The sequence below is a fragment of the Proteus mirabilis HI4320 genome, assembly GCF_000069965.1.
Classification (GTDB): Bacteria; Pseudomonadota; Gammaproteobacteria; order Enterobacterales; family Enterobacteriaceae; genus Proteus; species Proteus mirabilis.
Map to the genome: position 1 here is coordinate 3,229,598 of NC_010554.1, position 115,343 is coordinate 3,344,940.

A 115,343-nucleotide genomic window follows, 5' to 3' on the forward strand; every position below is an offset into this window, starting at 1 on the left:
AGCAGTTAACATCTCTTGTATCACCGGTTTTCGGGTCAAAAAAGAGGTGCCAAAATCCAGTTGAAATCCCGCTACAAGCCATAAAAAGTAGCGTGTGAAAAAAGGCTTATCTAAACCAAGCTCACGGCGCATACCTTCAATCGCTTCGGGCGTCGGTACAATTTCGTTAACACGCAAAGCCACTTCTGCCGGATCAGACGGTGCTAAATTCAGCAAAACAAAGGCAATAAACGAAATAATCAATACTAGCGGCAATATCGCCAATAGGCGCCAACATAGATAACGTAACATCTGCTTTAACCAATATGGCACCGGATCAGTGCCATATTGAAGTAACCTCTTAAATTAATCGGTTATTCGGCTTTAAAACGCATCTTTTCAAAAGGTATTTCATATTGAGATGGATTAAAACCAACGTTTTCCAATTCACTACGGTAAATCGCTTTAGTACGCGAATAGGTTAATGGTATATAGACGGCTTGCTCCGCTAATGAGGTAAATAAGCGTTGATATAATGTCTGACGGCGATGTTCATCTGGCGTAATCAACAACTCGCCAATCATCGCATCTAATTGTGCTTTATTGGCTAACCCTTTCTGTCCCTGGTAATCAGCATGAGCTGGAATTCTAAAGGATGAGACAAAAGAGGCGGGATCGTAAGGTGTTCCCCACGAAAGAGAATACTGTAAATCGAAATCACCACTTTTCTGTCTATCTAAAAAGGCCTGTTTCTCTTCCCCTAATACCGTCAGTGCCACGCCAATTTTCTTAAAATCATCTTGCAATAGTTCGGCTATCTCTTTTTCAACCGCATTATTCACATTATAAGAGAGCAATAACTGCAACGGTTTTCCCTGTTTTTCACGCACTGTTTTACCCGCAGGTAATAGCCAGCCTTCCTCTTCTAATAACGAGGCAGCTTTTTCCGGTTGATAAATATAAGTTGGTGAATCAAAATCGCAATAAGGTACACTTCTTGCCATTAATGTATCAGCGACTTTTTCACTTCCCGCTAAAATACCTTGAGCAATCCCTTCTTTATCAACGGCATACTCTAATGCTTGGCGTACTTTTTGGCTTGAAGTAATAGGGCGACTACTGTTGAGCACAATAGCACGAGAAGCAATAGGTGCACTCATTTGTGTTTTAAATTTATCAGATGCCATTAATGCGTCAAAAGAGTCCATATCTAACATGTCGCCATCTGCACCAAAAATTAGCTGAATATCTCCTTTTTGTAAGGATAATAGCATTGTCTGTCTATCGGGGATCACTCGCCACATCACCCCAGTTAATGCTGGTTTTTGCCCCCAATAATGAGGGTTAACCTTAAATTCAGCATATTGATCTTTCTTATGTTCCGTGAGCACCCAAGGCCCCGTACCAATATAATGACTCACCCCTGTTTTAGTTTTACCGTTAATAAATGATTTAGGTGAAATAAAACGAAATGGGCGAGTTAAGCCAAGTTCAGTTAAGGTTGGATAATAGGGATTTTTTAAATTTAGCTTAACAGTATACTGATCGATAACCTCGACACTGTCGATTTGACGTACCAATTCTAGCCATGCATGACGCTGATAATTATCTAATACAGCCTCAATATTAAGTTTTACCGCTTGCGCATTAAAAGGTTCGCCATCACTAAATGTAACGTCTTGGCGCAAGAAAAAGGTATAACTTTTACCATCAGGAGAAATTTCCCAGCGTTGTGCTAAATAAGGTGCAACCCCCTTATCGGTATTTAAAACCAAAGGTTCAAATACCATGTTTTGTGCGGCCATTTCACCGGAATAAAGATGGGGGTTAATATCACGGATATCTTTTGTACTGGCATAATCCAATATATTATTACTTTGATTGGCAAAAGCAGGAAATACGCACGCCAATGTTAATAATAGTGTAGGAATAACTGTAAATAGAGGTTTCACATTATTTTCCTTTTATCATTCTCATCGATTATTTTTCTGAGCATGGATCATAAACATAGGGGTTGAGCCGTAATTAATTTTTTCTTCTTCATCCCAAACGTGATCACCAATACGAATATCCACGCTATAACGAATAAAACCGATATCTAGTAGTGTATTAATATCCCACTGTGGACGCTTAACTTGGCTTAATGGTAATTGGCGAGCAATTCTTTCCATCTCTTTTGTATCAGTATTAACATAGTGATCAGCAACTTGCTTTTGCGCCGCTCGCTCTCTATCAGCAAGAAAACCTTGCCAATATTCATCATCAAACAGATGTAAATACCAATTGGCATCAAAATTAATTAAGCTTCCCCCAGGTTTTAATACGCGAAACCACTCTTGATAAGCCTCACAGGGTGATTTTAAATTCCATGTCACATTACGGCTGACGACCAAATCAAATTGTTCATCGCCAAAGGGAAGATCTTGCACATCACCACAAACAAAGTTAATAGAAACATTATGTTGGCTGGCGTTATTTTTAGCCTCAAGCAACATCCCTGGCGTGGCGTCAATTGCAGTGACTTGGTGGCCCGACAACGCTAATAAAATAGCAAAGAATCCCGGCCCCGTACCGATATCAAGAACCTTTAATGTCTCCCCTTCTTTGACATGGCTTAACAATAACTGACGCCATTTTTGCTGTTTTTCACTTAATAACTCTTGCTGGTTGGCAGCACTATAGCTTTCAGCGCGGATATTCCAGTAACGGGTCACATCATGAAGTAATTGGTTATTATCGATTTTATTTGTCATCAAAAACCTGCTGTTGTATCAACATAAGAGAGGTAAAAATTCCCTAAACGAGAAAAAGAAGGGGATTGTGTGTCTTCGTCAGCCACCTTACCTTTTAGTTTCGAGATCCTCCATGTGCTATATCAATGATTTTTAGCTCTCCAAAGGCAAGCTGGCTTTCGTTGACTCACATCGATTTTTACCGAAACGCGTTATCGTAAGGTGTAAAATGGATACCAAGCAAACAGAATTTAGGCTAATACTGACGATAGAGAAGATCTAGAAACAATTTGCGCAGATAGCTTAATAACCGCTATTACGTCGCCCAAATAGTGTTCTTATTAAGGATAAAAAATAGCGGCCTTGATTTCTTCTTGCACACAAAAGCGCTATAGTGATTAGATAGTCATGTTGATTGATAATTTTCTTTTCGCTATCAATAAAGGCACTCTCATATGGATCTCATTTCACGATTAACAACCAATACCACTCGTGCTGATTTTGCCTTAGCTCATCAACAGCAATTAATACAGTTACTGATACAACACTTTCCTGCCAAATATCACACCTTATTTGCAACCCCGCAAAAAACTGCAGAAGATACTATTGAATGGTATGGTGAAATATCCGGTCAGCCAGTGGCATTAAATGCATTGTCAGAGCAACAACGCCAAGAGATAAGAGATGCTCTCGATGATGATTTAAAAAATCTTAAAGAGCAAACGGCATTACTTGCTTCACAGCAACGCATTACCGATGAAGAGCGCCATCTGCTTGATACCGCCTCAACCCTACCCGATGCAGAGAGCATCTATATCATTAATGGAAAACCCATTATTACTTGGTGGCCTCGTACCACACCTTTAGCGCCGACTGTTGCACAAGTCACTGCTGGCTCTAGTGCAGCAGCTGCCGGAGCGGCGCTTGCAAAAATATCACCAAAAACTCGCCACCGTTGGTTACGTTGGTTACTGGTATTATTATTGGTTTTAATTGCCTTAGTCTCATGGTTAAGAGGATGTTTTGATATCAATACAACGCCTTCTATCAATAATACTTCAGCGACCGCTGTCGCAACTCACTCTACCTCAACGATGACAGCTACAACTAATACGACTAATAAGCAAGATAACCTAACAACAAATAAATAACTAAGGTATTAAATAAAATAAAAAATAGCGTTTTATATTGATATAAACGCTATTTATTTATAAAAACAAACACGCCAATAAATTATTATTTTTATATAAAAAAAACCTATTTTATCTCATTTATCTTTTTTTATTCCAATTTAAACAATTGTCATTACTATAATTCACCATTCTAAATAGTAAGCAAATGGGATATTAAAAATGAAAAAACAACTATTATCAGCATTATTTATCAGTGGAATATTTTCTATTTCTACCGTTCAAGCACATGAAAATACCTCATTAGATAAAACAACAATTTCTGCAGGTTATGCACAAATAAAAATTGCCGGCCAATCAGGCATTATGCGCGGTGGTAATCTCTCTATACGTCAAGAATTCAATCAACAGCTAGGTATTATGGCAATTGCTACCTATGCGCAAAATGAATATGATTTAAATAAGCCTTTAAAACAATTAATAAAAGATGTTGATGCCCGCTATTATTCAGTGATGGCGGGGCCAACCTTGCGCCTCAATGACTATATTAGTGTATATGGTGTGGCAGGTATGGCTCAAATCGAATTTAAAGGTTTAGATACTAGACAAGTACCTGAAAGTATAATCAAGAAAAATGCTTTTAGCTGGGGAGCCGGTGTTACCATTAACCCTATCGATATGCTTTCTGTTTCCGTTGGCTATGAAAACAGCCGTTATAAAATGAATAAATTAAGTGATAATAAATTAATTATTGATGGCTTTATTGCAAATATTGGTTATAGCTTCTAATTATTGATTTAATTAAATTATAAAAAAAGCCTCTGTCATTATCAATAACAGAGGCAAATTATTTCACAGACACACTCTGGGATATTTTTAAAATACGAGATAATATTATTAAATTAAATCTTGATAAGTACCTAATTGATATCCACGCTCAGCAATCGCTTGTTTTAACGATGATTGCGTCAACACCTCTAATTCCGTTAAACGTTGGAAACAGTAACCACTCACACGTAAAGGATTATCAATAAAAGCAGGATGTGTCATCACTTCAAGTGATTGTTCACCACGTGCTTTAGCGTCATCCAGTGTCTTTAAAAACAAGGCTTGGCTGATTTCATCACCATAGAATTGACTATCAAAACCATCACTACTAATAACCCCTTGAGTATTAAGATTTTCTTTTTGTGCCAACAGTCTATCAACACGTATCGGTAATGCTTTTTGTTGTGCAAACTCTGCCACGATGGGGAAAATTTGTTTAAACATATGCACGTGATGATGGCTGTCTATATGGTCGGGGGGACAACCAAACAACTCAACAAAGCGCTGATATTGTGCATTAAGCTCCACTCGTATCTCATCTAAAGGTAACTGCTCTTGCTCTGCCATTTGCCATAGCCATTTACCTAACACCCCATTACGCGTTAAAGAAGGGATAGGAGACAGCGGCTGTCCCATAGTCAATGTAAAATGGAGCCCGACACCGAGATGAGGTAGCTCCTTGCATAATTGTGCCGCATGCTCAATACCTTCAGCATTCACCAACGCCGTCGTTGATGTCACTATGCCATGACGATGACATTCAACAATGCCATAATTTTGCCCTCTACTCAGCCCAAAATCATCGGCATTGACAATTAACAAGTGTGCCATTCTGTCTCCTTTTTATGATTTATTGAGTCTAAATCACTTAGTTTGATGCTGCTAATTGTGCAATCGCATGAGCAAAATTAGGTAAATGCGCTTTGTGTGCTAATAACATCTCACGAGTCAGTACTTCAGCATCTTTATCGGAAAGTACCAGCGGCGTTAAATTCATCGCAAGTAATGCATCATTAAACTCACCACTAATAGCCGCTTGACTGGCTGCGATCTCAAACCCTTTGATAGTATGAATAAGCCCCAGCACTTTTTCATCAAAATGGGTTAAACGTGGATGTGGTTTGGCTCCGTCTTTACCTAAAATAGCCGTCACTTCAATTGCCCAGTCTGCAGGGATATTATCAATATGACCGTAATGAGGAATATTGACGTAATGTTCCGCCTGTTTATCGTTATAAATCGCATTAATCACTTCACAAGCAGCATCAGAATAATAAGCCCCTCCACGTAATTCCAACTCTTTAGGTTTAATATTTAAATGTGGATCTTTATACAATTCAAACAGTTGTTTTTCGACTTGCTGAACAACCTTAGCCCTAGCACCACCTTTATAGTATTCCCCCATTTCAATGGCTAACATCTCTTTTTGTTTAAAGTAGTAGAGTAAATAAGAGCATGGCAACAGATTAAGAGAACGAATTAGCCCCTCACTAAAAGGTAAATCAAAAATATTTTTCACCGATCCTGCGGTTAACGTCCCCGAAGCAACTCCTTCTAATAATTCAGGGAAACGGGATTGACCGTTAACAATCACATCTTTAATAAACACCATATGATTTAAGCCAAACAGATCAATAGAAAGCGTATCTTGCTCCGTTAGCTTAAGCACATCAGTAATAAACATTTTCATACCGATAGGAATATTACAAACACCAATAAATCTCTTAAAATTGGTATGGCGATAAACCGCTTCCGTCACCATACCTGCAGGGTTAGTAAAGTTTATGATCCACGCATTAGGGCAAATTTCTTCAACATCTTTAATAATGTCAAAAATAACCGGAATAGTACGTAATCCTTTAAATAGCCCACCGGCACCATTGGTCTCTTGGCCTAAATAACCATGGCTTAACGGAATGGCTTCATCCAATTCTCTTGCTTTTAATTGACCAACTCGCAACTGTGTAGTGACGAAATCAGCCTCTTTTAATGCCTCACGACGATCAAGTGTTTTATAAATGGTTAAAGGGATACCCGCTTTTTTTATCATACGCTGGCAAAGCGCAAAAATAATATCCAGTTTTTCTTTGCCTTCTTCAACATCAACCAACCATAATTCCGTGATCGGCAATTCATGATAACGTTTAATAAATCCTTCTAATAATTCAGGTGTATAACTACTTCCTCCACCAATGGTGACCACTTTTAACTTATGACTCATAAAATACTCCCATACAGCACAATCATGCTGTTATTTGTCTATTAATGGCAAAATTAAGGCGTAAAAATCCCTAAAGAAAATAACGTTATTTTCTTCTTTCTCTCTCTATTTAATAAAAATCAATTGATATTATTGATTACTTTTTACGCTTAATTATAAATTAGTTAGTCTCTTTAATACTGTATAAATTCTTTCTATAACTATTTGGTGTGAGCGATGTTATCTTCTTAAAAGTCTTAATAAATAAGCTCGGGCTACTATAACCTGCATCAAAAGCAATATCGGTGACGGAGTAATTCGTAATTTCTAATTGTTTTTTAGCAAAATTAATTCGAATATCATGAATAATTTGCATCGGCGTTTTATCATAATAACGGCGAGTTGCTCGAGTTAAATACTCTTGCGATTTTCCAGATAATTGCACCATATTTGCCAATGCATTTTCCCCAAATCGGCTTTTATCATGCATTCCATCAATGGCGTCTTTTAGCCATAAGGGAATATCATCTTCAATACCATCATCTCTATAATGTCGTAATCTATTCACCACATTAAAGGTGACAATTTCAATAAATTCATTAAATTCTGTATGTCTGAAATTTAATGAGCTAATCACGGATTCAATATAAGAAAGAAACTCATTTTTTAATGCATAAACTTGAGAAGCAACAAAATAAGCGGGCAATAAAGGAAGATAATGTTTATCAAAAAAAGCTTTGCTTATTCCCACATTTAAAATACGAGTTACACCAAAGTCATAAAAACTTTGATGATGCGAGCCAATAGGAATAAAGACAAAATCACCACGCTCTAATAACACCTTTTTACCGTTAATTTCTTGATAATAGCGCCCTGTTAAAACAATAGTAAATTCATAATAATCATGCTGATGCAACCCACTGACGCTTTCTGTTTTGTTATAAATAAACACATGAAAATTCTTACCATTAAATAATTGGTTTTCATATACCATGCGTATTTCAGCTTGCGCTTTTAATGAGTGCATCATCATTCGCCTTACTTTATTTTTTCATGTAACTCGATAAGCTCTGTGACAAGCTCTCTGGCTAACATAGATGTCATTAAATGATCTTGAGCATGCACCAGTACCAAGCTCACTTTCGTTTTACCCAATCCTTGATCATCACCAATTAAGCGGGTCTGTATTTTATGAGCTTCATTTAATGCTGCTCGAGATTGTTCCATCATTTTCTTGGCTTGTGCAAAATCACCTTGCTTCGCTTTTTTTAACGCTGCATAAGCGATACTTCGTGCTTGCCCTGAATTAATAATTAACCCCATGATAATTTCTTCAAATTCATCATCTGTCGCTGAGCTATCAACGCAATTCTCAATATCTAACATCATTCCCCCTCTTTGGTGCTTAGCTGTGCAAAATAAGCGCTGCACAGCCATTGTCTATTCGTTAAAATTTCAATGCATTAGCAATATCTTCTTCACTTTCTTCTTTATCAATTTCGGTTTGTGCTTTATTCGAAATAATCACAAAAGGCAGATAAATCAGTGTTGCAACAGCTAAGTTAAAGAGTGCTAATAACAGTGCGGCAATACTGCCATTGGTATTAAAAAATGCCCCTAACCCTGTTGGCATCGTCCAAGGTGCAATATTTGTGACCGGCGGAATAATCCCAAGGTAATAAGCGGTTACGGTAATAGCAGCAAGGATTGGCTGAATAAGAATAAAAGGAATAAACATCACTGGATTCATAATCACAGGTAAACCAAAAATAATAGGTTCATTAATTTGGAATAGACCCGCAGGTAATGCTAACTTCGCCACTTGACGGTGATCTGCTCGACGCGATGCAATAAAGATAGCTAATATCAGACCTAACGTCGCCCCTGTTCCTCCTAAGAAGATAAACGAATCTAGCATCGGTTTTGCCCAAAGATGGAACGTTTTGCCTGCAGCAAGTGCCGCCTCAACTGAACCATACTCGGTATAAATAGAGACGTTTTCTAATGCCCAAGGTGTCATAATACCGCTATCAAGTGCCGCCAGCGCCAGTGAACCATGAATACCAAAGAACCACAGCAAAGAGGTAAAAATAACGTAAGCCCACCCAACAACTGATCCTAACGAAGCCAATGGCGTTGAAATAGAATCTAAAATGATTTGATGGAAATGTGTACCGTAATGCGCTAATCCCCAAGAGATAATTCCCATAATTGATAAAATAATAAAACCAGGAATTAAGGCAGAAAAAGAGCGCGAAACGGAGGCAGGTACACTATCGGGCAAACGGATAACCCAATTACGACGCACTATAAAGGTAAACATTTCGGCAACCACAAGGCCAATAATAATCCCTGAGATAATATTGGCACCTCCTAACCAGTTCGCCCCCACAGCATAAGCGCCACCAGCGTCATAAGGTGTTACCGTCATAAAGGCGGCGATAGAAAGTAATCCCGCCGCAATAGGGTCGACTTTTCTCTCTTCCGCCAACGCCATACCAATAAAGAACGGCGCCATCAATGACATTATTCCCAACGTACCGTTATAGACATTACCACCTATGGCTTTGAAACCATTAAGTGTTTCAATTGTTGAGGCATCTAAACGAATACCAAGAGAGTAAAAAAAGGAGCCCTCACCAAAACTGAGAAAAACATTATTGATAAGTACAAACATTGCCCCGGCAAGTGTTAATGGCATTAAACGGATAAAACCATTTTTTATCGCATTAACATGAGGTTGCTTTCCAATTTTAACCGCAAAAGGAAGGAGTACCTTTTCAAGTGAACCAATGACTTTACTCATAGAAAAATACCCTTAAAATGCCGCTAATTGCTCGGCTAGCTGAAAAATTCACTCTTTGACTGGAATAAATAAAAATAACAATAAAAAAATTAATTAGTTGTTGCTGATGCTTTCTTAATGGCGGCTACTGCTGCTTTTAATACACCTAATCCATCCACTTTCCCATATAACAATGAATCAATGACTTCGACAGGTTTATTGGGTAATAATTTTTGAATATCAGCGAGCATCCAACCAATTTGTGGCCCCAATAAAACGACATCCGCTTCTTGGCCTTTTTGCTCTGCTAATGTTTCTGGAAAAGCTTCAATAATAACGGGTACATCATATTTTTCTGCTTGTGCACGCATTTTTGTCACTAACAGAGATGTTGACATGCCAGCAGAACAAAATAGATAAATATATTTCTTTTGCATAAAACCCTCTCAAATTGGCCACACTCTGCCCTAGAGATAATGCTACTTTCTCATGTGCATTGATTAAGATGTCAGTACAGAATTAAAGTAAAATTTAGCAATTAAGATTGTTTCTGATTGAATAAAGTATACGCAATGATACTCACTAACGATATTTTTTACTGACACATAATTGTCTCTGATTGACCTAGTGTATTGACCCTCTTCACAAATTAAGCAAAAAATCTTTAGCATTGTTTCGCGTTACAAAATTTGTCCATTCTTCTCTTCACATGATCTGATGCAAAGATTCAGCACAATAATATAAGTTAATCCTTTATTATTGTGAGAATGTGAATTAGTATCATTACTCTTTAGTTTTTTGGTATAATCATTGTTTCCTTTGTGAAGCTCATTATTAGGTCACAGCTAGTAAACTGTGCTATTTCATATCGCAACAATATGGGAAAGAGAATGTTTAAAAAATCATTAAGCCCACTGTTCTTATTGCTGTCTTCTCTGGTTATCGCAGGTTGTGATAACGCACAAGATACCTCAACAACGCAATCCACAGAGAAACAAACTCTCACTATCGAACATGCTCAAGGCACCACTGAGATCCCTGCTCACCCACAAAAAGTGGTTGTGATGAACATGGAAACACTTGATATTATTGATGCTCTTGGCGTACCTGTTGTTGGCCTACCACAAACAAACGTCCACTTACCTAAATTTCTAGAGAAATACACCAACGAAAATGAGTACATCAACGAAGGTGGCCTGTTTGAACCAAACTACGAAAAACTCAGTACTACTGCCCCTGATCTGATTTTAACGGGTAGTCGTGCTCGCGATGCATATGCCAAATTAAGTGAAATCGCACCATCCATTTCTATGGATATCGACAGCACACGCTTTATTGACAGCCTCACTGAGCGTACAACGACTTTAGGTCAAATTTTTGGTAAAGAAGAACAAGCTAAAAAATTATTAGCTGACTTCAATAGCAAAATTGATACGGTAAAAGCAAAAACCCCAGATGCGGGTAAAGCAATGGTCGTATTAGTCAGTGGCGGTAAAATTTCCGCTTATGGCCCAGGCTCTCGCTTTGGTTTTATCTACGATGTATTGGGCTTTGAACCTGCATATACTTTCGATAGCCCAGGCTCTCACGGTAATATTGTTAACTCAGAACTACTGCTAAAACTTAATCCAGACTGGATGTTTGTCATTGACCGTGATGCAGCAATTGGTCGTGAAGATTCACAACCTGCAAAACAAGTGCTTGATAATGCCCTAGTTAGAAAGGTTAATGCATGGAATAAAGACCAAATTATCTATCTTGATGCCAGCTCGATTTATATCTCAGGTGGGATACAAACTTACTCTCGCTTAATGGATACAATTAATCAGGCGTTGGATCAAAAAAAATAAAGTAACTGAATGAAAACGTTCCATTTATCATTGGGGATAGGACTTATCGCTATCCTCTCAATGATCAGTCTATTTATCGGCGCAGGAGATATCACTCCTGCTTCGCTTTTTACTGATCCCGATATGCGCGATATCTTCTTTATTAGTCGCGTACCAAGAACCCTGTCATTATTACTTGCTGGGGGCGCAATTAGTGTTGCTGGTTTAATCATGCAACTGCTCACGCAAAACCGCTTTGTTGAGCCTTCTCTTGCAGGTACAACACAATCAGCCAGTCTCGGTTTATTAGTCGTGATGTTGCTTTTCCCCGCGGCAGGCATTTTCACCAAAATGATGGTAGCCACTGTTTTTGCACTTTTAGGCACTGTGTTATTTATGTTGTTGCTACAGAGAATTGCCTTAAAGACCGCATTAATCGTGCCACTTGTCGGTATTATGCTAAGTGCAGTGATAGGTGCTCTAACCATCTTTCTTGCCGTCTATTTTGATTTACTACAATCACTAGATGCGTGGACTAGCGGAGACTTCTCCAGTGTCTTACAAGGTCGTTATGAGCTGCTATGGCTTGTCGGTGCCCTTGCATTAATGGCGTGTTGGGTCGCGGATAGCTTTACCGTGGCAGGTATGGGACGTGAATTTTCCATCAACGTTGGACTTAACTATCGTAAAGTGATGATTATCGGTTTATCTATTATCGCTTTAATTAGTGGTGTGGTGGTGTCTGTTGTTGGTGCTCTACCTTTCCTTGGTTTGATCGTGCCAAATTTAGTTAGCCTAGTGATGGGAGATAATATTCGCAAAACCATCCCGTGGGTATGCTTAAGCGGTGGAGCCATTGTTTTACTCTGTGATGTGATTGGTCGCCTGATCCGTTATCCATTTGAGATCCCCGCAAGTGTCATTTTAGGGGCGGTAGGTGCTGTGATCTTCCTTTTCTTACTACTGAAGCAGCAACGTTATGCAAAAAGTTAATTCATCCATGATTAGCAAATATACTGGCGCTGTTCAACCTAAGAAAGTGCGCCTCTCACCTATGGCGCGTATTTGGCTCTTACTTGGCGTCTCATTATTAGCCATTGCGCTGTTTATGACGATCAACCTAAACGGTAATATCTCTTATATTCTGACACACCGCGCTTATATTATTCTGACGATGATCATCGTCGCCTTTGCGGCAGGCGTTTCTACTATACTGTTTCAGACTATCGCCAATAACCGCATTCTTACTCCTTCATTAATGGGCTTAGAAGCTCTGTTTGTATTGCTACAAACGCTCTTTATCTTTTTTGAAGGGGATATGCCCGCCTCTTGGATGGCCAATCTGACGAAGTTCTTTTTAGAGTCGGCCTTATTAGTGTTATTTTCGGTGGTTCTATATCGTTGGCTATTTAGTTCAGTACGCTTTAATATCAATTTAGTCCTTATGATTGGTATTATTTTAGGCACCCTATTTCGTAGCAGTGCAACGCTATTACAACGCCTCATGGACCCAAATGAGTTTTCTGTCTTACAAAGCCGTATGTTTGCGACATTTACTCGAGCCACTCCTGATCTTATCTTATGTGCATTAGCCATTATTGTCGTCGTCGGCGTATTACTTTGGCGTATGCGTTATAGTTTTGATGTGATGGCCTTAGGTCAGGCGAATGCGATTAATCTTGGTATTAATTATCGTAAGCAAACGACTTATATTCTATTACTTATCTCTGTTCTGGTTGCGGTATCAACAGCATTAGTAGGGCCGTTGACATTTTTAGGCTTAATTGTTGCTAATCTGGCTTATCATATTAGTGGTAGCAGTCAGCACCGCTTTTTAATGCCTGTGGCATTCTTATTAGGCACTATCGCACTGATTGGCGGACAATTGATTTTAGAGTATGGCTTAAAAATGACAGGTACTCTCTCTGTTGTGATTGAGTTTATTGGTGGTATGTTCTTTATTTATTTGGTATTAAGAAGACTTTAATATGATTGAAATCAGTAAGATATCAAAACGTTATCAAGACACAACAGTGCTCGATAATATTACAACAACCATTCAACGTGGCGGTATTACTTCAATCATCGGACCCAATGGTGCGGGTAAATCCACCTTACTTTCTGTAATAGGCCGTCTACTGATGCCAGAAAGCGGTATGGTCAGTGTGAATGGCATGGATGTTGCGGCCACAGAGAGTGATGTATTAGCCAAAAACCTTTCCATACTACGCCAAGAAAATCAGTTTGTGAGTCGCTTAACTGTTGAAGAGTTAGTCGGTTTTGGTCGCTACCCTTATAGTAAAGGACGCTTAACGCTAGAAGATAAGAAAGTGATTGATGAATCACTCGATTTTCTTAATTTGACTGAATTTCGTCACCGTTATCTTGATGAATTATCCGGTGGGCAACGCCAGCGTACTTATGTTGCAATGGTATTATGTCAAGATACTGAATACGTGATGCTTGATGAACCGCTTAACAATCTTGATATGAAACACGCGGTCATTATGATGAAATTACTGCGTAAAGCCGCCGATGAGCTAGGAAAAACCATTATCATCGTCATTCATGATATCAATTTCGCCTCTGTGTATTCCGACTACATTTTAGCCATGCGCAACGGGCAACTTTACTATCATGGCTCACCTAAAGAGATCATGAAATCCGATATTATCGAAGATATTTTCGATACTCCCGTCGACGTTAAAGAGTTGGATGATAAGCTTATCGCGATGTATTACTAATATTGCTATTTCACCGAAAGCCAAACAGCATATTGTTACTTTTAAACAATATGCTGTTTAATTACTTCGTAGTCACTGTAACCAGTTCAGAATCAATATCGCTAAAAATCTCTTCCCACTCATTATCATCAATATCCATTAAACCAAAATACCGTAGCAAGAAAGCCCCCTCGGTGGCTAAAAAAGCCAGTCTCGCCCGTTTCCCCTCTACTGTTGTGGTATCGACACCCGCTAATCTTTGCTGATACCACGCTTTAGTACTTTGCAAATATTCTGGCGTTTGCAGTAACGCAGCCATTAAGCTGGCTCCTTTGGCAAAAGAGAGCTTATCGTGATCATGAGTTGCATGAATATGTGCTCTAACGCGATTATTGGCTGAGTTATCATTGGCAACCACCTGATTAAATCGCGCTTCATATCCTCCTTCCCAATGTTCAAACATGGCATCAATCATCGCTTCTTTACTATTAAAGCAATATTGGACACCACCTTTAGAAATCCCCATTTTTTTGGCCACCGTATCGATAGTCAGAGCGGCAGCCCCTTGCTCCATCACGATGTCAAAAATAGCCTCAAGTAACTTTTCTCTATCAATCGTTCTTTGGCGTCCCATTTAAAAAAACCTCTTTTCAATACGACCGTATGGATTTAAAATTATTATTCCTAGCTAAATATAACACCTAAGATAACCACTGAGACTTTATATGATAAAAGATTATAAGCGTTGGATAGTCTTACTTTTAGTATCAAGTATGCTGTTTCTAATTGTTGTTGATGTTACCGTACTTTATACCGCACTACCGCGTTTAACTCATGATCTCAATGCGAGCGCCTCAGAAAAACTATGGATCATGAATGCCTATCCGCTGATTGTCGCAGGGCTGTTGCCAGCAGCAGGTATGCTTACTGATAGAATAGGTCATAAGACGTTATTTATTAGCGGATTACCCCTTTTTGCCATCGCCTCATTATGTGCGGCTTATTCCCCTAGTGCCACCAGCTTAATTATTTCTCGTGGTTTCTTGGCCGTCGGTGCTGCTATGAGCATGCCTGCAACGTTGTCTATTGTGAGACAAGTATTTACTCATCCACAAGAGCGTGCCGTCGCCATCGGTATTTGGTCTGCTGTTGCTTCTGGTGGCGCGGCATTAGGGCCTTTAATTGGTGGGTTGCTATTAAACCATTTCTGGTGGGGCTCAGTCTTTTTGATCAATGTCCCTATTGTACTACTTGTGCTTCCTTTCTCGATTTGGCTAATTCCTCACTTTTCGGGACAACGGCAGCATAAAATTGATTATTTAAGCTCAATACTTATTTTGATTGGCTTAGTCAGCGCTATTTATACCTTAAAAGAGATAGGTAAGGCTTATACACAATGGAATGAAGTGATCATCGCCACCCTTATTGCCATTATTTTTCTCACACTATTTGCGCGGCGCCAACGTCGTCAAACGCATCCAATGATTGATTTTAGCCTATTTAAAAAGCGCTATTTCAGTGTCGGTGTGGCAATGTCGACTCTTTCTATGGTGATCATCGTGGGTATTGAATTTCTGCTAAGCCAACGCTTACAGTTAGTCGCCGGCTTTACACCATTGAATGCAGCTTTAGTGATTTTACCTATCCCTATCGGCTCAGTATTAGCCTCTCCTTTGGCTGGGTTTTGGCTAGCGCGTTTAGGTGCAGTGCGCTTAATTATTATCGGATTCGCCCTAACATTAATGGGTAACTTATGGTTAATTGCCATTTCAAACTCACCGATAATGCTAATGGGTAGCCTCTTTTTGATTGGCTTTGGTTTAGGCATTATTTTTACCACCGCATCGACCTCTATTATGCTAAGTGTCGACGATAAACAAGCAGGTATGGCCGCTTCTATTGAAGATATCGCCTATGAGTTGGGTAGCGTGATTGGCGTGACATTTATGGGGAGTTTAATGAGCACTCTCTATACCTTAAAACTAACTTTACCGGATACGCTTAACGTCAATAGTGTCGTTTATGATAGTTTAGATGAAGCACTTATTGTCGCTGAAAAGCTTCCCGAAGCAGCGGCGACCCTCTTAATCGCACAGGCTAATAGTGCGTTTGAATATGCCTTTTCTATCGTTCTGATCGCCACAGCCATTGTGACTACAATAAGCTTAATTGCACTCCCTTATTGCTTGCGTAATGCGGTAAGAGAAAACAAGCCCAGCCACTAATTCAAGCTCATAGAAAACGCGCCGTTATGGCGCGTTTCTCACAAAATCAGAAGGTGATTGTCCCATCTGCTTTTTAAACATAGTAGAAAAAGAGCTAGCGCTGTTATAGCCCAAATCAAAAGCCACAGCGGTAATGCTATGCCCTGATAAAATTTGCGTGAGTGAGTTTAAAAGACAGACTTGCTGACGCCATTGTGAAAATGCCATTCCCGTCTGTTGGCGGAAAAAACGGCTAAACGAGCGTTCACTTTTATGTAATTTCTCGGCCCACTGCTGAGGTAGAGCGTCAATTTTGGGCTGACGAATAAAATCGCGACATAATTTAGCTAATTTACTGTCCTGTGGAATAGGAACAAAGAAAGGCAAAGGTTCTGCTTTCGCTAACTCATATAAGATAAGTTGCATTAAAATACCATCGCGCCCTTTTTTATCATATTGCGCAGGCACATCAACGGCTTCAAGAAGTAATTGACGTAAAAGCGGTGACACTCTTAACACTTCACACTGTTGACTCTGACGAGGAGCTGCCGCTGGCTCAATATATAAACTTCTGGTACTCACATCTAACATGCGTGTTTCATGCCCCGTCTGAGGAGGGATCCACACACCACAAGAGGGAGGGATAACCCATTCCCCATCATTTGTGCTCACTTCAATCAATCCGGTAGCGGGATATAAAAATTGCGCTCGTCGATGTCGATGCGTTTCTAATAGCGTATTAGGCAGATAATCTGTACCCAGCGCAATCACATCTCTCTCAAGGAGATCAACACTTTCTAACGGCACATTTCTCACATTAAACCTACTTTTTTATCTTTCTTGCTGATGAGCAAATCTGGTCACTATCACATTGCAAGATGGCGAATTAACCCCTTTCGCTATTTAGCCACCCTATCCCGTTAACAGCTATAAAACTTACTATTAACACTGTCAATAAATAGGCCGAAATTCTAATGTCATTGTCTGATCTTGGCATGTTGGAAAGCGATTAATCCTCTACTATCCCTCTTGCAGAGGTTGTTTCAGGCGCTCTGCAACGCGGTATGCATTCAATAATAATGCAGCGGAAACCAGATATCCCCATATCAATAGTCTAGAAAACGCATACACATCTTTATATCAAGTATCGGGTAAATTGGCTTCCGCTTATTATATCTAAGGTAGCATTTATATGAGCAATCAGTCCGATCATCATAGTATTAAGCCAATTTCCGGTGATATAAGTCGTCGCCATTTTATTCAAGCGAGTTCGGCATTAGTCACACTGCCCTTTTTTTCCTCCAACACGATGGCGGCAACACAAGATCATGCAATAGCTGAAAAAACGATTGACGCCAAAGAGAGTGAGCGTGTTGTCTCTACCTGTAGTAGTTTTGACTGTGGCGGAAAATGTGATATTCGCGCGCACGTTAAAGATGGCAAAGTGACACGTATTAGCACTCGACCTGACGCCGATTTAGATGAAGAGATGCCTATCATGCGAGCCTGTGTACGGGGCCGTGGTTATCGTAAATTTGTCTATCATCCTGATCGATTAAAATATCCCATGAAGCGAGTAGGTAAGCGTGGTGAAGGTCGATTTGAGCGCATCACTTGGGAAGAAGCTACGACGCTTATTGCACAAAATATGCAACGTATTACCAAGCAATATGGCCCTGCCTCACGTTTTGTCAGTTTAAGCACCGGGGTGACTGGTGGCATTTTTTCTGGTGCTAATATGCTACGCCGTCTGTTTAACCTAACTGGCGGCTTTCTGGAGAATTATCACTCCGTGAGTAATGGTAACACCCTTGCCGTTACCCCTTATACTTACGGTACAGCCGCTAGCGGAAGTACATTAGATACATTAGCAAATACCCCTTTAGTTATTCTATGGGGACATAATCCTAATGAAACTATTTTTGGGCATTCCAATCATTACTTCCAAAAAATGAAAAAAAACGGCACTAAATTTATTGTCGTTGATCCACGTTATTCCGATACTGCCTCTTCTTTAGCTGACCAGTGGATCCCGCTGTTACCGACCACTGATAACGCGATGATGGATGCCATGATGTATGTCATTGTCAGTGAAAACCTGCATGATCAGGCCTTTATCGACAAATACACCCTTGGTTTTGATGAGCATCAGATGCCAGAAGGCGTTGGTGAAAATGAGTCTTTAGTTGCCTATTTAATGGGGAAGAAAGACGGGATCAAGAAAACCCCTGAATGGGCGGAGCCTATCACTAAAGTACCCGCAGATACTATTCGTCAATTAGCCCGTGAATATGCTTCTACAAAACCGGCAGCATTAATCCAAGGTTGGGGGCCACAACGTCATATTTGTGGTGAACGGACGGCACGCGGTGCGACACTGTTAGCGACTATTACCGGCAACGTTGGTGTACGCGGTGGCTGGGCGGCTGGCTATGGCATGGCATTAAACTCTGAGTTACGTAAAACCATTGCCGGCCCAAGTTTATTGACCAATCCCGTTAAAGCAAAAATCAATATCACCAATTGGGTGCAAGCGTGTGAAGATAAAAATTTGGTCACACCACAAAATGGCTTACTCAATGCCGAGAAACTTGATACTGAAATCAAGATGATTTTCTCAATGGCGGGTAATTATATGGTGAATCAAAATACCGATATTCTTCATGCCGCTAAAGTGCTTGAAGATGAATCAAAAGTTGAATTTATCGTCTGTAGCGACCTCTATTTAACACCTAGCGCCAAATATGCGGATATCTTACTGCCTGAAACCAGCTTTTTAGAGCGCTGGAATATTGGAGGCACATGGAGTTATGGCGATTATATTATTCTGTCCGAAAAAGTGATAGAGCCAGAGTTTGAACGTCGTACCGACTACGATTGGTTATGTGAAGTGGCTGATAAACTGGGGGTCGGTGAACAATTTAGCGAAGGTAAAGCCACTGATCGCGACTGGATTGAATATTTAGTCAATGATGCCAGTATTAAACGTCCTGAAGATGGTATTCCTACCTTTGATGAATTATTGGTTAAACGTCGTCATCTGCTAAAACATCGCCCTCATACCCAAAATGTTGCGTTTGAGAAAAATATTCAAGATATAGAAAATAATCCATTTCCAACCCCATCAGGAAAGATTGAGATCTTCTCTAAACGCTTATATGAGATGAATAATAGCGAGATCCCCGCACTTTCTCATTATGTGCCTGCCATTGAAGGGCCCGAAGATACGTTAACAGATAAATTTCCACTACAACTCATCACGTGGAAAGGACGTAACCGCGCAAACTCAACACAATTTGCTAATCCTTGGCTGCAAGAAGTACAACGTCAAGAATTATGGATCAACCCATTAGATGCCGAAGATAGAAATATCAAACAAGGCGATAAAGTCAAAGTCTATAACGACCGTGGGATCACCTTAGTTCCCGTCAAACTCACACAACGCATTATGCCTGGTGTCGTTGCTTTACAAGCAGGTGCTTGGTGGCAACCAGATAAACAAGGTATCGATCAAGGGGGATGTGCCAACGTCTTAACCTCATCCCGTAGCACCGCAATGGCACACGGTAATGCTCACCAAACTTTATTGGTCGAGGTAGTAAAAGCATGAGTAAATTTATCGTTTATCCCGCAGTAAGCAGTAAACAGCTAGGGTTTTATATCGACAGTGCTCGCTGTTCGGGCTGCAAGGCGTGTCAGGTTGCTTGTAAAGATAAAAATAACCTCGATGTTGGCCGCAAATTTCGCCGTGTATATGAAATCACTGGTGGTGGTTATAGCCGTAATACTAACGGTGCATTAATTAATAATGTCTTTGCTTACACTTTATCTATCTCTTGCAATCATTGCGATGATCCCATTTGTGTTAAAAACTGCCCAACTACCGCGATGCATAAACGCGAAGGTGATGGCATTGTGATGGTAGATACTGACAAATGTGTTGGTTGTGGCGCCTGTGCGTGGTCTTGTCCTTATGGCGCACCGCAAATGGATCCTGAAACCAAGCAGATGTCAAAATGCGATTTTTGTATCGACTTACAACAAAAAGGTGAACAGCCTGTTTGCGTTGCGACCTGCCCACTTGGGGCCATTCAATTTGGTCCAATTGATGAACTACGTGAACGCTATGGTGAAGTTAATTATGTCACTGGTTTGCCTTCTCCTGAAATAACTCATCCAAACCTAGTGATCAACCCTCACCAAGGGGCAAATAATGACACTATAAATAATAAAGGAGAAATAAAATGAATGAATGGTCATTATTGATTTTCACCTTTATGATGAATGCCACTATTGGCTTAACACTCATAACAGGCCTTTTTGCACGCCGTCTTGCACATTATCTCAGTGCTGAAAGCTATTATCGCTTTATGTTACTAACCTTATTGGTGATTTGTGGATTAGCCGGTTTAGGCTCTATTGCCTCCATTACTCACTTAGGCGTGCCGTTAAATGCTCCGAATGCCATTAGAAATGTCTTTTCAGCTTGGTTAAGTCGCGAAGTTGCTGTCACTGCCATTTTTGTAGGATGTTTAGGGATCACCTTTTTATGGCTATGGCGTACCAGTAAATTTTCGATGCTGCTATTTGGTGCAAGCCTTCTGATTGGTCTGTTTGACATTTATTGCATGGCATCCATTTATCGCCATACTTCCATTTTAACATGGATGGATAACAACACTTATGTGATGTTTTTTGGCGCGATGCTCACATTAGGGGCAACAATATTCTTTTTGCTGCTAAAGATATTGCAGCGTATAGGCAATAAATTAGGGATAGAAATACCATCAGCCCCTTTCCCTATCCGTTGGAAATGGCAATTGTGGGGGATCATGGCATTTAGTTTAATTGGCCGATTACTCTATCAACCTTTTTATGAACACTATTTAACTCGTACGCTCTATAGCCAAACATCGGTAACCTTTCCGTTATCACCTATTGAAGTCTATTACTCCATTGGCCCATTACGTATGACCAGTTGGATCTTAGCAACTTTGGCTGTATTGGTGTGTGGCTATAGTTTAGTAAAATATTTGATGGGCCAAACTCAGCAAAAATCAACGGAGTCCATTTTTGTCTATGGCGGTATCATGGCAATTATTGCAGAATTTGCTTTGCGTTATGTGTTTTATTCAATTCACTAAATCACGATCAGCCAGTTATTGAAGATGACAATTATCAGGGGAATTATTAGCCCCTGATTTTTTATCAAAGATCATCGTTCACCCTGAGTATCAATCAACAGACGTTGATTAATATAATCAATCGTTTCTTCTATTGTCATAATATGATTAATCACATTAGTAATACCCTGACCAATAATAATCTCAGCTTGCCTTAAGTTAAATAATTTACCATTCGGCACTGATGATTCTCGTATTCCTTGATTAATTTCCTGATAAGCTAGTGTCATCCATGGATAACGGTGGCTAATTTCTTGGTTATGACTAAAATTTTCATGGTTACTATTTCCACCCAATAAAATTAAGTGATCCATCACAACAGGAGAATAAAGCCAACGATAAAACAGTTCAGCGTAAGATGATTTTCTACTGTAACGCGACACCCCAAGTACCCCACCCCCTAATTGTGGTACACCACCCGGAACGGGAGCAAAACCAATTTTAGGTAAAATATCGCTATGTGCGACATCATTAAATAAATTCATATAAGAGATAAGCATTGCCAGATGACCTTGCTCAAATTGTCTGACCGAGCCACTCCACCATTTATGGTTGATATTTTCGGTGATCGACAACTGATGCAAATAATCTGCTAATACCTCAGCGGCCAAGGGCATCGCTAAGCGCGGAATATTATCACTACCGATTAAACGCCCACCTTTAGCGTAATAACGTAATAAGTATTCAGTTGCGATTAATCCCGCACTTCCTAATGTGGTTGAAGCTCCCATCGGACAATGAGCTTGCCCGGCTTGATGCAACTCAGTAAAAAACTGAGTCACATTATCGTACTCTTCAAAGGTTGTCGGCACAGTTAATTCATTACCTGTTTTTTCGTAATACATTCTTTTTAAAATAGTATCTTCAAACAGATCTTTACGATAAAACAGTAATTGAGCGCTAGCATCGAACGGCATTGCATAAGCGACATCATTAACCAAACCAAATTTTTGTTGCGTAGGTAAGGAAAAGTGACTCAATAAATCAGTTAATCCATCACCAATTTTATCTAATGGTCGCAATATTCGCTCAGCAAACCATGGAAAACACGCCATATCAATACGCAACAGATCATAATAAGGGTGTAAATGAAGTTGGCTTAAAATTTGATAGACTTCATCATAAGGATGAATAGCTAAATTCACCTTGATACCAGTTTGACGATAAAAATGAGGAAGTAGTTTTTTTAATGCCGTTGTTGAAGGGCTTGGCAACGTTAGTAAATTAAGACTAATTTGTGATTTATCATCACTCATTACTGCTGGTGTTGCCGTATACAGATATGAACTTCGATTTGCGACAGATACATTATTATTTTTGTACTCATGCGGCTCTGCGATTAATAGTGCCTCAGCGACTTCCAAACCAAGCTGAGCATAGTTCATTGGAAAACAATATAACCCTTTTATTACCGGCGGAATATTATCACTTAGAGCAAAGATAATAGGACAATCTGAAGAACTGCCAAAATAGCTTGCTTGTGTTAAATAGCGAGCTTTCTCAATATCTTGTGTGACAAAGATATCGGGGACTGGCTCCATAGAAAAGAAGTCAAAAGCAATTTTATAACTCTCTTCATCAGAAGCGCTAAGTATGACACATTTTTTATCGGGTGCAGTTTGAGAAAGCCGTATTTGCAATTGATTAGCAAAAACCTGACTATTTAATTCATCTTGATTATCGCCAAAAATCCCCACCACCTTGCCAGCTGTTTGTGCCACTTGCTGGCAAATTGACTCCGCCGCTTGTGCAAAATCTAACGTAAAAAAACGTTGTGCATTGAGGGGTTTGTGATAAATAAAGATAATTTGTGAAGGTGGAAGTTTTAACGTGTCAAAATAGTATTTAGCATCTTTAAGACAACTTACGGTGACTACTTGCTTATAGCCACCTGCAGCAATTTTTTGTAGCAGATCACGCTCAGTGGTCTCAAGAAGATCTGTTAAAAAAAGATCGTAGCTGATCTCTGGAAAATTAACGATCGACTGTCTAAAAGCATTAAAGAAGATCGCATATTTTTCAGAAACCAGTTGGGGTAATAAGATCGCAATTTTATGGCTTCTATTGGTTCTTAGTAGTTGGGCTTGTGTATTTAATTGATAGCCCATCTGTTTAGCAGCTTGATAGACTGCTTCAATTTTTTCAACACTTACATTTCCACGTTTATTCAATACGTTAGATACCGTACCATGCGAAACACCCGCTAGTTTTGCAATGTCCTTGATCGTCGCCATTTCTCTTCTTTCACCTCTATTTCCACCTTCACTAGCATACCTGAATTATTTATCACGACTACTGATAATTGATTTGAACGTTCCACTTACAATTAGCTGATAAATCAATCTATTAAAAATTAAAGATAATAAATAATTATCAATACCAATTAAAATAAATATATATACTAATCAACATATTAGTAAATAATATTTGAATAAGATCACTGATCTGATCTTCATTTATTGGCAAATAACACATGTCATTTTATTATTGGAACGTTCAAATTTGTTTGTAACCTACAAATAGCCAACACCAGAAAATTAATAAAATACTAATAAACAATAAGATAAGGGGATTTATTATGAAGCTTCATTTTTTAGGGACGGCTGCCTCAGAAGGCATACCGAATCCCTTCTGCCGTTGTGAACACTGTCTGAAAGCAAGAAAATTAGCCGGTAAAGATATTAGAACGCACTCTTCTGCTATTGTGGATGACATTATGTTGATCGATGTCTCCCCCACTTTTAGTTACCAACTGATGCGTGATGGTATGGACGCAACACATTTTGAAAGTTTGCTATTTACTCATACTCATCCTGATCATTTTAATGTTGGTGAACTATTTAGCAGAATGGAAGGCTATGGTTTTGAAATTAACCATCCTTTACATATTTTCGGTAACGATCGCGCTATCAATGGCTGTATTGAAGTATTACCAGGTTATACGAAAGAGCGATTTGCATTTCATTGCTTAATCCCTTTCGTTACGGTCGAAAGAAATGGTTATAAAATTACGCCGCTACTTGCTAATCATGCAAAATGGGAACTTTGTTATGTGTATCATATTGAGAAAGATGGCAAAGCTATTTTCTATGGCCATGATTCGGGTTGGTTCCCAGCATTAACTTGGCAATGGTTAGAAAACAAACCGCTTGATATTGTTGTTTTTGAGTGCACTTATGGCTTAAATGGAAAAGATCGTACAGATAATCATATGAGCTTAGAAACGGTTTTTGCCGCCAAAGAAAAACTGCAACAACAAGGCTGTTTACATCAAGCTACACAGATTGTCGTTTCGCATATCTCACATAGCGGTAAATTACTGCATCATGAATTAGAAACGGTCTGTGCTCCTCATCATATCCGTGTTGCCTACGACGGATTAACGTTAGAAACCAATTAAGAGGGGTACGACAATGGATATGAAAATAACTTCTCGCCTACTTATTATGATGTTTGTGCAATATTTCATGCAAGGAGCATGGAATATGACCATGGGACTCGTATTAAGTAGTTATGGTATGGCAAGCATTATCGGCAATGCTTATGCCTTATTAGGTGTCGCGACAATTATCTCCCCCTTATTTATTGGTATGGTCGCAGATCGTTTCTTTGCTTCACAAAAAGTCATGGGGATACTTCATTTAATTAATGCCGTCGTTATTCTCTGTGTTCCCCAATTTATTGAAGCTCAAAACAGTGGCATGACATTATTTTTAATTTTTATTATTGGCTTATTGTTTTATCCAACCACTGCGCTATCTAATAGCATTAGTTTCTCCCATATTAATGGGGTTAAATATTTCCCAATTATTCGCGTATTTGGTACGTTTGGTTTTATGGCAATTGGTTTTATATTGGGTGAAATGGGCTTCTCTGGTAGCACAATGACTTGGTATATCGCTTCTGCAGTTGGTGTATTACTCGGTTTCTATTGTTTTACATTACCTAATACGCCACCTAAAGCGAAAGGCCAGCCTTTCTCACTACGCGATATTTTATGTTTAGATGCATTGTCTTTATTTAAAGATCGCTACTTTGCTATTTTGATGTTTAGCATCTTTATTTTAATGATCCCCAAAACAGCTTATTCTGCTTATATTCCTGTCTTTATTAAAGCATTAGGCTTTGATAATGCAGCTTCTATTATGCAAATAGGGATCGCTTGCGAAGTTCTGTTTATGTTTGTTTTGTCATTCTTCTTAATGAAATTTGGCTTCAAAATTACACTACTGCTAGGAGCCGTGAGCTGGATCATACGCTCTATGTTTTTCTCTTATGCTGCAGTAAATACAGAGCTTTACTTTATCGTCATCGGATTAATGCTACAGGGATTATGTTGGGATTTCTTCTTTACTGCAGGAGATATCTATGTCGATCGCAAAGCAAAACCTGAAATTCGTGCACAAGCACAAGGTCTGCGCTTTATTGTCTCTAATGGTTTCGGCTTACTATTTGCTTCCACTATTTGTGGTCAAATCTTTAACACAACCGTAACTGAAACAGGTGATGCAGCATTACCACAATGGTCAACATTCTGGGTCTATCCTGCCATTGTAGCGGCGGTGGTAACCCTATTCTTTATTTTCTTCTTTAAAGATGATGTTTCTAAAAAAAGAAATAGTGAAAATAAAGAAACATCACGAGGAATTACAGCACCTTAATTTTAAAATAAAAAATAAGCCAACGTCAGGAGCAAACCATGGATGCATTAATACAGTTTGTTGACACTATTGGCCCATTATCACTATCAAGTATTGCTAAATTACTGGCCGCCTTTATCTTAGGCGGTCTTATTGGCTTAGAGCGTGAATCAAAGGGAAAACCAGTTGGTTTTAAAACTTGTGTCATTATTGCTGTTGCCAGTTGTTTATTAACCATTGTCTCTATTCAATCAGCCGAATATTACGCCAATATTTCTGACAATATTCGCAGTGATCCCATGCGGTTAGCTGCACAAATTATCAGTGGGGTCGGCTTTCTGGGCGCTGGTGTTATTTTACATCGACGAGATGATGCCATTTCAGGATTAACGACTGCGGCCATTGTTTGGGCATCTGCGGGAGTGGGTATCGCCTGTGGCTCCGGCTTTTATTGGCATGCTATCGTTGTGACTTTCCTCTTTTTTATGGCTATTAAACTGAGCCCACAAGTAGTGCTGTTTCAAATGAATAATCAACGCTTAGGTAAAATTAAAGTGCGAATGCTATTTACTCATGAAAGTGGTGTTCCTCTTTTAATTGACTATTTAAAAAGCAACAAAAACGTTATTGAAAACCTGACTATTCGTGATATTAAAAAGGAGCGCGTTGAAGTTAACTTAAAACTACTTGTGCGACAAAAAATAACCTTACCAGAGTTTTATTGCTCATTAAAACAATTACAGCATGTACATTCTGTTTCGCTAGATCATTAAATTAATTCTATTATTGATAGAGAAACAACCATAGTGCCCCTATATTCTTAAATAGGTGGCACTATTATAATCTAAGTAAAAACAGCTTGGTTATTGGTTCTCTTTAAATGGATTACCCATCTTATTAAGATACATCATGCCAAAAATCGTTGATGCATAATCAGTAATATGTCCTACATCACGATAAACCGGCACTCCTTCAATATCTGTTAAGCAGGTATCTTTATCGCATTGTACATCTTTAGGATCGATAATAATTAAGCTTGGATAGTCCTGTTTTAATTTAGCAAATAATTGGTTCATCCATGTATTCCCCTCACCTTTATAGTTTTTGGGATTACAGTTGTTATCAGCAAAATCTTTTCTTAACTTGGCATTTTCATAAAAACAGGTCATAAAACCACGAGGCATTGAATAAACGGTTTTTATAAAAACAGGTTTGGCTCCAGTAGCAACAATGATATCAAGCGCTTCACGCATCGATTTTTCCACACGTTGACGAGATGCCTCAACCGTTCTTTTATCACCTATTTTATTAATAACATGATTTGAGGCGTAATTATTCCAAACCTGTCCAAAAATCACATAATCAAACCGATTATGTTTAATAATCTGGTAATATTTTGCTGTTTGATCATAACAACGTTGATAAACCGTATTCTTATGATTAGACCAATCATAAAGATAAATATTAGGAATAGTAATGCATGATGAAGTTGCTTGCGCATAGACATCAAGCTCAGCATCTTTACCTAAAATATCCATAAATCCCCAAAAATGATTAGCATGGGAATCCCCTAATAAAAAGGCTTTTTTCTGGCTACCCACTTTACCAATATGACACATCTTATCAGGATCAGAGGCTTGAAAATTCATACAATTACCTCGATTGGGATAATCGAATTGATTGAGTTTGTTTTCTAAATTAACGTAATTTTGCCCAAGCCTTACTCCAAATCCATGATACTTTTCATTTAATGCATTTAATCCTAAAGCCAATAAAATAGGTATAACAAACAATAATGTTATCGAATATTTAAAGTTCAAACGCTTTCTTCTAAACGGTTTTTCAATAAGAAGGTAAGAAAAAATAGAGAGTAAAAATGTTAATGCTAAAAATAACCCTTTTTGTATCTCGGTGTTAAATACGCCTATATAACGCGCAATAGCAAATAAGGGCCAGTGCCATAAATAAAGTGAATAAGATAATAATCCAATGATCACTATTGGCTTTAATGACAACACTTTTTGAATAATACTGCCATGTTGTCCTGTATAAATAATTAGTGCAACACTAAGACAAACATATAACGTATTGAAATTCGGATAACCAGCAATCACATCTTTTTGAACGGCTATCCAAAAGATAACCCCTAAGGCGATGAGACTAATAACACTATTAACTCTTTGATTAATGATTACTTTTACGGGTAAATAAGCAACACAAGCCCCTAACATAAACTCAAATATACGCGTACTAAAGTAATAATAATTCTTAGGTTGATCTTTTTGATAAACAAGCACCAAGGAGAAAGAAATTATTGTAATAAAAACAATAAAATAAAAATTATTTATTTTCTCTTTATGATTAATTTTGTGAAGAAAATAGAGTACAAAAGGTAAGAATAGATACCACTGCCATTCTATTGCTAAAGACCATGTATGTAATAACGGTAAGAAGAGTGCATCTTGCGCTGCATAACTAGTCGTTGCTCTTGCAAAATATTTGTTAGACAGAAAAGCTGAAGCATATTTTTCACTATTAGTGATATCAAGATAATCACTAGGTAGATAGAAAATACCTGAAATTACAAGAACTGCTACTAAAACAAAAAGATAGAGTGGCTGTAAACGCCATAATCGGCGAATATAAAAATCACCAAATGAAAAATGACCTTGTAAAAGTGATGTTTTAATAATTAACGAGATCAAGAAACCCGAGATCACAAAAAAGATATCAACACCAATAAAACCTGATGGTATTAAGCGATTATCTAAATGAAAGAAGATAACCAAAATAACAGCAATTGCTCTTAAACCGTCAATATCAGCACGATATTTTATATTCATAACTCAATGTACTATCCAAATAAAAAGAATTGCTGGATTATACATCAATTAAAAATATCACTTTAGTTGTAAAGAGAATATTTTTAATATTGATATAAATGATTTCAAATATCTACTGTTACTGTTGATTAAACTCTATCGTCTTATTTAACAATATCTCAGACGATAGTGAGCCTTTGCTCACCACAAATTTAGGATAGTTAATGCTGGTTTTAATATTGATTGGAAGTGATAATCGATTATGTGCTAAAAATTGAAAAAGTGGTGTTATTTTTTCTGATGACACGCTTTCCTGTAAGCGCCCAAGCGTAATGTGAATAATATTTTTATGCAGATGATGATCAATGGGGATTTGCTGGTAAACCTGTTGTCTAAACTGCGTTAATGTTTTTGATACACCTATTAATATCACGCTTCCATTAGTCGTTAAAATAATATCATTAAATAGGATCTCAATCTTTCCTATCTTATTAAAGATATTCGTTATTTTTTGACACCAAGCCAGTAACATTAATTTCTGAGGCTCAAATAACGCTATAGGTTGATTAAAAATGGTCAACAAAGTGCAATGAAGTTGTAATTGTGGAGTCACCGCTATAAAAGGAAATTGCTGAGCAATTTGCTGACAATAAACATCTAATTGTTGGCTAAAAGGGATAAAATTCTCATCCACCTTTGGTTTATCAATAATGAGCTGCCCCGCATTTAAACTCAAATCGATAATATCTTCATTATTAATCTGTTGTAACCACTTTTCATTGCGCGATAATTTTTTAACTGTTGCTTGGGTTAAAAATGAATAGGCCATCGATAAACCTCGGTAACGAAGATTGTTATTAATACATTGAATTGAATGGTACTTAAAATCAAGTCATAAAGTAGATAATAAAAAAGTGGCTCTCAAGCGAAAGCCACTGTCACATCCAATGGGGGAGATGTTAAAGGATAGGTTTATCTACAATGTTATGCTCTAAGCAAAACGCAATTTATGATAAGAAATTTGCCGCCTTAAATTTCGCCAGTGCATCTGCTTTTTGTTCAGCAGTCAGTGGGCGTAAAGGACGACGAGGAGCGCCAACATCAATACCATGCAATTGCATTGCTACTTTGCCTGCAGCAACGCCACCGTATTCGACTAAAACTCGAATAATAGCGATAACTTTATCCATGCAATCTGCCACACCTTGGTGATCACCCTGATTAAATTTCTCAATTAACTCAAGATATAACGGTGCAGCGTAGTTATAGGTGCTACCTACAGCGCTTAATGCACCGCAAGCTAATCCTGCCGGAATAAATTCATCAACGCCAAATGGAATATCATATTTACCTCCCTCTACCCGTAAGCAACGCTGAAATTCATACATATCAGGGGAGTTAAATTTCATGCCAGATAAATTGGGGATCACTTTACCAGCTGCTTGTAAAAACTTTTCCATATCAATGCTTAATCCTGACATGGTGGAATGATAATAGTAGAAACCTTTTGAGGGTGCACTTGCCGCTGCTAAACGACAATATTCCACTAAATCATCAACATGACTAGGTTTAAAGAAGCAAGGGCCAATCACTGATGTGGCTTTAATATCTAATGTTTCAGCATGACGAGCAAGTTCTAACGTATCAGCAATACTTAATGCACCAGTATGAATAATAAGATCAAGTTGTCCCTGACTCGCTGTAACCCAACGTTCAGCAACTTTTTTACGCTCTTCAACCGAGCAATGTATACCTTCACCAGTAGTACCTAAGACATAAGCTCCTGTTACCCCTGTCGTAATTAGGTGCTTAGCAATATCATCAATAACAGGGTAATTAACACTACCGTCCGCAGCAAAAGGAGTATGAGGCGCGGCAATCAGTCCAGAGAGTTTGTTCATGATCACTTCCTATGGAGATTAATTTCTTTATTAATTAACTTATGGAGTTTAACTCTATATTAGAGAGCGACTAGTCATAACGCAATAACGAAAATAGCTCTGAAGGAAAGAGAAAGGTGAAATTGTGATCTTTAGCTACTTTCTGCTCAAGATACTTTAAAATAGCAATAAACTTATGCTGAATGCGTCTGTTTTAACGCATTGAGAGTACGTAATTTCTGCTCTTTTACTGTTTCAGGCTTAGCCTGAACTAACAAGGTATAAAGCAAATCTAAAACAAAAAGTTGTGCTGTTTTTGTGCCAATAGAATCGCCTTGTAATTTCCCTTGTCGATTACCATTAATTAAATGATGATCTGCATATTCCATAATTTGTGAGCCTAAATTATGCGTCAATGCAATCGTGCTTGCGCCCGCTTCTTTAGCCAATTTCAATGCATGAACCGTTTCTAATGAATTACCCGAGTGACTAATACCGATAGCAACATCACCAGATTTTAATAATGAGGCTTGCATATACATAAAGTGGTTATTAGTTACGGCATCAACACGATAACCAATACGCATAAGTTTATTTTTCAGATCTTCCGCAGTGATCCCCGAAGAGCCAACGCCGCAGATAAAAACATAGTTTGCTGATAATAGTGCATTGACCGCCCCTTGCACTTGCTGCATATCGAGTAAATTTAATGTTTCTGATAACACATTATTTATTGTTGCTTGCAATTTTAGGCCAATAGTATGGATATCATCTTGGTGACTGACTTCTGCATCAAGGATTGGCGATTCATCATTATCTGATGTTGCCATTTCAATCGCCAAATCCATTTTAAAGTCTTGAAAACCTTTATAACCCAATGTCCGACAAAAGCGGACAACCGTCGCTTCACCTGCTTTGGTTGCTTGAGAGAGTTGGGCAATAGACAACTGAGTCACTTCCGTAGGATGGAACAGGATATAGTCTGCAATACGTTGCGATACGCGAGTTAAGCTATTTTTCATAGCGCCTAGCGTATCAAGTATTTTACCCGGCTTTAATCGAGTTGTTGCCTGTTCTGTCATGGACATTATCCTTGCTTGCAGCAAATACACGAGAATAGAATTTTGCCCACAAGAGTACCAATTCCAACAGGTTAAAAAAAGCCTTGTTAAGACAATAATGTGATAATAACAAAACGCCTTATTCTCAGTATCACTATAACTCCAACTAACTGATACATGAGAAATAAAGCGTTTTATTAAATAATAATGATTAGTGAGTTAACGCGGCAACATCTAGTTTAATAACCACTTTCTTTAATGTACTGGCCTCATTTTTCTGCGCAATACCTGGCTTATGTGGCTCATAAGGCATAAAAATGGCGAACATATTTGGTGTAAGGGATAATGTTTGACGATGTATGATGTTATCAGTCAACTGATAATCATCCGTTTCATTATAAGGTGTCACATCTTGTGCCGAACCTTGTATTCCAAAATCAATTGTCTCTTCACCGGATAGTAAGATCTGAATATCGATATAACGCTGATGCAATTCGGCTTGTTTTTGCTCACGAGGCACGGTTTCAAAAGTCATAACATTCATAAACAACGTCTCACCATCAATTTTATAGCTGCCCGGTGCAAGTGACGCGGGATCAAGTGCTAATGCTTTTTCCATTGCATGACGTAACGCTGGATTCATTTCTGGCATAGTCGCCAAATCAGATAAATGTCCAAATAACATAGATTATTCCTTCTTAGTTCTCTGATGTTTCACTGTCATCTAAGGAAAGCTGTTTTGCTGGTGCGAAAAGTGGTGCCGTAATGGTTCCTGCAATCACCACTGACATTGAACCAATGACTCCATAGAAGAAGAAGTTAAGATCACTGCCATAACGTGCAGCCAATACTGCAATAATACTCACGATGATCCCAACAACGGCGCTACCGGCATTAGCACGTTTTACAAAAATTCCCAGCATAAATAGGCCTGTCATTGGTCCGCCCATAAGACCTATAAGGCTATTAAATGCATCCCAAATTTCAGCTTCATCGGATAAAACTAACCAAATTGCCGCTAAACTACTGAATATCCCTGCCACAATAATAACTAACTTTGCGACTTTCATTTTTTGTTCAGGACTAGGGGATGATTTACTAAGACGAGTATAAATATCAGAATTAAAGCAACTTGAAATACTATTTAAACTACTAGAAATACTTGATTGTGCAGCAGCAAAAATAGCTGCAATAATTAACCCTGCAATACCGATAGGCATTTCCGTCACGATAAATAGTGGTAAAATTCCCCCCGTATTAAATCCTGCGGGTAATAAACTTGGGTTTTGTTGGTAGTAAACAAACAATGCAGAGCCGATGGCAAAAAAGAAAATAGGAATAATAGCCACTAATTTAGCGTTAGTTATCAATGTACGTTTAGTTTCTTTAATAGAATCGGTAACGATATAGCGCTGCACAACATCCTGACTAGCAGTAAATTGCTGAATATTGGCAAATAAAAACCCAATCATTAATACAGGAATAGTGCTATCTGTCCAACTCCAGCGCCATTGTGTGGTAGGAAAGAATTTATCTGCTTGTGCTGTAGTAGTAAAAATTTCGCTAATACCACCATCAACTTTAAAACAGATCATAATAAAGATCAGTACAGCACCACCAGAAAGTAATAAACCTTGAATAACATCCGTCCAAATAACGCCTTCAATGCCCCCCATCCAAGTATAAATAATGCATAATAAGCTTATTAATACGATTAACACGACCGGATCAATCCCCATAAAAGGACGTAAAGCTAGTACGGTTAAATAAGTAATAATAGCAACACGCCCAATATGGAATAACATAAATGAAAGGCTAGCAAATAAACGACTACGAACATCAAAACGAGCTTCTAGATATTCATAAGCGGAGGTGATTTTTAATTTTCTAAAAAAAGGAATATAGAAATAAAAAACTAAAGGTAAAATTGCAATAGCTAAATACTGTCCAATAATAAAGGTCCAATCAGAAGTATAAGCTTTAGCAGGAATGGACATAAATGTAATCGAGCTTAATGTGGTCGCAAATACAGACACACCAGCGGCCCACCCAGGAACTCGCCCTCCACCACGGAAATAGTCATCCGCAGTTTTTTGACGTTTAGAAAAATAAACACCCACGAGTAACATAGCTGCCAAATAGCCAAACAGCACTGCATAGTTAATAAAACCAAAATCATGTAATTGCATTTTTTAGTCCTGCCATATGTAGGGTAAAAGGTAAGTTTTACGACAGTTTTTTTATTGCTCTCTAGACCATAGGGCTGCGCCCCATAATCCAGCATCATGATGATAGTGAGCTGATACAATCGGCACTTGTAATGCTAATGGTTGTTGTGCCATAGCAACTTGAACCAATTCGAGATAGCCGTTAGCAAGCCCCACACTGCCACCAAGCACAACACAATCAGCATCTGTTGTAGCTTTAATATTTGTGATCAAATTAGCTATGGTGTTGGCAGAGCGTTTAATAATGGTGGTAGCCTGTAAGTTTCCCTGATGAAAAGCGCTGAAAATTGCCTTAGCATCTTTACCAGCAAGTTCCCCTTCGGCCTGTGAGGCAATCGCACGCCCCGATGCGATGGCTTCAACACAACCATAGCGGCCACATCCACAACGAGGGCCTCGAGGATCAGCTAAGGTATGACCTAAATGGCCTGCAAGACCACGTTTTCCTATTAGTAGCTGCCCTTGCTGAACAATGCCTCCGCCAACGCCGGTTGAGACCGTAATAAACACCATATCAGATATAGTGTCACGACGATGATAATACTCAGCCCATGTGGCAGCTTGGGCATCATTAAGTAACCAACAAGGTGATCCGGTAAGGGTTGATAGTGTTTCCATTAAAGGAAAATCGTTTAATCCACCTAAATTATCGGGGTTTAATGCGGTTAAAATGCCATTACAAATGATCCCTGTTGATGCAACGGCAACACTATCGGCATGGTTTTTTAATGGTGTAATAATGCTAACTAATGCTTCATAAAGTTGTGTTGGAGATGGACTTGCTGGTGTTGCTATTTGTCGATGTTGTGTCAATTGGTTATTTCGGCTAATTAATGCTGCCGAGATTTTGGTTCCTCCAATATCAATCGCTAATGTATTCATTTATCTAACTCCTGCTGCCACTTTAATGCCTGAGTAAACCACTCACAGACATGTTCAAGACGAGTTAATGCAGAGCCAACGGTGACAGCCCAAGCTCCCGCTTGCATACCCCTTGCCGCCATCATTGGTGTGTTATAACGCCCTTCCGCAATCACTCGACATCCTTGCTCTGCTAATGCGGTCACCAGTTGAAGATCGGGTAATTTTGGTATTTCCCCACCGGTATAACCTGACATCGTTGAGCCAATAAATTCGGTACCGAGTTGATGACAATACATCCCTTCATTAAAAGTGGCACAATCTGCCATCGCTAGTTTTCCTAAACGATGAACATGCTCTAGCAATGCTTTCACGGGAACTGGGCGTAGGCGATCAGTACCATCAAAAGCGATAATATCTGCACCAGCTGCAGCCAATGCTTCAATATCATTTAACCAAGGCGTGATCCTGACAGGGCTATCAGGCAAATCACGTTTTACAATTCCAATAATTGGCACATCAATAAGAGGACGTGTTGCTTTTAAATTATCAATTCCTTCAATACGTACTGCGACGGCACCTGCATTTACTGCTGCTTGAGCCATTGCGGCTACAATGTCAGGTTTATCCATTGGACTATTATCAACAGGTTGGCAAGAAACAATTAACCCACCTTTTTGTTGAATATCTTTAGTCATCTTTTCAATTAGTGCCATGTTGAACTCACTGCTCTCTTTTTTTGAAATGTAACTCCGAATTATATTATTTTACGGAGTTTTATTTCTCAATCAGAAAAACTACGATCTGTGAAGAAGATCAAACAATGACCAAATTGATATAACATGATGATAAATAAACAGAATAAAAATGGAGGCCAAATAGCCTCCATTGATTTTGTTATATTTCTCTTGAGTGATTAATTTAGTGTGTCGCTGTTTTTGCTTGCTCGACTAAATTAATTAAACGACTTCTCATAGCGTGATTATCTTGAGCGACTTGGCTTTCTGCCCATTTTTGATCGTCAATCTTCACCACTCGTGCAGCACAATATTTAGTTTCTGGGGTTTTTGAAACAGGATCGAGATTATCTTGTGTCAGTTCGTTACATGCACCAATCCACCATTGATAAGTCATATAAATAGCTTGTTTATTAACGGTTTCGTTTAGATTACACCGTGACAACACCTTACCTCGACGAGATGCAACCCAAACAATTTCTTGATCAGCAATACCTGCCGCTTTAGCAATATCAGGGTGAATTTGCACATACCCCGGTTCATCTGCTAATGATGCTAATGCTTTACAGTTACCCGTCATTGAGCGACAAGAGTAGTGCCCTACCTCACGTACCGTTGATAAAATCATTGGATACTCTTCATCAGGCAATTCTGCAGGAGCGCGCCATGCGGTAGCAAAAAGCTGCCCTTTACCTGATGGCGTTGTGAATCGATTATCTGAATATAAATAGGGTGTTCCCGGATGATCGAGCTCAGGACAAGGCCATTGTATATGGGCTAATCCCGCTAATTTTTCATAGGTCGCACCGAAAAATAGCGGACATAATGCTCTTACCTCATGCCAAATTTCTTCATTATCTGTATAAGACATTGGATAGCCCATAGCCGTGGCTAATAAACTAATGATTTCCCAATCACGTTTAACGTTACCACGTGCTTGTACTGCCTGTTCAAAACGTTGAAAACCTCTATCAGCACAAGTAAAAATACCACCGTGCTCACCCCAACTGGTAGAAGGTAAAATAACATCTGCTTGCTCTGCCGTTTTCGTCATAAAGATATCTTGAACCACAATAAAATCGAGCGCTTGAAAACCTTTTCTAACCAGACCTAAATCTGCCTCAGTTTGAAGTGGATCTTCTCCCATGATGTAATAAGCTTTCACTTTACCTTCAATGGCTAAATGAGGGACTTCAGTAATGCGATAACCCACTTGCGGATCGAGTTTTTCAACCGGAATATGCCAAGCTTGAGCAAATTTTTGACGAATACCTTCATCTGTCACACTTTGATAGCCGGGGAACATATTGGGTAAAACCCCCATATCACAAGCACCTTGTACATTATTTTGCCCGCGAACAGGAGCAACCCCTGCATGTGGTTTGCCTAAATTACCCGTCAATAACGCTAAACTCGCTAGCCCTTTCACAACATCTACCGCTTGACCAAATTGTGTTACCCCCATTCCCCACATAATGGTGGCTGTTTTTGCGGCTGCATAAGTGCGCATAGCTTGGCGGATCTCGCTTGCAGAAACCCCAACAATACGTTCTACTGCTTCAGGGCTATAATCCACCAGCTGTTTTTTATATTCTTCAAAACCTTCGGTGTAACGACTCACATATTCTTTGTCATAAAGATCTTCATCAATCAGCGTATAGGCAAATGCATTAACTAACGCCATATTGGTGCCATTCTTTAAGGGAAGATATTGATTAGCAATCTTCGCTGTTTCTATTTTACGAGGATCACAAACAATAATTTTGGCCCCTTTTTGTTTCGCTTTCACCACACGACGCGCCACAATAGGGTGAGAGTCGGCACAGTTATAACCAAACACCAACAAACAATCTGAATCTTCAATATCAGCAATGGAATTACTCATTGCCCCATTGCCTAGTGTTTCTTGTAAACCAGCAACAGAAGGGCCATGACAAACACGGGCACAGCAATCAACATTATTATTACCCAGTACAGCACGAGCAAATTTTTGCATCACAAAATTGGTTTCGTTACCTGTACCCCGAGAGGAGCCGGTGCACATAATAGATTTAGCACCGTATTTCTCTTTAATTGCGAGTAACTTTTTAGCCGTAAACTCAATCGCTTCATCCCAACTGACAATTTCAAAATCAGCCCCTTTTTGTCGGCGGATCATCGGTTGATGAATTCTGGCTGTCAGTAATTTATTGTCATTTAAAAAATCCCATCCATAGAGACCTTTTAAACAAAGCTCGCCTTGATTAGTGACACCATTGGCACCTTCAGCTTTGATTATTCGACCATTTTCGACACAGAGATTGATTTTGCAGCCAGCGCCACAATAAGGACAGACGGAGTTGATTTTGTTCATTTGATATCCTTTCCCCTAACTAGGGAGTAAAAGAGTCATAAAGAACATCCAACTAAGCACGATTTATGCCAAGTAAAAAACCATGTAAAAATAAGTAGATAGTATTTCTGTCACTGGCTACCAAGGTTATATCGACATTTTTGTCGACAAGATTTTCTGAGCAAAAGTTATCAAAACGTTATCAAGTTTTTTAAAAAAAGGGCTTTCATTAATTTGTTTTTATGATATAACAAAATAGTTATTTGTTAGCAGTGGCATTCAATAAATCAGTGCAACAAACCAAATTCATTTCAATAAAGAGCAAAAACATGAACATTAACACTAACAATCGACTTCTAGGCCTATATCTACTCCTACTTTATTAGGGTGGCCAAGCTCGTTCATTTTTTGCTAAAGCCACCAGTAAGGTGGTTTTTTTATAACCCTGCTGGTGGAACTGTTTTTAGGGGAGTTTTTATGATGTCTCGTTCCACTACAAGGATTAAGGGTTATCACACCTTTGCAATACACTATTGTTCGGCAACCGTTTCTATCATTAACATAATGAAATCGGAGGCAAAATGAGCCAACAATGGACATCTCGTGTAGGCCATATTTTAGCAGCCGCTGGCTCTGCCATTGGTATTGGTGCAATTTGGAAGTTCTCTTATGTCGCCGCCAATAATGGGGGTGGTGCATTCCTCGTCGTCTTTCTGTTATTTAGCTTTATTATCGGATTAGCTGTTTTATTAGCTGAAAATATTTTAGGTAGTAGCACCCATGCCGAAGCCGTTAATGCCTTCAAAAAGATGATGGGACGTAATTGGGTAATTATCGGTGTCATTGGTGTATTTAGTTCATGGTGTATCTATAGCTTTTATAGTGTTGTCGGGGGGTGGACCATTGGTTACACCATTATGGCAGCTACTGGTGAATTAAATATTACTGATAGTAGTGAATTAACGGGGATCTTCACCCGTTTTATCAGTGACCCTTTATGGCCTATTCTTGCTCACTTGGTGTTTGCCGGATTAACATGTTTTGTCGTATTAGCGGGTGTTCAACGCGGATTAGAAAAAGCCGTCAAGATCATGATGCCATTGCTGTTTATTATCATGATTATTTTGATTATTGTCGGTATTAGCTTACCCGGCTCTTCAGAAGGTTTAAAATTATTCTTATATCCTGATTTTAGTAAATTAACCCCACAAGGAGTGTTAGATGCGTTGGGATTAGCCTTCTTCTCGCTGTCTATCGGTTTGGGTATTCATATTACCTATAGCGCCTATTTAGCGGATAATAAGACTATTGCTAACTCTAGTATGTGGGTTGTGATCCTCTCTTGTTTAGTGTGTGTTTTAGCAGGCTTAATGATTTTCCCTGCGTTAACTGCTGCTGGATTAGAGCCAAATGCTGGCCCAGGCTTAACCTTTATGACCATGCCAGTCTATTTTGCTAACTTGCCTGGTGGCAATATCTTGGCGGTCACTTTCTTTGTTTTATTATTAATGGCAGCATTAACCTCTGCAATTTCATTACTCGAACATATCGTCGCTTATGTACAAATGCGTTTTCAGTGGACTCGCCGTAGAGCTGGCTTAGTGGTCACAGCCTCTATTATGTTAATGGGTATCCCAGTTTCATTATCATTTGGTCCTATGAGTGATGTAACTTTAGGGGGCAAAACACTCTTTGATTTATTGGATTACTTAACCTCCAATATCTTAATGCCACTGTTTGGTATTGCGATGTGTTTAATTTTTGGCTGGTCACGTAGAGCCAATGCGGTTATTCCAGATAATATTACTGGAGCAAAACGCCAATGCTTATTATTAGTTTGGCGTTATATCGGCCCTATCTGTATCGGTATAATATTGGTACATGGTTTGATTGGTTAAAAAACAAAAAGAGAGCTTCTTATTTAAGAAGCTCTCTGACTAATTATCCCCGATGTTTGGATACTTGATAACTTTATTTATTAATAGACTTATTGATAGTTTTGTTTAATTTCTTGGCTAGCCACATGCCCGCGTTTAGCTTCTTTCTCCGCAATTTCCACCGATAAACCGATATAGGCTCTTGGATCAAGCATTGCTTTAATTTCTTCTGGGCTAAATGCCGCAGAGATAACGGGATTTTTTATCAAGTTAGTATAGAAATCTTCGCCATCTGCTGCTGTTTTGATCGCCTCTTCATACAATAAAGAGTGTGCTTTATCTTTGCCTAGTTTTTCTGCCATTTTCATCATAACGTACTCTGTATTATCTAATCCTTTATTTCTCATGACGTTATGTAGCATTCTCTCTTCATGCGGTACTATTGTTCTGGAAAGCTCTTCTGTTCTTAATAGAATTTCTGTTGTCAGCTCTAATGCCTCTTCCAGTAACCCATCAAATAACATATAGGAGCTACTATCCCCTTCATAAGGTCTTACCGCAGAATACATACCCACACTGGGTAAAGAATACAGTTTTTGTGAGTTAGCGATGATCCCTTTAGCCAGTTTAGGATTAATTTTATGCGGCATAGTGCTACTGCCAACAGTACCTTTGGTAAACCCTTCCGAAACTTCCGCAATTTCCTCAAGTGTCGTACTATAAACTTCTTCACCAATTTTATGGCAGATATTAGCCATCAATGCCAAATTAGCCATATACTCTAATTTATGTGTACTAAGGTTACGAGAAGGCACCTCCATCGCTTCCATGCCAACTAATTCAGCCACACGTTTTTGTACCTTCATACCCACTTCTGGCATTGAGTTAAATGCACCCACAGCACCGCCCATCATGATAGTAAAGACGCGTTTTTCACACTCTCTCATGCGCTGATAACAGTCGATAAAATCACTGATCCAGACCGATACTTTATAGCCGTAAGTAATAGGAATAGCATGGCGGCCATGTGTTCTACCGGGCATAACCATATGTTTGGTTTTTTCTGCCAAGTTAGCTAAATTTTCGATGATCTCCCCAAGTAGCAACATAAATTTATGGTGCACTGTCTTCATCATATAAAGCTGTGAACTTTGCTGAATATTCTGCGTGGTAATGCCGTAGTGCACATATTTACCACTCTCTTGGGAACATGCCTTAACTAACACTTTTAAAAAGGGCACGAAACCATGACCGATTTTTTGGTAAATGCGGTTCATTTCTTCAAAATCGATATTCTCAATAACCGCTTTTTCTTTAATTTCATCAGCCGCTGACTGTGGAATAAAACCGTGTTCAGCTTGAGCTTGAGCGAGCATCGCCTCAAACATCAACCAAGTTGAATATTTAGCTTCATTGGATAACAGCGCTTTAATACCGCGATCATCGATTGTTTTACTTTTAGAATCGTATAACGCTCTCATTTTGTATCCTTTGTTATTTCTTCATTGCTTCATCAACAGCATTGCGAACAAACTCAACTTTTGGCCCATAAACAATATGGACATGGTTCGCTGCAGGAATAAAGAATGCTGTACAACCTGATTCCAACATTAACTCTTTATCAATTTGATTTACTTCACCGATATCGACACGGAGTCTAGTAATACAGTTATCAACGTTACGAATATTTTGTTTTCCGCCTAAAGCGCGAATTAAGATCTCCGCAATTTCGCCATAACGCTTCTCTTTAATAAGCGTATTTTTCATATTGCTTGATTCTTCACGACCCGGTGTTTTGATATCAAACTTAATAATGGCCCAGTAGAAAATGAAGTAAGTGACAACCGCCAGACCTAAACCAATAATCACTAAGTAGATCCAGTTGGTATGTTCATAGAGCAGGCCAAAGATGGTGAAGTCAAATACCGTACCTCGGATATAGCCAATAGCCACGCCAGCAAAAGAGAGTAAAACCGCACCAATACCAACAATAATGGCGTAAATCAGATATAAAAGTGGCGCAATAAACACAAAGGTAAATTCGAGTGGCTCAGTGACGTTACCTAACATGGCGGTTAATACCATGGTCACCAACATAGATTTAACTTCTGCGCGATTCTCTTTTTTCGACGTTCTATAAATTGCTAAGGCAATTGCTGGGAATAAGAACAGAGTGACCAGCATTTGTTGTTGTGCCATAAAACGCGTTAAGCTTGGCATCATTGACCAATATTCACTACTTGGCCCTTGGTTAAACAACACTTCTGTCATGGCAGGAACAACACCCACATAGGTTTGTCCATCAATAACGTAAGAGCCACCTGCTTCGGTAAATCTAAACAACACGTTCCATACATGGTGTAAACCAAATGGAATAAACAGTCGCTCTCCCCCTGCTGTAAAGAATGGTCCGACAGGACTCAGGAAGACCGCGGAAAGTTTTGTTAATCCCATCACCAAGACTTCCCAGATAAAGGGTAGTAATGCCCCTACGCCAATCATTAATCCCACCATAATAATGGCAACGGATTTTTTACCGGAGAAGAAGGCAAAAGCGGTAGGAAGTTCAAGGTTATAGAATTTATCTGTCGCCCAAGCGGCAATTAATCCGGTGATAATCCCCCCTGCGGCACTGATATTCATGGTTTGAATACCTAACACCTTGATCTGCCCCACTTGAGTCATTACGGCAGGATCAGCGAGTTTCCCCGTCAAAACGAGCCAAATATTAATGGTGCTAATCAAGGTTAAATAGCCGACAACGGAGGCAAACACGGCGATCCCCTTGTCTTTATGGCTCATACCATAAGCCACCCCCATAGCAAATAGCAGTGGGATATTATCAAACACGACCCCTGCAATAGAGCGGATGCTCACTAATAATGCATTGACTGTTTCATTCCCCAGGAAAGGAAAGCGTGCAATCATATAAGACTGAACTAAAGCGCCACTGATACCCAGTATCATACCGATAGGCGCTAAAACACCGATTGGCAGGAGTAGGGTCCTACCAAAGCGCTGTATGGATTCGCTGAATTTTTTCTTGGCCATATTTTTTCCTTATGACTTCTCGAATATAGAAAAATGACAAAAGTACTCTAGCATTGAGTTATCTATAAAATGAATGGCGGGCTAGTTTTAAATATTATCTTAGGTCATTTATTATGACCTAGGTCTTTTAAATTAAAAAATAATTTAATAAATAATAAATTTTTGAAGATAGAAAGTTCTATTATTAATAAATAGCCCATTAAAGAGATATTGAACAAATTGAAAATAAAGGTGTTTTTAAAATAAATTGTTATTTTAGCTTAAAACACATTAAATTTATTAATATAGTAAAGAATAAGGCCGTGAAAAAGTTAATCTTGAAGAGATCATTCTGAGACTAAAAAATAATGTTTAAAGTAGATTTTCTATTTCATTTATTAACAAATCAACCAAAATAAAAAAACCAATTCGTGACTTGGTATCATCTTTTTTCGTATCATGATTATCCGCGAAACAAAATAGCGTATGCGTCGCATAACTGGTTAACTCATTGGTATTAAAGGCTGTCATACTGATAATGTTTGCCTCTTTTAACTGCACAATTTTTGCCGTTTCAATGATCTTTTTAGTTCCCCCTGAAAGAGAGATAAAAATAACCGTGTCATCTTCATTCACTAAACGTGTAAATGAATCTGATAAGTTATAATCATTAATAAAAAAGCAATGCAGGCCCAGTGCAAACAATAAGTGTTCAAGATAATAACCGACTGCTTTACTTGTTCCCCTTGCCACAATAAAAATATTACGAGAATGGCGCAGTGTTTTAGCACACTCTTTAATTTGCTCTTCATTGATGAGGGTAAAGCTTTTATTAATATTCTTCTCTAGTTGTTTTTTATAAGATGAGTGATCACTCTTTTCTATTTTATTACGCGAAAGAATATAATTATTAATTTGAAACTTTAGCTCTTTAAAGCCACTAAAACCTAACTTCTGCGATAAATTAATAATTACCGTTTTTGATACAAAGGTTTTAGCGACTAAATCATTAATATTTAAATAGGGGATATCGGCGATATTATCGGTAAGATACTTTAATACTTTCTTTTCACTGACGGTTAAATTGTCATAATTTTTTAAAAAATCCAGCATATCTCACCTAATCAATTAATAATCATGATAAAACAATCAGTTAAGCATATTACACTCTACTGCATAATATGCTTAATCACAAAGGTGATCCATTGCACTATTGAGTTAAAAACAGATGCGCATTATCTCAATTAAGCCTTAATCACTTTGACTGTTGCATCAATATCGACTTCATCATCAGTAAAGGTTAATACTTTGCCGTGATAAGTAATGATATCAATTTTTTTCAAAGTACGCGTTTGATCTGCTGCCGACTCAGATTTAGGCTTAATACTGTTCATTAGCATACCAACCGATAATATTGTATTTTCTTTATCAATATGCGTTTTAACGGGTACTTGTTCGCTATAAACACGATAAGACTTAATTGACGTTAACTTAACGCGCTCTCCGGCAATAAAGATATATTTACTGTCTGGGATCACTTTTACTGCATAGGCTGATAACCCCTTCATATTGGTCGTGGGTTCAAACGTGACTATTGCATCTTTTTTAATAAGATCAGGGTTGGCAACCTTAATCACATGAAAATAGCGATTATCCCCATTTTCATCTTTGATAAATCCAAAACCTTTATCTTCAAACCATTTTGTGATTGTTCCATTCATTGCCATTACCGCCTACATGATCATTATTACTCAATTTTCTCTATGCAGTATAAAGCACAATCTGCATTCAGACTATGCCTTTGCCTATTAGTCTTTAAATTGAGTAAATAAGCATATTATGGTTTGAGTCGCCAATCGGCTGAAATTTAGCTATGATCAGTGCACTTTTGTGATCAGGATAATTTGATGTCGACGATTATTGATACCTTTATTGCCCCCACTTGCCATGACAAGATTGAGTATCTTTATCAAGATGAACATCTACTGGTAATAAACAAACCTTCAGGTTTACTAAGCCTTTCAGGTAAAAACCCGCAAAATATCGATTCTGTTCATTATCGCTTAGTACCATTGTTTCCCGAGTGCACATTAGTTCATCGTTTAGACTTTGGCACATCGGGGGTGATGGTTATTGCCCTGAATAAAGCGATTAACCGTGCACTTTGTCAACAATTTAGCCAGCGAACCGTCACTAAAGCTTATGACGCCCTATTATGTGGCCATTTGCAAAATGATAGTGGTGTTATAGAAGCGCCTATCGCGAAAGATCCACAACACTTTCCACGTATGTCGATTAGCACCACACAAGGCAAAGCTGCGCGCTCTTACTATCAAGTTATCGAACGGTTTTATCAGACTCTTGCTGATGGCACTCGCTTACCTTTAACGCGCGTACGACTCACGCCGGAAACAGGCAGAACACATCAATTGCGTATCCATTGCCAATATATAGGGCACCCTATTTTAGGGTGTGATTTGTATGGTGGCCTATTATTATCAGGAACAGAGCATACCCCACGGCTAATGTTGCATGCCTGTGAGTTACATTTTATTCACCCTGTTAGTGAGCAACCGATGGATATTTATCTACCTTCGCCGTTTTAATATCAAGCCACCCTTAAAATCACCACATTAAATCGTCTGGCACTTTAAAATCAGCATAAGGATCATCTTCGTCTTGTTCTGCTTGGCTTAATGTGTTGTTTAATAAGATACAATCTGCATCTCTTTGCATGATTTTATCTGCCACACTCGCAGGAATAATGGCATATTCATTGTTTCCGGCGCTATCAATCACTAAACGTGCAATAGCTAAACGACCATTAATTAATTGAGATTGTGTTACTTTATCCACCTCAAGCGTTTTAATCACATTATTATCGGTAAATTTAAAATCAATATCGCCCTTAGCAGGGGTAATTCTATTCATCTCAATAAGTTGTTTAACTTGCGCTTTATACTCTTTTAATAAGGTTGCTTGTTTTTGCTGTTCACTGAGTTGTTTATCACGCTCAAGCTGTAAACGTTTCTTTTCTTCTACAGCCTCTTTCGCTTCTCTGGCCTGAACCCGCGATTTTTTCGCCGTTCTTTGTACTTTAGCCATTTTCTTATTTGTCACTAATCCCGCTTTTAGCATCTGCTCTTGTAAGGTAAGTTTTGCCATTTTTATGCCTAATTTTGCTCAATAATGCCCGAAATTATACCTGTAATTTTTAAGACTGCATCTCGTTACAACAACGCAAATTATCATAATAACACTCATAACCATATCGATGTTATTTGCTGAGTAAGCGTTGTGTTAATCACATTGGCTCCCTTAATGCATTAGGGTATATTGAGAAGTAACCAAAAAACTTTCTCTATCATTTATAACAGGCAAAATAAACCATGGCTGTGATCCCCAAAAACTATGCAAAACTAGAAAGCGGTTACCGCGAAAAGGCGCTAAAACTCTACCCTTGGGTTTGTGGACGTTGTGCTCGTGAATTTGTCTATTCAAATCTGCGTGAATTAACCGTTCATCATATTGATCACGACCACACCAATAATCCCGAAGATGGCAGTAACTGGGAGTTACTGTGTCTGTATTGTCATGATCATGAGCACTCAAAATACACAGAAGCAGAAGAGTACGGCTCTACCGTTGTAGCAGGGGAAGATGCCCAAGATGATGTTGGGCAAGCAACCTATAACCCTTTTGCTGATTTAAAAGCGATGCTGAATAAGAAAAAGTGATCTAATCGTTATCACGACTGAGAATTGACATCCTCCACGCCCTAAAGGACGTGGATCCCTACTGCGTTCAGACTGATCTCTGAATCACCTCGGCGGGTTCCTGCTTCGACGGGCGGTCTGACTGCACCCTCCCTCCACAGGCAAGCACGGCATGTCCTGCCGCTAAAATGTTACGTGCCCCGTTGATATCAGCATTCGCTGTATATCCACATTCAAGGCACTCGAATTGACTTTGTGACTGGCGGTTTTCCTTTGCTGTATGACCACAGCAAGCGCACTTCTGACTGGTGTAGGCTGGTGGTATTGCCACTACCTGACCTCCTCGCCAGAGCTGCTTGTACTCAAGCTGACGGCGCATTTCATACCAGCCCTGCTCCAGTATTGAGCGGTTTAAACCAGATTTAGCTTTTACGTTCCGTCCAGGCCGTTCTGTCGTACCTTTTGCCGATTTAGACATGTTACTGACCTTTAAGTCCTCAATGACAATCATTGCGTGGTTTTTGCTGATTTCGCTGGTGACTTTGTGAAGGTAGTCTTTCCTTATATTGGCAATATGAGAATGCAGACGTTGAATTTTGCGCTTTTGTTTTTGCCAGTTGGCACTGAATTTGATTTTACGGCTTAATTTCCGTTGAAGCCTTGCCAGCTTTCGCTGGTTTACTTTAAAACTGCTGACGGGCGGGTATACCGTACCGTCTGAAAGCGTGGCAAGTTTTGTAACGCCTGCATCAAGCCCGACTATTGAGGTTGATTCAGGTTGTGGTTCTGTCGCTTCATACTCAGTCTGAATGCTGACGTACCATTTACCGCATGACTGACTGACCGTGACGTTTCTCACTTCTCCGACGACTTCACGACTATTGCGGTACTGCATCCATCCCAACTTTGGCAATGATATACGACTATTGGATTGATCGAGCTTCACGCCCTGCGGGTAGCGAAAAGCGTCATTTTTACCGCGTTTCTTGAATCGAGGAAAAGCGGTACGTTTCTGGAAAAAATTCTTGTAAGCCCGTTCCAAATCTTTAAGTGACTGTTGTAACGGTTGTGATGGGGCTTCCTTCAACCATTGTGTCTCTGTGTCAGATTTCCACTCAATGAGCCATGAAGCCATTTTTGTATAGGGAATGTATTTATTCCCTGCTTCGTAATTCTCATTCTGACGTGCTAATGCCCGATTGAAAACAAAACGACAAGCCCCTGCAAAGCGTCTCATCTCACGCTCTTGCTGACCATTGGGTCTTAACTGGAATTTAAAGGCTTGTAGACGTTTCATATTATCTATTATACTTTGGTCTATGAAAAATGAAACTAATATTCGCCGTGGCAGACATTGTGTGTTCCTGATGCACATCCATTTGGTCTTTGTCACAAAATACCGGCGAAAAATATTTGATCAGGATGCCATTGAAAAATTGCGAGGCTACTTTGCCAGTGTTTGTGCTGATTTTGATGTTGAATTGGTTGAAATGGATGGGGAACGGGATCACGTTCATTTACTGATTAATTACCCGCCAAAACTGGCGATATCTAATCTGGTTAACAGCCTTAAAGGGGTATCGAGTCGATTACTTCGACGTGATCGTCCTGATATTGCCCAACGTGATTACTACAAGGGGGTTCTTTGGTCGCCGAGTTATTTCGCGGGGAGTTGTGGTGGCGCACCAATATCTATTATCCGCCAGTACATTGAGCAACAGGAAACACCGAGTTAGTTAAAAAACCGCGCCTTATATCCCCGACCTGAAGGACGGGGTTTTACGGTGCTTTGGATAAATCAGATAGTGCAGTGTGTTAATCTATTATAGAACGTTAATACACTGCCAATAATTCATATCCCCGCCACTCAATATATTAGTAAAACTATTATTTTTATCTTATCGATAACTGACTATCGCGCTATCAGAAATGTTGAAATTGTTTAAATTTAATATAGCCAATTAAAAAAAATATTATTTTTTCAATAGTTTTTATTGTTTCCATGTGGAGTTAAATGGATTTCTCTCACTATAAAAACACTTTAAATTGGTTATATCACTTATAAACACGAAATATTAAAAACATTATTTCAAACAAGACAATTATTTTAGATTAATAATCTAGAGAAATAATAACAATAAAAAGAAAAATGGTGAAATATTTATAAGAAATATAATTAATACCATTAAATATCAAATAGTTACAAAACTTTAATTCGTTATAAAAGCACTAGCAAAAAATTTATTTTTTATGTACATAGTGTTTACTGGGCTGCGAGCAATTTGTCTATTTCTTCATCATATTTTATGCTAACAAACACTTTTTATGATTATTTTTTCAGCATGATATAGCGATATTTCAACCAGTTTACGCTAAGTGACTTATCCTAGAGAGATACAACAGCAAGGGGCGGTTTACAGCCTATTGATAAGCTTTTATTATCCTTTAATCAAGTCTTACCGTGCGCACTGGCTAAGATGACGGACATAACTAACGGATTGTTTTTAAGACAATCATTTAATTTAATTTGTCATTTTTAATAAAAGGATCTCATTATGCCAACTCCTTGCTATATTTCCATTGAAGGAAAAACTCAGGGCAACATCACTGCAGGCGCGTTTACTGCAGATTCTGTCGGCAACATTTATGTACAAGGTCATGAAGACCAAATGTTGGTGCAAGCATTTTCTCATGTGGTGACAGTACCGACCGATCCGCAATCAGGACAACCTTCCGGCCAACGTGCGCATAAACCATTTCGTTTTACCGTGGCATTAAATAAAGCGGTTCCCCTGCTATATAACGCATTGGCTTCCGGCGAAATGTTGCCAAAAGTTGAGCTAAAATGGTATCGCACCTCGGTAGAAGGTAAACAAGAGCACTTCTTTACCACCACACTGACTGACGCGACTATCGTGAACATCGATTGCCAAATGCCTCATTGCCAAGATCCGGCTAAAGCCGACTTCACGCAACTTATCGAAGTCTCCCTCTCTTACCGCAAAGTTGACTGGGAGCATACTGTTGCCGGGACTTCAGGTGCAGATGACTGGCGTGCACCACTCGAAGCATAAGTCATGGGTTAAACGAGTCCTTAGGGGCTCGTTTACCGTTTTAGTCTCCTACTTCCCGTGAAGGATTATTGGATGTCTATAACAAATTCAAAAAAATATCAAAGGCTGGGTGATAAGGATGGCAACTCACTGAGTGGGGATAAGACATTAACCCATGGCGGTGGCAGAACATACGCGCAAGATCTCGCTTTACAAGAGCAACATAGACAACTCATAGAGAAGATCTTAAGTGGCGACATGCAAAGTGGCTTAGTGTTTACTTGTCAGATTGGTGGATTACCCGAAGAGACTTTCCAAGTCACGCAATTCGATTTACAAGAAGGGATCTCACAACTTTTCACTCTCTCCATCCAAGCCGTCAGTCCACTCTCGGAAATTGATTTTAATGATGTGTTAGGCATGGCTTCCAGTTTGACAGTAAAGCGAGATGGTCACATTCTGCGTACAGTACAAGGTATCTTAGCGGCGGCAGAGCAAGGGAATACCGATGGGGTAAAAACCTGGTATCAATTTGTGATACGTCCTGAAATGTGGGTAATGACCCTCAAACAAGATAGTCGTATTTTTCAAGATACCACCGTTCCTCATATTCTTGAGACATTACTCAATGAGTCTCACATTAAATATGATAAACAGCTTTATCACCCAGAAGAGCATTTGCAGCGCGCCTATACCACTCAAAAACGAGAAACAATGTATGACTTTTGGTGCCGTTTAGCCGCAGAAGAAGGGATTAATTTTTGGTTTGAAGAAGGCCCACAGTTATTTTATAGCGACCGACATTTGGGCATGAGAGCGGGGATATCCTTAACCTATAACCCACAATCGGATACAGATATCACCGATAGCACCGCCACAACGTGGCGCTATGTTGAACAACTCTGTAGCGATATTCGCGTTGATAAAGATTACAATCAACTTAGACCTTCCTACCCCTTAAGCCATCAAGTCACAGGAGAGGTTCATCAACAACATGAAATATTTGAAAGTTATGGACGCTTTGAAGAAGATGCTCAGGGACAACCCTTTAATCAGATACGTTATGAACAATCACAAAATCAGCGTCAAGTAGGCTCTGCGACCACAAACTGCATTGAATTAGCGCCGGGGCGTATTTTTACCTTGTCTAACCACCCCAGTGCACGCATGAACACCACATGGCAGGTGATTAGTATCTCACATCACGGTGTGCAACCTCTTGCCGACAACAGTGGCGGTGAAGGAACGCAATTGAGTAATCAGCTTTCCTTTGTGCCGAGTACTCAAGAGTGGCGCCCGCCTTACCGTTTTAAACCTACCGCCGATGGTGATGAATTAGCCACTGTCGTCGGCCCGCCGGGCGAAGAAATCTATACCAATGAGCAAGGTGCCGTTACGGTCTATTTTCATTGGGATAGGCGTGGTAAACCAGACCATAGCGCATCATGCTGGGTAAGAGTCGCTCAAGGTTGGAATGGGGACGGATTTGGCTTTATGGCTATTCCTCGTGTTGGGCAAGAAGTGATTATCTCTTATTTAAACAATGATATAGATAAACCGATTATCACCGGATGTACCTATAATGGTCGCAATCGTTCCCCCATTGATTTACCTAAACATAAAACCCGTACCACATTTCGCACCAAAACCCATAAAGGAGACGGGTTTAATGAATTGCGCTTTGAGGATAAAAATGGCGATGAGGAAATTTATCTTCATGCGCAACGCGATAATAATATTCATATTAATCATAATAAAACCCAATACGTTGGGCATGATGATAGCCATACTGTCGCCAATAACCGTAAGCATGAAGTGTGTCATGACGAATTTATCCACATCGTCAATGAGCAAACAGTACAGGTTGATGTCAATCAATTTGAACAAATAGGGAAAGACCGTATCACACGCATTGACAATAGTTGGAAAGAAGTTATCCACGCCAGTCACTTTCAGGAAATCGGGGAAAACAAGCAGTGTGATATCCAAAATGATTATACCCTGAAAGCCGCAGGGGGTATCCATACCCATACCAAAATCCACACCTTGCAAGCCAGTGAAACGGTCATTATCAAAGGCAAGGCTGGGTCGATTCAATTGGATGCACAAGGTGTGACTATTACAGGTAAAATTCTGCTCAAAGGCGATGTGTCAATAACGGGGGGCGCCCCAGAAGTGGTTACTCAGTTAGAAGCGGCGGTTAATGAAGGGTTACCATTAGCTGAGGATTGCCGTGCGAAAGCGATGAAAAAAGGAACGGCCTAATGCTCTTGAGTCCAAATCCCCTCTATAAAGCGTATTGGGTTGCTCAATGCCGTTATACTCGCAACGGTGAACAATTCAAGGGGGTGATGACCGTAGCAGGTACAAGTCAACCACAAGCTATTAAGCAGATGCGCCAGTACTTTACGGCTCACCCAGGTGAATATACCTTTGCGGACTATGACACATTAATCCCTTTAATCACCCATATTGAACAAAGTTCAACCTTAGAATTACCGTTAATACGGCAAGTACGTGAGCAACATAATGCAAAGGTTTCAGCCGTATTAGTGGATAAATGCAACCTCACACACCCAAGACCGTCAGAAAAAGGCGACATTCATTACCGTGAGGGGCAACCTATGTTTATTGAATATTCGCATCTCTATGTCGTCATTGACAGTGGGGAATACCACCGCCAAACCGGGCAACATCTTGTACCGAAACTGCATGGCTCACAACTGCCATGGAAATCACTCTATCAAGGTGAAACTCAAGACAGCCTTGAAGATAAAGCCCCTTATTTGGTACACATTGCCGCCAATCAAGCCGGTCAGCAGTTTCTGGCTCATTACTTGAATTTACCACATAAAGCGAGTCTCGGATTATTTATCAATAGCCTCAAACCCTTTACCGATATTCACCGGCAAATGCGAAAACTCACCTATTTATATAATCAAAAACTGGAGAGTTGGAATTTCTTTCGTTTTTATGATGTTAAGCACTTTATCCCATTTATTGAGTCTTTGACTCACGGACAGTTAATTAATGTGGTCAATGGGGTAAATGCGTTCTACGGCTATAGTGCACAATACCCCGATGGGGTTGAAATCACCTTTCACCCAGATTATCTGTATGACGGCAGTAAGCGAGAGCCGTTATTTATTAATACCTATTTATACAATCACTACGCGAATATCACACAGCTGCAAACTGTGGCTAAAGCTAAGGCACTGATTGAACAATTTTCTCAGGTAGAAGGGGATGAGTTAGAGGGTGACGCATTAATGGGCTACTGTATACACGCAGCAAATTGCAGTTTTTTAGACGATATTCATCAATCAAAAGCGTTATTGTACGACTTGCAAGCCCGCTATTTGTGCCGTCATCAACCGAGAACATGGCAGATCGCCAATGAAAAAGCCGCACCTTATAAATACAACCAAGTTTTATTGAGTTACCACCGTTATATCGCCTGTTTAAATACCCAAGGAGAAATGAAATGACTGGAGAAGTGAATGAGAAATATTTAACACCGCAAGAGCGCAAAGCGCGTCAGATGGTGAAGGCGGTAAACGAAGCGAGCCCACGAAACTTACCGGCCGACGCGGTGGTATGCCCATGTGAAAATGAACATCGCCCTGTTTATCCGGTGCGTTATGCATATACCAACTTTTATTGTGATTTACATTTTTCTACAATTGAACAAGCACCAAATAAAACGTTAGAAGCGAGTATTCCTCCTTCTATTAATCAATTATTGAATGCGAAAGATGTTACTGCTAGTAAAGGATTTTCTGCAAGATTATTAAGACAAGGTTGGGTTTATGTTTTTGAAGAAGGCAATTACCCTACTAGAAGTAATTCTAGTAATAAAAGTTATCAAGAACAAAATGTTGATGCGACAAAAGGACGCCTATTAGTTTTTCAACATCAAGTTACAACCAGTGATGGCAATGAAAATTTCATTCCATATATATTTAAGCAATTAAAAAATGGGGGTGTCACTTTAAAGAAAAACGGAAATAGTAATCCTTATTTAGCTATACCGAAAGATGTGAAGGAAGCGACTATCTTATTCAGCGAAAGTAAATTATCTGATTACACACTTAAAAAAATCATTTCATCTTCTAAGTTTAGATCGAAATTAATGCAAAAAATCAATTTTATTGATTACAACAATAACGATTATTGTATTGAGCTAAATAAAGATAATTTAAATCGACTTGTTGAGGATTATAAAGAAGAAGTTGATAAATTTAAGCTATTTGTTAAAGAATTCACGCATTCAAATATACCCTCTTCTTTTTTTTCTGATACCACAAAAATACCCGACTTACCACAAGATGCAACTGTTTTGATTAATCAAATAAATAGTGTTCTAGATTATAATGAAAAAGCGACATTGCTTATTTTAAAAGATCCCGTAGGATACCAAAAAGATGTTTTATCTTATTATAATATTGTAACAAAATTACATTTATTATATCAGAACTATTATAGCCATCCGGATAAAATTGGCCAATTTATTACGAGTATACAAGAAGCTAGTCATCACATTAAAGATACTGATGAAAAAGAAAAAATGCAAACAATACTAAAAGAGAGTATTAATCAGAATGCATTAGATAATGAGTGGAAAAATATTCATAAAACATTTATTTTTTTTGAGAAACATCAACGTATTGTATTATCATTGTATGAAAGCTTTATGAATAATCCGGCAATCATTAATGAAAACGGTGGCTTAAAACATTATTTTGATTATGCTTTTTCATATCACGAACGTATAACGAAAGAAGATGTCTTTAGTATTGATTTTTTTAAGGACCTTAATCAAGCTTTTGATTTATATTTTGATTTAATATCTCCATTAATGAATTCTACCGAAGGACAAAGAACATTAGATAAATTATATTCAATTAATGATGAAGAAAATAATAGCCTGTGGGTGGGAGTGACAAAGAAAGTAATTAGTCTTGTTGCTAATTCAAAAATTATGGACGCACTTTTAAATGCACAAGAATATGCAGAGAATATCGAAAATTTTGTTAATAAGCTTGCGTTTATTTGCTCAGATAGCATTGGTTTTGCATTTACAAAAACAAGTAAGATGCTTTCTCATTACGATATTAAAAATAGACTAATTAATACTAAGGGTATTGACTATTTAGCTCAAAAGATACTTCCGATGATACTGGCATTTTGCAACACAAAAATTTCATTAACCGAGTTTGTTAAATTATCGGGTAATGAGCTTAACCAGTGGGTGGAACAACTCCGTAAATTAACGGAACAAATAGTACCAAATCTGCAACATCCTAAATTAAATAAGCTTTTTTCTTGGAAACAAAAAATAATAAATCTAGGCGAAGAGACTGCCGTTCTTATTCCGAAGATTGAGATCACAGATATTACTAAAAATAAGATTTATATTTATGGTAAAGATGCATTACAGGTTTCCACTAAGCTATTTTTAAACGGTTTCAGCATGATCACCGGATCAATCCAAGCTTATACATTACAAGGTATGAGTTTGTATGAACGTAATGACCCATTAAAACTATCCCCCTATAATCTGTATACAGCACAGATTATTGCGAATTTATTTGTAGCAAGCTACAGTATTTTAAAAGTTTCTCAAGAGGCGACAAAATTATCTCAAACAGTATCGAGCACCACACTGAAATTCTTTTTAGATAAAATAAAATTACCTATGCTAACAACAGAAGTGGGAACCAAAAGAATGGCAGCATTAGGTAAGATTGCAGGTGCCGTTGGTGTTGCTCTTGCCACTCGAGATGCATTAGAAGCTTTTCATATTGGAAATAATAAACAAGGTTTATCAAATGTAGCCATTGCCATTGGTTCTTTCATGCTAATTTTTGTTACAGGGGGATGGGCTCTATTTGCAGGACTGCTAATATTAGGAGGCTTCTTCTCAAGTCAACTCACCAGTTGGAGTCATTTGGAAACTTTGCTAAGGCACAGTTTTTGGGGAAATGAAGAAAGTTCAAATTTTTGGGATAATAATAGACCAACACCGATAGGAGAACAATTAAAACAATATATAAAAGAATTTGAATTCTATGAACAAAAAGGGCTAATTGAATTACAAGAGTTTTATAATCTATTTTATACAGCTAAAATGACTCAAGAAAAAATACCAAATGGAAAACTCCGCTTATCTTTTGAATTTACTAATTTTACCCCAGGGATTTCAGAAGTATATTTTCACTTTGTTACAGAGGTTGGTTATCACAGCGGCTTGGCAGAAGAAATAAAAACACCTAGTTCAGCTTATGTTCTAAATAAACGAAAAGACCTCTTAGAAATTAGCGAACAATTAAAAATGGCAAGTGAAAAAGGTGATTGGAACCCTGAAACAGGTATATTGAAATTTAGTTTGGAAGTACAGTCTCAATTAGTAAATACATATTCTGCTTTTGGTGCACATCCTAATAGCCGTATAGGTATTGAAGATTTATATTGGTATTATCAAGTCAATCCCGAGGTAACAACACCGATGCGTTATATCAATTGGGGGGGAGATACCCAAGAAAACAATCGGCTTTTAGGCTTTATTAACAGTGAGAATATCTAATGAGTATTTTTTTCAATCCCGCTAAACACCCACATCGCTTGAAGCCACAACCATTGGGGGAGCAAGGTGAGCGCTATAACGAAGATTGGCCCATGCCTGAGCTCGATTTTTTAGAGACCGTGGATAAACAACAGTGCATTCTGGTTGATAAAGAAATACGCCGACGTGATGCGTTTGCTTTCCCTGGGTTTATTACCGGTATTATTACCTTTATTATGGTATTTCATTTTGTTTTTACAGAACATAATTCAAAGTATATCCGTTTTAATAAAAATCTTCATGACTATACATTAGAATATAAAGCGCAATATGAAGATAAAACTCAAAGAGATAAACTACCTTCATTTATACTTGATAAGTACGCCCCTTATTTCAATCAAGAAAAACTGTCTATTTTAGATTATATTCATGTTTATTTTGGGGGACATATTACATCAAAACCCTATCAAAATACGCTATTTTTTCTTTCTACTTTCATCGCACCTTTCTTCTTAATTGGCTTGGGTGGCTATCAATCTTTTTTCAAAAAAAATCCAATACTCGTTTTTAATCGTGAAAGAAATCTGGTTTATACTTGGCGCAAAAATAAGGTATTTATTGCCCGCTATCCTGAAATTGGTATCGGTAAAATTGGTAAAACACTTACCTTTCAATTATTCGGGTTAGATAAGTCAAAACAAACTTTAGTTTCTGAATTATTTTTCCCTAATGTCTATGTTTATTCAGTGTACAATACCAGTACTGACTATCACGACCAGCGCTTCATTAATTTTATCAATACTTATATGCGCGAAGGGCGTGATGCCATTATTCCATTCGATTATCACCGTAAAAAACCCAAAGTGTATTTTGGCAAAAACCCACCTCCTGCTGATTTTGAGCAACAGGTCGAACAGATTTTAGCAAAGCTTGATCAGGAGAAAAAACACCATGCGTAGTTTGGTAAACGGCAGAAAGATTATTTTAGAAAATGATACAACAAATACCGGCGGTACCGTACTTACCGGCTCTTCTATTGCTAAACAAACCCAAGGGATTGCCTGTGTAGGTGATCCTGTTTATTGCCCTGCGTGTAAAAAAACAGGCACTATTATTGAAGGGGATAATTTAATGAAAATTAAAGGTATCCCTGTCGCCCTCGAAGGACATAAAGTCGCTTGTGGCTGTTCAGATGGCTGTATACTCGTTGCAACAGATTAAGCGATACCCAATATCATGTATCATAAATAAAAAATGATATTCTTTTTTAGAAATTAATTTTGCCATAACACAATTATCAGTAAATTTAAATTCGATGTTGCTATTCATCTAAAAAAAGAAAGTCTTCAACTAAATAGTAGTTTTAATTTTATATACTTTTATTCTCACGTTGAAATTCGATGGGTCAAAATATGAAATATCATTCCTTATTAAAAAATTTATTTTATGCAACACTTTCCATCATGGCGTTAAATTTTAGTGGCGTCACTATGGCAAAAAATACCATGAATGAGATTTATGTTATTAATTTATCCTCAAATGATGCAGGTTGTGGTATAAAAATTAATGAAATGTTGGTAATGGATAATAAAAAATACCCTAAAGGTCATTATTCCGTCGGTCAAAATATATCTAGCATATTAACTAATGGGGAAAATACCTTAGGTGTAATTATGTTTAATGGCTCTATTTTAACAGGTGAAGAAAAACTTACCCCTGATATGTGGTGTGAAGTCGAACTTAAGAAATTATCTGCAAACGGCGATACCTCCTTAATATCGGGACTTAGATTAAACGGAAATAATGATGGGAAAATGGTGGTCTCTGATAAATATCAAAATAACAGTGAGCAAATCTATTTTGGTGGCCCCAGTAGAGATAGTGAATTTGATGTTTTAGAAGCAAAAAACCAATTTAATATACAGGGCCTCCCCCAATGGCAATGGGGAAAAGCTACTCCCGTTACTGAAGACGATATTCCTAAAATTCGTGCTTTTTATGCCGAACTACGACAAGCATTTATCGATAAAAATCTAGATAAATTAAAAACTATGGGGAAAATATCCTGGGAAGAAATGGCCTATGCCGATAATGGCTCTCCTGATATCTTTTGGAAATCGCTTAATTTTCAAGAACGATTAGAACAAGGATATAGACCCAATCCAATAAGTTGGGAAAAATATATTCTTAGTACTTACTTAAATCACCGTATTTTTCGTTACGAAGCTGGATTTGAACGCTTATCTCCTATTGAGTTAGTTAGCCCTGAAGGGAAAAATTATTTTTATAACCCTTACCTTTCTATTATTGATGGGAAAGTGACTATTGTCCGATAAGGTGCTTCTTTTATGCCTACCATTATTCTTATAGGTGATTCGGACACTGGCCATGATCATCATGGCCAATACACTTTAAAGTCACACTATTACTCACAATTCCCTATAGAGTAATATTTATCAAAGATAACAATATACTTACGACTTTTTTGACTTATGCGCAGATCTTTAATTTGTTGATTGGGTAATAAATAAAATACATAAGGCTCTGAGTCATCATCACCATCACAATTTTGATGTAACAAAACCCTAAAATAAGTATTGCCTGTATTTTTTAATATTCCTTGGTTAATATTTAAATCATATTTGAAATCTGGATCTTTAGGTCTAACAACAAAATAGGTTTCTAAACTTACTGTGGGGTAGAACAGTGGTTGTTTTTTTTGCCCTTCATCATTTCTTATATCAAGTGGCGTTTCACTAATAATAATTTTATAATAACGTTCTTTTTCATCCGCCTCTCCTCGATAGAAAATTTTAAAAAATTCCTGCTCCCCGGGTAATAGAATTTTTTTAAGGGGAGTAAAAAGAATTTCTCCATTCTGAATAGGTGTGCCCTGCTCTTGATAACCCGGCCTATCAATTTGGTAAGCACTAAATGTATATAAATTGGTTTTTTTAGTATCATTAATATAGGGCTTAGAAAAGAAGGGTTCCCCCGACTCCATAGAGGAAATATCTGCACTAATATAAAGTGCATATGCATGGTGATAAAAGAAGACTAACAACATCCCGCAAAGTATCTTAAACCAAGATATTAGTTTCATATTAAAATTTCAGTATTCGTTATAATAGAAAGCGACTTAAATAAAAAACCAGTACGTTCTTATCAGTCGCCATAACATAAAAATAATCAACTTTAGTTAATATCAGGCCCAGTCCATATAGCCTTAACCGTTACCCTTCCACTGGCTGAGACTGTTCCTAGCCAATCAATACCATCTAAAGTGAAAAATGAGTTAGCATCATTCATTGGAAAAGATAAATCTAGGTTCGTTCTATAAAAAGAGCCTAAGTCTTCATCAGGTCTATCCCATGGTGTTTCTGTCCATAACGCATTTTTTAATGAAATTTCATGACTATCACAACTCGCTCTATATTTTGCATCCGTGCCATCACTATTTTTAAATGAGAGATAAGCCGGAAAAGGCACATTAAGTCGGTTATCACTGGAGGAGAATAAACAATAGGATTGCCCTTTTAATGTTGTTTGTGGTCCTTCTACAGATGCAGTAATAGAGTCTGCTTGTCTAGGGCCACTGGTGGTAACAATATAATTAAACTCAATGGGTGGCTCTTCATTACCCACTTTTCCCGTTTTAGATTGATGAGGGTTAAAATCAGCAGGAATAATGCTTATGCCATAATCTCTCGGTTTCAGAATAAGTGTATTTGAGGGGGTGAACTCATAATACCCAGATTGAGGCACGGCTGTATTGGTAAATGAAAAGGTAAAAAAGTCTTGGCTATTTTTAAAGTCGACATTACTAGAGACGAGTCTTTTTAAAAAGGTATTAGATAAAAAGATAGAAACATTTTTATTATTAACTTTAAAATAATAATTAGCGGGATATGTTGTATTATAATTATACCAGTTATTACTGCCATCATCGGGGCCAATTTTTATTGTATTTGCCGCTGGCGTAAAAGGGATCAGTGTATTATTAATTTTTAAATTAAGCCTAATATTGGTAAATATATCCCCAGTAGTTTCATGATCAATCACCTGACAAATAATACCATTTTGGTTTGATACAATACCCACTCGGCAAAACTGAGAGCCTAAGCCAATCGTGGGATTACCGTTACTATCAATAAATATTTCTTGTAAAGCACCTGTTGAAGTTAACGTGATATGCCCTGACTTAGTGATATTGAATTCATGTGATGCAAGCATTCTGCCACCAACACTTTGGCAAGATCCGCCTTTGCTTGGATCATAGTCTGTTTTTGTCATACAGGCTCTATAACTATATGTCTCTATAGTGCCTACAGGTAATTGGCGAAAATACAGGTATGCCGAATCACTAAATATTCCCCGAGCATAAGCCGATTCACCGTTAGTATTCGTCTGTACTATTTTATAAGCCCCGTCTTTACCTATATATTGCGCAGGCCAATAGCCACTATCATCTGTACAATAACGCCTCATACATCGGTTACCCACAAATGGCTTATCTATTTGAGAATTTTCTAGCCAAATATCGACATATTGATTGGCCTGAATGGATGTATTGGTATACCCCATATAACCTAAACTGAGCTGTGAAGATTTTGAATAACGCGTATATTTATTGGCACCCGAAAAACGCGGATCGGTTGTTCTTGGGGTAATAAAATATTCATTATCTACATTATTCTCAATAAAAACGTAACTATTAGTTACCGTAGCGGCTTGACTGGTTGTAGACAGCGATAAATTTAAAAGACAAGGTGCTACGAGTAAAAAAAATATTTTGCTATTCATAATAAAGTTCTCGTTATCTTTTTACGAAACTAGACTGAGGTTGACAAGTTACCTCTCCAACCCACATTGCTCCTTGTGCCCCTTTAAGATCTAAGTCTGCTTCACAGATTGTTTGCTGATCTTCTTGTAGTAACGAGATCACCGGATAACGGACATCTACATCCATTGAAAACTCACCATTTTGATCTGTTTTAGTTCGACCAATATGATTTCGAATTGAAGCATATTTTAAAAGTTCACCATTAGGGGATTTCAGACGTCCGAAAACTGTGACTAATTGCCTCACTTCCGGTTGATAAAAGGCAATATTTCCTGGATACAATGTGACGGATTTATTTCGGCCAGAAATAATGTCAAAGCTGTCTTTCGATTTGCCATCATTCATTAATTGGATGTCATAATCTGAATAAGGAGATAATGGAATAAAGGTATTTTTTCCACTAATCGGGTAATTTTGCCCATTAACTTTAGCGAGCATACTGCCACTACCTTTAATATCTGAATTGATAATAATGCCAGATTTACCTTGTTGACCACTGGGTGTGATCATCCCTTCACTATAAGCTATAGAGCCACGAGAAGTTAAATTACCATTGAGTCGTTTATTATCAGGGCGATTAATGGTCACCGTACCAGAATTATACTTCGTATCATAAGAAGCGTAACCTAGTGTTGAGAAGTCAGATTCACCATTATCTTTATCATGTACTAACTTAGAAACAGAAACGCCCGCATTAGTGATCACGGAGTTTTCAAAATTCTTATTCACATAAATATTGGCTTTTACATTGCCATTGGTTGAAGAGATCCCAGTACTTAACCACGTTGAAAGAGGTAAAGAGAAATCAAGATTAATAAATTTTTCATTAGTGCTATTTTGATTATCATAATGATAACGCTGAACCCCAGCTCTTAATCCTACCGTGCCATAACGTCCCGAAAATAATGTATTTGCATATTCATAATTAATAGAATCACTACCAACTCGCTTATCTTTGGTATTGCTGATAGTAAATGAACCCGTTCTATCCATTATCTTATCGAAATTAATAGTTCCTCCATAAGAGTAACTGTCAGCCTCATATAGCGGTAAATCACCTCTTACGATAGTTTTCTCTTTAGATGCCCATAATGAACCATAGCCTTCTGGGATATTAATAGAAAGCGTACTAATATTACGGTGACTACCATGATTCTCTAACATTCCTTGCCAAGCAATAGAAAGATAGTTATTTACCGCTACACTGATATTCGTCTCCTGTACAATAAATTTATCAAATCCATAGTTAGACATTTGAAAACGAATACCGGATAACACAGGAAAGTTATAAGCAAAAGAGCTACCGATTAAATAACTTTTTTCGGGAGTTTGGTTATAAGAGCCACCCTCTTTGATATAATGACGTTTATCAAAATCAATATAGCCACCATAAATTTCCCAATTTAATTGGTCAAAATTACCGTTAGCGGTGCCAAAAGACTTATTAATGGTTTGATGTTGTGTTGTCACTACCTTGCCATCAATAACGGTTTCAATCGTTACTTCATAAATACCATAAGGCAACATGCTGGTATCAACTTCAAAATTACCCATCGGGAAATTTTGAATATTTAATAATTTACCTTGGCGATAAATACGAACTTCACCTGGACTATTTAAAAAAGCATAAATCGGAGTTAATGATTGCTGTTTATTCACCACCCTACTTGATGAATTATTCCCGATTGATGCTGCATAAATTTTACTGCTGCTCAATACTGTTAAGCTGGCTAAGGACTGTAAATTCCAAGTGCTCATTAACCCGATAGCAAAACGCAATCCATTAAAATCACGTTCATACATTGCTCTATAGAGTTCAATATTAGAATTGGATTTACCTATACTGTAGGCAGATGCATTAATATTAAAATGGTGTTCAGCTTTAGCTAATAACGTGTCTAAATTAAAGTAGCTACTGGATGAATCTTGGGCGTTTTTAACACGACTTTGAAAGACGCCCAAATCATAGTTGGCCACAGCAGAAAATGAATTAACAGATGAATTTCCTAATATGGATTGTCTAGCATGTTCTTTGGGTGCAAAAGCTGACTTATCAACATCTAATGATAAATTAAATGAAGAGACATTTAATTGAAGAGCAGCATTACTATCAATAGTTATACTATTATTTTCATTAAAGATAGCATTTTTTTATTTTCAATTTTATCAACTAATAACTGATTTAGTGTTGCGCCTTGATTATTTTCGATTAATTGAATACTTGATAGTTTTATTTTATCATTATCGATAACAATAATCGCATCTGCAATTTTCTTTTCACTTTGGTTTTGTTTATTTGCATCATTAAGTCGTAAGAAAACGGGCACCGACATACCTTCCTCTAAAGCATTAACAAATGCCGGAGGAATAATATATCCGCCCACTTTAATTCTTTTTATTTCATTAGCATTAATCGTATTCGAAAAAATAATACCTAATATTGATAAAGCGATAATACTCTTACGCATGATTTAGCCCATTCTTTATTTTTTATTTGACAACAATGAACTCTCCTTTGTGCCAAATGCCTACGCTAGATTTTTTATTTGTGAGATCGACAAGTTGTAATTTAACGGCTAAATGTGGCATAAGGTAATAACGCTCGCGACACATCCCCTCCACACCATATTGTTGTTTTTCTGCTAGACAAGGGCCTGAAGCCACAACACGAAATGAACTATTACCGATATTAGAAACTTTATTATCATGATACTGATAATTAAAATTCTCAATTCTGGGTGCAACCACTAAAATTGTACTAATAGTTGCAGATGTTGTTGCTGTCGCTGATTTTGAGCTTTGTGTTATACCATTTTCAGCAATAGGATCATCTTTCCAATTTAATCGATAATAACGCTCTTTATCATCCTTAGGCCCTTGATAAATGATTTTAAATACATCACTTGCATGACCGGGAAGAATCAGATTAGCCGGTGTTGATAAAATTTCATTGGGATCAGTAACCGGAATAATTTTCCCATTTTCAAGTGGTGAGTCTAATTTTTCTATTGTCAAATTGACTAATCTTGCCGTATTTACTGTATTTTCAATTTCTTTGGCAAGACTACTTTCATCAGAAGATATTATCTCTGTTATATTACCTACATTTACTGCAAAACTATTTTTTAATGGAAACCATAATAATAAAAAAAGGATTAATTTTATCTTATTCATAATAGTCAGTTTCTAAAAATAAATAACGATAAAGATATTACTTCCCTATAGTATCTTTATCGTAATATCAATTAGCCAATAAAGGAGAATTAAGGTTCTGGATTAGGTTTAACGGTAGAAAAGTCACCATCCCAAGTGGCAGTAAATTGCACTTTTACATCACCATCCCAGACACCATCAGCCAGTGATTTAAAATCGGCTGTTGCTCCTGCTGCTTGTGCACTGGCAATTACAAAAGTGAATTCACCACGATCTGTAGCGCGCTCAGAGCCATTGTAAATACCATCAGCAGCTAAATTATCTAAACCTGAGGTTAACCCTTTTGATGTATCAATTAACACGACATCAGTTGTTTTAGAAAGGTCTTCCCCATTCCATTTAACACCAACTGTTAATGTTGAATCATCAGTTGTTCTTGCTAACGTATTAGCAATCAGTTTTGATGATAATTTAAAATCGGTTGCGCCAGATTGGCCTTGAATAGCAATATCAAATGCACCATTTTGTTGGTTAAATGATTTTTGGCCTTCAGCATAATTAAAAGTCAGACTTTTTAATGGAGTGACAACTAACATACTGGTTGTATCTTTAATTGCAGTTGCTTGCCAAGTCGCGGTTGCTTGTGCAACACGAGTATCTGCATTAGCAGCCGTAGCAAAAGAAGCAGCAATAATTGTTGATAGCATCACCGATGCTATTTTTTTATTTAACATATTATTCTCTCTAATTTTGATTTATAAAAAACAATTACATAGTATAAAAAACACCTTTAATTGTGCTTTTTATAAAATATAATTAATAAAATAATTGCAATGATAATTATTTTATGTGATTTATTAATTTTTAATGTAATTAAAAGTTATTTATGAAGTTTTTTGTTTGACAACCTTTCCATAAAATATATTTCTTTTTATTATCGACTTTGTTTATTTCTCTCTCATCGGAAAATTCATTTTCAAGATATTTAAATACATCTACCCATTTTTTATCTAAAATTAATAAAAAATTTGCTAATTGATCAACGGTAATTGCAGTAGCTCCTATTTCATATCGTGAAATTTGTTGTTGGCTAACATTCATTAATCTTGCCAACTGCTTTCCTGTCATATTTTTTTCTTTACGTGCTTTTCTTAAAAAAATACCAACATGACCACTAATCATATTAGATTTCATTAATTACACTCCAATAGAAAATTGTTAACTAAACATTTCATTTAAATCAATCATAAATATATAAAAATAAGAGTAAAAACGTTTATACCGATCGAAGTTAGTTAACTTAATAGCTACAACCTATCAAATATTGGTTATTGATCGATTTAATTTATTAGCTTACGCAAATAATTTGTATTTAAAAGAAAAGATTTTTATTAATTATATGATAATTAAATAAATTAAGTTTTTAATTAAAAAATAATTTAAAAAATATATTTTTTATAGAATTGCAGAAAAATAAAGAATAATGCATTATTGATATAGCCTAATTGATATATTTGATCATATACATTTACAATTTGTTACATAATTCATCAAATAGCGATTTAAGTACTAATAATTAGAGTACTATAATACTCTGATAAAAGCGCATTTCTGGTTGAATATCCTGTAATCACATTTATTAAGAACACTTAAGACCGAAAATAGCACTTAATCAAAGAATTAGTATCAATATATTTGTAAAGTAATCACATGATTTTAAATATCTTTTTTAATTCCATTAATACTAATATAAAGTGTAAAAACACATTTTAATGAAAATAGAGATCAATTTTAATAAGTAATTATATTACTGATTAACTAGATTATTGATTTAGATCAATAATAGTATTCTGTTATTATATTTTCATTAATCTTTAACGGTAATTAAATGCCTAAGAAGTTATTTTAATAAAAATTATATATATAATAATGCAAAAATATTTTTCTTTGCATTAATAATATGGCAAGAAGTTTATCAATATATCGATTATAAAGATGATGTCGATTTACATGAATAATTAGCTGAATGGGAGGCTTTTTATAATTGTCATCGCCCTCACTCAGCGCATGCTGGTAAAACACCGTATGAAGTGTTAAAAAATAAGCTTAGTCTTTAAGACTAAACGTCAGCCGAGGTTTTGAGTGACACAGCGTAGAGATTTTTATCTAGGAACATTCTATCCGTAGTGGTAATTTCACTTATTTTTAGAGGATGGTAAATACACTACTTATCTTATTATCTTACTTACCTTTTTTCAGCAAATCTTTCAATGCTGCAATATTCGCCCTCGCCCCTTCAGCTTCTTTTAATTGTCGACGTTTTTGAGCATAAATATCAAATACTTCTCTGGCTTTTTCATCAGCGGCTTTCTTACTAATTCCACCTGCGCCTTGTAATACATCACGGTCATTGAAACTTAAAAACTGATCTAGCTTAGTATCCCAATCTTGTAAAAAAACTTGCTTACGGCGCAGCGCTTGGTCTTCAGCAAAATCCAGCCACATATTGACGATACGGTTTAATTCTTTCAGCTCATTTTCGCGTAGATAATTCTTCGCAATCGTGACATCGGTTTTACGCACCTCATCAAATTTATAGTTGGTTAAGCCCATATCCGGCTGACTGGCATCTGCGCGACTAGCTATAAGCTCAGCGGCAGTCATGCCGGTACAAGCAAAATGTAATTTGTTTTGGATAGATTGGAAGAAACGAGTTGTTTCTTTATTGGATGGTTCGTAATCCGCTGCCATGGTGAAGATCTCTTTCACCCGTAAATACACCCGCCGCTCACTGGCGCGAATATCACGGATGCGTTCGAGCATCTCATCAAAGTAATCCGGCACGACTGACTGACCGATAGGCGGGTTTTTCAGCCGTTCATCGTCCATCACAAACCCTTTGATCAGATACTGTTCCAGCGTTTGCGTTGCCCACTGACGAAACTGAGTACCACGGACAGAGCGGACACGGTAACCAACAGCAATAATGGCAGGTAAACTATAGTGGTCTATCTCTCTGGAAACCTGACGATTTCCCTCTAATCGAACTATCCGGAATTTCCGGATGGTTGCGTTTTGAGCAAGTTCCCCTTCAGAGAAAATATTAACAAGGTGCTCGTTAATTGTACGAACGTCTTTTCCATACAGCTCAGCAATTGATGATTGAGATAACCACAACGTATCAGACTCAAAGCGGCATTCGACACGAGTTTGACCATCTTCACTGCGGAACAAAATAAATTCACCCTGTGGTGCTTCAGGAAGATTATCACTCATTACATGGCCTCCGCTCTATACGTTATGCATAAACTGTGAACAACAATATAGCATATTTAACAAAAAAATAAGGCCACCAGCAAATAGATAGCAAGCACATTATTTTATGAAAAAACAATGTAATACGATCCCCTATACTATCCATCTTTCTGAATAATATTCGTACATTTTTCAGTCATCACCCATAGCGCCTTATTCAATTTACTATCACTATCAATACCATTCACCGAACATGTACGAGTATGCTTACTTTTCACATTTCTGCCTAATAGCACTCCTGTGAGTCAATTCTCTTGCAAACGTTTTAACATTTGTTGAACTAAAAATAGCTTAATAACTGATCATTAAGGGATTGATTGAGTTTTGGGAGGTGTAATGAACTTAAGTGGCGGAAGATCACAGGAGTCGAACCTGCCAAGGACCGCTGGCGGCCCCATCTGGATTTGAAGTCCAGCCGCCCCACCGGGGACGATGATCTTCCATATAGGATTATTTGTATGAAATAACATGATGATTATACGCTGAAATAAAATCATTCCCAAGTGCACTAAATCAATAAAACCTCTTTCAAAGAAAATAATCCCGCTTTTGAGTAAAAAAACTGATAATTAACGCGATACTATTGAACTTATGCACTTTCATCCTCATCTTATTACCTATGACGAATAAACTCAGTGATGTATGCCATGTCACTGTAAACCCAGATACAGGATGTTTTTTATGTCAAATCCATTACTTAGCACAACGGGATTACCTGCATTTTCCCAGATAGAACCAAAACACGTTGTACCTGCCATTAAAGAAGTTTTAGCTAATTATCGTGCAACCGTAGAAAAACTTCTCGCTGACAACACCGCTTTTAGTTGGGATAATCTTTGCCAACCGTTAGCCGAAGCGGGTGATAAACTTTCTCGTGTTTGGTCTCCTGTTAGCCATTTAAACTCCGTTAAAAATAGCGCTGAATTACGCGAAGCTTACGAGCAAAGCTTACCTTTACTGTCTGAGTTCAGTACTTGGATGGGTCAGCACGAAGGATTATATCAAGCCTATAAATCTATCAAAGAAAGCGCTGATTTTGCCTTACTGACTCAACCACAAAAAAAAGCCGTTGAGAATGCGTTACGTGACTTTGAATTATCCGGTATCGGTTTACCAAAAGAGAAACAACAGCGTTTTGGTGAAATCAGTGCACGCCTATCAGAACTGAGCGCCAAATTTGGTAATAATGTGTTAGATGCGACCATGGGGTGGTCTAAACTTATCACCGATGAAAGTGAACTTGCTGGTATGCCACAAAGCGCCATTGATGCAGCCAAAGCAATGGCACAAGCAAAAGAGCAACAAGGTTATCTATTAACGCTCGATATGCCAAGCTATCTACCTGTTATGACCTATGCTGATAATCGTGAGCTTAGAAAAGAGATGAGTATTGCTTATAGCACTCGAGCCTCTGATCAAGGCCCTAATGCAGGTCAATGGGATAATAGTGAAGTGATGGCGGAAATTTTAGCATTACGCCATGAGTTAGCTCAGTTGCTCGGCTTTAAAAATTATGCCGAAAAATCACTTGCCACTAAAATGGCAGAATCACCAGAACAAGTACTTAATTTCTTAACTGATTTAGCCTCTCGAGCTCATCCTCAAGGCGAAAAAGAGCTGGCTGAATTAACGCACTTTGCCAAAACACATTATGGTGTGGAAAAACTAGAGCCTTGGGATCTGGCTTACTACAGCGAAAAACAAAAACAACATCTATTCTCCATTGATGACGAACAGTTACGTCCTTACTTCCCAGAGCACCGTGCATTAAGTGGCTTATTCGAAGTGGTTCACCGTATCTATGGTTTAACGGCTAAAGAGCGTCATGATATCGACACTTGGCACGATGATGTACGTTTCTTTGAATTATATGATGAAAGCAACACATTGCGCGGTAGCTTCTATCTTGATTTATACGCTCGTGAACATAAACGCGGTGGTGCTTGGATGGATGATTGCATTGGTAGAATGCGTCATGCTGATGGCACACTACAAAATCCTGTCGCCTATCTTACCTGCAACTTTAATAAACCAGTAGGTGATAAACCCGCACTCTTTACCCATAACGAAGTAACCACGCTATTCCATGAGTTTGGTCATGGTTTACACCACATGCTAACGCAAATTGATACCGCTGATGTATCAGGTATTAATGGCGTACCATGGGATGCGGTTGAGTTACCAAGCCAATTTATGGAAAACTGGTGCTGGGAGCCAGAAGCGTTAGCCTTTATTTCTGGCCATTATGAAACTGGCGAGCCATTACCACAGGCTATGCTTGATAATATGCTCAAAGCAAAAAATTATCAGTCTGCGATGTTTGTATTACGCCAACTAGAATTTGGTCTGTTTGATTTCCGCCTACACGCTGAATATGATCCGGCTAAAGGTGCTCGTATCATGGAAATACTAAATAGCGTAAAAGAGAAAGTCTCGGTAGTACCTGCAACACCTTGGGCGCGATTCCCTCATGCCTTTAGCCATATTTTTGCCGGTGGTTATGCAGCAGGTTATTACAGCTATTTATGGGCTGATGTACTGGCTGCTGATGCCTTCTCTCGCTTCTCTGAAGAGGGCATTTTTAATCGCCAAACAGGTCAATCATTCCTTGATAATATTTTAACCCGTGGTGGTTCAGAAGAGCCAATGGAGCTGTTCAAACGCTTCCGTGGTCGTGAGCCGAAACTTGATGCTATGCTCAAAGGCTACGGCATTAAAGGATGATATGTGAATATCTGTTTACTTTGTGAAGAAGGCGCTGATAACAGCGCCTTATCTGCTTTAGCGCAACGTTGGGGATTAATTCACGACGCCACACAAACTATGGCGTTAGTCTTAACGCCCACTCACCTTGAATTGCGTAAACAAGATGAGCCTAAACTTGGTGGGATCTACGTGGATTTTGTCGCGGGTACTATGGCTCATCGTCGTAAATTTGGCGGTGGTCGTGGTGAAGCGGTAGCAAAAGCAGTAGGTATTAAAAAGGATTATCTACCCGATGTGGTTGATGCAACAGCAGGATTAGGCCGTGATGCCTTTGTATTAGCCTCTATTGGTTGTAACGTAAGAATGGTTGAACGTCATCCTGTGGTGGCTGCATTACTTGAAGATGGCTTGAAACGCGCTTATCTCGATGCAGATATTGGTGAGTGGATGCAACAGCGTATGAAGCTCATTTATGCTTCATCTGCACAGGCACTCACGCAAATTAGCCCTACACCTGATGTAGTCTATCTTGATCCTATGTATCCCCATAAAACCAAAAGCGCATTAGTGAAAAAAGAGATGCGGGTATTCCAATCTCTTGTCGGTGCGGATGAAGATGCTGATGCATTATTAGCACCAGCCATGGCACTGGCTAAAAAACGAGTGGTTGTTAAGCGTCCTGATTATGCTGAGCCGTTAAATAATCAACCCGCACATGCAAGTGTCACCACCAAAAATCACCGTTTTGATATCTATCCTTGTATCTAGCCATAGATAACCCATAGAGGGGCGTGTCTCCCCCTCTTTTCCCGTAACTTTTTAATTATAATATCGCTATCTATTGAATAGTATATCCACCATCAATCACCAGATTATGGCCATTGATCATATCCGCTGCAGCGCTTGCTAAAAATACAGCCGCGGCAGCAATCTCTTCTGGCTCAGCAAATCGCCTTGCCGGTATTTGCGCTTTCATCTGTTCACCTTTTTCACCTTCCCAAGCCTTTTTACCTAAATCGGTCATCACAATAGTAGGGGATATCGCATTGATTTGTAGGCCTTTGGGTCCCCACTCTAGCGCCATCACCTTTGTCATATTGATAATAGCGGCTTTACTTGCACAATAGGCAATATGTTCTGGTAAAGCGATAATACCTGCTTGAGAGGCGAGGTTAATTATCTTACCTTGCCCGCGTTGTAGCATATGCTGCCCCACTTGCTGACACAGTAAAAAAGTCCCCGTTAAATTAACTGATAAGGTTTTATTCCAATCTTCAAGAGATAACGATTCGGCGGGAGCTAAAGCGACAATACCTGCACAATTAACAAGAATATCAATGCGATCGAACTCTTCAATGACTGAATGTACCGCTTGTTTTACGGACTCTTCACTTGAAACATCACACCAGATCCCCACCGCACTATTTAAACGATGCGCCACTTGCTCAACCTGCTCTGATCTATCCAACAAAGCGACTTTAGCCCCTTTTTCGATAAACATCTGTGCGATAGATAAGCCAATTCCAGCCGCACCACCAGTAATAACAGCCACTTTATTCGAGAGAGTAAAATCAATTTGCGTAGCCATATAACCTCCAGCTTAAAAATAAATAGTCACTCTTTTAAGCATAGCAGATGAAAATTAGGCCTAAGAGGGAAGAGAAAATGATTGAAACGGTCAGAGCGAGCGCTATGCACTCGCACTAACTTAAAAAATTACAGCACGCCTTGCGCTAACATTGCATCAGCAACTTTAACAAAACCTGCAATATTGGCCCCTTGAATATAATTAGTTTGTTTACCTTCACCGCCATAGTTTACACAAGCGTGATGAATATCCAGCATAATATGATGTAAGCGAGCATCAACTTTCTCAGCTTTCCAACTCAAGCGTGCTGCGTTTTGCGCCATTTCTAATCCCGAAGTTGCTACCCCTCCAGCGTTAGCGGCTTTACCCGGTGCAAACAAGACTCCCGCCTCAATAAAAGCATCGGTTGCCGCAATGGTCGTTGGCATATTTGCGCCTTCGGCAACAGCTTTAACACCGTTTTTAATTAACACTTTTGCGGCGTCTAAATCTAATTCATTTTGTGTAGCACAAGGTAGTGCAATATCAACAGCGACAGCCCAAGGCTGTTGCCCTTCAAGATAAGTTAAACCAAACTCTTTGGCGTACTCTTCAATACGACCATAATTATTTTTAATTTCAGTTAAGCGAGCCAGTTTTTCGGTTGTAAATCCAGCTTCATCCACCACGGTTCCGCCAGAATCTGAAGCGGTGACCACTTTCGCACCCAGCTCAAGGCATTTTTCAATGGTGAATTGTGCCACATTGCCAGCACCAGAAACGGCTACACGCATTCCCTCAAGGGACATGCCGTGACGTTTAAGCATTGCGTTAGTAAAATAGACTAAACCGTACCCTGTGGCTTCTGGGCGGATCAAACTGCCACCAAATGATAAACCTTTACCCGTAAAGACACATTCATTGCTATTCGAGAGCTTTTTCATCATTCCGGCCATAAAGCCAACTTCCCTTGCCCCCACACCAATATCTCCCGCGGGGACATCAGTATCAGCCCCTAAATGACGATAGAGCTCAGTCATTAACGCCTGACAAAAACGCATTACCTCTGCGTGGCTTCTCCCCTTGGGATTAAAATCAGATCCCCCTTTAGCGCCTCCCATCGGCAGTGTTGTCAGTGCATTTTTAAAGGTTTGTTCAAAACCTAAAAATTTTAAAATAGAGAGGTTTACTGATGGATGAAAACGCATTCCACCTTTGTAGGGACCAATAGCAGAGTTAAATTGTACTCGCCATGCGCGATTAACTTGAACTTGTCCTTTATCATCTAACCAACAGACGCGAAACTGAATAATACGTTCAGGCTCAACTAAGCGCTCAAGTAATGATTGTTCACGATATTGTGGATTTTTCTCTAAAAAAGGCCACAGAGTGGTAAAAACTTCACGTACCGCCTGATGGTATTCAGGTTGATGAGCGTTATATTTTTCTACCTCTTCTAAAAACGAAGATAATGAGCCAGATCTATTCATTCAGCTATTCCTTTTTATGTAATGTGATGTTGGCATAACCTCATTTATTCGGAATATTTTTGGGATTTATGTGAGGTTGATATTGTTTTGCCTATTGAATATATCATTAAAATGTATTCCTACTTCAAGACATTTTTTTTACAATTAGACAAAAAAAAAAGCTTGACCTCACTAAAGGCTAATAAAATCAGGATTTTTGGACAAAAAAATACCTGCATAAGCAGGCATTTTTTTTGCTTAAATAATCAGTTGATTACTCTTCATCATCTTTCAGAGGAACAATTAACATATCAACATGAACGGTATTAATTAGTTGACGTGCTGATGACATCAATTTGCTCCAGAAATCTTGGTGATGACCACAAACCACTAAGTCCATATCGTATTTTTTAATCGCATCAACAAGAACTTGGCCTAAATCCCCGCTACCACTGAGTGTTTCTTGGATCTCATAACCTGAGTTATCAGAGAGATCTTTTAGTGCATTACGTGTTTCATCAGTGATGCGTTGTTGCATATCACCAAGGTTAACATCAATTAAACCGGTATACAGATCAGAGTAGTTAACATCAACGTGAATTAAGGAAACTTTGGCATTATAGGGTTTTGCCATAGATACAGCTTTCTGCACCAAGACGTTGCTCTCAGGGGATAAATCAACTGCAACTAGAATATGCTTATAAGCCATCGTAAACTCCTTCCATAAGCTGATTAATCGGTCGGAAAGGCTATTACGCCTATATCCTTTACATTAAATATAACGTTTTATGATGAAAGTTAGATGTTGCCTTGATCACAACTTAGTGCAAATACCATCAAAGAAAGCATCTATCGGTAACAACAATATACACCATTTTAAATAAGTGAGGAGTCGTTCTTCGACAATATCCACATATTAATGTGAATAATGCACAAGGCACAATAAAAACACCCTATTAGAGTTATTTTTTAATCATTTTTTTGAAAAAGCGAACAACTTGAACAACTCGCTTTTATTTCTTGCTTAATATCACCTAGACTTAAATAAGAGAAAAATTAACCTTTCCATGTAAATGCAAAAGGTTTTCTCATCTCAGAATCAGCTATTCTAGGGAGGGGATTATGTTTAGTGTCATTGTTATCTTTTGGGCGTTGTGTATTCTTTGCCTGATTAATATGATGCGTTATTTCTCATCAATTCGGGTATTACTCACCATATTGCGCCAATCTGATCCATTACTTTACCAATCTGTCGATGGGAATGGATTTTTCACTATGCATGGTCAATTTTCAAAACAGTTAAGACTTATTCGATATATAAATCAACGCCAATATACTAACCACCATGATCCTGAAGTGATTATGCGTTGTGAACGGATTTATCGACAATTCTACCTAGTAAGTCGCTTTTGTATTCTTGCTGTAGCAAGCTTGATCGCCATGATTATTTGGTAGGTTTTATAGGGATAAAAAAACGGTGACGAGTTAGTCACCGTTTCTCAATACTATTAGGATGCTTATTATTATCAGCTATTCACCAGCAGTGAAAGTGAAATCCAATAAAGCACACCGGATAAAGCAATACTCACTGGTAATGTTAAGATCCAGGCCAGCGCAATATTTTTCACGGTTTTGGTCTGCACCCCACCACCATCAACAATCATCGTACCTGCAACCGCAGATGATAACACTTGTGTTGTTGATACTGGCATACCTGTATAACTTGCTACACCGATAGAAACTGCAGCAGTTACCTGAGCAGAAACACCTTGCGCATAAGTCATACCTTTTTTACCAATCTTCTCACCGATAGTTACCGCAACGCGTTTCCAACCTACCATTGTCCCGATAGAGAGCGCTAAAGCCACAGAGATAATGATCCAAATTGGTGCATATTCCACTGTATTTAGCAGGTCACGACTCAATGTTTTTAAGAACCGTGCATCTTGGGCGCTAGTTTCTGGTAGTTTAGCAACTTCCGTAGCTGTATCAGCAATACACATCAGTAAGCGACGCATTTGAGCACGCTGGTCTGCACTCAGCTCATCATAAGAGCTAATACCAGACAACATTTGTTCTGTTTGATTGAGAACAATTGGCGTTCTTGCGCTATTACAATGAAAATCCGTGTCGTTAGGATCAGCTTGTGCTGATACTACCGGGGTATTTTCAATCGCATGTTGTAGAGCTGGTTGATGCTTCTCATAATACTGTTGTAAGTGTACAACGGCATCATGAGTTTTAGTGATATCGTATCCGCTAGCATTCATATTGACGACAAACCCTGCTGGGGCGACACCAATTAAAACTAACATGATAAGACCAATACCTTTCTGACCATCATTCGCACCATGTGAGAAACTCACCCCTACCGCAGATAAAATCAGCGCGGTACGAGTCCAAAATGGTGGTTTGCGTTTACCATCTTTTTTCTCACGTTCGGCAGGGGTTAGGTGGATACGACGACGTTTTTTCGTGCCACTCCAATAGCGACGTAACAAGAAAATCATCGCGCCAGCAATCACCAAGCCAATAATTGGGGAAAGGATAAGAGAAAGGAAGATACTGATCATTTTAGGTATGTTTAATGCATCAACGATTGACGAGTCTGTCACGATAGCATTTGTTAAACCAATACCAATGATAGCACCTATCAGCGTATGTGAACTGGATGCTGGAATACCGAAATACCATGTACCTAAGTTCCAGATAATGGCAGCTAACAGCAACGAAAAAACCATGGCAAGGCCATGAGCCGAGCTCACATTTAGCAGAAGATCTGTCGGTAATAAGTGAACAATAGCGTAAGCCACGCTCAATCCACCGAGCAAAACTCCAAGGAAGTTAAATACACCCGCCATCACGACCGCAAATTGCGCACGCATAGCACGAGTATAAATAACAGTTGCTACCGCATTTGCGGTATCATGAAAGCCATTAATGGCTTCATAAAATAGCACGAAAATCAGTGCTAAAACCAACATTAAACCTGTATGAAATTCCAGGTCAGTAAACAAATGTAGCATAGACGTTAAGCCAGTTAGTTGGACATGAACGCGGCGCATTATCAGCGACAAATGCGAACGGTGGAAGCGAAATTTAACCTTTTTTTGATTTGATAACCAAGGAAAATGACGGGTTTTTAAGATAATTCCTTATATATCATTTAATTAATAAACATAAAAAAAAAGTAAATTTCTGATAAATTTTTTGCTTGCAAATACGAATTTAGGTGAAAAATACAGATTTCTCCATATAATTTTACAAAATACTCTGATTTTACACGAAGATCACTGATTAAGTAGTCAGAGACAACCAAGAACGAGACATCATTGTGGGATCATTCGATACAGTTATTATAGGTGCAGGGGCCGCTGGACTTTTTTGTGCTTCTTTAGCAGGACAAGCGGGATTATCTGTTTTAGTTTTAGATAATGGCAAAAAAGCCGGCAGAAAAATTTTAATGTCTGGTGGTGGACGTTGCAATTTTACCAATATGTATATCGAGCCATCAGCTTACTTATCCGATAATCCTCATTTTTGTAAGTCAGCACTTGCTCGCTATACACAATGGGATTTTATCGAGTTAGTACAAAAGCACCATATTGCTTACCACGAAAAGACGTTAGGGCAATTATTTTGTGATGATTCTGCCCAGCAAATTGTTGATTTATTACTCGCAGAATGCCATGAAGGAAAAGTAAGTATTCGCTTACGTAGTGAGGTGACTCAAATAGAGAAAACCGCCGAAGGCTTTACTCTTTTGGTAGGAGGGAAAACAATAACCGCCTCCTCTGTAGTGATTGCCAGCGGAGGACTTTCAATGCCCGGTTTAGGTGCCACCCCTTTTGGCTATAAAATTGCGCAACAATTTGGCCTTAATGTATTGCCCACTCGTGCAGGCTTAGTCCCTTTTACATTACACAAGCCACAACTTGAACAACTCAGCCCGCTCTCTGGTGTGGCGATCCCTGCTATTGTCACCGCTGAAAATGGCACCCAATTTAAAGAGAATATTCTTTTTACTCATCGTGGGCTTTCCGGTCCTGCTATTTTACAAATCTCTAGTTATTGGCATGCGGGAGAGAATGTGAGCATTAACTTACTTCCTGACACGGATTTGGAAGGCTATTTACAAGAAAAACGACAAGCACAGCCGAATCAATTATTAAAAAATACACTTTCTCGCCTACTACCGAAGCGTTTTATAGAGATAATGATTGAAAATAATCAACTGCCTGATACCTCACTGGCTCAACTTAGCAATGAACGTATTACACAAATAACGACGTTGCTACAAGCATGGCTTGTTTTACCTAATGGCACAGAAGGTTATCGCACTGCAGAAGTCACTCTAGGTGGTGTTGATACCCGTAATCTCTCCTCTAAAACGATGGAAGCGACAAAGATAACAGGTCTCTATTTTATTGGTGAAGTGGTTGATGTCACAGGTTGGTTAGGAGGATATAACTTCCAATGGGCATGGAGCTCTGCTTATGCCTGTGCCCAAGCATTGATCTCTCGACACATGACTAAGTAGACGCGTTATTTTTATAAATAACCACACAAAGTATAGGCTAACTTATTGGTTATAATGATTTTTTTAAAAACAAAATAAAATAACTCGTTAATCAGTGAGTTAACGAAATTGGCATTATTTTTTTCTGTTTTGATTAAAAAAAACACTTTACAAATGATAGTGAGAACCATTATCATTAAATCACTTTCAGATGCACCACCTTCAGGGTCATATGAAAGAACGACATTGCTCACATTGCTTCCAGTGTTTTACTTTAGCCAGCCGGGTGCTGGCTTTTTCTTTTTGTTAGAATGGACAAAATATCAACATCCATATAATAAATATATATATTTCAATAACTTTATGCTCATTATCTATGAATAGATATGATATTAAAAAATTTTAGAAACCAGTGAAACTGGTAAAGAAAGAGGCCATATTTTTATATCTTTTATTCTTGATTTTTCTAATAACGAAAAACTAATTTAGGCTAATTACCTAATTTTTAGTATAAAAATGAATGTGTATACATTTTATCATATTATTATTATGATATTTCTTCTTATACAACATTAGTGCTCATTCATTAATAAATATAAAAACCAATAAAAACAAGAAGATAAATATGCTAAATAAAAATGATAGAGATAAGCTAATTAAAAATAATAAATATAAGAATATAAAGTTTAATGTAAAATGTAATATTCAAGTTATTTTGTTTATTTCATTGATTTCATTAGTTTTTATCAACAACGAAAACTTACCTCTAAAATATAAAATTGCACTTAGCGGTGGGATGATATCTTTTATCTATATATTTAGCGCATACCATTCATTTGGTAGTCTATATCTAGCAAACAAAATAACATATGTATTTATAAAAATAAAAATAAAAAAACTAATCACTTACATTTTCAGAAAGTAATAATCTAAACTTATTTAGCGATTATTTTTACTTCAGAGCTAGTTAAAAGAAAAGATAAGAAGCCCCCTCCTGAAAGAAGTTTCAATTAATACCTAAGTAATAGTAGCCTCATACTTTATATATTCACAGTATCAATTCAATGCTCCCTTATTCAAATTATTTGGATCCTCAGATTAAATTCCTCCGCTTTTTTACTTAGCTTAATTGCGTAAACTGTGTTCAACAACTTTAGAGAAGGAAACACATTATGATTTATTTACGCAAAGCAAATGAAAGAGGCCACGCTAATCATGGTTGGCTAGATAGCTGGCATACCTTCTCTTTCGCAAGCTATTACGATGCTAACTTTATGGGATTTTCCGCCTTACGCGTCATTAATGAAGATAGAGTGATGCCCGGTGAGGGTTTTGGTACCCATCCTCATAAAGATATGGAAATTTTAACCTATGTGCTTGAAGGTAATATTGAGCATAAAGATAGTATGGGTAATAAAGAAAATGTACCCGCCGGTGAATTTCAAATAATGAGCGCAGGTACAGGTATCACTCATTCCGAGTACAACCCAAATAGTGATAAAGGCCTGCATTTTTATCAAATTTGGATCATGCCTGATACCACCGGTATTACACCACGTTACGATCAACGTCGTTTTAATACCACAGAGAGTAAACAGCTTATTTTGTCACCAGATGCACGTGATGGCTCGTTAAAAGTGTTCCAAGATATGACGCTGTGGCGTTGGAACCTAAAAAAAGGAGAAGAGGCACAATATCAGCCAGAAGCAGGAAGAAATATTTGGTTGCAAGTCGTTAAAGGAAAGATAGCAATTAATGACATTATTGCGACCACCAGTGATGGCATCGCCATCGCGAATGAAGATATTATCTATTTCGTTGGTGATGAAGACAGTGAAGTCTTGCTGTTTGACTTACCTCCTGTAACAGCATAGTTGGGCTACCAACCTAAAGCCACTTTTTCTCAAACAATTTATTTCACTTTGTTTTCTTGTTAACTCCCTGAGATGTCTTTCATCTCAGGGAATTTTTTATCAATAAAACCAATAACTAGCGTTTAGGGCCCACTTTTGTTAACGCTTGCCCTACTGGCGTATCAGTATATTTATCAAAGTTTTTCACAAAGCGATCAGCAAGATCGTCCGCTTTAACATCCCATTGTGCTTTATCCGCATAGGTGTCTCGAGGATCTAAAATTTCGCTATTAACGCCAGGAAGCGCTGTTGGGATCGCCAAATTAAATACAGGCAGAGTTTGAGTCTCCGCTTTATCAATATCACCATTTAAAATGGCATCAATTATCGCTCGAGTATCTTTAATTGAAATACGTTTGCCCGTACCATTCCAGCCCGTATTCACTAAGTAAGCTTGTGCTCCACAAGCCTGCATACGTTTTACTAACACTTGAGCATATTGTGTTGGATGGAGTGATAAAAATGCTGCCCCAAAACACGCAGAGAATGTCGGTGTTGGCTCTGTCACACCACGCTCTGTGCCAGCAAGTTTCGCAGTAAAGCCTGATAAGAAGTGATATTGTGTTTGCTCGGGTGTTAAACGAGCAACCGGAGGTAGCACCCCGAAGGCATCGGCGGTTAAGAAAATGACTTTTTTAGCATGACCCGCTTTCGATACCGGTTTGACAATATTATCAATATGATAGATTGGATAAGATACACGGGTATTTTCTGTTTTTGAGCCGTCATCAAAATCAACACTACCATCTGCTAATACCACGACATTTTCTAATAAGGCATCACGTTTAATGGCACCGTAAATATCTGGCTCAGCTTCTTTTGATAGATGGATAGTTTTAGCGTAACAACCTCCTTCAAAGTTGAATACACCATCATCATCCCAGCCATGTTCATCATCACCAATCAGTTTACGCTTAGGATCTGTTGATAATGTCGTTTTACCTGTCCCTGACAAACCAAAGAAAATGGCTACATCACCACTTTCGCCAACGTTTGCCGAACAGTGCATAGAAGCAATACCCTTTAATGGCAGGAAGTAGTTCATCATAGAGAACATACCTTTTTTCATCTCTCCGCCATACCAAGTACCACCAATTAACTGAATGCGTTCAGTTAAGTTGAAAGCAACGAAATTTTCAGAGTTTAATCCCTGCGCTTTCCAATTTGGATTGGTACATTTAGCACCGTTCATCACAATAAAGTCAGGTGTAAAATTTTCTAACTCTTCTTGCGTAGGGCGAATAAACATATTCTTAACAAAATGCGCCTGCCAAGCCACTTCGGTGATAAAACGCACTTTTAATCGCGTATCTGCATTAGCACCACAAAAGGCATCAACGACAAACAAACGTTTGCCTGATAGCTGCTCAGTAACTAATGATTTTAAATCAGCCCATACTTGCGGTGAAAGTGGTTTATTATCATTTTTACCTTTGCCCTGATCAGCCCACCACACAGTATCACGAGTAACATCATCACGAACAATGTATTTATCTTTCGGAGAACGTCCAGTAAAAATCCCCGTATCAACAGCAATAGCGCCTAACGAGGTTAATGTGCCTTTCTCATAACCTGTTAATCCTGGCTTAGTTTCTTCTTCAAATAATAAGTCATAGCTAGGGTTATAAATGACTTCACTAATGTCATGAATACCGTACTGCTCGAGATCCTTAGGGGTAAGACCTTTAACGTTCATAGTTTTGCTCCTGATAAATAGGCTTTTCTATGAGCATTATTAAGGTGTTACAACTAATTAACAGCGATTGTTATCAATATTTTGAAAATTTATATTTTTTTTATGTTAATAACGAGAACTAATGCACAAATCTACAGAAAAATTGTTGAATAAAAAAGGACGCAAAATAGCGTCCTTTAGGGTGATTTACGTTGCTAAATCGAATCAGTGCAAATTAGAGCTAGATAATTTATTGATATTATTAATATCTTCTTCAGTGAAGATATAATGAGCACCGCAATATTCACACTCCATATCAATTTTACCCTGTTCTTGTAACAGATGAGCTACATCTTCTTTAGATAATGTTACTAATGTATCTTCACAACGTTTACGAGAGCACGTGCAATGGAACGCTATCGGCTGTGGATCATATAATGTCACATCTTCTTCATGATATAAGCGATGTAAAATCTCTTTAGTATCAAGTGTAAACAGCTCTTGAGCCTTAATGGTGTGCGTAAGTTGTGTTAATAGCTCAAAGTGTTCTGCTGTCTCATCAGCACTATGTTCTGCACTCGCAGGTAAGGCTTGTAATAACATACCTGCACCCGCCGCTTTTCCATCTTGCAGACCTGTGCGGATAAAGACACGGGTAGGTAACTGCTCTGATTGATTAAAGTAGTTATCAATACAAGCTTCTATCGTTTCACCATCCAACGCTACAATACCTTGGTAACGCTCACCTTTTTTAGGTGTGATGGTAATAACCATAAAGCCATTGCCCATCATCTCTTTTAAGCTGCTACCGGCTTTAACATCATCACTAAAACGTGCAACACCGCGCATCTGTTGTTCATTATTGCCGTTAATAACCACTAATCGTACTGGGCCATCACCTTGTAATTGAACGGTAATATCACCATCAAATTTCAGCGTAGCTGTTAACAAACTTGTCGCGACCAATAAATCACCTAACAGGTGTTGAACTGGCTCAGGATAATGATGATTTTCAAGTATTGATTGATAGGTTTCCGTTACGGTAACTAATTCACCACGTACCGCGCTTTTTTCAAATAAAAAGCGTGATAAAGCGTCTTTTTTAGACATAATCTTCTCTCATTGCTGGGGAGCGGTTTAATCCGATCCTGGTAAATTTGTCTGTTTCAAGCGAAGTAAGGTGCGTCTTTCCTTTTTATCAGGTCGACGTTCGGGATGAGGCATCGTTAACGCATTCATTTTTCTTGCTAGAGCGATTTTTTCTCTCTTGGCAATACTCTCTGGTGTTTCACAATAGAGCAATTGTGCTTGGGCCGCCCCTAGGCGCTGTGCACTCACCATTAAGACTGTAACTGTCCGTTCATCATTACCTTGTCGTAAGCGTATTTCAGCCCCAACTTCAACATTTTTACTTGGCTTGCCTCGCACACCATTGTAATGGACTTTACCCCCTTCAATCATAGTGCGAGCAATGGCACGCGTTTTATAAAAACGTGCAGCCCAAAGCCATTTATCTAAACGGACAGCGCTTTCTTGCGATGGTTGACTCATCCCTTTCTCTCCTTAACTTCAACTTCTTCATGAAGGCGATAGAGTAAACACATTGCCTTCCACAACAAGGAACTTACTGAGGAGGGCGATAAAAACAGTGCTCGTAATATTGACTGATTTTATGCATGCGTTGATTATTTTGTCGCCGGCGCCGGATGATAAAAAATAAATTCAGGATCAAAAATCCAATAGCAAAGAATAATAATAACGTATTACCGATATAATATAACAGGGTCATTGAGTCAGGCATGCTATGCAAAAAGATTTGTAACGTGCCATTCGCATCAATTACCATCCCCGTTATTACACCTCCAGTATTAAAAGGTGTGTGTAATAAAATATCAGATAATCGCTGTAATTCTCGCCATTGCTCTAATGGTGTAGGTTCAAATACAGAGTTGGTATTTGAAGCATAATCAACGAGCTGTTTTCTTTCATCACTGATTAAAAGCACACCACCCGGTGGTGGACTATTTAACAGTATTGCGGCCTTATCTATTTCTCGGTAGATAAAAGATGATGTGGTGGTGTCAACGAGCTTTTCCAAGGCCTCAGCACTAACAGCACGTAATAAAACATTGGTTCCTGTTAATTTGCCACTTTCTGCACGTTGAACTAATGATGGCCAATCATTGACATTACTTAGGTTTACCAAGGCCATTTTAAGCCGAATACATTCATTTTCTCTCGGGCATAAATCTTGTGTTTTCAAGATAATGCCATCAAAATTATCCAAAAGATTCATGCCAGATTTAGTAATAGCTTGACCTAAGCTTGGGTTTACACGGTTGTTAGAAACGGGGTGTAGCTGCTCTTCAACCAAATATAATAATGCTGCCGCTTTTTCAATCGTACTAGACTCAGGCATTGGCATTGGGTTGCTGTTGTTCCAATAAATCCCCGAACAATCAAAAGGTGCAAATATTGTTTTATTATTCTTACTGGAAAGGTTTGGAGGCATATAACACATTCCGACACCTTTGGCCTGAATAATATCCCCTACATGCAACTTGGCCGTTTCTAACTCCGTAAAGTTAGTCACTAAATGAGGTTCACTCTCTTTTATCCATGAAAAAGTTAACTTCATTGATAATGATAACGGTTGATAGAGATACAGCATACCTATAATAAATAGGCTACAAACAACAAAGATAATATTTTTAATGTAACGCTTATACGGATAGTTTTTTTCTTCATCATGCAATGATAAATAAGGCCCTTGCTTGATAACATGATGATTAGGATACATTTCTAAATAGGTCACCTTATCAATATCATTTTGAATATAAGGTTCCCAATGTGGAGGATAAACTAAATCAATTCCCCCCAACGAAATATTTTTTACCTGCCCATGATCAAAATTACCAAACAGTCCCCAGCGTTTTAAACGCCCTTTAAAACATTGTACTTCTTGTTTTCGTGATTTGATGATGGGTCGATAAATAAGAAACAAGCCTAAAACAAGAAAAGTCCCTCCCGCAGCCATTATCCAAGGGAGAAAGACTTGTGGCATCATTAATGCCGTTAACCATAAGATTAACCCTAAGCAAATTAACGAGCCATTCCAAAAACCTGAAGAATGATGTAACCGATACTCTTCGTTGGTTTCTTGGCGAATATGTAATAAATGCGCCGCATCACCTTCATTTTTCTGGATAGTGGAAGTGCCATTTGACAGTATGGGTTCAGAAAGTTGTTTTAAACTTAACGCAGAAAAATGTGATTTTTCATCTTTAAGAAAATGGCCATTCACACCAATGACAATGGGGATAGAAGGAGTACAAACGACATCGAGGACATTTTCTTGTTGCAGATAAGGCACCAGTAATGGAGGAATATGGATCTCTACCGCATCAATGTAATAGCGCCAATGATTGAGCCCCTCTGATGATCCCGCAAACCGATTAACAATATTACGCAGTGTCGTAACGACTTCACCTTTAGTGGGTATTTCAGGAAAGTTTTGTAACGAATACCCAGAAGAAAACTTAGAGGTGCCAAAATAGGACAAATAGTCACTAATTACCCCATAATCATCTTGTGTTAGTTTACGGTAAGTCGGTTTGGCGAGGGATGGAAGATGATATGAGCCATCAAGCCGCCTTCTTTTAAAGAATAGAAAGGCGGCCATTATAAATAGGCTAATCATGAAGATAGCCAATATAATGACTGATAATCTCATTTTTTCCCCATACTCATGCTGGTGTTGCTTAGTAACAATAACAAATTTGAAATGCCACCTAACATAAGGCAATTCCTATTCTTTAGTTCTATTTTTTTATTAAAATACAATGAATTATATTTGTGTTGTTGCGTTATAATTTATATATATTATCAATTTTATATCCGCCAACCATGCCATTTTCAGATAAAATAGCGCATCAATAAATAATAATACTCCCAAAAAATCAATCAATAACTGGGTTTAGTAGCGGAGTGTACTCAATTTTCACTAAAAAGCTAAATCTAATTGTTGGATTTATTTTATCATTAATGTGTTAAATTCAGGTTAATCTCTATTCCTATCAGGGGCTGTTATGAAAGAACTAAAAAAACCGAATATACTCAATATTGATAACATTGCCCGTTCTCGGTTATTTCAGATCCAATCCGTTAATCTGGAATTTAGCAACGGCGAAAAACGTATTTATGAACGAATGAAACCCGCTAACCGGGAAGCGGTAATGATAGTCCCTATCATCAATGATGACCTGATCCTTATTCGTGAATATGCTGTTGGCATCGAAAATTATGACTTTGGCTTTCCCAAAGGGGCTATTGATGCGGGTGAAACCCCATTACAAGCGGCCAATCGTGAATTAAAAGAAGAAATTGGCTACGGTGCCGGCTCTTTAACCGAGATAGCTAAACTGTCTATGGCGCCCTCCTATTTTTCCAGCAAAATGAACATTGTTATTGCTCAAGATCTCTATCCTGAACAATTAGAAGGCGATGAGCCTGAGCCGTTAGTTCAAATACGTTGGCCTATCGCCAAGATGATGGACTTATTAGATCATCCCGACTTTACCGAAGCTCGTAATGTCAGTGCACTCTTTTTAGCACAACGTTATTTGCAACAAGTTTGTCCAAAATAATAATTGGCTCGCGATATCCAGATAAAATTAAGGCCACCAAATAGGGAGGCCTTGATATCTATCATCTCTTTTTATTAGAAAATAGCGCGTTACCACGCTTTCACCGCATCACCTTTATAAACTTCTTGCGCTTTTTGCAAAATTTCATCACTTTGGAAAACCGCGACGAGTTTTTTTAATCGTTCGTTATCTTTGTCTATGGCTCTGGCAACAATCAAATTAACATAAGGAGAATCGGTATTTTCCATAAATAAACCATCTCGTTTGGCTAATAATCCCACTTGTGAAGAGAAGTTATTATTGATGATGGAAAGGTAAATATTAGGATCACTTAACGTACGAGTTAGTTGTGGTGTATCAATTTCTGCAAATTTAAGTTTCTTAGGGTTTTCAATAATATCAAGTGTCGTTGGTAAATACCCCACCCCATCTTTTAATTTAATCAATCCTTGAGCCTGCAGTAATAATAAACTACGACCTAGGGTGGTTGCTTCATTAGAAATAGCGACAGTAGCACCATCAGGAAGCGCCTCTATGGTTTTGATTTTATTTGAATAAGCTGCAATAGGAAAAATAAAGGTTTTACCTATGATTTCAAATTGATAACCACGCTCTTTGCTTTGAGCTTCGTAGTAAGGTACGGTTTGGAACGCATTCACATCAACATCATTATTACGCAAAGCTTCATTAGGTAACACGTAGTCATTAAAGGTGATCACCTTGATATCTAATCCCTGCTTTTCTTTTGCCAGCTTAACAACTTCATCCCAAATTTGCTGATCTGGCCCTGTATTTATTGCCACTTTTAACGGTTTATCACCTTCATCTGGTGAGCAAGCGGTTAAAACCAATGAAGTACAGGCCAAAAGCACCACTAATAATAATTTTCTCATCTTCTCTCCAATAATCGACCATGTCACTCTTATTATTTATAACTTATTGTTATTATTAAGTTTAATGTTTTTATTATGCTATCAAGGGGACTACTTATACTATATAACAACACGTATTTAGACATCTAGACGTTTAGATAGTTATTTATAACGGGAAAGAGTGGAGAGATCAAAATAGATTTACACACAAAACATGAAATATTTTCATGTTGGAAGATGAGATGTATCTATATCTATTTATTAGATAACAAAAAGCGGGAAAAACAATCTGTTATCCCGCTTTAGTTATTCGTTAGATCGCTATTTAATCTAACTTTTTGTTTATTATATTAATCAAAATAGCTCGTTAGATTCGCCATTATCCTCAAAGATCCGTGTACCCACTTCACTTTTTGCTTTTTCTGTTGGCTGAGTGCCTTCAATAAAATACTCTTTCATTGATGGTCCATCTCCCGCCAACTTACCGGTATTGCGATCGATTTGAACAGCAACAACGCCTTTTGGCATCGGCATCATTTGTACCGGAACACCTTCTAAAGCAACTTTCATAAAGTCATTCCAAATAGGTTGTGCCGTTTTGGCACCCGCTTCACCACCCGTTGCGGCAGTTCGCCCTAAATTGCGACTACTATCATCAAAACCAATCCATGCAGTCGCCACAATATTAGCACCATATCCAGAGAACCAAGCATCTTTAGAGCTATTGGTCGTTCCTGTCTTACCACCGATATCTTGACGTTTTAAATCTCGCAATGCACGCCATCCTGTACCAGACCATCCCGGCTCACCAACGAGATTGGTTCTTAACGCATCATGCATTAGAAACGCCAGTGGCGTACTTATCACATGAGGAGCATATGGGCTTTCTTTGACTGTTTCAGCAAGAGGTGCTTGCTCTAACTCAATATCAGGCGCCGTTTCTGCCGGTTGCGCTTGCTGAGATTGTGCGACGTTTTCCATATAATCATCAGATAATGCAATAGAGCGCGTAGTATCACCATAAATCACGGGGATATCGGTACATTCAGGACAAGCGACTTTCGGCTCAGCAGTAAAGATCACTTCACCATCAGCATTTTCAATACGCTGAATAAAATATGGCTCAATGAGATACCCACCATTTGCCATTACCGCAAAACCTCGAGCCATTTGCATTGGTGTAAATGAAGGTGAGCCTAAAGCTAATGACTCTGTTCTATCTATATTTTGATTAGGAAAACCAAAACGCAATAGATAATCTGCAGCGTAATCAACCCCCATCGCCCGCATAGCGCGCACCATAACTACGTTTTTAGATTGACCTAAACCTTGACGTAAACGAATAGGCCCTGCATAAGTAGGTGGTGAGTTTTTAGGGCGCCAATCAGTTCCAGCTCCCGCATCCCAACGACTAATAGGTAAGTCATTTAGTAATGTCGATAATGTTAACCCTTTATCTAATGCTGCCGCATATAAGAAAGGTTTGATATTTGAACCAACTTGACGTAACGATTGAGATACGCGATTAAACTTACTCAATTCAAAATCAAAACCTCCCACCAGCGCAATAATACCGCCATTAAGTGGATCTAATGCGACAAAAGCTGCATTAACCTCAGGAAGCTGTGCTAATAACCAATCGTTTTCACTATTTTGTCGTACCCAAATTTGCTCACCAGCATGTACAACAGCATCAACTTTGCTCGGCGTGGCCCCTTGAGCCGTATCAGAAATAAATTTACGCGCCCAACGAACCGCTTTTAAATCGAGTGTTATTTTATCGCCATTTTTTAATACCACCTGAGCTTCTTTAGCATCAGCGGATAACACCACTGCGGGGATTAATGGGCCATAAGTCTGTATACCCTTTAGCTTATCGTTAATGGCTTTATCATCCCAAGGAGTTTGCCCTGCATGCCACAGCACCTCTTGAGCACCGCGATAGCCATGGCGCATATCATAATCAATAACATTATTACGTAGCGCTTGTTCAGCGGCTAATTGATCTTTGCGGATAACTGTAGTGTAAATTTTATAACCATCCGTATAGGCATTTTCGCCATAGCGCTGATACATCTCCATTCTGACCATTTCAGTCAAATAAGGCGCTGAAAAATCAATTTGTGGGGCGTGATATTTAGCCACAATAGGCTCAGCTTTAGCACTGTCATACTCTTCGCGGGTAATATAGTTCTCTTCCAACATGCGTTGTAACACTAAATTACGGCGTTTTAAGGCACGATCATACGAATAAAGTGGGTTTAGTGTCGAAGGGGCTTTAGGTAAACCTGCAATAACAGCCATCTCACTTAAGCTAAGATCATGCACACTTTTACCAAAGTAAACATATGCAGCAGCACCCACACCATAAGCGCGATTTCCTAGATAAATTTTATTGAGATAAAGTGCCAAGATCTCATCTTTAGTAAGCTCTTTCTCAATACGGATAGCCAAAAAGGCTTCTTTGATTTTACGCATTAATTTCTTCTCAGGTGTTAAGAAGAAATTACGCGCTAATTGTTGCGTGATGGTACTGGCACCTTGCGATGCTTGCCCCGATGTTAACGCAACAACAACAGCACGAGAGATGCCAATAGGGTCAATACCATGATGTTCACGAAAACGCGTATCTTCAGTGGCAATAAAGGCATTAATTAATTGCGGAGGCATCTCCTGCAAGGTAAGAGGCAAACGACGTTTTTCGCCATATTGCGCCATTAACTCTCCGTCTGCGCTAAAGACCTGCATAGGAGTTTGTAAACGAACATCTTTTAATGTCGCGACATCGGGTAGTTGAGGCTCGACATATTTATACATGCCATATATCGAGGCTGCTCCCAAAATTATGCAAGCAAAAACGAAGATGAAAAAATATTTTAAGAACTTCACCTTAAATTTCCCATGTAATGTGAATTGGGCAGTTTATAAACAAACAGTGCGTAGTATAAAGGTAACGCCTCTTGGAAAATAGGCTATTACACATTCAATAGATATGGATATCATTTATGAAAACAGATAATTATCAGATTGGTATTGAAATTAATATCAATCATATCAATGCCGTTTTAGTATTTCAGCAGAATAAGCAATGGAAGATCAATGCATTTTGGCAATTCCCTTTACCTCTTAATGATAATATAGATGATATAAATTTAAGAACTATCTTAAAACGATGGCAACAATCTCTACCGCCAATCAACCGTGTTGCACTGGCATTACCCGATACAGTGGCAAGTTATCATACCATTGCTTTATCTAACCTGATTTCCCTGACACCAGCAGCCTATTATCGATTAGCACAACTCCGAGCCACATCTCATCAACAAGTCACCAAACAAGCGGTACAATTCGATTATCGGCAACATAACCAACATCTCGCCATCCATTTACATAACAAGACACTGATAGAGACTTATATTGCCTTATTCGCCAAAATAAACTTAACCATCACTGCGATTGATATTCCAGCTTGTGCGTTGCGTTATGTTGCCACACATCTCAACATATCGCCTCACAGCATATTAATTTTTTGTCAAAATAATCAAATGCTTTGGGTTTGTGCAGATAAAGAGATGCCCCATTACGGTACTCTTTCTTATCAAGACCACCAAGAGCAAGAAAAACAATTACAGCAATTACTCATCAAGCATCATTGGCCACAGGAGCAATGTTATTTCTCAGGTGACAATGCAGAATACTTTCGCCAACAAATGCCTATTTGGCCAACCCAAAAAGAGCGGCTATTTATGTCTATACCGCCCAAAAAGACGCTACCTCTAATTGCCATTGGTTTAGCTTTGCGTCCTTGGGAGACAGCATGTATCAAATAAATTTTCTTCCTTGGCGTCAAGCCTTATATCGACATCAAGCACAACGGTGGCTTTATTGGAGCATGATACTCGTTGTTATTACATTCAGTGCTTGCGGTTACTACGCTTATTATTTAGTACAACAAGTAAAAACACTCTCACTTTTACAATCACAATATCAAAAACGTGAGTACTCACTACAAAAGCAATATCACAATGACCAACATGAACAGAAAGTCACCCGCTTATATCAACAGCGTTATTGGCATTATTATCAACATTGGCTTCACTATTTAAGTTACCTCGCTTTCTTTCAAGCACTAGAAACACTGCTCCCTACGGAAGGTTATATCGCGCAGTTTTCTGAAAATGATGCAACATTTTCGCTTCAGGTGCGGCTTCCTTGTGAGCAGGCACTTACTTTTATATCTAAAGTTAACCAACACCCCAACCTAACATCATTAACACTCTCCTCTTTTCAACAGAGCAAACAAGATCCCCGTTACAGCGAAATAAGGTTTTCTGGTAAGTGGCAGAGTTGGCAATATCAAGTATCTCAACATAGGCATAGCGAACAAGATGTCGATAACAATGAAAATAAAGACTAATTGGGTAATTTATTTCGTCCTTTTACCTTTTTGGCAAAAGGCACTCTTAAGTTTAGCCCCTTCTATAATAGTGAGTTTGTTATGTTATTTATTCAGCTTTTCGGGCTATCAGCAGGACATAACCGCGCAACAACAGCTTATTAGCCAACACCAAACGCAGATACAACAACTGCAGTCGATATTGCATTCGTCTCCTGCTATAGCCTTATTAAAAGCGTTACAACATGACTATAAACTTCCACCACAAACAGGCTCAGCCTATCAGCGTTTACAACAGATAATCGATAACCATCACTTGATACCTCATAGTTGGCAACATAGTGTCGATAATAGTTTTAAGCTACGTTTTTCACTCTCTTACTCACAATTACTAACGTTATTAGCGCATCTACATCAAGCAGGTTGCGCTCTTTCTGCACTGCTCATTTCGCCTATCCCCCCTGATTTACTCTCAGTTGAATTGAATTTAGTCGACATAACGACACCAAATGTTCTAGCGCCTTTGAAGTCAGAGTGAAATATTATGAAAAGCGTCTTTTTTTATTTGCTGTTACTACTATCTATTTTGTGCTTTGCTGGTTTTGCTCAATCCAGAGATCCTTTTTATCCAGAACAACCTATTGATAGTAATAACACTCACCATTTCATTGATAAAACAGATAATAGTGAAACTCTTCAACACCAAAACAGCACATTACACCATCGTATCTACCCACTACAGTATGCTGATGTAACCACCGTGGCACAGCAGTTAACGAACTATGGAATTTCATTACTCAGTGATCATGGACGAATAGCCATAGATAAAGATTCAAATAGCTTATCCATTATTGATACAGAAAAAGCACATACTGAAATTTCTGATTGGTTAAAAATTAAAGAAACACCACAGCAACAGGTGCATATTACCGCACATATCATCAGTAGCAGTCAGGATGCGTTAAATGAGTTAGGAACGCAGTGGGGATTACTCAATATGAAATCGGCAAATTTAGAAGGTACATCAAACAATACTACAACACCCCATAACATAGCATCAGCACCGCTCACAGCACCTTCTCTTGCCGCATTGGCACTGCATCAAAAAACAAAAAACCCCTTACATTACATAGCCTTTAATATCGCCAGAATTAATAGTCGCCTTTTAGAATTAGAACTAAGCGCCTTAGAACAAGAGAAACAACTCGCCATCATTGCCAGTCCTCGATTAACGGCTGCACATGAAAAAACGGCATCTATCAAGCAAGGAACCGAAATTCCCTATGTCAGCAGAGATAACGACACCATCCGAGTTGAATTTAAAGAGGCTGTTTTGGGGATGGAGGTAACGCCGATCATTCAAAGAAGCAATAAAATTAGATTGCTATTAAAAATTAGTCAAAACACACCAGGTATTGCCTTAGTACAAGGAGGTAGTGAACACCTTTCAATAGATAAACAAGAAATAATGACAGAAGTTACTATTCATGATGGTGAGACTCTGATGTTAGGAGGAATATTTCAACAAAAGCAGCAACAGCATGCAGCAAAAATTCCTTTTTTATCTTCACTGCCATTACTAGGGATACTTTTTAGCCATAAGCGTGACCAACATAGTCGTCATGAATTGGTTATTTTTATTACACCCAAATTAATCTAATTTTCTTCGTGTGATTTATTTTTTTATTATAATACAAACAATTACCTTATTTCTGCCAAGATAAAACTGTAAGTTATTCATTGTTTTTTCTTATAATCTCTATTTATAGATTTGACGCTGAGGACGATTTAGCTTACAAGGGTTAGCTAATTGAGTGGGCCTGAAACATCACAACGATAATACGGATACATTTTATGCACTTCCTCTTTCTTGGAGGTAGGGCTTTTTATATGTAATATTGATCAACTGATGACAGAAAAGACAAAGTGATCAGATGCGGTTTTCCGGCTAAATTGTGTTAGAATCTCCGCATTGCCAACAAAGATAATATAATTTTTATAGGTCATATCTTGTTATGTACTGTAGGCAAAGGGATTTTTATCCTGTGTTGTCGCTTGCGACAACACGTGGTTATTTAATAGCGTTCTACTGAAAAAACTCAGTTTTAATATGAGAGTAGATACACACGTTATCAGGCGTGAATGAAATAAACACTCATAAATTTCAGTTTAGGTCCCGTCGCTGAATGAATTTGGCGGGGCGGGTTATCATTAACGAATATCTTAGTAATACCAAAAACATGGCAGAGAAACGTAATATCTTTCTGGTTGGGCCTATGGGTGCCGGCAAAAGCACTATTGGTCGTCAGTTAGCTCAACAACTTAGTATGGAATTTTATGATTCCGATCAGGAAATTGAGCGACGTACAGGTGCAGATGTAGGTTGGGTATTTGATGTAGAAGGCGAAGAAGGCTTCCGTCAACGTGAAGAAAAAATAATCAACGAACTTACTGAAAAGCAAGGCATTGTACTGGCAACAGGTGGTGGTTCGGTGAAATCAAGAGAAACCCGTAACCGACTATCAGCACGCGGTGTTGTTGTTTATTTAGAAACCAACATTGAAAAACAACTTGCTCGTACTCAGCGAGATAAAAAACGTCCTTTATTGCAAGGTGTTGAACCCGTACGTGATGTACTGGAAACCCTCGCAGAAGAACGTAATCCTCTTTACGAAGAGATTGCTGATATCACCATTCATACTGATGATCAGAGTGCAAAAATCGTTGCAAATCAAATTATTGAATTATTAGAGAAAAACTAATAAATTCTTTAGATGAGATGAAAGTAAAGACTACTTGAAGAAGGCCGTTGCTATGGAAAAAATCACTGTGACTTTAGGTGAAAGAAGCTATCCCATTACCATTGCTTCTGGCCTTTTTCACCAGCCTGAAACCTTTTTACCTTTAAAAAAAGGGCAACAAGTGATGATTGTCACAAATGTGACACTTGCGCCGCTCTATCTAGACAAGGTAACAAACACCTTAGAACAACAAGGTGTTTTGGTTGATAGCGTGATTTTACCTGATGGGGAACAGTATAAATCCCTAACGGTAATGAATGATGTCTTTACTGCATTATTAGAAAAAAATCACAATCGAGATACAACACTGCTCGCACTAGGGGGTGGTGTTATTGGTGACTTAACAGGCTTTGCGGCTGCAAGTTATCAACGTGGTGTACGTTTTATTCAAGTTCCTACCACGTTATTATCACAGGTCGATTCTTCTGTCGGTGGAAAAACAGCAGTTAACCATCCACTGGGTAAGAATATGATTGGTGCTTTCTATCAACCGGCATCTGTTGTTATCGATCTCGATTGTCTTGCAACGCTTCCTCCTCGTGAGTTGTCATCAGGCTTAGCGGAGGTGATTAAATATGGCATTATTTTAGATAAAGACTTCTTTATCTGGCTTGAAAACAATATTGATAAACTGATAGCGCTTGAACCTAAAGCCATGGCTTACTGTATTCGCCGTTGCTGTGAACTTAAGGCACAAGTAGTCGCAGCAGACGAAAAAGAGACGAGTGGTCTACGAGCTTTACTTAATTTAGGTCATACTTATGGTCACGCAATTGAAGCACATATGGGATATGGTGTGTGGCTACATGGTGAAGCTGTCGCTGCGGGTATGGTTATGGCGGCTAAAACCGCACAAGATTTGGGTCAATTTACTCAAGCAGAAACTCAGCGAGTGATCCAATTACTTAAAAAAGCAAATCTTCCCGTCAATGGCCCTGATGAGATGCAACCTGAAGACTATTTACCTCATATGATGCGAGATAAAAAAGTTTCCGCGGGTAAATTGCACCTTGTATTACCAAAAGGTATCGGTCAATCAGAACTACGTGCGGATATCTCTCGCGAACAAGTGTATAAAGCGATAACATCATGCATTAATGCAAATTAAGCATACCATCACCTAACGAGAGATAAACTGGAAAGTCTATTTAAGGAAAATTCTGGTTAATAATCTCAAATGTGACGTTTCAGAAAAAGCGTTTCATCCTTATACTAGAGGTAATGGCTAACTTTCGCTTTTTGACGCTCTGACGGAGGGCATAATGGACGAGTTCAAACCTGAAAATGAAATTAAGAGTGGCGATAACTCACTCAAACCTGATACTTCGGATAGACCCGAACGTCGCACTAATCGACCTCGTAATAACCCATTAAAAAATGCTCGTTTCTCTGTATCCCGTCAACAGATGATGATAGGTGTTGGGGTACTGGTTCTCATTCTTTTAATTATTGCGATAAGCTCTGCGCTGAAATCACCAGACAGTGATAAAGAAACAACGGCCTCAACAACAGGAACAGAAAAGAATATTGAACTGTCTCAGCCTTCAGTAACATCAACAAACAATCAAACATCCACACCTCAGGAGCTGACGGGTCAACAAATACAGCAGCCTACAACGCAGCCATCTCAAAATCTCCCCCCAATGATTGACTCTCAAGGTCAACGTGTTGAGATCCCAGGAGATATTGTTGATTCACTCAATCAACAACAAGCAGGTGTTAACCAAGCTGTTAATCAACAACAGCAAAATACACAAAACCAACCGACAACGCCACAAACTCCGGTGACCAAACCACAACCGGCACCAACACAAAAACCAGAGGTCAAACCTACACCAACCAAGCCGGTAACACCTCCTGCAACCACACAGACTAAGCCTGTGGCAAAACCAACCACAAAACCCGTTGCATCAGGAGCCTTATCAGCAAATAACCTAGCAGCCATTCCTGCAACAAATTATACTTTGCAGCTAAGTGGTGCGAGTCGCCAAGATACGTTAGAAGCTTTCGCTAAAAAAAATCTTAATGGAAACTACGCTATTTATAAAACCCAGCGTAATGGTAATCCTTGGTATGTACTCATCTATGGTAACTATCGTAATATAAGCGAAGCAAAACAGGCCGTGGCTTCATTACCGGCGGCTGTGCAAGCTAAAAAACCTTGGGTTAGACCTATGAAACATGTTCATCAGGATCTAAAAAAATAAGTTAACGATGTTCACCGCTGATATGCTGTCTGAAACAGAGTACAATCGGCGACTCTGAAACGATTGAGAAATTTGGACGGCATGAAAAAAAAACGCGCATTCCTAAAATGGGCTGGTGGTAAATACCCTTTGGTAGATGACATTAAGCGTCATCTACCTCAAGGTAACTGTTTAATTGAACCTTTTATGGGTGCTGGCTCTGTATTTTTAAATACAGAATATGATTCATATATTCTTGCCGATATAAATAGCGATCTCATCCATCTCTATAATACGGTAAAACTGTATCCTGAAAAATTTATGAAGGATGCTCAACTATTATTCACTCCCCAGATGAATAATGCAGAAGAGTTTTATCAACTACGACAAGACTTTAATCAATCAACAGATCCATACCAACGCAGTGTGCTTTTTCTCTACTTAAACCGTCATTGCTACAATGGATTATGCCGTTACAACTCCAAAGGTGAATATAATGTTCCTTTTGGTCGCTACAAAAAACCTTATTTTCCAGAAGACGAATTGATTTGGTTTTCAGAAAAAGCGCAAAAAGCCTTATTTGTCTGCCAAAGCTATTCATCAACCATGACAAATGCCACCAAAGGTTCTGTTGTATACTGTGATCCACCTTATGCACCGTTATCACCGACGGCAAATTTTACCTCATACCATACAAATAGCTTTAGTTTCCAAGAACAACAGCATCTAGCTCAACTTGCCTCAATGTTGGCTTACGAGAGACAGATACCCGTGTTAATATCAAATCATGAAACTGCGTTAACAAAAGAGTGGTATGTAGACGCGAAAGAGCTACATAGTGTGAAAGTCAGAAGAACAATTAGTAGCAACACACTAGGTCGTAGCAAAGTGAACGAATTACTAGCCTTATATAAATAATCGTTAACACTTCCCGACAATGGGAGTGTTGTCAGGAGAACGCGATGAAAGATTTTCTGATTGCCCCTTCTATTTTATCTGCAGATTTCGCCCGCCTTGGTGAAGATACGGAGAAAGTGCTCGCTGCAGGTGCTGATGTGGTTCATTTTGATGTAATGGATAATCACTATGTCCCTAACTTAACGTTCGGTGCACCAATTTGTAAAGCGCTACGCAACTACGGGATCACAGCACCTATTGATGTCCACTTAATGGTAAAACCGGTTGATCGTATTATTCCTGATTTTGCACAAGCAGGAGCAACCTATATTTCATTTCATGCCGAAGCCAGTGAGCATGTTGATCGCACTATTCAATTAATCAAAGATTGTGGCTGTAAAGCAGGTTTAGTCCTTAATCCTGCCACGCCTCTCAATTATCTCGATTATGTAATGGATAAATTAGATCTTATTCTTCTGATGTCAGTAAACCCTGGCTTCGGTGGTCAATCATTTATACCAAAGACACTCGATAAATTACGTCAAGTTCGCAAGATGATTGATGATGGTGGCTATGACATTCGTTTAGAAATTGATGGCGGTGTCAAAGTTGATAATATTGCCGAAATTGCTCAAGCAGGTGCGGATATGTTTGTTGCTGGCTCTGCTATTTTCAATCAGCCAGATTATAAACAGGTTATCGACAATATGCGCCGAGAATTAGATAAGGTATCGAAATGACAGAAAAAAAACTCAAAGGTATTCGTGCTATCGCTTTTGATCTTGATGGCACACTAACTGACAGCGCTGTTGGGCTAACAGAAGCCACAAACTATGCACTAAAAGCAAAAGGCTTCCCAACAGTGGATAAACACCATGTCACCATTTGGGTTGGTAATGGTGTTGATATGCTATTAAAGCGCGCCCTGCACCATTGTGGTGTTAAAGATGTCACCGATACTTTATTAAAAGAGGTACGTGATCTCTTTGATGAGTGCTATGCAAACTCTGTCAAAACAGGAAGCAATCTATTTCCACACGTTAAAGAGACACTAGAAAAACTTGCTTCGTATTCTCTCTCTTTAGGCATAGTGACGAATAAACCTACTCCTTTTATCCAACCACTGTTAAAGCAATTAGGTATAGACAACGACTTCTCATTGGTGCTTGGTGGTGATGATGTAAAACAAAAAAAACCCCATCCAGCGCCATTATATTTAACAATGGGCACGTTTGGTGTTAAAAAAGAAGAGCTTCTTTTTGTCGGAGATTCCCGTAACGATATTATCGCCGCTCAAGCAGCACAGTGCCCTTGTGTGGGGTTAACTTATGGTTATAACTACGGTGAACCCATTGCAGATAGCAAACCCGATTTTATACTCGACGATTTTGCTGATTTGCTCTCTATCCTTGATATTACGTCAATGACAACAGTGGAACAGAACTAACATGACGACTTCAGTAGAAAAAAAGGCTCAAAAGCCTATTGTATTCAGTGGTGCACAACCTTCTGGTGAGTTAACTATCGGGAACTATATGGGAGCACTACGTCAGTGGGTACAAATGCAAGATGACTACGATTGCATTTACTGTATCGTTGACCAACATGCCATCACTGTACGCCAAGATCCTACCGAACTGCGAAAAAGAACCTTAGATACACTGGCTCTTTATCTCGCTTGTGGCATTGATCCTGAAAAAAGCACAATTTTTGTACAATCTCATGTTCCACAACATGCACAATTAGGCTGGGCGCTAAACTGCTACACCTACTTTGGTGAATTAAGCCGTATGACCCAATTTAAAGATAAATCAGCTCGTCATGCTGAAAATATCAATGCAGGATTATTTGATTATCCGGTCTTAATGGCAGCCGATATCCTCCTTTATCAAACCAACCAAGTACCCGTTGGTATTGACCAAAAACAACATCTTGAATTAAGCCGTGATATCGCCCAACGCTTTAATGCCATCTATGGGGACATTTTCACCGTACCCGATCCTTTTATTCCAAAAGGTGGCGCACGCGTGATGGCATTACAAGATCCCGCTAAGAAAATGTCTAAATCTGATGATAACCGCAATAATGTTATCGCTTTACTTGAAGATCCCAAAGCGGCGGCGAAAAAAATAAAACGTGCTGTTACAGACTCAGAAGAGCCACCTCGCGTTGCGTATGATCTAGAAAACAAAGCTGGTGTTTCTAACTTATTAGATATTTTAGCGGGTGTAACAGGTAAAACTATCCCTGAACTCGAAGCTGAATTTGAAGGCAAAATGTACGGTCATCTAAAAGGCGCGGTTGCTGAGGCTGTATCAGATATGCTGACAAATATTCAAGAACGCTTTAACACCTTCCGTAATGATGAAGCACTATTAAATAAAATCATGAAAGAAGGTGCCGATAAGGCAAAAGCGCGCGCTCAAACAACCTTAGATAAGGTTTATGAGGCTATTGGGTTTATTGCTCACCCATAATCGTTATTACAGGCCAGTTGACATCCTCCACGCCCTAAAGGACGTGGAGCCCTACTGCGTTCAGACTGATGTCTGAATCACCTCGGCGGGTTCCTGCTTCGACGGGCGGTCTGACTGCACCCTCCCTCCACTGGCAAGCACGGCATGTCCTGCCGCTAAAATGTTACGTGCCCCGTTGATATCAGCATTCGCTGTATATCCACATTCAAGGCACTCGAATTGACTTTGTGACGGGCGGTTTTCCTTTGCTGTATGACCACAGCAAGCGCACTTCTGACTGGTGTAGGCTGGTGGTATTGCCAGTACCTGACCTCCTCGCCAGAGCTGCTTGTACTCAAGCTGACGGCGCATTTCATACCAGCCCTGCTCCAGTATTGAGCGGTTTAAACCAGATTTAGCTTTTACGTTCCGTCCAGGCCGTTCTGTCGTACCTTTTGCCGATTTAGACATGTTACTGACCTTTAAGTCCTCAATGACAATCATTGCGTGGTTTTTGCTGATTTCGCTGGTGACTTTGTGAAGGTAGTCTTTCCTTATATTGGCAATATGAGAATGCAGACGTTGAATTTTGCGCTTTTGTTTTTGCCAGTTGGCACTGAATTTGATTTTACGGCTTAATTTCCGTTGAAGCCTTGCCAGCTTTCGCTGGTTGACTTTAAAACTGCTGACGGGCGGGTATACCGTACCGTCTGAAAGCGTGGCAAGTTTTGTAACCCCTGCATCAAGCCCGACTATTGAGGTTGATTCATGTTGTGGTTCTGTCGCTTCATGCTCAGTCTGAATGCTGACGTACCATTTACCGCATGACTGACTGACCGTGACGTTTCTCACTTCTCCGACGACTTCACGACTGTTGCGGTAGCGCATCCATCCCAACTTTGGCAATGATATACGACTATTGGATTGATCGAGCTTCACGCCCTGCGGGTAGCGAAAAGCATCATTTTTACCGCGTTTCTTGAATCGAGGAAAAGCGGTACGCTTCTGGAAAAAATTCTTGTAAGCCCGTTCCAAATCTTTAAGTGACTGTTGTAACGGTTGTGATGGGGCTTCCTTCAACCATTGTGTCTCTGTGTCAGATTTCCACTCAATGAGCCATGAAGCCATTTTTGTATAGGGAATGTATTTATTCCCTGCTTCGTGCTCCTCATTCTGACGTGCTAATGCCCGATTGAAAACAAAACGACAAGCCCCTGCAAAGCGTCTCATCTCACGCTCTTGCTGACCATTAGGTCTTAACTGGAATTTAAAGGCTTGTAGACGTTTCATATTATCTATTATACTTTGGTCTATGAAAAATGAAACTAATATTCGCCGTGGCAGACATTGTGTATTCCTGATGCACGTCCATTTGGTCTTTGTCACAAAATACCGGCGAAAAATATTTGATCAGGATGCAATTGAAAAATTGCGAGGCTACTTTGCCAGTGTTTGTGCTGATTTTGATGTTGAACTGGTTGAAATGGATGGGGAACGGGATCACGTTCATTTACTGATTAATTACCCGCCAAAACTGGCGATATCTAATCTGGTTAACAGCCTTAAAGGGGTATCGAGTCGATTACTTCGACGTGATCGTCCTGATATTGCACAACGTGATTACTACAAGGGGGTTCTTTGGTCGCCGAGTTATTTCGCGGGGAGTTGTGGTGGCGCACCAATATCCATTATCCGCCAGTACATTGAGCAACAGGAAACACCGAGTTAGTTAAAAAACCACACCTTATATCCCCGACCTGAAGGACGGGGTTTTACGGTGCTTTGGATAACTGCTGGCCTATTTTCTGACTATTTCTTAAATAGCCTTCTATCAAAACTTTCAATAGTTTGTTTTTGCAATCTTAACTGCATGGTTTTACACCAACTAGCGGATAGTCCTGCCGCTGTTAATAAGCGACGATACGACTCCTCATCAAATGGCATATGAAAAGCAATAGCAATTGCTTCTTTGACCGAGATATCGCTATTTCTTGAGCGTAGAACCAAAGGATGATGACAGCCTACTTCGCCGGGACTTATCACGCGATATAACCAGCCACAAAAACCGCTATCTTGCATCAGTTGTGAAAAATCGCTGATATCAGTCACCGTGTTTAACTTATAACAAGGTGAACGAGGCTGGGTCACTTGAATTAAAGCGTCACCCCATTGATATATATCACCAATAAAAACATTCTCTTCTGTCAGACCGGTAGTCGAAATATTTTCACCAAACGCAGGAGCATTAAATAAGTCAGCCAGTTGAGGAAATTGCTCAGACCAGTAATGATAATGTTCTTGAGGATAATGGCACAAAGCGCGATCAGGCCCACCATGAAACCCTTTTTCTGCTTGCTCATCACCTGCTAAGCCCAGTGATGTTAGTTTAATATGCCCATCCACCAGCCTTTTGGTGATCGCACTGGTAAATCCATTTGCAGTCGTCGTGATATTGCCAATAAAAACACTGGGGAAATAGCGCATAACTCATTGCCTCAATGAAAAAAAGTCCTTTTATAATAAAGAGAGCAGGCTAAATAAACAATGCCGACAATAATTGTCGGCATTGATAAATAGAGAGAAAAGAGAATGATAGCGATATTATGCTTTGCTCTGATAGCGTTTTTGCGCCTCATCCCAGTTAACTACAGACCAGAATGCTTTGATATAATCAGGACGACGGTTTTGATATTTCAAGTAATACGCATGTTCCCATACATCTAAGCCAATAATTGGATAGCCAGATGCACCTGCTAACTCTTCACCCATTAATGGGCTATCTTGGTTTGCGGTAGAAACAACAGCTAATTTTCCATCATCTTTTAATACTAACCATGCCCAACCTGAACCAAAACGGCTAGCAGCGGCTTTTTCAAACAACTCTTTAAATGCATCAACACTACCAAAATCACGTTCAATGGCATCTTTTAATGAACCATGTAATTGAGTGCCTAGCTTTAATCCTTTCCAGAAGAAAGTATGGTTAGAATGACCACCCGCATTGTTACGTACAAAGGTACGTTGATCAGCAGGTACTTTATGTAAATTTTTAACGAGTTCATCAATTTCTAAACCCGCTAATTCAGGCAGTTTTTCTAACGCAGTATTGGTATTGTTCACATAAGTTTGATGATGCTTAGTATGGTGAATTTCCATTGTGCGCTCATCAAAATGAGGTTCTAGCGCATCATAAGCATAAGGGAGTGCAGGTAATGTATAGCTCATATTAATCTCCAGTGCTGTTTTATATTCGATCACGCCATGTGATTTATCTCTTTATTATAGTGAAAAAAATGTTAATGAAAATCATTATCATATCCATATTATTTTTGTGGTTTTTTTATCCAACCCAGTGACATCAATTTTCACAGTATTTTATTTTAAATAAAAAGCTTATTATTGGTTTAATATTTCATAAAATACCCAAAAGGTAGATAAATTATACATAACAACCTTTAGCACTAATTGATCACGCCATGAAAAGCATTTCCATTATTTCGTGATCTTATGCGCAAAAAAGAAACAATGTCTCTTTACCCTCTTTTGTTAACGACTTTTTGACATAGTATTAACAACAGTAAGGAGAACAATTATGACAAAAATAAACCAACATCACATTCCTGCAAACATTGCAGAGCACGCCCTGATTAATAAAGAGCAATACCAAAAAGATTATGCATTATCCATCGAAAACCCTGAGGCCTTTTGGGCAGATAAAGGGAAAATTGTTGATTGGATAACCCCCTATACTATTGTGAAAAATACCTCCTTTGATCCAGGCCATGTCCGTATTCGCTGGTTTGAAGATGGGCAACTTAACATTAGCCAAAACTGTCTTGATCGCCATTTAGAAAAACGCGCGGATCAAGTTGCTATTATTTGGGAAGGTGATTCCCCTAATGAATCGAAAAGCATTACCTATCGCCAACTTCATCAAGATGTTTGTCAATTCGCCAATGTATTAAAAAAACTGGGTATCAAAAAAGGCGATGTGGTGGCTATTTATATGCCAATGGTTCCTGAAGCGGCTGTTGCGATGTTGGCTTGTACTCGTATTGGGGCTATTCATTCTGTTATTTTTGGTGGTTTCTCACCAGAAGCAGTGGCAGGGCGCATTATTGACTCTAAAGCAAAATTAGTGATCACTGCAGATGAAGGCTTACGTGCTGGTAGAGCAATCCCCTTAAAGAAAAATGTTGATGATGCCCTCACTCATGTGGATATCCCGCCTATTGAACATGTTGTGGTCTTACGTCGAACAGGGCAAACAGAACAATGGATTGAAGGACGCGATTTATGGTGGGATGAAATTGTTCAAGGCGTCAGTACAGAATGTGATGTGGAAGTCATGAACGCAGAAGATCCACTCTTTATTCTCTACACATCAGGCTCTACGGGGAAACCCAAAGGCGTATTGCACACCACTGGCGGTTATCTTGTTTATGCCTCAATGACCTTTAAATACACCTTTGACTATCATGATGGTGAGATTTATTGGTGTACAGCGGATGTCGGTTGGGTAACTGGCCATAGCTACTTGTTATATGGCCCGCTATCAAATGGTGCCACAACAGTGATGTTTGAGGGCGTCCCCAATTACCCCTCCGTCAATCGTATGGCCCAGATTGTTGATAAACACCAAGTTAATATTCTCTATACCGCACCTACTGCGATCCGCGCATTAATGGCGGAAGGAGACAAAGCCATTGAAGGTACACAACGAACCTCTTTACGCATTTTAGGCTCAGTAGGAGAGCCTATTAACCCAGAAGCTTGGGAATGGTTTTATCAAAAAATGGGACGTAGCCAATGCCCTATTGTTGATACATGGTGGCAAACAGAAACAGGAGGCTTCATGATAACCCCATTGCCAGGAGCAATGGATCTAAAACCAGGCTCAGCGACTCGTCCATTCTTTGGTGTACAACCTGCGATTGTTGACAATATGGGGGAAATACAAGACGGTGCTTGTGAAGGTAATTTGGTGATCGTAGATTCATGGCCGGGCCAAGCAAGAACATTATTTGGCGATCATGACCGTTTTGAACAGACTTACTTTTCAACCTTTAAAGGCATGTACTTTTCAGGTGATGGTGCCCGCCGTGATGAGGACGGTGATTATTGGATAACAGGCCGTGTTGATGATGTTTTAAATATCTCTGGTCACCGTTTAGGTACTGCTGAAATTGAATCAGCACTTGTCGCCCATCCTAAAATTGCAGAAGCGGCTGTTGTTGGTATTCCCCATAATATAAAAGGACAAGCTATTTATGCTTATGTCACGCTAAATCATGGTGAAGAGCCTACGGCAGAGCTTTATACAGAAGTGCGCAATTGGGTACGTAAAGAGATAGGCCCAATAGCAACACCTGATATCCTTCATTGGACAGATGCCTTACCTAAAACACGCTCTGGGAAAATTATGCGTCGTATCTTGCGTAAAATTGCCTCTGGCGACACAACTAACCTTGGAGATACCTCAACACTCGCCGATCCAGGCGTTGTAGAAAAACTGTTAGAAGAAAAACAGTCTCTATCACTGACCATTTAAAGTGCTAGTGCTCAAATAATACAGCAGTCAATAAAACCAGAATACTACTATGCAAAGGCATTTTATGCCTTTGCAGGGCTCTCTTACCACAAATTCATGACATGCGGGGATAAACACCTCTAAATCATGTAATAAACCAAATAATTATTTTGAGGAGAACTCTGATGAATCCCAATATTTATCAAGAGATAGAAAATAACCCTCGCTTTAAAGAACTGGTTAAAAAACGTAGTCGTTTCTCATGGGGACTTTCGATTATTACACTTGTTATGTATGTCTCATTTATATTGCTGATTGCTTTTTATCCACAATGGTTAGGTACACCGCTCTATGAAGGCAGTTACATTACACGAGGTATTCCTATCGGTATTGGCTTAATTATCGCCTCTTTTCTACTAACAGGGATTTACGTTATTAGAGCAAATACAGAGTTTGACAAATTAACGGCAGAAATTCTTGGTGAGGTAGAAAAATGAAAAATAAACACTACGCCATATCACTATTAACGTTATTATCCCCCAATGTATTAGCCGCAGCGATAACCGAAGGGGGTGAAAAACAGCCAATTAACTTCCAAGCCATTATCATGTTTCTGATCTTTGTTGGCTTAACACTGTATATTACTTACTGGGCCTCTAAACGAACACGATCACGGTCTGATTATTACACTGCGGGTGGCAAAATTACCGGATTTCAAAATGGTATGGCTATCGCTGGTGATTTTATGTCTGCCGCCTCCTTTTTAGGAATTTCAGCGTTAGTATACACTTCTGGCTATGATGGACTTATCTACTCTATTGGCTTTTTAATCGGCTGGCCAATCATTCTATTTATTATCGCTGAACGTTTGCGTAATTTAGGACGCTATACTTTTGCTGATGTTGTCTCTTACCGTTTAAGTCCAAAGCCCATTAGAACACTTTCTGCAATAGGTTCATTAGTTGTTGTTGCCCTCTATCTTATTGCTCAAATGGTAGGGGCAGGTAAATTAATCGAGCTACTTTTTGGCTTAAACTACCATATTGCGGTGATCTTAGTCGGTATTTTAATGGTTCTTTATGTCCTTTTTGGCGGCATGTTAGCCACCACTTGGGTACAAATAATCAAAGCCATTTTATTACTCGCCGGTGCAACTTTTATGGCGGTCATGGTAATGAAAGCGGCAGACTTTAACTTCAATACTTTGTTTAAAGAAGCTGTTAACGTCCATCAAAAAGGCTTTTCTATCATGAGTCCAGGAGGATTAGTTTCTGATCCTATCTCTGCATTATCCTTAGGTCTTGCCTTAATGTTTGGTACCGCAGGACTTCCCCACATTATCATGCGCTTTTTTACCGTTAGCGATGCAAAAGAGGCTCGTAAAAGTGTTTTCTATGCGACAGGTTTTATCGGTTATTTCTATATTCTTACTTTTATTATTGGTTTCGGGGCTATCTTACTCGTTAGCCCTAATCCTCTGTTCAAAGATGCCGCTGGTGCTTTAATTGGTGGCACCAATATGGCCGCTGTTCATTTAGCGGATGCTGTTGGTGGTAATTTCTTCCTTGGTTTTATTTCTGCAGTCGCTTTTGCCACTATTTTAGCCGTTGTTGCAGGATTAACTTTAGCAGGTGCATCTGCCGTTTCTCATGATTTATACGCCAATGTAATTAAAAATGGCCAAGCAGATGAGCGACAAGAGCTAAAAGTTTCGAAAATAACGGTTGTTATTCTCGGCATTGTCGCCATTGGTTTAGGTATTTTATTTGAGAAACAGAATATTGCCTTTATGGTCGGTTTAGCTTTCTCTATCGCTGCAAGTTGTAATTTCCCTATTATCTTACTCTCTATGTATTGGAAGGGATTAACAACACGTGGGGCTGTAATTGGTGGCTGGTCTGGCTTAATTGTTGCCGTTACCTTAATGATCTTAGGTCCCACGATCTGGGTGAGTATTCTTGGTCATGATACACCTATTTATCCTTACGAGTACCCTGCTCTTTTCTCTATGATCATTGCCTTTATCGTTTCATGGTTATTCTCCATTACCGATAATTCTTCTCTGGCAACTCAAGAGCGTATGAAATTTGAAGCTCAGTTTATTCGCTCACAAATAGGTATTGGTGCAGAGCAAGGTAAACCTCATTAAACATCTGTAAAATAGTTTTTTATTCTTAAAGTGCCAACAATGTTGGCACTTTTTTTTACTCTTTACTTAATTAAATTAATATCGGTTTAAAAATACATATCTATACGATATTTTAAATTACTATTGACTAATGTGGTTTAATTTTAAGTCTATTGGAAAATTTCAAGCAAGATCAATTAATTAAAATTATTATAACAATAATTAAAAGTGTAAATATAACTATAAGTAACAGTATAATAAGTCAATAAAAGATAAGATAAGTACTGAAATATCAATTTCAGACTCGTTTTAGCTAAACAAGACTTGTATTATGAAATGCTAAATGGTTAACTTTTTATTCTATATGGAAAAAGGTGATAATGATAAAAGCATGTCTCAAGTAATAAACTTTTCTCTTTTATTTATTTTATCTATAGTACCTGCACTATTAGCGGGTTCAACCCTGCATATTGAACAAAAGTTCTCTATGGTGATTATCGGTTGGCTCCTGATGTTGCTCTGCGCAGGTATCTATCGGTTTACTATAGGAAAAGTGATTACTTTTATTGTTGCAGCTTTATGGTCTTTAAACCTCTCCATCTCACTGTTTTTTTATCGTGAACATGATATTCCCTTTTCATCATCAATAGCAGAAACTTTCATTAATACTAATGGAAGTGAAACTGTTGGTATGCTCTCTTATAATAAATATTATGTACTCTTTTATATTGTTATATTTACCAGTTTTTTCTATTTAATACATATTAGCGCCCGTTATTTAAATAACAAAACTAATAAAAGATGTTTAATTGCTATTTTTATATTAATAATTCTTATTTCTCTATACAAAAACTTAGCAATAAGATCAGAGAGTAAAACCCAATTACTTGCTGAGTATTATCTACTTAATACCCCTTTTTACAATGCAGCAGCTTTAGTGCGGACTTTCCACGAAAATAGACAAATCAAAAAGATCACATCAGAAAAAGTTAATTTTAACTATGATAAAGTGGATCAAAAAACAGAAATTTATATTCTTTTGATTGGTGAATCAGTACGACGTGATCATTTAGGAATTTATGGGTATCCGTACGATACTACCCCTAATTTAGAGAAAGAAAAAAATAATATTTTATTATTTAAGCAAGCTTATTCTCCTGCGCCTGTGACCATATTATCAGTACCCATATCCCTTTCTAATATCAACCTAACAGAGTTATATGATAAGAAACACTACGCTGATAATATCATTTCTCTTGCCAATCATGCTGGCTTCAAAACATATTGGTTAAGTAACCAAGGTAAAGGAAATCCAAAAACGAGTGTGATTTCTGTTATTGCCAATATGGCCCAACATAAAAAATGGAATGAATTTATTGGCTATGATGAAGAATTATTGCCATTTTTAGATAATGCGCTTAATGATAACTCATCAAATAAAAAGCTCATTGTCCTACATACTTATGGTAGTCATGAGCCAGCATGTAATCGTTTTCCTAGCACTTACCTTAAAACCTTTTCCCAACAAGAAGATGATAACTGCTACGATAGCTCTATCGCTTATACTGACAAACTTATCAGCCAAATTATTGAAAAAATACAAGATAAACCCGCATCTATACTCTATTTTTCAGATCACGCATTACAACGATTAGATAAAAATAGAGAAGTACGTTATCACCATGGCGTGAACAGTCCTCGCCAAGAAGCTTATAATATACCGCTCTTTATTTGGTATAGCGCATCTGCAACGCGACCAAATATCAATGAAGAAAATTTGAATAAACCTTTTTCTACCGCAGATAATTATTGGCTATTAAGCCAATGGCTAGGTATTGAACATAACTCAGCGAAAAAATGTTACTCACCTTTAAGCGAATGCTATCAAACAAAAACGTCAATGATGGTCATCGATGGTAATAAGAAGTTATTAAACTACGCACTATTAGAATCAGAAGAGCAAGCGCCTCATTGACATCCTCCACGCCCTAAAGGACGTGGAGCCCTACTGCGTTCAGACTGATGTCTGAATCACCTCGGCGGGTTCCTGCTTCGACGGGCGGCCTGACTGCACCCTCCCTCCACAGGCAAGCACGGCATGTCCTGCCGCTAAAATGTTACGTGCCGCATTGATATCAGCATTCGCTGTATATCCACATTCAAGGCACTCGAATTGACTTTGTGACTGGCGGTTTTCCTTTGCTGTATGTCCACAGCAAGCGCACTTCTGACTGGTGTAGGCAGGGGGGTATTGCCAGTACCTGACCACCTCGCCATAGCTGCTTGTACTCAAGCTGACGGCGCATTTCATACCAGCCCTGCTCCAGTATTGAGCGGTTTAAACCAGAACGACTGTTGCGGTAGCGCATCCATCCCAACTTTGGCAATGATATACGACTATTGGATTGATCGAGCTTCACGCCCTGCGGGTAGCGAAAAGCGTCATTTTTACCGCGTTTCTTGAATCGAGGAAAAGCGGTACGCTTCTGGAAAAAATTCTTGTAAGCCCGTTCCAAATCTTTAAGTGATTGTTGTAACGGTTGTGATGGGGCTTCCTTCAACCATTGTGTCTCTGTGTCAGATTTCCACTCAATGAGCCATGAAGCCATTTTTGTATAGGGAATGTATTTATTCCCTGCTTCGTGCTCCTCATTCTGACGTGCTAATGCCCGATTGAAAACAAAACGACAAGCCCCTGCAAAGCGTCTCATCTCACGCTCTTGCTGACCATTGGGTCTTAACTGGAATTTAAAAGCTTGTAGACGTTTCATATTATCTATTATTTCATGGTCCATGAAAAATGAAACTAATATTCGCCGTGGCAGACATTGTGTATTCCTGATGCACGTCCATTTGGTCTTTGTCACAAAATACAGGCGAAAAATATTTGATCAGGAAGCAATTGAAAAATGGCGAGGCTACTTTGCCAGTGTTTGTGCTGATTTTGATGTTGAACTGGTTGAAATGGATGGGGAACGGGATCACGTTCATTTACTGATTAATTACCCGCCAAAACTGGCGATATCTAATCTGGTTAACAGCCTTAAAGGGGTATCGAGTCGATTACTTCGACGTGATCGCCCTGATATTGCCCAACGTGATTACTACAAGGGGGTTCTTTGGTCGCCGAGTTATTTCGCGGGGAGTTGTGGTGGCGCACCAATATCCATTATCCACCAGTACATTGAGCAACAGGAAACACCTAGTTAGTTAAAAAACCGCGCCTTATATCCCCTATCCCCGACCTGAAGGACGGGGTTTTACGGTGCTTTGGATAAAGAGGCGCGTGACTTAATTTAACAATCTTCAATAATCACATAAATCGCATTTAAAGAGCCATGAACACCAACAACTTTAATTAATTCAATATCTGATGTGCAACTAGGACCACTAATAATATTAATACAAGAAGGCATTCTTATATTTTTTAATGCCATTTGATGTAATCTTTCTGCTAACTGAGCAACTCGAGGTAAAATCGTACTGCGTTTTAGTACAAAAATCGTGGTTTCAGGGATCAATCCAACACTTCTTCCTTTGTCAGCCCCAGAAAATAAAACAACACCGCCAGATTCTGCAAGTCCATATTCAGCAAATACAATTCCGACTTTTGCCTCTTTTACCCGTTCAATATTTTTTTTACCCTCAGTATGATCCCAAATATTGGCATGACAGTGTTCTGATAAATAATCAATCACCCCACTTTCCTGTAATCGTGGATCACCCGTTAATATCACTGGTAAACCATACTGTTCACAAAGAGTCTCTAAATGCTTAGGTAAAGATGACAATGTTGTCGTTTCATAAGTACTTCCTGCTAACTGAGCTGTATTGAGAAAATATTGATAAAGTTCATCATCAGAAAGCTCCGTTAATCGTTGTTCTGGATATAAATTTACTGGTTCAGGTAAAGCTTCAGGTTGCGTTTTTAACGACCTACCTAATTGAGAAGCAAGATTTGATAAAAAGCGTTCTTTATTGTTATCCATCTCTTATTTCTCCTCTTTTTGGTGTTTTTTAAACCAACTACGAAAACTTTCACCATCACCTTCAGGTAAATTTCTCGCTTCTGTCCATGCTTTTATTGCACCGATATTTAATGGCGCTTTACCTTCTTTAATAAACCATTTTGTAGCATGAGCCCCCATATTCATCCCAACTTTCCATAACATAGGATGGCGGTTCACATAATTAAATACCCGAGTAATATTACGTTCAGTTGTCGGTGTTATACCTTGCTCTACCATAACTTCACGATGTTTCTTTATAAGATTTGATAAAGGTATTTTTACTGGGCAAACGCTATCACAAGCAGTACATAATGAGCAGACATAAGGCAGGTTTTTAAAGTCTTTATATCCACCAAGTAGTGGCGTTAAGACGGCACCAACAGGGCCTGGATAGATAGAATCATATCCTTGACCGCCAATATGGCGATAAGCAGGGCAAGTATTCATACAAGCACCACAACGGATACAACGTAAAATATCTTTAAATTCAGAACCAATGATCTTCGAGCGGCCATTGTCTACAATAACAAGATGGAAATCTTCTGGGCCATCAACGTTGTCATTCTCTTTAGGGCCAGTAAGCCATGTATTATAGCCCGTTAAACGTAACCCTACTGCACTACGGGCCAACATGGTAATTAAGATATCTACCTCTTTAAAAGTAGGTGCAATACGTTCCATCCCCATCACCGCAATATGCGTTTTGGGTAATGTTGTACTTAATCGTGCATTACCTTCATTAGTGACTAAACAAACAGAACCTGTTTCTGCTACCGCAAAATTACACCCCGTAATACCGATATCGGCAGTAAAAAAATCGTCTCTAATGTTCTGGCGAACAAAACGCGTCATTTCTTCTGGTGTATCTGAGCCGTTATAACCCAGTTTGTCATGAAATATTTGACGTATCTGAGCTCTATTTTTATGAATAGCAGGGACCACTACATGAGATGGGGCATCTTTTGCTTGTTGAAGAATAAACTCGGCTAAATCGGTTTCAATAACATTAATACCTGCATTTTCTAATACAGGGTTTAAGCCAATTTCTTCCGTCACCATTGATTTGGCTTTGACTATTTTTTTGGCTTTTTTCTCTTTTGCAATATTGAGAATATATTGAGAGGCTTCTTCTTTCGTTTGAGCAAAGAAAACATGCCCACCATGTTGTTCTATTTTTTCAGATAATTGATATAAATAGGCATCTAAATTAGCAAGTACATGATCACGAATTTGTGCCGCTCTATCCCGCCAATCCTCCCAGTGTCCTAATTCATCAACCATTTTTTGACGATTACGGCCAATAGTTTCTTGCGCATTAGCAACGGCTTTTTGCATAATTTGATCGTGAACTTGACGATCAATTAGCGTTTTAAAAGGAAGAGAGCTTGTTTTTAATGACATAATTCCTCCTCATTGCTCATCAATACTTGCGCAATATGCATCACTTTAACTGGACGACCTTCTCTCTCTAAACGACCACCTATATTTAATAAGCAACTGACATCCGCACCAATTAAATAGTCAGGATGAGCATCCATAATGTGGTGAACTTTTTCTTTGACCATTTCACCTGAAATTTCAGCCATTTTTACCGAAAACGTCCCCCCAAAACCACAACAGGTTTCCATATTGTCAAAAGGTAATAATTCTAGCCCTTTTACATGACGTAATAATGTGAGTGGCTCTTCTTTCACTCCCATTTTACGAAATAAGCTACAAGACGGGTGATAAACAGCTTTTCCTTTAAGACTTGCACCTACATCAACAATATTTAATTGATTAACGATAAAGGAGGTGAGATCAAACATGCGATTAGCTATTTTTTCTGCACGAATAGCCCAGTCAGGTTCATTTACCAGATATTTAGCATAACTTTTAATAGCAAAAGAACATGATCCAGCAGGAGAAATAATAGGATAGTCATTAACTTCAAAGGTTTTAATCAAGTTTTTCATCGCTGGAATGGCATCTTTAATATATCCACTATTAATAGCAGGTTGACCACAACAGCCCTGTTTTTCGAGAAAATGAACTCGACAGCCTAGTTTTTCTAACAGCAATACGCTATCTCTTGCCATCTGAGACTTTAAAGCGTCACCAATGCATGTTACATAAAAATTAACATCCATACTTATGCTCCCATTGCTTTTATCTATGTAGAGTAAGTAAATAAGCCGAGACTCATTTATAAACTCATTTGTATGACAAATAGTGTTGCATAAAAATAATGTTAAATATATGTGTATAAGTGTTTTTTTTATAAATTTACAGTTTTCAAGAAATAAAGAAATGGGAATATAAAGGGTATTTATGATTATTTTTTAATAAAAACAATTTATTACTGTGGCAAATTGAGGGCGTTTATTAAGTCTAGTTTTATTACGATAAATAAAGAATTTAACGTAAGCGAAATAGAATAAACGCAAAAAAGCCAACCCATTGGGTTGGCTTTCTCGTCTTATTTAATGCTTGGCAGTTCCCTACTCTCACATGGGGAGACCCCACACTACCATCGGCGCTACGGCGTTTCACTTCTGAGTTCGGCATGGGATCAGGTGGGACCACCGCGCTATGGCCGCCAAGCAGAATTCTTCAAATTCTGTAATTATTCGTCTCATCCTGAGACTCACCCCTTCGGGGCCAGTGCTCCGCACTGTTCCAGTTTGTTCCAGACAAACTGGTCGGTTTTAATCACTCGCTTCTTTCCTTTCGGTAAGTCGCCAGTAATTCAATCTTAAACAAGCTGACTTCATCGTTTCGTCTCTCTGACAAAACACTTTCGGTGTTGTCAGGTTAAGCCTCACGGTTCATTAGTACTGGTTAGCTCAACGTATCGCTACGCTTACACACCCAGCCTATCAACGTCTTAGTCTTAAACGTTCCTTTAGGTCGCTTAAAGCGACAGGGAAGACTCATCTCGAGGCAAGTTTCCCGCTTAGATGCTTTCAGCGGTTATCTCTTCCGCACTTAGCTACCGGGCAATGCCATTGGCATGACAACCCGAACACCAGTGGTGCGTTCACTCCGGTCCTCTCGTACTAGGAGCAACCCCTCTCAATCTTCCAACGCCCACGGCAGATAGGGACCGAACTGTCTCACGACGTTCTAAACCCAGCTCGCGTACCACTTTAAATGGCGAACAGCCATACCCTTGGGACCTACTTCAGCCCCAGGATGTGATGAGCCGACATCGAGGTGCCAAACACCGCCGTCGATATGAACTCTTGGGCGGTATCAGCCTGTTATCCCCGGAGTACCTTTTATCCGTTGAGCGATGGCCCTTCCATTCAGAACCACCGGATCACTAAGACCTACTTTCGTACCTGCTCGAGCCGTCACTCTCGCAGTCAAGCTGGCTTATGCCTTTGCACTAACCGCATGATGTCCGACCATGCTTAGCCAACCTTCGTGCTCCTCCGTTACTCTTTAGGAGGAGACCGCCCCAGTCAAACTACCCACCAGACACGGTCCCCGACCCAGTTTATGGGCCTAGGTTAGAACATCAAACGTTAAAGGGTGGTATTTCAAGGTTGGCTCCATGCAGACTGGCGTCCACACTTCAAAGCCTCCCACCTATCCTACACATCAAGGCTCAATGTTCAGTGTCAAGCTATAGTAAAGGTTCACGGGGTCTTTCCGTCTTGCCGCGGGTACACTGCATCTTCACAGCGAGTTCAATTTCACTGAGTCTCGGGTGGAGACAGCCTGGCCATCATTACGCCATTCGTGCAGGTCGGAACTTACCCGACAAGGAATTTCGCTACCTTAGGACCGTTATAGTTACGGCCGCCGTTTACTGGGGCTTCGATCAGGAGCTTCGCCTTACGGCTGACCCCATCAATTAACCTTCCAGCACCGGGCAGGCG

Annotated in this window: 97 protein-coding genes, 1 tRNA gene, 2 rRNA genes and 3 pseudogenes (2 of these 103 running past the window's edge); 48 read left to right on the top strand and 55 right to left on the bottom strand. The window is 38.7% G+C overall.

The genetic code is table 11. The features are described from left to right. From opp1B to PMI_RS14575, 3 genes are all read right to left on the bottom strand, one after another. Nucleotides 1–291 carry the 5' portion of a nickel/cobalt ABC transporter permease gene (gene opp1B / locus PMI_RS14565; RefSeq protein ID WP_004249045.1) on the bottom strand. It extends 636 nt beyond the left edge of the window, so 291 of the gene's 927 nt are visible here — the first part of the coding sequence; it begins with the start codon at nt 289–291; its stop codon lies beyond the left edge, outside the window. A gap of 62 nt (nt 292–353) precedes the next feature. Further along, nucleotides 354–1,931, bottom strand: a complete 1,578-nt coding sequence (nikA, locus tag PMI_RS14570; RefSeq protein ID WP_004246728.1) for a nickel ABC transporter substrate-binding protein — start codon at nt 1,929–1,931, stop codon at nt 354–356. Between the two features lie 21 nt (nt 1,932–1,952). Further along, nucleotides 1,953–2,732, bottom strand: a complete 780-nt coding sequence (locus PMI_RS14575) for a class I SAM-dependent methyltransferase (RefSeq protein ID WP_004249044.1) — start codon at nt 2,730–2,732, stop codon at nt 1,953–1,955. A 434-nt stretch (nt 2,733–3,166) separates the two neighbouring features. On the opposite strand from PMI_RS14575, the gene PMI_RS14580 reads away from it, so the two are divergent. Both PMI_RS14580 and PMI_RS14585 read left to right on the top strand, forming a co-directional pair. After that, nucleotides 3,167–3,862, top strand: coding sequence for a hypothetical protein (locus PMI_RS14580; protein ID WP_012368561.1), 696 nt, complete (start codon nt 3,167–3,169; stop codon nt 3,860–3,862). 201 nt (nt 3,863–4,063) lie between these two features. Then, nucleotides 4,064–4,630, top strand: coding sequence for an Ail/Lom family outer membrane beta-barrel protein (locus tag PMI_RS14585; protein WP_004246725.1), 567 nt, complete (start codon nt 4,064–4,066; stop codon nt 4,628–4,630). A gap of 108 nt (nt 4,631–4,738) precedes the next feature. Here the strand turns inward: PMI_RS14585 and chbG are convergent, their stop codons facing one another. The 6 genes from chbG to PMI_RS14615 form a co-directional block, all read right to left on the bottom strand. Next, the gene (chbG, locus tag PMI_RS14590; RefSeq protein ID WP_012368562.1) at nt 4,739–5,500 is read right to left on the bottom strand and encodes a chitin disaccharide deacetylase; all 762 of its coding nucleotides are present in this window, start codon (nt 5,498–5,500) and stop codon (nt 4,739–4,741) included. A gap of 37 nt (nt 5,501–5,537) precedes the next feature. Beyond that, entirely contained in the window at nt 5,538–6,890 is a 1,353-nt protein-coding gene (locus PMI_RS14595; RefSeq protein ID WP_012368563.1) for a 6-phospho-beta-glucosidase, read from the bottom strand. Nucleotides 6,891–7,050: 160 nt separating this feature from the next. Further along, nucleotides 7,051–7,899 carry a transcriptional regulator ChbR gene (gene chbR / locus PMI_RS14600; RefSeq protein ID WP_004246722.1) on the bottom strand — a complete coding sequence of 283 codons (849 nt, stop codon included), beginning with the start codon at nt 7,897–7,899 and terminating at the stop codon, nt 7,051–7,053. 8 nt (nt 7,900–7,907) lie between these two features. After that, the gene (gene chbA / locus PMI_RS14605; protein ID WP_012368565.1) at nt 7,908–8,255 is read right to left on the bottom strand and encodes a PTS N,N'-diacetylchitobiose transporter subunit IIA; all 348 of its coding nucleotides are present in this window, start codon (nt 8,253–8,255) and stop codon (nt 7,908–7,910) included. A gap of 61 nt (nt 8,256–8,316) precedes the next feature. Beyond that, complete coding sequence (gene chbC / locus PMI_RS14610; RefSeq protein WP_012368566.1) at nt 8,317–9,675, bottom strand: PTS N,N'-diacetylchitobiose transporter subunit IIC; 1,359 nt, start codon at nt 9,673–9,675, stop codon at nt 8,317–8,319. An 89-nt stretch (nt 9,676–9,764) separates the two neighbouring features. After that, a complete protein-coding gene (locus PMI_RS14615) occupies nt 9,765–10,091 on the bottom strand; it encodes a PTS sugar transporter subunit IIB (protein WP_004246718.1) in 327 nt (108 codons plus the stop codon). A gap of 453 nt (nt 10,092–10,544) precedes the next feature. On the opposite strand from PMI_RS14615, the gene PMI_RS14620 reads away from it, so the two are divergent. Genes PMI_RS14620 through PMI_RS14635 form a run of 4 tightly spaced genes read left to right on the top strand, consistent with a single transcriptional unit; the run spans nt 10,545 to nt 14,227 of the window. Next, nucleotides 10,545–11,504: a siderophore ABC transporter substrate-binding protein gene (locus PMI_RS14620; protein ID WP_012368567.1), complete on the top strand. Its 960-nt coding sequence runs from the start codon at nt 10,545–10,547 to the stop codon at nt 11,502–11,504. A gap of 9 nt (nt 11,505–11,513) precedes the next feature. Then, nucleotides 11,514–12,476, top strand: coding sequence for an ABC transporter permease (locus PMI_RS14625; RefSeq protein ID WP_004246712.1), 963 nt, complete (start codon nt 11,514–11,516; stop codon nt 12,474–12,476). Beyond that, complete coding sequence (locus PMI_RS14630) at nt 12,463–13,470, top strand: iron chelate uptake ABC transporter family permease subunit (protein ID WP_004246711.1); 1,008 nt, start codon at nt 12,463–12,465, stop codon at nt 13,468–13,470. Before PMI_RS14625 ends, PMI_RS14630 begins: the two co-directional genes overlap by 14 nt. 1 nt (nt 13,471) lies before the next feature. After that, entirely contained in the window at nt 13,472–14,227 is a 756-nt protein-coding gene (locus tag PMI_RS14635; RefSeq protein ID WP_004246710.1) for an iron ABC transporter ATP-binding protein, read from the top strand. 61 nt (nt 14,228–14,288) lie between these two features. Here the strand turns inward: PMI_RS14635 and PMI_RS14640 are convergent, their stop codons facing one another. Beyond that, the gene (locus tag PMI_RS14640) at nt 14,289–14,840 is read right to left on the bottom strand and encodes a TetR/AcrR family transcriptional regulator (protein ID WP_004246709.1); all 552 of its coding nucleotides are present in this window, start codon (nt 14,838–14,840) and stop codon (nt 14,289–14,291) included. A gap of 91 nt (nt 14,841–14,931) precedes the next feature. On the opposite strand from PMI_RS14640, the gene PMI_RS14645 reads away from it, so the two are divergent. Further along, nucleotides 14,932–16,431: an MFS transporter gene (locus PMI_RS14645; RefSeq protein ID WP_004249028.1), complete on the top strand. Its 1,500-nt coding sequence runs from the start codon at nt 14,932–14,934 to the stop codon at nt 16,429–16,431. A 24-nt stretch (nt 16,432–16,455) separates the two neighbouring features. Here PMI_RS14645 and PMI_RS14650 read toward each other — a convergent pair whose 3' ends face one another. After that, entirely contained in the window at nt 16,456–17,226 is a 771-nt protein-coding gene (locus PMI_RS14650; protein ID WP_004246707.1) for an AraC family transcriptional regulator, read from the bottom strand. 376 nt (nt 17,227–17,602) lie between these two features. Between PMI_RS14650 and PMI_RS14655 the strand changes: the two genes are divergently transcribed. Genes PMI_RS14655 through PMI_RS14665 form a run of 3 tightly spaced genes read left to right on the top strand, consistent with a single transcriptional unit; the run spans nt 17,603 to nt 21,554 of the window. Then, a complete protein-coding gene (locus tag PMI_RS14655) occupies nt 17,603–20,020 on the top strand; it encodes a DMSO/selenate family reductase complex A subunit (RefSeq protein ID WP_012368568.1) in 2,418 nt (805 codons plus the stop codon). Continuing rightward, a complete protein-coding gene (locus PMI_RS14660; RefSeq protein ID WP_004246705.1) occupies nt 20,017–20,658 on the top strand; it encodes a DMSO/selenate family reductase complex B subunit in 642 nt (213 codons plus the stop codon). Before PMI_RS14655 ends, PMI_RS14660 begins: the two co-directional genes overlap by 4 nt. Next, the gene (locus PMI_RS14665) at nt 20,655–21,554 is read left to right on the top strand and encodes a dimethyl sulfoxide reductase anchor subunit family protein (RefSeq protein ID WP_012368569.1); all 900 of its coding nucleotides are present in this window, start codon (nt 20,655–20,657) and stop codon (nt 21,552–21,554) included. The genes PMI_RS14660 and PMI_RS14665 overlap by 4 nt, the downstream gene beginning before the upstream one ends. A 71-nt stretch (nt 21,555–21,625) precedes the next feature. Here PMI_RS14665 and PMI_RS14670 read toward each other — a convergent pair whose 3' ends face one another. Beyond that, on the bottom strand, nt 21,626–23,827 hold the full coding sequence (locus PMI_RS14670) for an extracellular solute-binding protein (protein WP_012368570.1): 2,202 nt from the start codon (nt 23,825–23,827) through the stop codon (nt 21,626–21,628). A 344-nt stretch (nt 23,828–24,171) separates the two neighbouring features. Between PMI_RS14670 and PMI_RS14675 the strand changes: the two genes are divergently transcribed. The 3 genes from PMI_RS14675 to PMI_RS14685 are packed head-to-tail and all read left to right on the top strand — an operon-like array spanning nt 24,172 to nt 27,006. After that, nucleotides 24,172–24,993 (top strand): MBL fold metallo-hydrolase, encoded by an 822-nt coding sequence (locus PMI_RS14675; protein WP_012368571.1) that lies wholly within the window; start codon nt 24,172–24,174, stop codon nt 24,991–24,993. Nucleotides 24,994–25,006: 13 nt separating this feature from the next. Further along, on the top strand, nt 25,007–26,254 hold the full coding sequence (locus PMI_RS14680; RefSeq protein WP_004249023.1) for an MFS transporter: 1,248 nt from the start codon (nt 25,007–25,009) through the stop codon (nt 26,252–26,254). A 38-nt stretch (nt 26,255–26,292) separates the two neighbouring features. Beyond that, nucleotides 26,293–27,006 carry an MgtC/SapB family protein gene (locus tag PMI_RS14685; protein WP_004246695.1) on the top strand — a complete coding sequence of 238 codons (714 nt, stop codon included), beginning with the start codon at nt 26,293–26,295 and terminating at the stop codon, nt 27,004–27,006. 90 nt (nt 27,007–27,096) lie between these two features. Here the strand turns inward: PMI_RS14685 and PMI_RS14690 are convergent, their stop codons facing one another. From PMI_RS14690 to fdhF, 9 genes are all read right to left on the bottom strand, one after another. Continuing rightward, nucleotides 27,097–29,076: an acyltransferase family protein gene (locus tag PMI_RS14690; protein WP_012368572.1), complete on the bottom strand. Its 1,980-nt coding sequence runs from the start codon at nt 29,074–29,076 to the stop codon at nt 27,097–27,099. A 118-nt stretch (nt 29,077–29,194) separates the two neighbouring features. Further along, a complete protein-coding gene (locus PMI_RS14695) occupies nt 29,195–29,884 on the bottom strand; it encodes a hypothetical protein (protein ID WP_004250017.1) in 690 nt (229 codons plus the stop codon). A gap of 178 nt (nt 29,885–30,062) precedes the next feature. After that, complete coding sequence (locus PMI_RS14700; RefSeq protein ID WP_004250016.1) at nt 30,063–30,956, bottom strand: dihydrodipicolinate synthase family protein; 894 nt, start codon at nt 30,954–30,956, stop codon at nt 30,063–30,065. A 173-nt stretch (nt 30,957–31,129) separates the two neighbouring features. Further along, complete coding sequence (locus PMI_RS14705) at nt 31,130–32,017, bottom strand: MurR/RpiR family transcriptional regulator (protein WP_004246688.1); 888 nt, start codon at nt 32,015–32,017, stop codon at nt 31,130–31,132. Between the two features lie 190 nt (nt 32,018–32,207). Next, a complete protein-coding gene (gene nanQ / locus PMI_RS14710) occupies nt 32,208–32,681 on the bottom strand; it encodes an N-acetylneuraminate anomerase (RefSeq protein WP_004246687.1) in 474 nt (157 codons plus the stop codon). Nucleotides 32,682–32,694: 13 nt separating this feature from the next. Further along, on the bottom strand, nt 32,695–34,185 hold the full coding sequence (locus tag PMI_RS14715; protein ID WP_004246686.1) for a sodium:solute symporter family protein: 1,491 nt from the start codon (nt 34,183–34,185) through the stop codon (nt 32,695–32,697). Between the two features lie 51 nt (nt 34,186–34,236). After that, complete coding sequence (gene nanK, locus PMI_RS14720; protein WP_012368573.1) at nt 34,237–35,106, bottom strand: N-acetylmannosamine kinase; 870 nt, start codon at nt 35,104–35,106, stop codon at nt 34,237–34,239. Continuing rightward, nucleotides 35,103–35,801 (bottom strand): N-acetylmannosamine-6-phosphate 2-epimerase, encoded by a 699-nt coding sequence (locus PMI_RS14725; RefSeq protein WP_012368574.1) that lies wholly within the window; start codon nt 35,799–35,801, stop codon nt 35,103–35,105. The genes nanK and PMI_RS14725 overlap by 4 nt, the downstream gene beginning before the upstream one ends. A 205-nt stretch (nt 35,802–36,006) precedes the next feature. Then, nucleotides 36,007–38,175, bottom strand: coding sequence for a formate dehydrogenase subunit alpha (gene fdhF, locus PMI_RS14730; protein WP_004249015.1), 2,169 nt, complete (start codon nt 38,173–38,175; stop codon nt 36,007–36,009). A gap of 560 nt (nt 38,176–38,735) precedes the next feature. Between fdhF and PMI_RS14735 the strand changes: the two genes are divergently transcribed. Next, nucleotides 38,736–40,052 carry a sodium-dependent transporter gene (locus PMI_RS14735; RefSeq protein WP_004246681.1) on the top strand — a complete coding sequence of 439 codons (1,317 nt, stop codon included), beginning with the start codon at nt 38,736–38,738 and terminating at the stop codon, nt 40,050–40,052. An 89-nt stretch (nt 40,053–40,141) separates the two neighbouring features. Here the strand turns inward: PMI_RS14735 and PMI_RS14740 are convergent, their stop codons facing one another. From PMI_RS14740 to PMI_RS14755, 4 genes are all read right to left on the bottom strand, one after another. Continuing rightward, entirely contained in the window at nt 40,142–41,512 is a 1,371-nt protein-coding gene (locus PMI_RS14740; RefSeq protein WP_004246680.1) for a class-II fumarase/aspartase family protein, read from the bottom strand. A 13-nt stretch (nt 41,513–41,525) separates the two neighbouring features. After that, nucleotides 41,526–43,082 carry a PTS transporter subunit EIIC gene (locus PMI_RS14745; protein ID WP_004246679.1) on the bottom strand — a complete coding sequence of 519 codons (1,557 nt, stop codon included), beginning with the start codon at nt 43,080–43,082 and terminating at the stop codon, nt 41,526–41,528. Nucleotides 43,083–43,433: 351 nt separating this feature from the next. Then, complete coding sequence (locus PMI_RS14750) at nt 43,434–44,174, bottom strand: MurR/RpiR family transcriptional regulator (protein ID WP_004246678.1); 741 nt, start codon at nt 44,172–44,174, stop codon at nt 43,434–43,436. Between the two features lie 131 nt (nt 44,175–44,305). Further along, entirely contained in the window at nt 44,306–44,782 is a 477-nt protein-coding gene (locus PMI_RS14755; RefSeq protein WP_004249014.1) for a cold-shock protein, read from the bottom strand. A gap of 186 nt (nt 44,783–44,968) precedes the next feature. On the opposite strand from PMI_RS14755, the gene PMI_RS14760 reads away from it, so the two are divergent. Then, nucleotides 44,969–45,667, top strand: coding sequence for an RluA family pseudouridine synthase (locus PMI_RS14760; protein WP_012368575.1), 699 nt, complete (start codon nt 44,969–44,971; stop codon nt 45,665–45,667). 19 nt (nt 45,668–45,686) lie between these two features. Here PMI_RS14760 and PMI_RS14765 read toward each other — a convergent pair whose 3' ends face one another. Beyond that, entirely contained in the window at nt 45,687–46,226 is a 540-nt protein-coding gene (locus PMI_RS14765) for a DUF2058 domain-containing protein (protein WP_017628616.1), read from the bottom strand. Between the two features lie 224 nt (nt 46,227–46,450). On the opposite strand from PMI_RS14765, the gene yajD reads away from it, so the two are divergent. Next, a complete protein-coding gene (gene yajD, locus PMI_RS14770; protein ID WP_004246674.1) occupies nt 46,451–46,798 on the top strand; it encodes an HNH nuclease YajD in 348 nt (115 codons plus the stop codon). Between the two features lie 67 nt (nt 46,799–46,865). Here the strand turns inward: yajD and PMI_RS14775 are convergent, their stop codons facing one another. Continuing rightward, on the bottom strand, nt 46,866–48,074 hold the full coding sequence (locus PMI_RS14775) for an RNA-guided endonuclease InsQ/TnpB family protein (protein WP_041707102.1): 1,209 nt from the start codon (nt 48,072–48,074) through the stop codon (nt 46,866–46,868). 22 nt (nt 48,075–48,096) lie between these two features. Between PMI_RS14775 and tnpA (PMI_RS14780) the strand changes: the two genes are divergently transcribed. The 8 genes from tnpA (PMI_RS14780) to PMI_RS14815 all read left to right on the top strand — a co-directional run bounded on the left by tnpA (PMI_RS14780) (nt 48,097) and on the right by PMI_RS14815 (nt 58,731). Further along, nucleotides 48,097–48,513: an IS200/IS605 family transposase gene (gene tnpA / locus PMI_RS14780; protein WP_012368578.1), complete on the top strand. Its 417-nt coding sequence runs from the start codon at nt 48,097–48,099 to the stop codon at nt 48,511–48,513. Between the two features lie 819 nt (nt 48,514–49,332). Next, nucleotides 49,333–49,851, top strand: coding sequence for an Hcp family type VI secretion system effector (locus PMI_RS14785; protein WP_004249011.1), 519 nt, complete (start codon nt 49,333–49,335; stop codon nt 49,849–49,851). A gap of 72 nt (nt 49,852–49,923) precedes the next feature. Beyond that, the gene (locus PMI_RS14790; protein WP_020946442.1) at nt 49,924–52,095 is read left to right on the top strand and encodes a type VI secretion system Vgr family protein; all 2,172 of its coding nucleotides are present in this window, start codon (nt 49,924–49,926) and stop codon (nt 52,093–52,095) included. After that, nucleotides 52,095–53,318 carry a DUF4123 domain-containing protein gene (locus tag PMI_RS14795; RefSeq protein WP_012368580.1) on the top strand — a complete coding sequence of 408 codons (1,224 nt, stop codon included), beginning with the start codon at nt 52,095–52,097 and terminating at the stop codon, nt 53,316–53,318. The genes PMI_RS14790 and PMI_RS14795 overlap by 1 nt, the downstream gene beginning before the upstream one ends. Then, nucleotides 53,315–56,416 (top strand): toxin VasX, encoded by a 3,102-nt coding sequence (locus tag PMI_RS14800; RefSeq protein WP_012368581.1) that lies wholly within the window; start codon nt 53,315–53,317, stop codon nt 56,414–56,416. The genes PMI_RS14795 and PMI_RS14800 overlap by 4 nt, the downstream gene beginning before the upstream one ends. Further along, nucleotides 56,416–57,354 carry a hypothetical protein gene (locus PMI_RS14805; protein ID WP_012368582.1) on the top strand — a complete coding sequence of 313 codons (939 nt, stop codon included), beginning with the start codon at nt 56,416–56,418 and terminating at the stop codon, nt 57,352–57,354. The genes PMI_RS14800 and PMI_RS14805 overlap by 1 nt, the downstream gene beginning before the upstream one ends. Then, complete coding sequence (locus tag PMI_RS14810; RefSeq protein WP_004249835.1) at nt 57,347–57,616, top strand: PAAR domain-containing protein; 270 nt, start codon at nt 57,347–57,349, stop codon at nt 57,614–57,616. Before PMI_RS14805 ends, PMI_RS14810 begins: the two co-directional genes overlap by 8 nt. A 191-nt stretch (nt 57,617–57,807) precedes the next feature. Continuing rightward, nucleotides 57,808–58,731 (top strand): hypothetical protein, encoded by a 924-nt coding sequence (locus PMI_RS14815; RefSeq protein ID WP_232504893.1) that lies wholly within the window; start codon nt 57,808–57,810, stop codon nt 58,729–58,731. Between the two features lie 89 nt (nt 58,732–58,820). On the opposite strand, the gene PMI_RS14820 is transcribed toward PMI_RS14815, so the two are convergent. The 6 genes and pseudogenes from PMI_RS14820 to PMI_RS14845 all read right to left on the bottom strand — a co-directional run bounded on the left by PMI_RS14820 (nt 58,821) and on the right by PMI_RS14845 (nt 65,585). Beyond that, a complete protein-coding gene (locus tag PMI_RS14820; RefSeq protein WP_012368584.1) occupies nt 58,821–59,498 on the bottom strand; it encodes a hypothetical protein in 678 nt (225 codons plus the stop codon). Between the two features lie 92 nt (nt 59,499–59,590). Continuing rightward, the gene (locus PMI_RS14825; protein WP_012368585.1) at nt 59,591–61,198 is read right to left on the bottom strand and encodes a fimbrial adhesin EcpD family protein; all 1,608 of its coding nucleotides are present in this window, start codon (nt 61,196–61,198) and stop codon (nt 59,591–59,593) included. A gap of 13 nt (nt 61,199–61,211) precedes the next feature. Beyond that, nucleotides 61,212–63,706: pseudogene (locus PMI_RS14830) on the bottom strand (TcfC E-set like domain-containing protein). A 22-nt stretch (nt 63,707–63,728) separates the two neighbouring features. Next, complete coding sequence (locus PMI_RS14835; RefSeq protein WP_004250001.1) at nt 63,729–64,412, bottom strand: EcpB family pilus assembly chaperone; 684 nt, start codon at nt 64,410–64,412, stop codon at nt 63,729–63,731. Nucleotides 64,413–64,501: 89 nt separating this feature from the next. After that, nucleotides 64,502–65,125 (bottom strand): common pilus major fimbrillin subunit EcpA, encoded by a 624-nt coding sequence (gene ecpA, locus PMI_RS14840; RefSeq protein WP_004246669.1) that lies wholly within the window; start codon nt 65,123–65,125, stop codon nt 64,502–64,504. Between the two features lie 139 nt (nt 65,126–65,264). Next, nucleotides 65,265–65,585 (bottom strand): helix-turn-helix domain-containing protein, encoded by a 321-nt coding sequence (locus tag PMI_RS14845; protein WP_004246668.1) that lies wholly within the window; start codon nt 65,583–65,585, stop codon nt 65,265–65,267. Nucleotides 65,586–66,349: 764 nt separating this feature from the next. Here PMI_RS14845 and PMI_RS19320 point away from each other — a divergent pair. Beyond that, nucleotides 66,350–66,533: pseudogene (locus PMI_RS19320) on the top strand (IS481 family transposase); the annotation flags it as partial. Nucleotides 66,534–66,632: 99 nt separating this feature from the next. On the opposite strand, the gene PMI_RS14850 reads toward PMI_RS19320, so the two are convergent. After that, complete coding sequence (locus PMI_RS14850) at nt 66,633–67,667, bottom strand: virulence RhuM family protein (protein WP_012368586.1); 1,035 nt, start codon at nt 67,665–67,667, stop codon at nt 66,633–66,635. Nucleotides 67,668–68,053: 386 nt separating this feature from the next. After that, nucleotides 68,054–68,148 (bottom strand) — tRNA-Sec (locus PMI_RS14855). 239 nt (nt 68,149–68,387) lie between these two features. Here PMI_RS14855 and prlC point away from each other — a divergent pair. Continuing rightward, nucleotides 68,388–70,430, top strand: a complete 2,043-nt coding sequence (gene prlC, locus PMI_RS14860; protein ID WP_012368587.1) for an oligopeptidase A — start codon at nt 68,388–68,390, stop codon at nt 70,428–70,430. A 3-nt stretch (nt 70,431–70,433) separates the two neighbouring features. Continuing rightward, complete coding sequence (gene rsmJ / locus PMI_RS14865) at nt 70,434–71,180, top strand: 16S rRNA (guanine(1516)-N(2))-methyltransferase RsmJ (protein WP_012368588.1); 747 nt, start codon at nt 70,434–70,436, stop codon at nt 71,178–71,180. A gap of 70 nt (nt 71,181–71,250) precedes the next feature. Here rsmJ and PMI_RS14870 read toward each other — a convergent pair whose 3' ends face one another. The 3 genes from PMI_RS14870 to uspA form a co-directional block, all read right to left on the bottom strand. After that, a complete protein-coding gene (locus tag PMI_RS14870; protein WP_012368589.1) occupies nt 71,251–72,000 on the bottom strand; it encodes an SDR family oxidoreductase in 750 nt (249 codons plus the stop codon). Nucleotides 72,001–72,128: 128 nt separating this feature from the next. Continuing rightward, nucleotides 72,129–73,469 carry an NADP-specific glutamate dehydrogenase gene (gdhA, locus tag PMI_RS14875; protein WP_004246662.1) on the bottom strand — a complete coding sequence of 447 codons (1,341 nt, stop codon included), beginning with the start codon at nt 73,467–73,469 and terminating at the stop codon, nt 72,129–72,131. Between the two features lie 253 nt (nt 73,470–73,722). After that, complete coding sequence (uspA, locus tag PMI_RS14880; RefSeq protein WP_004246661.1) at nt 73,723–74,157, bottom strand: universal stress protein UspA; 435 nt, start codon at nt 74,155–74,157, stop codon at nt 73,723–73,725. A 413-nt stretch (nt 74,158–74,570) separates the two neighbouring features. On the opposite strand from uspA, the gene uspB reads away from it, so the two are divergent. Then, on the top strand, nt 74,571–74,903 hold the full coding sequence (gene uspB / locus PMI_RS14885; protein ID WP_004246660.1) for a universal stress protein UspB: 333 nt from the start codon (nt 74,571–74,573) through the stop codon (nt 74,901–74,903). A gap of 71 nt (nt 74,904–74,974) precedes the next feature. On the opposite strand, the gene pitA is transcribed toward uspB, so the two are convergent. Next, nucleotides 74,975–76,474, bottom strand: coding sequence for an inorganic phosphate transporter PitA (pitA, locus tag PMI_RS14890; RefSeq protein WP_004246659.1), 1,500 nt, complete (start codon nt 76,472–76,474; stop codon nt 74,975–74,977). Between the two features lie 308 nt (nt 76,475–76,782). On the opposite strand from pitA, the gene PMI_RS14895 reads away from it, so the two are divergent. Further along, entirely contained in the window at nt 76,783–77,988 is a 1,206-nt protein-coding gene (locus PMI_RS14895) for a BaiN/RdsA family NAD(P)/FAD-dependent oxidoreductase (protein ID WP_012368590.1), read from the top strand. 11 nt (nt 77,989–77,999) lie between these two features. Here PMI_RS14895 and PMI_RS14900 read toward each other — a convergent pair whose 3' ends face one another. Beyond that, the gene (locus tag PMI_RS14900) at nt 78,000–78,221 is read right to left on the bottom strand and encodes a hypothetical protein (RefSeq protein ID WP_041707103.1); all 222 of its coding nucleotides are present in this window, start codon (nt 78,219–78,221) and stop codon (nt 78,000–78,002) included. 918 nt (nt 78,222–79,139) lie between these two features. Between PMI_RS14900 and PMI_RS14910 the strand changes: the two genes are divergently transcribed. After that, a complete protein-coding gene (locus PMI_RS14910; protein WP_004249849.1) occupies nt 79,140–79,841 on the top strand; it encodes a pirin family protein in 702 nt (233 codons plus the stop codon). A 115-nt stretch (nt 79,842–79,956) separates the two neighbouring features. On the opposite strand, the gene pckA is transcribed toward PMI_RS14910, so the two are convergent. The 4 genes from pckA to umoB all read right to left on the bottom strand — a co-directional run bounded on the left by pckA (nt 79,957) and on the right by umoB (nt 85,288). Beyond that, nucleotides 79,957–81,576: a phosphoenolpyruvate carboxykinase (ATP) gene (gene pckA / locus PMI_RS14915; RefSeq protein WP_004246655.1), complete on the bottom strand. Its 1,620-nt coding sequence runs from the start codon at nt 81,574–81,576 to the stop codon at nt 79,957–79,959. Between the two features lie 204 nt (nt 81,577–81,780). Further along, complete coding sequence (hslO, locus tag PMI_RS14920; RefSeq protein WP_004246652.1) at nt 81,781–82,665, bottom strand: Hsp33 family molecular chaperone HslO; 885 nt, start codon at nt 82,663–82,665, stop codon at nt 81,781–81,783. Nucleotides 82,666–82,692: 27 nt separating this feature from the next. After that, nucleotides 82,693–83,106, bottom strand: a complete 414-nt coding sequence (hslR, locus tag PMI_RS14925; protein WP_004246651.1) for a ribosome-associated heat shock protein Hsp15 — start codon at nt 83,104–83,106, stop codon at nt 82,693–82,695. Between the two features lie 73 nt (nt 83,107–83,179). Continuing rightward, nucleotides 83,180–85,288 (bottom strand): flagellar biogenesis regulator UmoB, encoded by a 2,109-nt coding sequence (gene umoB / locus PMI_RS14930; protein ID WP_004249850.1) that lies wholly within the window; start codon nt 85,286–85,288, stop codon nt 83,180–83,182. Nucleotides 85,289–85,643: 355 nt separating this feature from the next. On the opposite strand from umoB, the gene nudE reads away from it, so the two are divergent. Further along, the gene (gene nudE, locus PMI_RS14935) at nt 85,644–86,201 is read left to right on the top strand and encodes an ADP compounds hydrolase NudE (protein WP_004246647.1); all 558 of its coding nucleotides are present in this window, start codon (nt 85,644–85,646) and stop codon (nt 86,199–86,201) included. A gap of 89 nt (nt 86,202–86,290) precedes the next feature. Here nudE and PMI_RS14940 read toward each other — a convergent pair whose 3' ends face one another. Further along, on the bottom strand, nt 86,291–87,094 hold the full coding sequence (locus PMI_RS14940; RefSeq protein WP_004249852.1) for a MetQ/NlpA family ABC transporter substrate-binding protein: 804 nt from the start codon (nt 87,092–87,094) through the stop codon (nt 86,291–86,293). A 333-nt stretch (nt 87,095–87,427) separates the two neighbouring features. After that, nucleotides 87,428–89,962, bottom strand: a complete 2,535-nt coding sequence (gene mrcA, locus PMI_RS14945) for a peptidoglycan glycosyltransferase/peptidoglycan DD-transpeptidase MrcA (protein ID WP_012368592.1) — start codon at nt 89,960–89,962, stop codon at nt 87,428–87,430. Between the two features lie 116 nt (nt 89,963–90,078). Between mrcA and PMI_RS14950 the strand changes: the two genes are divergently transcribed. The 11 genes from PMI_RS14950 to trpS all read left to right on the top strand — a co-directional run bounded on the left by PMI_RS14950 (nt 90,079) and on the right by trpS (nt 99,830). Further along, nucleotides 90,079–90,903 (top strand): hypothetical protein, encoded by an 825-nt coding sequence (locus tag PMI_RS14950; protein WP_012368593.1) that lies wholly within the window; start codon nt 90,079–90,081, stop codon nt 90,901–90,903. Beyond that, on the top strand, nt 90,891–91,490 hold the full coding sequence (locus PMI_RS14955) for a PilN domain-containing protein (protein WP_012368594.1): 600 nt from the start codon (nt 90,891–90,893) through the stop codon (nt 91,488–91,490). The genes PMI_RS14950 and PMI_RS14955 overlap by 13 nt, the downstream gene beginning before the upstream one ends. Then, nucleotides 91,474–92,007, top strand: coding sequence for a hypothetical protein (locus PMI_RS14960; RefSeq protein WP_012368595.1), 534 nt, complete (start codon nt 91,474–91,476; stop codon nt 92,005–92,007). The genes PMI_RS14955 and PMI_RS14960 overlap by 17 nt, the downstream gene beginning before the upstream one ends. Before the next feature lie 6 nt (nt 92,008–92,013). Further along, nucleotides 92,014–93,129 carry a secretin GspD/PilQ domain-containing protein gene (locus PMI_RS14965; protein WP_004246639.1) on the top strand — a complete coding sequence of 372 codons (1,116 nt, stop codon included), beginning with the start codon at nt 92,014–92,016 and terminating at the stop codon, nt 93,127–93,129. Nucleotides 93,130–93,709: 580 nt separating this feature from the next. After that, nucleotides 93,710–94,231, top strand: coding sequence for a shikimate kinase AroK (gene aroK / locus PMI_RS14970; RefSeq protein WP_012368596.1), 522 nt, complete (start codon nt 93,710–93,712; stop codon nt 94,229–94,231). Nucleotides 94,232–94,283: 52 nt separating this feature from the next. Then, on the top strand, nt 94,284–95,378 hold the full coding sequence (gene aroB, locus PMI_RS14975; RefSeq protein ID WP_004249857.1) for a 3-dehydroquinate synthase: 1,095 nt from the start codon (nt 94,284–94,286) through the stop codon (nt 95,376–95,378). A 154-nt stretch (nt 95,379–95,532) separates the two neighbouring features. Then, nucleotides 95,533–96,477 (top strand): SPOR domain-containing protein, encoded by a 945-nt coding sequence (locus PMI_RS14980; RefSeq protein ID WP_012368597.1) that lies wholly within the window; start codon nt 95,533–95,535, stop codon nt 96,475–96,477. An 81-nt stretch (nt 96,478–96,558) separates the two neighbouring features. Continuing rightward, on the top strand, nt 96,559–97,374 hold the full coding sequence (dam, locus tag PMI_RS14985) for an adenine-specific DNA-methyltransferase (RefSeq protein ID WP_004249858.1): 816 nt from the start codon (nt 96,559–96,561) through the stop codon (nt 97,372–97,374). Between the two features lie 44 nt (nt 97,375–97,418). Then, complete coding sequence (rpe, locus tag PMI_RS14990) at nt 97,419–98,093, top strand: ribulose-phosphate 3-epimerase (protein ID WP_004246629.1); 675 nt, start codon at nt 97,419–97,421, stop codon at nt 98,091–98,093. Then, the gene (locus PMI_RS14995; RefSeq protein WP_004249859.1) at nt 98,090–98,800 is read left to right on the top strand and encodes a phosphoglycolate phosphatase; all 711 of its coding nucleotides are present in this window, start codon (nt 98,090–98,092) and stop codon (nt 98,798–98,800) included. The genes rpe and PMI_RS14995 overlap by 4 nt, the downstream gene beginning before the upstream one ends. A gap of 1 nt (nt 98,801) precedes the next feature. Next, the gene (trpS, locus tag PMI_RS15000; protein WP_004246627.1) at nt 98,802–99,830 is read left to right on the top strand and encodes a tryptophan--tRNA ligase; all 1,029 of its coding nucleotides are present in this window, start codon (nt 98,802–98,804) and stop codon (nt 99,828–99,830) included. Between the two features lie 60 nt (nt 99,831–99,890). Here trpS and PMI_RS15005 read toward each other — a convergent pair whose 3' ends face one another. Then, nucleotides 99,891–101,099 (bottom strand): RNA-guided endonuclease InsQ/TnpB family protein, encoded by a 1,209-nt coding sequence (locus tag PMI_RS15005; RefSeq protein ID WP_012368598.1) that lies wholly within the window; start codon nt 101,097–101,099, stop codon nt 99,891–99,893. 22 nt (nt 101,100–101,121) lie between these two features. Here PMI_RS15005 and tnpA (PMI_RS15010) point away from each other — a divergent pair, with 22 nt between their 5' ends. Next, entirely contained in the window at nt 101,122–101,538 is a 417-nt protein-coding gene (gene tnpA / locus PMI_RS15010; protein WP_012368599.1) for an IS200/IS605 family transposase, read from the top strand. 80 nt (nt 101,539–101,618) lie between these two features. On the opposite strand, the gene yiiM is transcribed toward tnpA (PMI_RS15010), so the two are convergent. Beyond that, nucleotides 101,619–102,293, bottom strand: a complete 675-nt coding sequence (gene yiiM, locus PMI_RS15015) for a 6-hydroxyaminopurine reductase (RefSeq protein WP_012368600.1) — start codon at nt 102,291–102,293, stop codon at nt 101,619–101,621. Nucleotides 102,294–102,410: 117 nt separating this feature from the next. Next, the gene (gene sodA / locus PMI_RS15020) at nt 102,411–103,034 is read right to left on the bottom strand and encodes a superoxide dismutase [Mn] (RefSeq protein WP_004249861.1); all 624 of its coding nucleotides are present in this window, start codon (nt 103,032–103,034) and stop codon (nt 102,411–102,413) included. A 367-nt stretch (nt 103,035–103,401) separates the two neighbouring features. On the opposite strand from sodA, the gene acs reads away from it, so the two are divergent. The 4 genes from acs to PMI_RS15040 all read left to right on the top strand — a co-directional run bounded on the left by acs (nt 103,402) and on the right by PMI_RS15040 (nt 109,442). Next, on the top strand, nt 103,402–105,360 hold the full coding sequence (acs, locus tag PMI_RS15025) for an acetate--CoA ligase (RefSeq protein WP_004249862.1): 1,959 nt from the start codon (nt 103,402–103,404) through the stop codon (nt 105,358–105,360). A 164-nt stretch (nt 105,361–105,524) separates the two neighbouring features. Continuing rightward, a complete protein-coding gene (locus tag PMI_RS15030; RefSeq protein ID WP_004246621.1) occupies nt 105,525–105,836 on the top strand; it encodes a DUF485 domain-containing protein in 312 nt (103 codons plus the stop codon). Beyond that, a complete protein-coding gene (locus PMI_RS15035; RefSeq protein ID WP_004246620.1) occupies nt 105,833–107,488 on the top strand; it encodes a cation acetate symporter in 1,656 nt (551 codons plus the stop codon). Before PMI_RS15030 ends, PMI_RS15035 begins: the two co-directional genes overlap by 4 nt. A gap of 322 nt (nt 107,489–107,810) precedes the next feature. Further along, nucleotides 107,811–109,442: a phosphoethanolamine transferase gene (locus PMI_RS15040; RefSeq protein WP_012368601.1), complete on the top strand. Its 1,632-nt coding sequence runs from the start codon at nt 107,811–107,813 to the stop codon at nt 109,440–109,442. Between the two features lie 39 nt (nt 109,443–109,481). On the opposite strand, the pseudogene PMI_RS15045 reads toward PMI_RS15040, so the two are convergent. Next, nucleotides 109,482–110,238: pseudogene (locus PMI_RS15045) on the bottom strand (RNA-guided endonuclease InsQ/TnpB family protein). 22 nt (nt 110,239–110,260) lie between these two features. Between PMI_RS15045 and tnpA (PMI_RS15050) the strand changes: the two are divergent. After that, nucleotides 110,261–110,677 (top strand): IS200/IS605 family transposase, encoded by a 417-nt coding sequence (tnpA, locus tag PMI_RS15050; RefSeq protein WP_012368602.1) that lies wholly within the window; start codon nt 110,261–110,263, stop codon nt 110,675–110,677. Nucleotides 110,678–110,763: 86 nt separating this feature from the next. Here tnpA (PMI_RS15050) and PMI_RS15055 read toward each other — a convergent pair whose 3' ends face one another. The 5 genes from PMI_RS15055 to PMI_RS15075 all read right to left on the bottom strand — a co-directional run. After that, complete coding sequence (locus PMI_RS15055; RefSeq protein ID WP_012368603.1) at nt 110,764–111,456, bottom strand: LutC/YkgG family protein; 693 nt, start codon at nt 111,454–111,456, stop codon at nt 110,764–110,766. A gap of 3 nt (nt 111,457–111,459) precedes the next feature. After that, the gene (locus PMI_RS15060; RefSeq protein WP_004246616.1) at nt 111,460–112,878 is read right to left on the bottom strand and encodes a LutB/LldF family L-lactate oxidation iron-sulfur protein; all 1,419 of its coding nucleotides are present in this window, start codon (nt 112,876–112,878) and stop codon (nt 111,460–111,462) included. After that, on the bottom strand, nt 112,869–113,606 hold the full coding sequence (locus tag PMI_RS15065; RefSeq protein WP_012368604.1) for a (Fe-S)-binding protein: 738 nt from the start codon (nt 113,604–113,606) through the stop codon (nt 112,869–112,871). Before PMI_RS15065 ends, PMI_RS15060 begins: the two co-directional genes overlap by 10 nt. A gap of 338 nt (nt 113,607–113,944) precedes the next feature. Then, nucleotides 113,945–114,060 (bottom strand): 5S ribosomal RNA (gene rrf / locus PMI_RS15070). 206 nt (nt 114,061–114,266) lie between these two features. Continuing rightward, nucleotides 114,267–115,343 (bottom strand): 23S ribosomal RNA (locus tag PMI_RS15075); it runs 1,826 nt beyond the window's last position.

What these genes read in the sequence shown, in the direction of transcription:
- PMI_RS14575 (WP_004249044.1), bottom strand. Translation starts at nt 2,732, where the DNA reads ATGACAAATAAAATCGATAATAACCAATTACTTCATGATGTGACCCGT.
- PMI_RS14580 (WP_012368561.1), top strand. Translation starts at nt 3,167, where the DNA reads ATGGATCTCATTTCACGATTAACAACCAATACCACTCGTGCTGATTTT.
- PMI_RS14585 (WP_004246725.1), top strand. Translation starts at nt 4,064, where the DNA reads ATGAAAAAACAACTATTATCAGCATTATTTATCAGTGGAATATTTTCT.
- chbG (WP_012368562.1), bottom strand. Translation starts at nt 5,500, where the DNA reads ATGGCACACTTGTTAATTGTCAATGCCGATGATTTTGGGCTGAGTAGA.
- PMI_RS14595 (WP_012368563.1), bottom strand. Translation starts at nt 6,890, where the DNA reads ATGAGTCATAAGTTAAAAGTGGTCACCATTGGTGGAGGAAGTAGTTAT.
- chbR (WP_004246722.1), bottom strand. Translation starts at nt 7,899, where the DNA reads ATGATGCACTCATTAAAAGCGCAAGCTGAAATACGCATGGTATATGAA.
- chbA (WP_012368565.1), bottom strand. Translation starts at nt 8,255, where the DNA reads ATGTTAGATATTGAGAATTGCGTTGATAGCTCAGCGACAGATGATGAA.
- chbC (WP_012368566.1), bottom strand. Translation starts at nt 9,675, where the DNA reads ATGAGTAAAGTCATTGGTTCACTTGAAAAGGTACTCCTTCCTTTTGCG.
- PMI_RS14615 (WP_004246718.1), bottom strand. Translation starts at nt 10,091, where the DNA reads ATGCAAAAGAAATATATTTATCTATTTTGTTCTGCTGGCATGTCAACA.
- PMI_RS14620 (WP_012368567.1), top strand. Translation starts at nt 10,545, where the DNA reads ATGTTTAAAAAATCATTAAGCCCACTGTTCTTATTGCTGTCTTCTCTG.
- PMI_RS14625 (WP_004246712.1), top strand. Translation starts at nt 11,514, where the DNA reads ATGAAAACGTTCCATTTATCATTGGGGATAGGACTTATCGCTATCCTC.
- PMI_RS14630 (WP_004246711.1), top strand. Translation starts at nt 12,463, where the DNA reads ATGCAAAAAGTTAATTCATCCATGATTAGCAAATATACTGGCGCTGTT.
- PMI_RS14635 (WP_004246710.1), top strand. Translation starts at nt 13,472, where the DNA reads ATGATTGAAATCAGTAAGATATCAAAACGTTATCAAGACACAACAGTG.
- PMI_RS14640 (WP_004246709.1), bottom strand. Translation starts at nt 14,840, where the DNA reads ATGGGACGCCAAAGAACGATTGATAGAGAAAAGTTACTTGAGGCTATT.
- PMI_RS14645 (WP_004249028.1), top strand. Translation starts at nt 14,932, where the DNA reads ATGATAAAAGATTATAAGCGTTGGATAGTCTTACTTTTAGTATCAAGT.
- PMI_RS14655 (WP_012368568.1), top strand. Translation starts at nt 17,603, where the DNA reads ATGAGCAATCAGTCCGATCATCATAGTATTAAGCCAATTTCCGGTGAT.
- PMI_RS14660 (WP_004246705.1), top strand. Translation starts at nt 20,017, where the DNA reads ATGAGTAAATTTATCGTTTATCCCGCAGTAAGCAGTAAACAGCTAGGG.
- PMI_RS14665 (WP_012368569.1), top strand. Translation starts at nt 20,655, where the DNA reads ATGAATGAATGGTCATTATTGATTTTCACCTTTATGATGAATGCCACT.
- PMI_RS14670 (WP_012368570.1), bottom strand. Translation starts at nt 23,827, where the DNA reads ATGGCGACGATCAAGGACATTGCAAAACTAGCGGGTGTTTCGCATGGT.
- PMI_RS14675 (WP_012368571.1), top strand. Translation starts at nt 24,172, where the DNA reads ATGAAGCTTCATTTTTTAGGGACGGCTGCCTCAGAAGGCATACCGAAT.
- PMI_RS14680 (WP_004249023.1), top strand. Translation starts at nt 25,007, where the DNA reads ATGGATATGAAAATAACTTCTCGCCTACTTATTATGATGTTTGTGCAA.
- PMI_RS14685 (WP_004246695.1), top strand. Translation starts at nt 26,293, where the DNA reads ATGGATGCATTAATACAGTTTGTTGACACTATTGGCCCATTATCACTA.
- PMI_RS14690 (WP_012368572.1), bottom strand. Translation starts at nt 29,076, where the DNA reads ATGAATATAAAATATCGTGCTGATATTGACGGTTTAAGAGCAATTGCT.
- PMI_RS14695 (WP_004250017.1), bottom strand. Translation starts at nt 29,884, where the DNA reads ATGGCCTATTCATTTTTAACCCAAGCAACAGTTAAAAAATTATCGCGC.
- PMI_RS14700 (WP_004250016.1), bottom strand. Translation starts at nt 30,956, where the DNA reads ATGAACAAACTCTCTGGACTGATTGCCGCGCCTCATACTCCTTTTGCT.
- PMI_RS14705 (WP_004246688.1), bottom strand. Translation starts at nt 32,017, where the DNA reads ATGACAGAACAGGCAACAACTCGATTAAAGCCGGGTAAAATACTTGAT.
- nanQ (WP_004246687.1), bottom strand. Translation starts at nt 32,681, where the DNA reads ATGTTATTTGGACATTTATCTGATTTGGCGACTATGCCAGAAATGAAT.
- PMI_RS14715 (WP_004246686.1), bottom strand. Translation starts at nt 34,185, where the DNA reads ATGCAATTACATGATTTTGGTTTTATTAACTATGCAGTGCTGTTTGGC.
- nanK (WP_012368573.1), bottom strand. Translation starts at nt 35,106, where the DNA reads ATGAATACATTAGCGATTGATATTGGAGGAACCAAAATCTCGGCAGCA.
- PMI_RS14725 (WP_012368574.1), bottom strand. Translation starts at nt 35,801, where the DNA reads ATGGCACTAATTGAAAAGATGACTAAAGATATTCAACAAAAAGGTGGG.
- fdhF (WP_004249015.1), bottom strand. Translation starts at nt 38,175, where the DNA reads ATGAACAAAATCAACTCCGTCTGTCCTTATTGTGGCGCTGGCTGCAAA.
- PMI_RS14735 (WP_004246681.1), top strand. Translation starts at nt 38,736, where the DNA reads ATGAGCCAACAATGGACATCTCGTGTAGGCCATATTTTAGCAGCCGCT.
- PMI_RS14740 (WP_004246680.1), bottom strand. Translation starts at nt 41,512, where the DNA reads ATGAGAGCGTTATACGATTCTAAAAGTAAAACAATCGATGATCGCGGT.
- PMI_RS14745 (WP_004246679.1), bottom strand. Translation starts at nt 43,082, where the DNA reads ATGGCCAAGAAAAAATTCAGCGAATCCATACAGCGCTTTGGTAGGACC.
- PMI_RS14750 (WP_004246678.1), bottom strand. Translation starts at nt 44,174, where the DNA reads ATGCTGGATTTTTTAAAAAATTATGACAATTTAACCGTCAGTGAAAAG.
- PMI_RS14755 (WP_004249014.1), bottom strand. Translation starts at nt 44,782, where the DNA reads ATGAATGGAACAATCACAAAATGGTTTGAAGATAAAGGTTTTGGATTT.
- PMI_RS14760 (WP_012368575.1), top strand. Translation starts at nt 44,969, where the DNA reads ATGTCGACGATTATTGATACCTTTATTGCCCCCACTTGCCATGACAAG.
- PMI_RS14765 (WP_017628616.1), bottom strand. Translation starts at nt 46,226, where the DNA reads ATGGCAAAACTTACCTTACAAGAGCAGATGCTAAAAGCGGGATTAGTG.
- yajD (WP_004246674.1), top strand. Translation starts at nt 46,451, where the DNA reads ATGGCTGTGATCCCCAAAAACTATGCAAAACTAGAAAGCGGTTACCGC.
- PMI_RS14775 (WP_041707102.1), bottom strand. Translation starts at nt 48,074, where the DNA reads ATGAAACGTCTACAAGCCTTTAAATTCCAGTTAAGACCCAATGGTCAG.
- tnpA (WP_012368578.1), top strand. Translation starts at nt 48,097, where the DNA reads ATGAAAAATGAAACTAATATTCGCCGTGGCAGACATTGTGTGTTCCTG.
- PMI_RS14785 (WP_004249011.1), top strand. Translation starts at nt 49,333, where the DNA reads ATGCCAACTCCTTGCTATATTTCCATTGAAGGAAAAACTCAGGGCAAC.
- PMI_RS14790 (WP_020946442.1), top strand. Translation starts at nt 49,924, where the DNA reads ATGTCTATAACAAATTCAAAAAAATATCAAAGGCTGGGTGATAAGGAT.
- PMI_RS14795 (WP_012368580.1), top strand. Translation starts at nt 52,095, where the DNA reads ATGCTCTTGAGTCCAAATCCCCTCTATAAAGCGTATTGGGTTGCTCAA.
- PMI_RS14800 (WP_012368581.1), top strand. Translation starts at nt 53,315, where the DNA reads ATGACTGGAGAAGTGAATGAGAAATATTTAACACCGCAAGAGCGCAAA.
- PMI_RS14805 (WP_012368582.1), top strand. Translation starts at nt 56,416, where the DNA reads ATGAGTATTTTTTTCAATCCCGCTAAACACCCACATCGCTTGAAGCCA.
- PMI_RS14810 (WP_004249835.1), top strand. Translation starts at nt 57,347, where the DNA reads ATGCGTAGTTTGGTAAACGGCAGAAAGATTATTTTAGAAAATGATACA.
- PMI_RS14815 (WP_232504893.1), top strand. Translation starts at nt 57,808, where the DNA reads ATGAAATATCATTCCTTATTAAAAAATTTATTTTATGCAACACTTTCC.
- PMI_RS14820 (WP_012368584.1), bottom strand. Translation starts at nt 59,498, where the DNA reads ATGAAACTAATATCTTGGTTTAAGATACTTTGCGGGATGTTGTTAGTC.
- PMI_RS14825 (WP_012368585.1), bottom strand. Translation starts at nt 61,198, where the DNA reads ATGAATAGCAAAATATTTTTTTTACTCGTAGCACCTTGTCTTTTAAAT.
- PMI_RS14835 (WP_004250001.1), bottom strand. Translation starts at nt 64,412, where the DNA reads ATGAATAAGATAAAATTAATCCTTTTTTTATTATTATGGTTTCCATTA.
- ecpA (WP_004246669.1), bottom strand. Translation starts at nt 65,125, where the DNA reads ATGTTAAATAAAAAAATAGCATCGGTGATGCTATCAACAATTATTGCT.
- PMI_RS14845 (WP_004246668.1), bottom strand. Translation starts at nt 65,585, where the DNA reads ATGAAATCTAATATGATTAGTGGTCATGTTGGTATTTTTTTAAGAAAA.
- PMI_RS14850 (WP_012368586.1), bottom strand. Translation starts at nt 67,667, where the DNA reads ATGAGTGATAATCTTCCTGAAGCACCACAGGGTGAATTTATTTTGTTC.
- prlC (WP_012368587.1), top strand. Translation starts at nt 68,388, where the DNA reads ATGTCAAATCCATTACTTAGCACAACGGGATTACCTGCATTTTCCCAG.
- PMI_RS14870 (WP_012368589.1), bottom strand. Translation starts at nt 72,000, where the DNA reads ATGGCTACGCAAATTGATTTTACTCTCTCGAATAAAGTGGCTGTTATT.
- gdhA (WP_004246662.1), bottom strand. Translation starts at nt 73,469, where the DNA reads ATGAATAGATCTGGCTCATTATCTTCGTTTTTAGAAGAGGTAGAAAAA.
- uspA (WP_004246661.1), bottom strand. Translation starts at nt 74,157, where the DNA reads ATGGCTTATAAGCATATTCTAGTTGCAGTTGATTTATCCCCTGAGAGC.
- uspB (WP_004246660.1), top strand. Translation starts at nt 74,571, where the DNA reads ATGTTTAGTGTCATTGTTATCTTTTGGGCGTTGTGTATTCTTTGCCTG.
- pitA (WP_004246659.1), bottom strand. Translation starts at nt 76,474, where the DNA reads ATGCTACATTTGTTTACTGACCTGGAATTTCATACAGGTTTAATGTTG.
- PMI_RS14910 (WP_004249849.1), top strand. Translation starts at nt 79,140, where the DNA reads ATGATTTATTTACGCAAAGCAAATGAAAGAGGCCACGCTAATCATGGT.
- pckA (WP_004246655.1), bottom strand. Translation starts at nt 81,576, where the DNA reads ATGAACGTTAAAGGTCTTACCCCTAAGGATCTCGAGCAGTACGGTATT.
- hslO (WP_004246652.1), bottom strand. Translation starts at nt 82,665, where the DNA reads ATGTCTAAAAAAGACGCTTTATCACGCTTTTTATTTGAAAAAAGCGCG.
- hslR (WP_004246651.1), bottom strand. Translation starts at nt 83,106, where the DNA reads ATGAGTCAACCATCGCAAGAAAGCGCTGTCCGTTTAGATAAATGGCTT.
- umoB (WP_004249850.1), bottom strand. Translation starts at nt 85,288, where the DNA reads ATGAGATTATCAGTCATTATATTGGCTATCTTCATGATTAGCCTATTT.
- nudE (WP_004246647.1), top strand. Translation starts at nt 85,644, where the DNA reads ATGAAAGAACTAAAAAAACCGAATATACTCAATATTGATAACATTGCC.
- PMI_RS14940 (WP_004249852.1), bottom strand. Translation starts at nt 87,094, where the DNA reads ATGAGAAAATTATTATTAGTGGTGCTTTTGGCCTGTACTTCATTGGTT.
- PMI_RS14950 (WP_012368593.1), top strand. Translation starts at nt 90,079, where the DNA reads ATGAAAACAGATAATTATCAGATTGGTATTGAAATTAATATCAATCAT.
- PMI_RS14955 (WP_012368594.1), top strand. Translation starts at nt 90,891, where the DNA reads ATGTATCAAATAAATTTTCTTCCTTGGCGTCAAGCCTTATATCGACAT.
- PMI_RS14960 (WP_012368595.1), top strand. Translation starts at nt 91,474, where the DNA reads ATGAAAATAAAGACTAATTGGGTAATTTATTTCGTCCTTTTACCTTTT.
- PMI_RS14965 (WP_004246639.1), top strand. Translation starts at nt 92,014, where the DNA reads ATGAAAAGCGTCTTTTTTTATTTGCTGTTACTACTATCTATTTTGTGC.
- aroK (WP_012368596.1), top strand. Translation starts at nt 93,710, where the DNA reads ATGGCAGAGAAACGTAATATCTTTCTGGTTGGGCCTATGGGTGCCGGC.
- aroB (WP_004249857.1), top strand. Translation starts at nt 94,284, where the DNA reads ATGGAAAAAATCACTGTGACTTTAGGTGAAAGAAGCTATCCCATTACC.
- PMI_RS14980 (WP_012368597.1), top strand. Translation starts at nt 95,533, where the DNA reads ATGGACGAGTTCAAACCTGAAAATGAAATTAAGAGTGGCGATAACTCA.
- dam (WP_004249858.1), top strand. Translation starts at nt 96,559, where the DNA reads ATGAAAAAAAAACGCGCATTCCTAAAATGGGCTGGTGGTAAATACCCT.
- rpe (WP_004246629.1), top strand. Translation starts at nt 97,419, where the DNA reads ATGAAAGATTTTCTGATTGCCCCTTCTATTTTATCTGCAGATTTCGCC.
- PMI_RS14995 (WP_004249859.1), top strand. Translation starts at nt 98,090, where the DNA reads ATGACAGAAAAAAAACTCAAAGGTATTCGTGCTATCGCTTTTGATCTT.
- trpS (WP_004246627.1), top strand. Translation starts at nt 98,802, where the DNA reads ATGACGACTTCAGTAGAAAAAAAGGCTCAAAAGCCTATTGTATTCAGT.
- PMI_RS15005 (WP_012368598.1), bottom strand. Translation starts at nt 101,099, where the DNA reads ATGAAACGTCTACAAGCCTTTAAATTCCAGTTAAGACCTAATGGTCAG.
- tnpA (WP_012368599.1), top strand. Translation starts at nt 101,122, where the DNA reads ATGAAAAATGAAACTAATATTCGCCGTGGCAGACATTGTGTATTCCTG.
- yiiM (WP_012368600.1), bottom strand. Translation starts at nt 102,293, where the DNA reads ATGCGCTATTTCCCCAGTGTTTTTATTGGCAATATCACGACGACTGCA.
- sodA (WP_004249861.1), bottom strand. Translation starts at nt 103,034, where the DNA reads ATGAGCTATACATTACCTGCACTCCCTTATGCTTATGATGCGCTAGAA.
- acs (WP_004249862.1), top strand. Translation starts at nt 103,402, where the DNA reads ATGACAAAAATAAACCAACATCACATTCCTGCAAACATTGCAGAGCAC.
- PMI_RS15030 (WP_004246621.1), top strand. Translation starts at nt 105,525, where the DNA reads ATGAATCCCAATATTTATCAAGAGATAGAAAATAACCCTCGCTTTAAA.
- PMI_RS15035 (WP_004246620.1), top strand. Translation starts at nt 105,833, where the DNA reads ATGAAAAATAAACACTACGCCATATCACTATTAACGTTATTATCCCCC.
- PMI_RS15040 (WP_012368601.1), top strand. Translation starts at nt 107,811, where the DNA reads ATGGTTAACTTTTTATTCTATATGGAAAAAGGTGATAATGATAAAAGC.
- tnpA (WP_012368602.1), top strand. Translation starts at nt 110,261, where the DNA reads ATGAAAAATGAAACTAATATTCGCCGTGGCAGACATTGTGTATTCCTG.
- PMI_RS15055 (WP_012368603.1), bottom strand. Translation starts at nt 111,456, where the DNA reads ATGGATAACAATAAAGAACGCTTTTTATCAAATCTTGCTTCTCAATTA.
- PMI_RS15060 (WP_004246616.1), bottom strand. Translation starts at nt 112,878, where the DNA reads ATGTCATTAAAAACAAGCTCTCTTCCTTTTAAAACGCTAATTGATCGT.
- PMI_RS15065 (WP_012368604.1), bottom strand. Translation starts at nt 113,606, where the DNA reads ATGGATGTTAATTTTTATGTAACATGCATTGGTGACGCTTTAAAGTCT.